The organism is Leptolyngbya sp. FACHB-60 (genome assembly GCF_014695775.1).
GTDB lineage: Bacteria > Cyanobacteriota > Cyanobacteriia > Phormidesmidales > Phormidesmidaceae > Nodosilinea.
The window spans coordinates 56,531-166,091 of record NZ_JACJOX010000063.1; the positions used below are offsets into that span (position 1 = coordinate 56,531).

General features: G+C 58.4%; 124 protein-coding genes and 3 tRNA genes (2 of these 127 cut by a window edge). 50 read left to right on the top strand and 77 right to left on the bottom strand.

The window, feature by feature from the left end; all coding sequences use genetic code 11:
• Together H6F57_RS23325 and H6F57_RS23330 are read right to left on the bottom strand one after the other, a co-directional pair.
• Positions 1-1,145, bottom strand: partial view of a trypsin-like peptidase domain-containing protein gene (locus H6F57_RS23325; protein ID WP_199289978.1) — the 5' portion only. It extends 286 nt beyond the left edge of the window; only the first 1,145 of its 1,431 coding nucleotides appear in the window; its start codon is at positions 1,143-1,145; its stop codon lies off the left edge, out of view.
• Between the two features lie 88 nt (positions 1,146-1,233).
• Positions 1,234-4,782 carry a PAS domain S-box protein gene (locus H6F57_RS23330; protein ID WP_190631055.1) on the bottom strand — a complete coding sequence of 1,183 codons (3,549 nt, stop codon included), beginning with the start codon at positions 4,780-4,782 and terminating at the stop codon, positions 1,234-1,236.
• Positions 4,783-4,895: 113 nt separating this feature from the next.
• Between H6F57_RS23330 and H6F57_RS23335 the strand changes: the two genes are divergently transcribed.
• Positions 4,896-5,234: a hypothetical protein gene (locus tag H6F57_RS23335; protein ID WP_190631057.1), complete on the top strand. Its 339-nt coding sequence runs from the start codon at positions 4,896-4,898 to the stop codon at positions 5,232-5,234.
• 112 nt (positions 5,235-5,346) lie between these two features.
• On the opposite strand, the gene H6F57_RS23340 is transcribed toward H6F57_RS23335, so the two are convergent.
• Positions 5,347-6,936 carry an NAD(P)H-quinone oxidoreductase subunit 4 gene (locus tag H6F57_RS23340; RefSeq protein ID WP_190631059.1) on the bottom strand — a complete coding sequence of 530 codons (1,590 nt, stop codon included), beginning with the start codon at positions 6,934-6,936 and terminating at the stop codon, positions 5,347-5,349.
• Positions 6,937-7,084: 148 nt separating this feature from the next.
• On the bottom strand, positions 7,085-9,166 hold the full coding sequence (locus tag H6F57_RS23345; protein WP_190631061.1) for an NAD(P)H-quinone oxidoreductase subunit 5: 2,082 nt from the start codon (positions 9,164-9,166) through the stop codon (positions 7,085-7,087).
• Positions 9,167-9,554: 388 nt separating this feature from the next.
• Between H6F57_RS23345 and H6F57_RS23350 the strand changes: the two genes are divergently transcribed.
• The gene (locus tag H6F57_RS23350; RefSeq protein ID WP_190631063.1) at positions 9,555-9,878 is read left to right on the top strand and encodes a hypothetical protein; all 324 of its coding nucleotides are present in this window, start codon (positions 9,555-9,557) and stop codon (positions 9,876-9,878) included.
• 135 nt (positions 9,879-10,013) lie between these two features.
• Here the strand turns inward: H6F57_RS23350 and H6F57_RS23355 are convergent, their stop codons facing one another.
• The gene (locus tag H6F57_RS23355; protein ID WP_190631065.1) at positions 10,014-10,592 is read right to left on the bottom strand and encodes a TIGR04376 family protein; all 579 of its coding nucleotides are present in this window, start codon (positions 10,590-10,592) and stop codon (positions 10,014-10,016) included.
• A 475-nt stretch (positions 10,593-11,067) separates the two neighbouring features.
• Between H6F57_RS23355 and H6F57_RS23360 the strand changes: the two genes are divergently transcribed.
• Entirely contained in the window at positions 11,068-11,370 is a 303-nt protein-coding gene (locus H6F57_RS23360; protein WP_190631067.1) for a hypothetical protein, read from the top strand.
• A gap of 56 nt (positions 11,371-11,426) precedes the next feature.
• Here H6F57_RS23360 and H6F57_RS27220 read toward each other — a convergent pair whose 3' ends face one another.
• The 3 genes from H6F57_RS27220 to H6F57_RS23375 form a co-directional block, all read right to left on the bottom strand.
• On the bottom strand, positions 11,427-12,455 hold the full coding sequence (locus H6F57_RS27220; protein WP_199294885.1) for a hypothetical protein: 1,029 nt from the start codon (positions 12,453-12,455) through the stop codon (positions 11,427-11,429).
• A gap of 382 nt (positions 12,456-12,837) precedes the next feature.
• A complete protein-coding gene (locus tag H6F57_RS23370) occupies positions 12,838-13,446 on the bottom strand; it encodes a cupin (protein ID WP_190631069.1) in 609 nt (202 codons plus the stop codon).
• 2 nt (positions 13,447-13,448) lie between these two features.
• Positions 13,449-14,258 carry a nuclear transport factor 2 family protein gene (locus tag H6F57_RS23375; protein WP_190631072.1) on the bottom strand — a complete coding sequence of 270 codons (810 nt, stop codon included), beginning with the start codon at positions 14,256-14,258 and terminating at the stop codon, positions 13,449-13,451.
• Between the two features lie 210 nt (positions 14,259-14,468).
• Here H6F57_RS23375 and murG point away from each other — a divergent pair, with 210 nt between their 5' ends.
• Positions 14,469-15,566, top strand: coding sequence for an undecaprenyldiphospho-muramoylpentapeptide beta-N-acetylglucosaminyltransferase (murG, locus tag H6F57_RS23380; protein ID WP_199289979.1), 1,098 nt, complete (start codon positions 14,469-14,471; stop codon positions 15,564-15,566).
• A gap of 238 nt (positions 15,567-15,804) precedes the next feature.
• On the opposite strand, the gene H6F57_RS23385 is transcribed toward murG, so the two are convergent.
• Positions 15,805-16,227, bottom strand: a complete 423-nt coding sequence (locus H6F57_RS23385; RefSeq protein ID WP_190631074.1) for a DUF4112 domain-containing protein — start codon at positions 16,225-16,227, stop codon at positions 15,805-15,807.
• Positions 16,228-16,439: 212 nt separating this feature from the next.
• Entirely contained in the window at positions 16,440-16,685 is a 246-nt protein-coding gene (locus H6F57_RS23390; RefSeq protein ID WP_190631077.1) for a hypothetical protein, read from the bottom strand.
• Positions 16,686-16,940: 255 nt separating this feature from the next.
• On the opposite strand from H6F57_RS23390, the gene H6F57_RS23395 reads away from it, so the two are divergent.
• On the top strand, positions 16,941-17,534 hold the full coding sequence (locus tag H6F57_RS23395; protein ID WP_190631079.1) for a DUF1997 domain-containing protein: 594 nt from the start codon (positions 16,941-16,943) through the stop codon (positions 17,532-17,534).
• On the opposite strand, the gene H6F57_RS23400 is transcribed toward H6F57_RS23395, so the two are convergent.
• Both H6F57_RS23400 and moaC read right to left on the bottom strand, forming a co-directional pair.
• Positions 17,491-18,321 carry an SAM-dependent chlorinase/fluorinase gene (locus H6F57_RS23400; RefSeq protein WP_190631082.1) on the bottom strand — a complete coding sequence of 277 codons (831 nt, stop codon included), beginning with the start codon at positions 18,319-18,321 and terminating at the stop codon, positions 17,491-17,493. The two genes, H6F57_RS23395 and H6F57_RS23400, sit on opposite strands and share 44 nt — an antisense overlap.
• A 145-nt stretch (positions 18,322-18,466) precedes the next feature.
• Positions 18,467-18,967 (bottom strand): cyclic pyranopterin monophosphate synthase MoaC, encoded by a 501-nt coding sequence (gene moaC, locus H6F57_RS23405; RefSeq protein ID WP_190631084.1) that lies wholly within the window; start codon positions 18,965-18,967, stop codon positions 18,467-18,469.
• A gap of 48 nt (positions 18,968-19,015) precedes the next feature.
• Between moaC and H6F57_RS23410 the strand changes: the two genes are divergently transcribed.
• Positions 19,016-19,088: transfer RNA gene (locus H6F57_RS23410), tRNA-Arg, on the top strand.
• A gap of 30 nt (positions 19,089-19,118) precedes the next feature.
• On the opposite strand, the gene H6F57_RS23415 is transcribed toward H6F57_RS23410, so the two are convergent.
• A complete protein-coding gene (locus H6F57_RS23415) occupies positions 19,119-20,582 on the bottom strand; it encodes an MFS transporter (protein WP_190631354.1) in 1,464 nt (487 codons plus the stop codon).
• On the opposite strand from H6F57_RS23415, the gene H6F57_RS23420 reads away from it, so the two are divergent.
• Positions 20,522-21,145, top strand: coding sequence for a DUF1643 domain-containing protein (locus H6F57_RS23420; RefSeq protein ID WP_190631086.1), 624 nt, complete (start codon positions 20,522-20,524; stop codon positions 21,143-21,145). The genes H6F57_RS23415 and H6F57_RS23420 overlap by 61 nt on opposite strands.
• Here the strand turns inward: H6F57_RS23420 and H6F57_RS23425 are convergent.
• The 15 genes from H6F57_RS23425 to H6F57_RS23495 form a co-directional block, all read right to left on the bottom strand.
• The gene (locus H6F57_RS23425) at positions 21,027-21,698 is read right to left on the bottom strand and encodes a rhomboid family intramembrane serine protease (RefSeq protein WP_190631096.1); all 672 of its coding nucleotides are present in this window, start codon (positions 21,696-21,698) and stop codon (positions 21,027-21,029) included. The two genes, H6F57_RS23420 and H6F57_RS23425, sit on opposite strands and share 119 nt — an antisense overlap.
• Positions 21,699-21,949: 251 nt before the next feature.
• A tRNA-Arg gene (locus tag H6F57_RS23430) sits at positions 21,950-22,078 on the bottom strand.
• Between the two features lie 23 nt (positions 22,079-22,101).
• On the bottom strand, positions 22,102-22,254 hold the full coding sequence (locus tag H6F57_RS23435; protein WP_190631098.1) for a hypothetical protein: 153 nt from the start codon (positions 22,252-22,254) through the stop codon (positions 22,102-22,104).
• 1 nt (position 22,255) lies between these two features.
• Positions 22,256-22,615, bottom strand: a complete 360-nt coding sequence (locus tag H6F57_RS23440) for a hypothetical protein (RefSeq protein WP_190631100.1) — start codon at positions 22,613-22,615, stop codon at positions 22,256-22,258.
• Positions 22,612-22,902, bottom strand: a complete 291-nt coding sequence (locus H6F57_RS23445) for a hypothetical protein (protein WP_190631102.1) — start codon at positions 22,900-22,902, stop codon at positions 22,612-22,614. Before H6F57_RS23445 ends, H6F57_RS23440 begins: the two co-directional genes overlap by 4 nt.
• Before the next feature lie 45 nt (positions 22,903-22,947).
• Positions 22,948-23,607 (bottom strand): hypothetical protein, encoded by a 660-nt coding sequence (locus H6F57_RS23450; protein ID WP_190631104.1) that lies wholly within the window; start codon positions 23,605-23,607, stop codon positions 22,948-22,950.
• 437 nt (positions 23,608-24,044) lie between these two features.
• Positions 24,045-24,626 (bottom strand): hypothetical protein, encoded by a 582-nt coding sequence (locus H6F57_RS23455; RefSeq protein WP_190631106.1) that lies wholly within the window; start codon positions 24,624-24,626, stop codon positions 24,045-24,047.
• Positions 24,627-24,629: 3 nt separating this feature from the next.
• Positions 24,630-25,016, bottom strand: coding sequence for a hypothetical protein (locus tag H6F57_RS23460; protein ID WP_190631109.1), 387 nt, complete (start codon positions 25,014-25,016; stop codon positions 24,630-24,632).
• Positions 25,017-25,065: 49 nt separating this feature from the next.
• On the bottom strand, positions 25,066-27,834 hold the full coding sequence (locus tag H6F57_RS28465) for a LamG-like jellyroll fold domain-containing protein (RefSeq protein ID WP_190631112.1): 2,769 nt from the start codon (positions 27,832-27,834) through the stop codon (positions 25,066-25,068).
• 40 nt (positions 27,835-27,874) lie between these two features.
• Positions 27,875-28,402 (bottom strand): hypothetical protein, encoded by a 528-nt coding sequence (locus H6F57_RS23470; protein WP_190631114.1) that lies wholly within the window; start codon positions 28,400-28,402, stop codon positions 27,875-27,877.
• A 71-nt stretch (positions 28,403-28,473) separates the two neighbouring features.
• Positions 28,474-33,135 (bottom strand): phage tail tape measure protein, encoded by a 4,662-nt coding sequence (locus H6F57_RS23475; RefSeq protein ID WP_190631116.1) that lies wholly within the window; start codon positions 33,133-33,135, stop codon positions 28,474-28,476.
• 32 nt (positions 33,136-33,167) lie between these two features.
• Positions 33,168-33,824, bottom strand: coding sequence for a hypothetical protein (locus H6F57_RS23480; RefSeq protein WP_190631118.1), 657 nt, complete (start codon positions 33,822-33,824; stop codon positions 33,168-33,170).
• Positions 33,824-34,549, bottom strand: coding sequence for a D-Ala-D-Ala carboxypeptidase family metallohydrolase (locus H6F57_RS23485; RefSeq protein WP_190631120.1), 726 nt, complete (start codon positions 34,547-34,549; stop codon positions 33,824-33,826). The genes H6F57_RS23480 and H6F57_RS23485 overlap by 1 nt, the downstream gene beginning before the upstream one ends.
• Before the next feature lie 166 nt (positions 34,550-34,715).
• A complete protein-coding gene (locus H6F57_RS23490) occupies positions 34,716-35,480 on the bottom strand; it encodes a hypothetical protein (protein WP_190631122.1) in 765 nt (254 codons plus the stop codon).
• Between the two features lie 66 nt (positions 35,481-35,546).
• Positions 35,547-35,960 carry a hypothetical protein gene (locus tag H6F57_RS23495; protein WP_190631124.1) on the bottom strand — a complete coding sequence of 138 codons (414 nt, stop codon included), beginning with the start codon at positions 35,958-35,960 and terminating at the stop codon, positions 35,547-35,549.
• A gap of 308 nt (positions 35,961-36,268) precedes the next feature.
• Between H6F57_RS23495 and H6F57_RS23500 the strand changes: the two genes are divergently transcribed.
• Positions 36,269-36,817 carry a site-specific integrase gene (locus tag H6F57_RS23500; protein ID WP_190631125.1) on the top strand — a complete coding sequence of 183 codons (549 nt, stop codon included), beginning with the start codon at positions 36,269-36,271 and terminating at the stop codon, positions 36,815-36,817.
• 2 nt (positions 36,818-36,819) lie between these two features.
• Here the strand turns inward: H6F57_RS23500 and H6F57_RS23505 are convergent, their stop codons facing one another.
• The 12 genes from H6F57_RS23505 to H6F57_RS23560 all read right to left on the bottom strand — a co-directional run bounded on the left by H6F57_RS23505 (position 36,820) and on the right by H6F57_RS23560 (position 46,366).
• Positions 36,820-37,299, bottom strand: a complete 480-nt coding sequence (locus tag H6F57_RS23505) for a hypothetical protein (protein WP_190631127.1) — start codon at positions 37,297-37,299, stop codon at positions 36,820-36,822.
• A gap of 30 nt (positions 37,300-37,329) precedes the next feature.
• Positions 37,330-37,743 carry a hypothetical protein gene (locus H6F57_RS23510; protein WP_190631129.1) on the bottom strand — a complete coding sequence of 138 codons (414 nt, stop codon included), beginning with the start codon at positions 37,741-37,743 and terminating at the stop codon, positions 37,330-37,332.
• On the bottom strand, positions 37,736-37,969 hold the full coding sequence (locus H6F57_RS23515) for a hypothetical protein (protein ID WP_190631131.1): 234 nt from the start codon (positions 37,967-37,969) through the stop codon (positions 37,736-37,738). Before H6F57_RS23515 ends, H6F57_RS23510 begins: the two co-directional genes overlap by 8 nt.
• On the bottom strand, positions 37,966-38,562 hold the full coding sequence (locus H6F57_RS23520; RefSeq protein WP_190631133.1) for a hypothetical protein: 597 nt from the start codon (positions 38,560-38,562) through the stop codon (positions 37,966-37,968). Before H6F57_RS23520 ends, H6F57_RS23515 begins: the two co-directional genes overlap by 4 nt.
• A gap of 17 nt (positions 38,563-38,579) precedes the next feature.
• Positions 38,580-40,730 carry an SGNH/GDSL hydrolase family protein gene (locus H6F57_RS23525; RefSeq protein WP_190631135.1) on the bottom strand — a complete coding sequence of 717 codons (2,151 nt, stop codon included), beginning with the start codon at positions 40,728-40,730 and terminating at the stop codon, positions 38,580-38,582.
• A 334-nt stretch (positions 40,731-41,064) separates the two neighbouring features.
• The gene (locus H6F57_RS23530) at positions 41,065-42,942 is read right to left on the bottom strand and encodes a minor capsid protein (RefSeq protein WP_190631137.1); all 1,878 of its coding nucleotides are present in this window, start codon (positions 42,940-42,942) and stop codon (positions 41,065-41,067) included.
• On the bottom strand, positions 42,932-43,153 hold the full coding sequence (locus H6F57_RS23535; protein ID WP_190631139.1) for a hypothetical protein: 222 nt from the start codon (positions 43,151-43,153) through the stop codon (positions 42,932-42,934). The genes H6F57_RS23530 and H6F57_RS23535 overlap by 11 nt, the downstream gene beginning before the upstream one ends.
• Before the next feature lie 57 nt (positions 43,154-43,210).
• Positions 43,211-43,603 (bottom strand): hypothetical protein, encoded by a 393-nt coding sequence (locus tag H6F57_RS23540; protein WP_190631141.1) that lies wholly within the window; start codon positions 43,601-43,603, stop codon positions 43,211-43,213.
• Positions 43,603-43,962, bottom strand: a complete 360-nt coding sequence (locus H6F57_RS23545) for a hypothetical protein (protein ID WP_190631143.1) — start codon at positions 43,960-43,962, stop codon at positions 43,603-43,605. Before H6F57_RS23545 ends, H6F57_RS23540 begins: the two co-directional genes overlap by 1 nt.
• Before the next feature lie 54 nt (positions 43,963-44,016).
• Positions 44,017-45,027, bottom strand: a complete 1,011-nt coding sequence (locus H6F57_RS27740) for a major capsid protein (RefSeq protein ID WP_190631145.1) — start codon at positions 45,025-45,027, stop codon at positions 44,017-44,019.
• 158 nt (positions 45,028-45,185) lie between these two features.
• Entirely contained in the window at positions 45,186-45,584 is a 399-nt protein-coding gene (locus tag H6F57_RS23555) for a hypothetical protein (RefSeq protein ID WP_199289980.1), read from the bottom strand.
• 47 nt (positions 45,585-45,631) lie between these two features.
• Entirely contained in the window at positions 45,632-46,366 is a 735-nt protein-coding gene (locus H6F57_RS23560; protein WP_190631147.1) for a hypothetical protein, read from the bottom strand.
• Between the two features lie 331 nt (positions 46,367-46,697).
• On the opposite strand from H6F57_RS23560, the gene H6F57_RS23565 reads away from it, so the two are divergent.
• Positions 46,698-47,828 (top strand): hypothetical protein, encoded by a 1,131-nt coding sequence (locus H6F57_RS23565; RefSeq protein ID WP_190631149.1) that lies wholly within the window; start codon positions 46,698-46,700, stop codon positions 47,826-47,828.
• Here the strand turns inward: H6F57_RS23565 and H6F57_RS23570 are convergent.
• The 6 genes from H6F57_RS23570 to H6F57_RS23595 all read right to left on the bottom strand — a co-directional run bounded on the left by H6F57_RS23570 (position 47,825) and on the right by H6F57_RS23595 (position 53,610).
• Complete coding sequence (locus tag H6F57_RS23570; protein WP_190631151.1) at positions 47,825-49,477, bottom strand: DUF4055 domain-containing protein; 1,653 nt, start codon at positions 49,475-49,477, stop codon at positions 47,825-47,827. The two genes, H6F57_RS23565 and H6F57_RS23570, sit on opposite strands and share 4 nt — an antisense overlap.
• Before the next feature lie 124 nt (positions 49,478-49,601).
• Complete coding sequence (locus H6F57_RS23575; protein ID WP_190631153.1) at positions 49,602-49,970, bottom strand: hypothetical protein; 369 nt, start codon at positions 49,968-49,970, stop codon at positions 49,602-49,604.
• Between the two features lie 81 nt (positions 49,971-50,051).
• The gene (locus H6F57_RS23580) at positions 50,052-51,608 is read right to left on the bottom strand and encodes a hypothetical protein (RefSeq protein WP_190631155.1); all 1,557 of its coding nucleotides are present in this window, start codon (positions 51,606-51,608) and stop codon (positions 50,052-50,054) included.
• The gene (locus H6F57_RS23585; RefSeq protein WP_190631157.1) at positions 51,590-52,240 is read right to left on the bottom strand and encodes a hypothetical protein; all 651 of its coding nucleotides are present in this window, start codon (positions 52,238-52,240) and stop codon (positions 51,590-51,592) included. Before H6F57_RS23585 ends, H6F57_RS23580 begins: the two co-directional genes overlap by 19 nt.
• A 61-nt stretch (positions 52,241-52,301) precedes the next feature.
• Positions 52,302-52,646, bottom strand: a complete 345-nt coding sequence (locus tag H6F57_RS23590; RefSeq protein ID WP_190631159.1) for an HU family DNA-binding protein — start codon at positions 52,644-52,646, stop codon at positions 52,302-52,304.
• 139 nt (positions 52,647-52,785) lie between these two features.
• Positions 52,786-53,610 (bottom strand): tyrosine-type recombinase/integrase, encoded by an 825-nt coding sequence (locus H6F57_RS23595; protein WP_190631161.1) that lies wholly within the window; start codon positions 53,608-53,610, stop codon positions 52,786-52,788.
• A gap of 224 nt (positions 53,611-53,834) precedes the next feature.
• Here H6F57_RS23595 and H6F57_RS23600 point away from each other — a divergent pair, with 224 nt between their 5' ends.
• The 3 genes from H6F57_RS23600 to H6F57_RS23610 all read left to right on the top strand — a co-directional run bounded on the left by H6F57_RS23600 (position 53,835) and on the right by H6F57_RS23610 (position 55,462).
• Positions 53,835-54,608 (top strand): sigma-70 family RNA polymerase sigma factor, encoded by a 774-nt coding sequence (locus H6F57_RS23600; protein ID WP_190631163.1) that lies wholly within the window; start codon positions 53,835-53,837, stop codon positions 54,606-54,608.
• The gene (locus tag H6F57_RS23605) at positions 54,601-54,897 is read left to right on the top strand and encodes a hypothetical protein (protein WP_190631165.1); all 297 of its coding nucleotides are present in this window, start codon (positions 54,601-54,603) and stop codon (positions 54,895-54,897) included. Before H6F57_RS23600 ends, H6F57_RS23605 begins: the two co-directional genes overlap by 8 nt.
• 253 nt (positions 54,898-55,150) lie before the next feature.
• Positions 55,151-55,462: a hypothetical protein gene (locus H6F57_RS23610; protein WP_190631167.1), complete on the top strand. Its 312-nt coding sequence runs from the start codon at positions 55,151-55,153 to the stop codon at positions 55,460-55,462.
• A gap of 81 nt (positions 55,463-55,543) precedes the next feature.
• On the opposite strand, the gene H6F57_RS23615 is transcribed toward H6F57_RS23610, so the two are convergent.
• The 8 genes from H6F57_RS23615 to H6F57_RS23650 form a co-directional block, all read right to left on the bottom strand.
• Positions 55,544-55,801 carry a hypothetical protein gene (locus H6F57_RS23615; RefSeq protein ID WP_190631169.1) on the bottom strand — a complete coding sequence of 86 codons (258 nt, stop codon included), beginning with the start codon at positions 55,799-55,801 and terminating at the stop codon, positions 55,544-55,546.
• Positions 55,802-56,076: 275 nt separating this feature from the next.
• Complete coding sequence (locus tag H6F57_RS23620; protein WP_190631171.1) at positions 56,077-56,385, bottom strand: hypothetical protein; 309 nt, start codon at positions 56,383-56,385, stop codon at positions 56,077-56,079.
• Positions 56,382-56,579, bottom strand: a complete 198-nt coding sequence (locus H6F57_RS23625) for a hypothetical protein (protein ID WP_190631174.1) — start codon at positions 56,577-56,579, stop codon at positions 56,382-56,384. Before H6F57_RS23625 ends, H6F57_RS23620 begins: the two co-directional genes overlap by 4 nt.
• Positions 56,576-56,770 carry a hypothetical protein gene (locus H6F57_RS23630; protein ID WP_190631176.1) on the bottom strand — a complete coding sequence of 65 codons (195 nt, stop codon included), beginning with the start codon at positions 56,768-56,770 and terminating at the stop codon, positions 56,576-56,578. Before H6F57_RS23630 ends, H6F57_RS23625 begins: the two co-directional genes overlap by 4 nt.
• 2 nt (positions 56,771-56,772) lie before the next feature.
• Positions 56,773-56,934, bottom strand: a complete 162-nt coding sequence (locus H6F57_RS23635; RefSeq protein ID WP_190631178.1) for a hypothetical protein — start codon at positions 56,932-56,934, stop codon at positions 56,773-56,775.
• 54 nt (positions 56,935-56,988) lie between these two features.
• Positions 56,989-57,465: a hypothetical protein gene (locus H6F57_RS23640; protein ID WP_190631180.1), complete on the bottom strand. Its 477-nt coding sequence runs from the start codon at positions 57,463-57,465 to the stop codon at positions 56,989-56,991.
• A gap of 57 nt (positions 57,466-57,522) precedes the next feature.
• Positions 57,523-57,855 carry a hypothetical protein gene (locus H6F57_RS23645; protein ID WP_190631182.1) on the bottom strand — a complete coding sequence of 111 codons (333 nt, stop codon included), beginning with the start codon at positions 57,853-57,855 and terminating at the stop codon, positions 57,523-57,525.
• A gap of 116 nt (positions 57,856-57,971) precedes the next feature.
• On the bottom strand, positions 57,972-58,307 hold the full coding sequence (locus H6F57_RS23650) for a hypothetical protein (protein WP_190631184.1): 336 nt from the start codon (positions 58,305-58,307) through the stop codon (positions 57,972-57,974).
• Positions 58,308-58,605: 298 nt separating this feature from the next.
• On the opposite strand from H6F57_RS23650, the gene H6F57_RS23655 reads away from it, so the two are divergent.
• Together H6F57_RS23655 and H6F57_RS23660 are read left to right on the top strand one after the other, a co-directional pair.
• Entirely contained in the window at positions 58,606-58,854 is a 249-nt protein-coding gene (locus H6F57_RS23655) for a helix-turn-helix transcriptional regulator (protein ID WP_199289981.1), read from the top strand.
• 346 nt (positions 58,855-59,200) lie between these two features.
• Positions 59,201-59,425, top strand: coding sequence for a hypothetical protein (locus H6F57_RS23660; RefSeq protein WP_190631186.1), 225 nt, complete (start codon positions 59,201-59,203; stop codon positions 59,423-59,425).
• A 341-nt stretch (positions 59,426-59,766) separates the two neighbouring features.
• On the opposite strand, the gene H6F57_RS23670 is transcribed toward H6F57_RS23660, so the two are convergent.
• From H6F57_RS23670 to H6F57_RS23705, 8 genes are all read right to left on the bottom strand, one after another.
• Complete coding sequence (locus tag H6F57_RS23670) at positions 59,767-61,206, bottom strand: ATP-binding protein (RefSeq protein ID WP_190631191.1); 1,440 nt, start codon at positions 61,204-61,206, stop codon at positions 59,767-59,769.
• The gene (locus tag H6F57_RS23675; RefSeq protein WP_190631193.1) at positions 61,206-61,751 is read right to left on the bottom strand and encodes a hypothetical protein; all 546 of its coding nucleotides are present in this window, start codon (positions 61,749-61,751) and stop codon (positions 61,206-61,208) included. Before H6F57_RS23675 ends, H6F57_RS23670 begins: the two co-directional genes overlap by 1 nt.
• Complete coding sequence (locus H6F57_RS23680) at positions 61,748-62,134, bottom strand: hypothetical protein (RefSeq protein WP_190631195.1); 387 nt, start codon at positions 62,132-62,134, stop codon at positions 61,748-61,750. The genes H6F57_RS23675 and H6F57_RS23680 overlap by 4 nt, the downstream gene beginning before the upstream one ends.
• Positions 62,131-62,760: a hypothetical protein gene (locus H6F57_RS23685; protein WP_190631198.1), complete on the bottom strand. Its 630-nt coding sequence runs from the start codon at positions 62,758-62,760 to the stop codon at positions 62,131-62,133. The genes H6F57_RS23680 and H6F57_RS23685 overlap by 4 nt, the downstream gene beginning before the upstream one ends.
• A gap of 120 nt (positions 62,761-62,880) precedes the next feature.
• The gene (locus tag H6F57_RS23690) at positions 62,881-63,276 is read right to left on the bottom strand and encodes a hypothetical protein (protein ID WP_190631200.1); all 396 of its coding nucleotides are present in this window, start codon (positions 63,274-63,276) and stop codon (positions 62,881-62,883) included.
• Between the two features lie 36 nt (positions 63,277-63,312).
• Entirely contained in the window at positions 63,313-63,477 is a 165-nt protein-coding gene (locus H6F57_RS23695; protein WP_190631202.1) for a hypothetical protein, read from the bottom strand.
• Positions 63,478-63,524: 47 nt separating this feature from the next.
• Positions 63,525-64,016, bottom strand: a complete 492-nt coding sequence (locus H6F57_RS23700) for a hypothetical protein (RefSeq protein WP_190631204.1) — start codon at positions 64,014-64,016, stop codon at positions 63,525-63,527.
• Positions 64,017-64,018: 2 nt separating this feature from the next.
• Positions 64,019-64,276 (bottom strand): hypothetical protein, encoded by a 258-nt coding sequence (locus tag H6F57_RS23705; RefSeq protein ID WP_190631206.1) that lies wholly within the window; start codon positions 64,274-64,276, stop codon positions 64,019-64,021.
• Between the two features lie 154 nt (positions 64,277-64,430).
• On the opposite strand from H6F57_RS23705, the gene H6F57_RS23710 reads away from it, so the two are divergent.
• On the top strand, positions 64,431-64,772 hold the full coding sequence (locus H6F57_RS23710; RefSeq protein WP_190631207.1) for a hypothetical protein: 342 nt from the start codon (positions 64,431-64,433) through the stop codon (positions 64,770-64,772).
• A gap of 101 nt (positions 64,773-64,873) precedes the next feature.
• Complete coding sequence (locus H6F57_RS23715) at positions 64,874-65,608, top strand: hypothetical protein (RefSeq protein ID WP_190631208.1); 735 nt, start codon at positions 64,874-64,876, stop codon at positions 65,606-65,608.
• 54 nt (positions 65,609-65,662) lie between these two features.
• On the opposite strand, the gene H6F57_RS23720 is transcribed toward H6F57_RS23715, so the two are convergent.
• Positions 65,663-66,088: a phage virion morphogenesis protein gene (locus H6F57_RS23720; RefSeq protein ID WP_190631209.1), complete on the bottom strand. Its 426-nt coding sequence runs from the start codon at positions 66,086-66,088 to the stop codon at positions 65,663-65,665.
• 98 nt (positions 66,089-66,186) lie between these two features.
• On the opposite strand from H6F57_RS23720, the gene H6F57_RS23725 reads away from it, so the two are divergent.
• Positions 66,187-66,402 (top strand): hypothetical protein, encoded by a 216-nt coding sequence (locus H6F57_RS23725; RefSeq protein WP_190631210.1) that lies wholly within the window; start codon positions 66,187-66,189, stop codon positions 66,400-66,402.
• Positions 66,403-66,452: 50 nt separating this feature from the next.
• Positions 66,453-66,908: a hypothetical protein gene (locus H6F57_RS23730; protein WP_190631211.1), complete on the top strand. Its 456-nt coding sequence runs from the start codon at positions 66,453-66,455 to the stop codon at positions 66,906-66,908.
• 281 nt (positions 66,909-67,189) lie between these two features.
• Here H6F57_RS23730 and H6F57_RS23735 read toward each other — a convergent pair whose 3' ends face one another.
• Positions 67,190-67,684 carry a helix-turn-helix domain-containing protein gene (locus tag H6F57_RS23735; RefSeq protein ID WP_190795047.1) on the bottom strand — a complete coding sequence of 165 codons (495 nt, stop codon included), beginning with the start codon at positions 67,682-67,684 and terminating at the stop codon, positions 67,190-67,192.
• 133 nt (positions 67,685-67,817) lie between these two features.
• Here H6F57_RS23735 and H6F57_RS23740 point away from each other — a divergent pair, with 133 nt between their 5' ends.
• From H6F57_RS23740 to H6F57_RS23800, 13 genes are all read left to right on the top strand, one after another.
• Positions 67,818-68,042, top strand: a complete 225-nt coding sequence (locus H6F57_RS23740) for a hypothetical protein (RefSeq protein WP_190631213.1) — start codon at positions 67,818-67,820, stop codon at positions 68,040-68,042.
• 171 nt (positions 68,043-68,213) lie between these two features.
• Complete coding sequence (locus H6F57_RS23745; protein ID WP_190631214.1) at positions 68,214-68,558, top strand: hypothetical protein; 345 nt, start codon at positions 68,214-68,216, stop codon at positions 68,556-68,558.
• The gene (locus H6F57_RS23750) at positions 68,559-68,762 is read left to right on the top strand and encodes a hypothetical protein (RefSeq protein ID WP_190631216.1); all 204 of its coding nucleotides are present in this window, start codon (positions 68,559-68,561) and stop codon (positions 68,760-68,762) included.
• Positions 68,763-68,810: 48 nt separating this feature from the next.
• The gene (locus H6F57_RS23755) at positions 68,811-71,882 is read left to right on the top strand and encodes a DUF3854 domain-containing protein (protein ID WP_190631219.1); all 3,072 of its coding nucleotides are present in this window, start codon (positions 68,811-68,813) and stop codon (positions 71,880-71,882) included.
• Positions 71,879-72,325, top strand: a complete 447-nt coding sequence (locus H6F57_RS23760; RefSeq protein ID WP_190631220.1) for a GIY-YIG nuclease family protein — start codon at positions 71,879-71,881, stop codon at positions 72,323-72,325. Before H6F57_RS23755 ends, H6F57_RS23760 begins: the two co-directional genes overlap by 4 nt.
• Positions 72,322-72,705, top strand: a complete 384-nt coding sequence (locus H6F57_RS23765; protein WP_190631221.1) for a hypothetical protein — start codon at positions 72,322-72,324, stop codon at positions 72,703-72,705. Before H6F57_RS23760 ends, H6F57_RS23765 begins: the two co-directional genes overlap by 4 nt.
• Positions 72,695-72,988, top strand: coding sequence for a hypothetical protein (locus H6F57_RS23770; protein ID WP_190631223.1), 294 nt, complete (start codon positions 72,695-72,697; stop codon positions 72,986-72,988). The genes H6F57_RS23765 and H6F57_RS23770 overlap by 11 nt, the downstream gene beginning before the upstream one ends.
• Positions 72,897-74,276, top strand: coding sequence for a hypothetical protein (locus H6F57_RS23775; protein WP_190631225.1), 1,380 nt, complete (start codon positions 72,897-72,899; stop codon positions 74,274-74,276). The genes H6F57_RS23770 and H6F57_RS23775 overlap by 92 nt, the downstream gene beginning before the upstream one ends.
• A complete protein-coding gene (locus H6F57_RS23780; protein ID WP_190631227.1) occupies positions 74,277-74,747 on the top strand; it encodes a hypothetical protein in 471 nt (156 codons plus the stop codon).
• 28 nt (positions 74,748-74,775) lie between these two features.
• Positions 74,776-75,096, top strand: coding sequence for a hypothetical protein (locus H6F57_RS23785; protein ID WP_190631229.1), 321 nt, complete (start codon positions 74,776-74,778; stop codon positions 75,094-75,096).
• A gap of 39 nt (positions 75,097-75,135) precedes the next feature.
• Positions 75,136-75,363, top strand: coding sequence for a hypothetical protein (locus H6F57_RS23790; protein ID WP_190631232.1), 228 nt, complete (start codon positions 75,136-75,138; stop codon positions 75,361-75,363).
• Positions 75,364-75,720, top strand: a complete 357-nt coding sequence (locus tag H6F57_RS23795; protein WP_190631234.1) for a hypothetical protein — start codon at positions 75,364-75,366, stop codon at positions 75,718-75,720. It begins immediately after the preceding gene.
• Positions 75,721-76,374 carry a J domain-containing protein gene (locus H6F57_RS23800; protein ID WP_190631235.1) on the top strand — a complete coding sequence of 218 codons (654 nt, stop codon included), beginning with the start codon at positions 75,721-75,723 and terminating at the stop codon, positions 76,372-76,374. It begins immediately after the preceding gene.
• Between the two features lie 8 nt (positions 76,375-76,382).
• Here the strand turns inward: H6F57_RS23800 and H6F57_RS23805 are convergent, their stop codons facing one another.
• Positions 76,383-77,474, bottom strand: coding sequence for a hypothetical protein (locus H6F57_RS23805; RefSeq protein WP_190631237.1), 1,092 nt, complete (start codon positions 77,472-77,474; stop codon positions 76,383-76,385).
• A gap of 142 nt (positions 77,475-77,616) precedes the next feature.
• Positions 77,617-77,689 (bottom strand) — tRNA-Arg (locus H6F57_RS23810).
• Between the two features lie 265 nt (positions 77,690-77,954).
• Between H6F57_RS23810 and H6F57_RS23815 the strand changes: the two genes are divergently transcribed.
• The 6 genes from H6F57_RS23815 to H6F57_RS23840 all read left to right on the top strand — a co-directional run bounded on the left by H6F57_RS23815 (position 77,955) and on the right by H6F57_RS23840 (position 82,878).
• A complete protein-coding gene (locus tag H6F57_RS23815) occupies positions 77,955-78,623 on the top strand; it encodes an Npun_F0813 family protein (RefSeq protein WP_190631240.1) in 669 nt (222 codons plus the stop codon).
• A gap of 252 nt (positions 78,624-78,875) precedes the next feature.
• Positions 78,876-79,856 carry a hypothetical protein gene (locus H6F57_RS23820; protein WP_190631242.1) on the top strand — a complete coding sequence of 327 codons (981 nt, stop codon included), beginning with the start codon at positions 78,876-78,878 and terminating at the stop codon, positions 79,854-79,856.
• A 43-nt stretch (positions 79,857-79,899) separates the two neighbouring features.
• Entirely contained in the window at positions 79,900-81,273 is a 1,374-nt protein-coding gene (locus H6F57_RS23825; protein ID WP_190631244.1) for a hypothetical protein, read from the top strand.
• Between the two features lie 83 nt (positions 81,274-81,356).
• Complete coding sequence (locus H6F57_RS23830; protein WP_190631245.1) at positions 81,357-81,917, top strand: DUF4126 domain-containing protein; 561 nt, start codon at positions 81,357-81,359, stop codon at positions 81,915-81,917.
• 63 nt (positions 81,918-81,980) lie between these two features.
• Entirely contained in the window at positions 81,981-82,496 is a 516-nt protein-coding gene (locus H6F57_RS23835) for a hypothetical protein (protein ID WP_190631248.1), read from the top strand.
• Positions 82,489-82,878: a phage holin family protein gene (locus H6F57_RS23840; protein ID WP_190631250.1), complete on the top strand. Its 390-nt coding sequence runs from the start codon at positions 82,489-82,491 to the stop codon at positions 82,876-82,878. The genes H6F57_RS23835 and H6F57_RS23840 overlap by 8 nt, the downstream gene beginning before the upstream one ends.
• Positions 82,879-82,951: 73 nt before the next feature.
• Here the strand turns inward: H6F57_RS23840 and H6F57_RS23845 are convergent, their stop codons facing one another.
• From H6F57_RS23845 to H6F57_RS23860, 4 genes are all read right to left on the bottom strand, one after another.
• Positions 82,952-83,407, bottom strand: a complete 456-nt coding sequence (locus H6F57_RS23845) for a hypothetical protein (protein ID WP_199289982.1) — start codon at positions 83,405-83,407, stop codon at positions 82,952-82,954.
• Between the two features lie 62 nt (positions 83,408-83,469).
• A complete protein-coding gene (locus H6F57_RS23850) occupies positions 83,470-84,132 on the bottom strand; it encodes a hypothetical protein (RefSeq protein ID WP_190631254.1) in 663 nt (220 codons plus the stop codon).
• A gap of 258 nt (positions 84,133-84,390) precedes the next feature.
• Complete coding sequence (locus tag H6F57_RS23855) at positions 84,391-85,146, bottom strand: ABC transporter permease (protein WP_190631358.1); 756 nt, start codon at positions 85,144-85,146, stop codon at positions 84,391-84,393.
• 191 nt (positions 85,147-85,337) lie between these two features.
• Positions 85,338-85,550: a hypothetical protein gene (locus tag H6F57_RS23860; protein WP_073609129.1), complete on the bottom strand. Its 213-nt coding sequence runs from the start codon at positions 85,548-85,550 to the stop codon at positions 85,338-85,340.
• 287 nt (positions 85,551-85,837) lie between these two features.
• Between H6F57_RS23860 and ppsA the strand changes: the two genes are divergently transcribed.
• The 5 genes from ppsA to H6F57_RS23885 all read left to right on the top strand — a co-directional run bounded on the left by ppsA (position 85,838) and on the right by H6F57_RS23885 (position 93,126).
• A complete protein-coding gene (ppsA, locus tag H6F57_RS23865) occupies positions 85,838-88,330 on the top strand; it encodes a phosphoenolpyruvate synthase (RefSeq protein WP_190631256.1) in 2,493 nt (830 codons plus the stop codon).
• Positions 88,331-88,761: 431 nt separating this feature from the next.
• Positions 88,762-89,196 (top strand): hypothetical protein, encoded by a 435-nt coding sequence (locus tag H6F57_RS23870; protein WP_190631258.1) that lies wholly within the window; start codon positions 88,762-88,764, stop codon positions 89,194-89,196.
• Between the two features lie 10 nt (positions 89,197-89,206).
• On the top strand, positions 89,207-90,577 hold the full coding sequence (locus H6F57_RS23875) for a hypothetical protein (protein ID WP_190631260.1): 1,371 nt from the start codon (positions 89,207-89,209) through the stop codon (positions 90,575-90,577).
• Between the two features lie 365 nt (positions 90,578-90,942).
• Positions 90,943-91,830: an isoaspartyl peptidase/L-asparaginase family protein gene (locus tag H6F57_RS23880; RefSeq protein ID WP_190631262.1), complete on the top strand. Its 888-nt coding sequence runs from the start codon at positions 90,943-90,945 to the stop codon at positions 91,828-91,830.
• A 24-nt stretch (positions 91,831-91,854) separates the two neighbouring features.
• Positions 91,855-93,126, top strand: coding sequence for an ATP-grasp domain-containing protein (locus H6F57_RS23885; protein ID WP_190631264.1), 1,272 nt, complete (start codon positions 91,855-91,857; stop codon positions 93,124-93,126).
• A gap of 288 nt (positions 93,127-93,414) precedes the next feature.
• Here the strand turns inward: H6F57_RS23885 and H6F57_RS23890 are convergent, their stop codons facing one another.
• The gene (locus H6F57_RS23890) at positions 93,415-94,077 is read right to left on the bottom strand and encodes an NAD(P)H-binding protein (protein ID WP_190631267.1); all 663 of its coding nucleotides are present in this window, start codon (positions 94,075-94,077) and stop codon (positions 93,415-93,417) included.
• Between the two features lie 227 nt (positions 94,078-94,304).
• Here H6F57_RS23890 and H6F57_RS23895 point away from each other — a divergent pair, with 227 nt between their 5' ends.
• Positions 94,305-95,042, top strand: a complete 738-nt coding sequence (locus H6F57_RS23895; RefSeq protein ID WP_199292409.1) for a DUF1997 domain-containing protein — start codon at positions 94,305-94,307, stop codon at positions 95,040-95,042.
• Between the two features lie 147 nt (positions 95,043-95,189).
• On the opposite strand, the gene H6F57_RS23900 is transcribed toward H6F57_RS23895, so the two are convergent.
• Complete coding sequence (locus H6F57_RS23900; protein ID WP_190631269.1) at positions 95,190-95,669, bottom strand: DUF4079 domain-containing protein; 480 nt, start codon at positions 95,667-95,669, stop codon at positions 95,190-95,192.
• 232 nt (positions 95,670-95,901) lie between these two features.
• Here H6F57_RS23900 and H6F57_RS23905 point away from each other — a divergent pair, with 232 nt between their 5' ends.
• The gene (locus H6F57_RS23905; RefSeq protein WP_190631273.1) at positions 95,902-97,668 is read left to right on the top strand and encodes a M48 family metallopeptidase; all 1,767 of its coding nucleotides are present in this window, start codon (positions 95,902-95,904) and stop codon (positions 97,666-97,668) included.
• A 113-nt stretch (positions 97,669-97,781) separates the two neighbouring features.
• On the opposite strand, the gene H6F57_RS23910 is transcribed toward H6F57_RS23905, so the two are convergent.
• Positions 97,782-98,579 carry an E3 ubiquitin ligase family protein gene (locus H6F57_RS23910; protein WP_190631274.1) on the bottom strand — a complete coding sequence of 266 codons (798 nt, stop codon included), beginning with the start codon at positions 98,577-98,579 and terminating at the stop codon, positions 97,782-97,784.
• Positions 98,580-98,902: 323 nt separating this feature from the next.
• Between H6F57_RS23910 and acsF the strand changes: the two genes are divergently transcribed.
• A complete protein-coding gene (gene acsF / locus H6F57_RS23915) occupies positions 98,903-99,979 on the top strand; it encodes a magnesium-protoporphyrin IX monomethyl ester (oxidative) cyclase (RefSeq protein ID WP_190631277.1) in 1,077 nt (358 codons plus the stop codon).
• A gap of 349 nt (positions 99,980-100,328) precedes the next feature.
• Positions 100,329-101,021, top strand: coding sequence for a hypothetical protein (locus H6F57_RS23920; RefSeq protein ID WP_199289985.1), 693 nt, complete (start codon positions 100,329-100,331; stop codon positions 101,019-101,021).
• A gap of 143 nt (positions 101,022-101,164) precedes the next feature.
• Here H6F57_RS23920 and dnaK read toward each other — a convergent pair whose 3' ends face one another.
• From dnaK to H6F57_RS23940, 4 genes are all read right to left on the bottom strand, one after another.
• Complete coding sequence (gene dnaK / locus H6F57_RS23925; RefSeq protein ID WP_190631279.1) at positions 101,165-103,075, bottom strand: molecular chaperone DnaK; 1,911 nt, start codon at positions 103,073-103,075, stop codon at positions 101,165-101,167.
• A 185-nt stretch (positions 103,076-103,260) separates the two neighbouring features.
• Positions 103,261-103,611, bottom strand: a complete 351-nt coding sequence (locus H6F57_RS23930; RefSeq protein ID WP_190631281.1) for a HepT-like ribonuclease domain-containing protein — start codon at positions 103,609-103,611, stop codon at positions 103,261-103,263.
• Positions 103,601-103,891 (bottom strand): nucleotidyltransferase family protein, encoded by a 291-nt coding sequence (locus tag H6F57_RS23935; protein WP_190631283.1) that lies wholly within the window; start codon positions 103,889-103,891, stop codon positions 103,601-103,603. The genes H6F57_RS23930 and H6F57_RS23935 overlap by 11 nt, the downstream gene beginning before the upstream one ends.
• 81 nt (positions 103,892-103,972) lie before the next feature.
• A complete protein-coding gene (locus H6F57_RS23940) occupies positions 103,973-104,464 on the bottom strand; it encodes a hypothetical protein (protein ID WP_190631284.1) in 492 nt (163 codons plus the stop codon).
• Positions 104,465-104,629: 165 nt separating this feature from the next.
• Between H6F57_RS23940 and H6F57_RS23945 the strand changes: the two genes are divergently transcribed.
• From H6F57_RS23945 to H6F57_RS23960, 4 genes are all read left to right on the top strand, one after another.
• Positions 104,630-106,858 carry a tetratricopeptide repeat protein gene (locus H6F57_RS23945; protein WP_190631285.1) on the top strand — a complete coding sequence of 743 codons (2,229 nt, stop codon included), beginning with the start codon at positions 104,630-104,632 and terminating at the stop codon, positions 106,856-106,858.
• A 194-nt stretch (positions 106,859-107,052) separates the two neighbouring features.
• A complete protein-coding gene (hemJ, locus tag H6F57_RS23950; RefSeq protein ID WP_190631287.1) occupies positions 107,053-107,649 on the top strand; it encodes a protoporphyrinogen oxidase HemJ in 597 nt (198 codons plus the stop codon).
• A 50-nt stretch (positions 107,650-107,699) separates the two neighbouring features.
• Positions 107,700-108,329 carry a hypothetical protein gene (locus H6F57_RS23955; RefSeq protein WP_190631289.1) on the top strand — a complete coding sequence of 210 codons (630 nt, stop codon included), beginning with the start codon at positions 107,700-107,702 and terminating at the stop codon, positions 108,327-108,329.
• Between the two features lie 150 nt (positions 108,330-108,479).
• Positions 108,480-109,561, top strand: partial view of a leucine-rich repeat-containing protein kinase family protein gene (locus H6F57_RS23960; RefSeq protein ID WP_190631364.1) — the 5' portion only. Its footprint extends 232 nt past the window's final position; only the first 1,082 of its 1,314 coding nucleotides appear in the window; it begins with the start codon at positions 108,480-108,482; the stop codon falls past the right edge of the window.

A 109,561-nucleotide genomic window follows, 5' to 3' on the forward strand; every position in this document is an offset into this window, starting at 1 on the left:
TTACCCTGCTGTCGCAGTGCCGCACTGCTCGGGGCAGTCTGGGCTGGGTTACCCTGACCGCCGCCCGTCTGGCTGAGTTGAAGCTGGTAGCGCCCCGACTCGCCCTGACCGTAGCTGTTGGCCAAAATAATGTAAGACCCGGTGTAGGGCAGCTGTACCGAGATGCGGGCGCTGCGATCGCCACCGCTGTCGTCATCTTGAATGGAGAAGTCGTCGCGATCGGAGGCCAGCAAAATCAGGTAGGGGTCAACCTCCTGGCTGTTCATGGCGATGGTGACGGTTTGCCCCGCCTGCCCCTCAAACTGGTAGGGGTTGTAGAAACTGCCGTCGGGCAGCACGTTGCTGGTGTCGTTGAGCTGGCCTTGCACCGTGGCACCCAGAGCAATCGGCGCGGGTTCGCGGCTAGTGCGATCGGCGGGGGCTGAGGCCGTGGCTGTGCCCGATCGCACTGAGGCCAAAAATGTTTGCACCGCGTCGGTGGGGATGGCAAAGCCAATACCCACGCTGCCGCCCCCACCGCCCGTGGTAAAGATCGAGGTGTTGACGCCGATCACCTGCCCGGCGCTGTTGAGCAACGGCCCGCCCGAGTTGCCGGGGTTAATGGCGGCATCGGTTTGAATGACGTTGCGATCGCGGTCAATGCGGCTGACAATGCCCACGGTGAGGGTGCCCTGCAACCCAAAGGGGCTGCCGATGGCAAAGGCGCTCTGCCCCACCCGCACTGAATTAGGGGGCGCTAGGGTCACCGTTGGCAGTCCTGTGGGGTTGCCTCGCAGGCGCACCGCCGCCAGGTCGAGCCGGTCTTGGCCATAGCCCACCACATCGCCCTGAAAGCTGCGGCCATCGGCCAGGCGCACCGTCACCACGCGCTCAGTGCCGACCACGTGGGCGTTGGTAAGAATTAGCCCGCTGGCGTCAACAATGCTACCGCTGCCGCCGCCGTCGCGGGTGGTAATGGCCACCACCGCTGGGCTGACCTGGTCGTAGACCCGAATCGTGGTGGTTTCATCAACAGGGGACTGAGCCAGCGCTGGGGTAGCCCCTAGCGGGGTAAAGCGGACGGGGGCGATCGCCGTGATCCCCGCCAGTAGAGCCCCCAGGACTAACGAACCCGATGCCAATCGCTTCACTGCTGCCTGTGCCATATAGTCCCTAAATACTCGTAAAAACGCACTACCGAGTCGGCATGAGGTAGTACCCGATACCTACTATCTACTTAGCCTTCCCGTACTTTCAGGATATATCTCTGGGTAGAGGCGCACGGAGCTCCTCAGCCACTTTTGTGGCAGGCACTGTTGCGACCACCACCTGATTACGTCCCCTGGCCTTGGCCTGATAGAGAGCGTCGTCGGCAGCCTTTAAGACGTCTCTAGCGCGCAGGCCATGGTCAGGAAAGCTGGCCACCCCCAGTGAAGCCGACAGCGCATCGAGGGTAAGACCGCTATAGCTGACCTGGAGCAGGCTCAGAGCCTGACGAATCTCTTCAGCGCGTGCCAGCGTGGCCTCTGGCGGTGACTCTGGCAAAATCAGAAGCATCTCTTCGCCACCGTAGCGACAGGCCACGTCTGAGCCGCGCACGCTTTGGCGGAGAAGTTGCCCGACGGTTTCTAGCACGCGATCGCCCGCATCGTGGCCGTAGGTATCGTTAACCCGCTTGAAATGGTCAATGTCGAGCATAATGATGCCAATTGTGTGGCACTGGCGCTGGGCTCGCTGAACCTCTCGAATCAGCGTTTCTTCCAGATACCGGCGATTAAATAGTCCGGTGAGTGGGTCACGAATGCTTTGCTGCTGAAGGGTTTCGCGTAGGTACAGGTTGGCTAGCGCCAACGCGACCTGTTCAGCCACGGTGCGAGCCAATTGCTGCACTAACTCAGATGGGTCGGAGGTGCTGAGGTAAAACAGCCCCAGGGTTTGACTCTGGGCTAGCAGCGGAATGCAAAGGTTAGTCAAGATCTGGGTGCTTTCGGCATAGCCGCACCCTAGTCTCAGGCAGTCGAGACTTACCTGATGCAAACGCTCACGGCACAAAGCCGAACAGTCTAGGGGAATGAACTTTGGAGCCGGTGCCCGCTGTGCCCCCCAGGTGGCAACCTGCTCAACGCGATAATCGCCATCGGTCAACATCAAAATACCGCCGCTGCTGCCCGGAAACAGGGGCGCTACCAGGGCACCTAACGACCGGTAAGCATCGTTTACGGTTAGACAGGCCTGCAAAAAGTCGCTCATTTCACCCAGCAACTGCATTTGCCGGGTGCGCTGGTTGAGTTCGCCAACGTGGATGGCCAGCTGCTGATTCACCCGCTGGAGGTCATGCTCTGCCCGCTTGAGAGGTGTAATGTCGCTAAAGGTCACGGCAAAGCCATCGCCTAGCTTGACAGCCATGTTTTCAAACCAGGTGTCGAGGCCGTCATGGTTGTAGTGAAACTGACGCTGCGCGGGGTTGCCCGACTCGGTCACCCGCACGTAGAGGTCAAACAACCCGTCGGTTTTGTGACCTGGCAGTTCATCCAGCAGCCGCTTACCGATTAGGTATTCGGCGGTGCGGCCTACTATCTTACAAGCGGCGGGGTTGCTCAGCAGCCACTCAAAATCCACAATCACGCCCGACTCATCGCGCACCGCTTTAAAGACCATGATGCCGTCTAGAGAGCTATTGAGCACGCTGGCTAGCTGCATTTCTGAGGTTTGCAGAGCGGCCTGAATGGTCACCATGGCGGTCACATCCAGATGACTGCCCACCATGCGTATGACCTGCCCAGCGGCATTTTTTTGGTGAATGGCGCGGGAGAGAATGTGGACTGTAGAGCCATTTTTGTGGTGAAACCGCTGGGTAACCGAAAATTCTTCGACCCGGCCGCTGTTGTAATCGTCAATCAAGTGCAGGGCAATGGCTCGATCGTTAGCAAAACTAACGGCTTCCCAAGCGGCCAAGCTGTTGTCTAGCTCGTGGTCGGCGTAGCCCAGCATCGCCTTCCACTGGGGCGAGAAGTAGATGACTCCAGTCTCCAAATTCCAGTCCCAGTAGCCTTCGGCAGAGGCTTGGAGCACCAAATCGAGCTGGTCTTTAGTGCGTTGTAGCTCCAGTTCAGCCTGCATGCGATCGGTGACGTCTCGGGCCGCACCATAGACCAGGTGGCCTACAGGCACCGATCGCCACTCGATCCAGCGGTAAGAACCGTCGCGGCAGCGATAGCGATTGACGAAGTTACGAATCTCCTGCTGCTGGGTTAGCGACGAGAATGCTGCCAGAGTGGCACCTATATCCTCGGGGTGAACGTAATCGATGTATCGGGTGCCTTGCATCTCTTGCACTGAGTAGCCTAGGGTCTTTTCCCACTGGCCGTTAAGGCGGTGGAAGTAACCGCTGGTATTGCCAATGCAGAGCAGGTCTAGGGAAACTGAGAAGAAGCGATCGAGCTCTTCGGCGGTGGTCTGAAGCTGAAGCTCGATCTGCTTGCGATCGCTGACATCGCGCACAATCACCAGGCATTGGTCCGGCCCGCAGGGGGCTAAACGCACTTCTTCGTAGCAGAGCTGACCATGCTTTTCAAACTGGTGTTCCCACGTCTGAAGCTCACCAGTGCTTAGAGCGCGCTCCATACGCTGAAGCTGGTAACGGAGTAAATCGGGGGGCAAGACCTCTGACAGATGGTTCTGCACTGCCAAAAAAGTACCTGCCGCCGCATCGGCAGGGGGCAAAAAGCTAAGGCAGGTGCCATCGCGCCCCACGCGTAACAGAAGGTCGGGAATCGCTTCAATAATGGCCCGGTTAGTAGCCTCACTCTGGCGCAGAATGATCGTGAGCTGCTGCTGGTGGATTTCGGCCTGCTTGCGTTCGGCGTCACGCCGCGCCTTTTCGCTGATGTCTTTGTGGGTGCCGATCACCCGCAGGGGCTTGCCATCAGCGTCCCGCTCCATCACCTTGCCGCGATCTAGGATCCACTTATAGCTGCCATCCTTGCAGCGGATCCGGTATTCCTTTTGATAGACGGGAGTCTCGCCGTTAAAATGCTTTTCCAAGTCTGCATAGCATCCGGCCCTGTCGTCGGGATGCACCCGACTGTCCCACTCGTCCAAGCTGGTGCCAATCTCGTCATCGGCATAGCCCAGCATGGCCTTCCATTGGTGGGAGAAAAATACCTCATTGGACTGGACATTCCGATCCCACAGCCCATTACCAGAGCCTTCGATGGCAAACTGCCAGCGGGCTTCGCTATCTCGCAGGGCTGATTCGGTCTGTTTTAGCTCGGTGATGTCGACGCCAATGCCCCCCACCAAAGCACTTGTGGCCCCGATCGCCTGCATAGGAAATTTGCGCACCAGGCAGGTGAGCATGGTGCCATCAGTCGAGGGGGCCTGTTCTACCGTTTCTAAAACTGTCTGGTGATCCAACACCCACTGGTTATTTTGGCGGTAGGTTTGGGCCAAAGGGGCAGGGAATATAGCCTCGACAGACTGGCCTATGGCTTCCTGCTCAGTCAGATTTACCATCGCTAGCCAGGCCGGGTTGCCGTAAATCATCGTGCCCTGGGCATCGGTAATCCAGGCTAGAATCGGCGCATAGGTCACAAAATCTTGAAATGGAGCCTGAAATAGAGCAGGGTTTTGGGACAACGAGCGATCGGAGACCGGCTGCGAGTTGCCACTGTCTTTATTGTGGGGCAGCACCTGGTGTTGATTGTGGCCGGCCTGCTGAAGAGACGCCACCTGGCGTTGCAGGTCAGCATTCTCAGCCTTTAGTTGCTGCACCAACCGCCTCAAATCATCCACTTCAGCCATTGCCCATCTAGACCTCCACAGCCCATTGCCTATATGTTTGTATTCCCTACTTCAGACTCTGAACTCGCCTTAGCAGAGCGATCTTAAAACAAATATCTAGTGAGATTTTGATTATGAATACGCCACTGGCTAGCTTTTTGAGCGCAATGCGCAAATTGTTGAGCAACCGTTTAGGCATCAAGATCTGTCTTGGCCTCGCCTTAGTAACCGCTATGGCCGTTGTGGGCTTGAGCACTCGACTGGCTCCTGTGCTCGCCACCGTTGCCGCAGCACCCCGCTTGGTGCCAGCGATCTTGAACGGTAGCCCAGTGAGCGTGCTGTATGTGACCCGCAGCAGCGATACGGTGCTAGCGCGCTGCTATCCTGGCTTTGAGCCATCCCTGACCCTGCGGGCTATGGGTAGTAACACCGAGCAGACGGAAGGGGTGCTGACCTGCGTCAGCCGTGAGTAGGGTTTAGTCGAAGCATGAAGAGAGTGAAGAACGAAAACTGAACTACAAAACACCCCCGGAAGCTTAGCCTCTGGGGGTGTCCATGTCAGGTGGCTCAGGTAAAAAGTTGGTCTTACTGACTTAAAGAAGGAGCCTTGAGCACCGGCAGAGCGGCGATCGGGGCTAGCCCTTCGGCACTGGCTTCGGTGGCCACAAACACCTGACTCAGTCGAGCCGTGAGCTTTTGGGTAGTGGCGTCATAGATTTGGGTCAGCATTTTGGGGTAGAAGCCAAAGCCAATGATCGGCACCAGCAGGCAGGCGATAATAAACACTTCGCGAGGCTCGGCATCGGCCAGCACCTCGTGCTCGATCAGCTCTTTGTTCTCAGGGCCGTAGAAAATCTCCCGCAGCATCGACAGCAGGTAGATCGGGGTGAGAATGACACCGATCGCCATAAAGATGACCGTGATCAGCCTAAAGGTAAAGCTGTAGGCATCGCTGGTGGCAAAGCCCACAAACACCATCAGTTCGGCCACAAAGCCGCTCATACCCGGCAGCGCCAGTGAGGCCAGCGAGCACGTGGTGAACATGGCGAAGATCTTGGGCATCTTTTTACCTACGCCGCCCATTTCATCCAGGATGAGGGTGTGGGTGCGATCGTAGGTTGCCCCCACTAAGAAGAACAGGCTAGCCCCAATCAGCCCGTGGGAGATCATTTGCAGCACCGCACCGCTCAGCCCTAGGTTGGTAAACGAGGCAATGCCAATCAGCACAAAGCCCATGTGCGAGATCGACGAGTAGGCGATCTTGCGCTTCAAGTTGCGCTGGGCAAAGGAGGTCAGCGCCGCGTAGACGATGTTGATACAGCCCAAAATTACCAGAATCGGTGCGAAATAGGTGTGGGCGTCGGGCAGCATACCCAGATTCATGCGAATCAGCGCGTAACCGCCCATCTTCAGCAGAATGCCCGCCAGCAGCATGTGTACCGGGGCCGTGGCTTCGCCGTGGGCATCGGGCAGCCAGGTGTGCAGCGGAATGATCGGCAGCTTGACCGCATAGGCAATCAAAAATGCCCCATAGAGCAAGAGCTGCATCCGTAAGGGATAGACTTTCTCGGCTAGGGCGGTCATGTCGAAGGTGATGGTATCGCCGTAGAAGGCCATGGCCAGCGCCGCCACCAAAATGAACAGCGACCCACCAGCGGTGTAGAGAATAAACTTGGTCGCGGCGTAAAGCCGCTTTTTGCCGCCCCAGATCGACAGCAGCAGGTATACCGGAATCAGCTCTAGCTCCCAGAAGAGAAAGAACAGCAGCATATCTTGCACGGCAAACACGCCGATCTGACCGCTATACATGGCCAGCAGCAGAAAGTAAAAGAACTTAGGCTTGAGTGTCACCGGCCAAGCCGCTAGGGCCGCCAGAGTGGTGATGAACCCGGTCAGCAGCACCAGAGGCATCGACAGACCGTCTACCCCTACAGACCACTTCAGGTCGAGCTGGGGCACCCAGGTGTAGCTTTCTACTAGCTGTAGACCGGGCTGACTAAAGTCGTAGTTGAGGTAGAAGGCGGCCACAATCAACACAAAGTCAATCAGGCCCACCGACAGGGCATACCAGCGCACCGTCTTACCGTTGTCGTCGGGCAAAAACGGTATCGCTATACAGGCCACCAGTGGCAGCAGGGTAACGGTGGTCAACCAGGGAAAAGTCGCGAGGTCCATATCGTCGTTTCTCGTCGCGTTCTGCTAAAGGGGCGGAATATTAAAGGAATTAGGGAGGTGGGGAGTGGGGAAAGTTTTGAGTTCTTAGTTTTGAGTTTTGAATTAAAAACTGAAAATTCAAAACTCAACACTTCCCCTGCGCCCGCGCTTAAGTTACGCCCGACAGCAGCACTAGCCCTAGCACCGCGCCAAACACGATCAGTGCGTAGAACTGAGCTCGCCCATTCTCTAGGTACTTCAACCCTTCGCCCGTTACCAGGGTAACGAGGCCAGCCAGGTTGACGAGGCCATCCACAATGCGGATATCGACTTCGAGCACCTGCTTGGCGAGCTTGCGGCTGCCTTGAACGAAGACAACCTCATAGATGTCGTCGATGTACCACTTGTTGAGGGAGAGGTTGTAGAGGAAGGGGATTTTAGCGGCGATCGCCCTCGGATCAACAGCCTTGGTGCGATACATCAGCACGGAGATGATGATGCCGACAGTGGCGATCGCAACGGAACTTCCGGCCATCAGCGCAAACTCATTCCAGTCGAAGGCCTCTGCCGTCTCCACCGCCTCCATCACTTCTCCGGGGGGATGGATGAACGCCTCGAAGTAGTTGGCAAAGGGAGTACCGACCAGACCCACCAAGACTGAGGGCACAGCCAGCGCCACCAGCGGAAAGACCATCGACAGCGGCGACTCGTGGGGTTCGTGGGCATGGTGCCCATGCTCGTCGTGCTCGTCGTGAGCCGCATCTAGGGTCAGCTCTTGGGGGTTCATTGCGCCCGGCCCGAGAGACATGCCCATCTTCTGGAACTGCGCCCGCTTGAGGTCGCGGCGAATGCCTTCGTCGTTACCCCGAAAGCTGCCTTCAAAGGTGGAGAAGTACATACGGAACATGTAGAAGGCGGTGATGCCCGCCGTCAGCCAGCCCACCGCCCAAAGGGCAGGGTTGACCGCAAAGGTCGCCCCGAGGATTTCATCCTTAGACCAGAAGCCCGCGAAGGGGGGAATGCCGGAGATGGCCAGCGTGCCAATTAGGAAGGTAATGGCCGTGACGGGCATGTACTTGCGCAGACCACCCATCAGGCGCATATCCTGCGCTAGCACTGGGTCGTGGCCCACCACCGCTTCCATACCGTGGATGACGGAGCCGGAGCCCAGAAACAGCATGGCCTTGAAGTAGGCGTGGGTCATCAGGTGAAACAGACCGGCGCTGTAGGCTCCCACTCCCATGGCCATGACCATATAGCCCAGCTGCGACATGGTCGAAAAGGCCAGCCCTTTCTTGATGTCGTTTTGGGTAATGGCGATCGTGGCCCCCATGAAAGCGGTAAACGCCCCGGTGTAGGCAATCACCGTCATCACCGTGGGGATATGCTCGAACACGGGATACATGCGGGCTACCAGGAACACCCCGGCCGCCACCATGGTCGCCGCGTGAATCAGCGCTGAGATGGGGGTGGGGCCTTCCATGGCGTCGGGCAGCCACACATGGAGGGGGAACTGGGCCGACTTGGCCACTGGGCCGAGGAAGACCAGAATGGCAAAAATGGCGGCGACGCTGGCGGGCAGACTGCCCACATTCACCATATCGGTGAGGCGTTCGCCCATGATTTCAAAGTCGAAGCTGCCGGTGGCCCAAAACAGGCCCAAAATGCCCAGCAGCAGGCCAAAGTCGCCGACTCGGTTGGTGACGAAGGCCTTTTGACAGGCATCGGCAGCGGGCTTGCGATCGTACCAAAAGCCAATCAGCAGGTACGAGCACATGCCCACCAGCTCCCAAAAGACATATACCTGGAGCAAGTTGGGGCTAATCACCAGACCCAGCATCGAGGAGCTAAACAGGCTCAGGTAGGCGTAGAACCGCACGTAGCCCGCGTCGTGGGCCATGTAGCCATCGGTGTAGATCATCACCAGGAAGGCGACGGTGGTGACGACCACCAGCATCAGCGCCACCAGGTGATCGATGGTGTAGCCCATCTCGATGCGGAAGTCGCCCGCTGAGGCCCACTCAAACATCGACTGGTAGGGAGCGTGGCCTTGCCACTGACTCCAAAAAATTGCAAAGGAAAGCACCATCGCCGCCCCAATCAGGGAAACGATGAAGATTGCCACCGGCCGCCGCAGCTTGCTGGTGGCCTCGCCGTAGGAAATTAGCCCGGTGCCAACTACGGCAGCCCCGATGAGCGGCAGCACCGGTATCAGCCAGGCGTATTGATAAAGCGTGTCTACAGAATCCATCTTGACTGCCTACTCCAAGAGCTTGCGTGAGTTGGCAAAAAACCGCTTACATTCTGACATACCCTTCCCCAAGGAAAAGTCGGTTTCGCAGCAAAGTTGGGGAATCTGGAACGCGATCGCCACCAGATTAGCCGTCTTTAGAGTCGGTTTGAGCCATACTCAAAAGCTGCTAAACCCTTACTCCAGAACCATTTTGTCGATCCGAGCTGCCTTGGGATAGGTTTCTTAAGAAAGATATCTAATTCTGTGAGCAATTGCTGGCCGAGAGCGAAATCTCAGCCTTAAGCCATAATCAGAGCAACCGCTGTTCTCTATCAATAGTCGAATGGCTGGCCAGCTGACGATTCACTTGGCTCGGTCGCTGAAGAAATAGATTTTTTGGGATGCCATGAAGCTCTGGCTAGTCTGCTTTTTCATCTTATTTTTTGGAGCCGAAGCAGTTCAGTGGTTTAACCAACTGCCCTGGGTGAGCAGCGTTGAGCTATCGCTGCCGCTGACGGTAGTTGGAGGCATCGGGCTAGCGATCGCATCCAACTACCGCAACTGGCCCACCTTCGGCACGCCCCCTGCCCAGCCCGAAGCTCCCCCCTTGCCGAACCCGACGCTGCCCCTGCCCAGCCCAAAGATTGCAACTCCTGTGCAGGCGGAGAAGGTCAGCTGTAAGGCGGATACGATTTCCTTTGAGATCAAGAAACCCCAGATGAAGGGGTAAGGAAGACGGAGCGGAAGTGTTAAGGGCTTAATTTTGAATTTTGAGTTCTCAACTCCACAGCGCATTCAAAACTCAAAATTCAATACTTAAAACTTTTCTTCCCTACCTCCCCCATCTCCCCACTCCCCATCTCACTTACCTGCCCATATTCCGCTTCAGCTCCTCCAGCTCCTGTTCGGTCTCCCAGCGCTGAAACGATTCCTCTACTGGATCCATTGTATTGCGGCCAAAGTTTTCAAAGGGGATCTTGGCCCAGCCTGTGTCCCAGCTGGTGGTGGTGCGCTGAGCGGTTCGTTGAGCTTGGTTTTCGGCGATTTTGGCTTTGAGTTCGCGGCGGCGATCGTGAATCTCTTTTTGCAGGTTGCGGGTTTGCTCAATCTGCTCTTTAACGCCTTTCATTTGCCCCCAGTATTGGTTGCCCTGACGCAGCAGGGCCGCCTCACGTTCCTGGGCGGCTTTAACCAGGTCAAGGCGGTTAGCGGCTTGGGCGTTTTGAATGCGGCTATGCCAGCGCTGAATGTCTTGAGCTGTGGCGAGAATGCTGTCTTCGAGCTGCTTTTCGCGGCGCTTGAGATCGCCCAGCAGGTGAATGGCATCTTGCTCTTGGCCCCGCAGCTGGTCTTCTAGACCCCATAGCTCTAAGTGGGGATTGGCCTTGAGAAATTCGTCGAGTCGGATTTCAAGAAATTTGCTCAGGTCTTCAAAGAGGCCCATAAGATACTCCTGCCGCAACGCTTGCTCTTCAGAATAACGGGTTGTAGCAACTGTCGGGTAAGCACTACCCGCCTACAGGCTTGGCATGAGGCTCCTGGCTAAGGGCGGCGTGCCTTTGGGGGTTAAGCAGTGCAGAGGGCACTGTACCCCGCTTTGGGCGAGCCGGTGAATAGTGCGATCGCTCGCTGCGGAACGAAGCGCGCCCCAGACGAGCGAGACTGTTTATCTCGGCTTTACAGATTTCTTGAAGCTTGGCGTACAAACTTGGCAACTGAGCAAAAGATGGGGGCTTTCGCCGGGCAATCTAGCTGTAGGTGAGACACACGTACAACCCCTGTCGTTGTCTCAGGTTTAAGGTTTTCTCTGCTATTAACGCGATCGCACAGCCAGATCATCGCCCCAGATCTGCGATCGCAAGCGGCTAGAGCATGCCTACGGGCTTACGCATCTACCTATCAGTGAGCATCTACTCGCTATGAACAAAATTGATTTTTCACATCGGCTGCCCATCAAAACTATCGATGCCGACATCGACTCCTTCTACGGTTTCAGCACTGCGGGCGGCCCTATGCTTAGCCGCACCGTTACAACTCCTGAAAGCATTGACGCAAACAGTGCAGCCATGGGGGCCAAGCAACAGCGCGAAACCGAGATCGCTGCTCTGGTCAAAGCTGCCGCTGATACTGCTCGCCATACCAAGGTTGACTTGTGTGATGCCGTCATGGCTATGCAGGAGTCGTTGCAGGGGAAGATTAACCCCAACCGCGACCAGACCTAGGTTGTAGGTACCCAAAAAAGTGAGCTGCGCTAGGTTTATCTACGCCTAGACCGGTACTAGAAGCGCTGACCAATGAAGATCGATCGCACTTCACCGTTACGGCGAATCACCACTCCTTCGTTAGAGACCGACACCAGGCTCCAGCCGCTGCTGCCAATGCGCTCACCAATATAGACCCGCTGGGAGACGCCGCTGATTTCAAACAGAGCGGCCGAGCGATCGCCCAGCTCTAAAATGCCCACCAGGCCGTGAATCGGGTTCGCTGCCACCGGAGCCTGGGAAGGCGCAGCGGAGGCTGCCGGAGCTACCGGAGCTGGCGCGCCTACCCGGGGCTGAGGCACCAGTACTGTCGTACCAGGTGCGCCTGGCGTGGGCTGCTGAGCCGTCTGGTAGGGAATGTAAACCCGCTCGATGACGTTGACCGGCCCAGAGCCCAGGCTGCCTACGGTGCCACCGGCCCCTAAGGGCGGCAGCATGGGCGGTGCAGGTACTGCAACTCCGCCAGGAGCCTGACCGGCAACGGTAGAGGTACCCACTTCGCCCCGCTCGACCTTGCCCGAGATCACTTCTAGCGATCGCTGCAAATAGGCCAAAAATTCTTCGTCAGACTGCTGTGCTGCCGTTTCGGTAGACAACCGGCCTAGGGAAAAGCGATTGCCCGGCTGGCTAAACCACAGCAGCCCCCCAACCCCCATCAGCGATAGCGCCGTGATGGTCAGCAGCATGCGGTCAAACAGCTTGCCAAACCGGGTTTTGGTCGGGGCTGGCGGAGGGGCAGCGATCGCCTCTTCGGCGTTGAAGAAGCCAAGATCGGTGCTCAGGGGGGCCAGGGGCGCGTCTGCCGCTGGAGGATCCACAGGTTCGGCGGTAGTTTCAACAAACGGGGCGATCGCTGTAGACGCTGGCTCTGGTGCCGCCTCTACCGCTGCCAAGGCGTCTTCATCGCCGTCTAAAATTTTGTCAACATCGTCAAACAGCTCGGTGATCAGGCTGTCGGCGTAGGTAGTCACCAGGGTATCTGGATCGACTGGGGTCGGCTCCTCGGGCGGCAATGTGGCGGTGCTGCGAGATTCTTCCTGGCTCATAGGTCGATTTATCCTGGCGGTGGCAAAGGGAGAAACGGGCTGCCTGATGGGTTATATGGGAAGCTCAAACAGGCGTAGCTCAAGGGCTAAAAGACGCGTTAGCTGACACTCCCCCAGCGGTCTGATGAAGTTTACCCTAACTTGCCAAATCTTTCATCCACTCGGTGAGAATCTGTGAAATGTCTTGAGGAGAAGCGTCGGGTGGTAGGAGATGAGGGAGATGGGGAGGTGAGGTAATAGGGGTACAGGGTGGGCACTGCCCACCATCACGCTGTGGTTATAAAAGGGGTTTGTCGGCTACTTACCCAATGCAGGGATTTTGGGGCTAGTGCCGGGGCGGAGTGGAATAGCAGGCATTGCTTACCACTGTGCTCTAGCTACTCTAAAACGGCTTCGCTGTGTGATTTTCTACATCAAACTCGTGGCGATCGCTAAAATTTGTTGCCCCGTAGAGGTTAAACGACACCGTGGGCTCATCACCAAGGGGTTCTACACTGTGAATAGCGTTGGCGGTGAGGGCCACGATATCGCCGGGGTTGAGAATTACCTCGTCAACTAGCTCCAGCTGGTCGGGATAGTTGGGTTCGGGGGCACGTCGCCAGAGGCGGTTGCGCTCTTGACCGCCCACCAGCGCCACAATGCCCCAGGCTCCATGGTTGTGAATGCTTGAGGTGTGTCCCGGCAGCCAAGCCACCATCTGCACCGTAATCGGGAACTGGTGCTCGCGGTAGAGAAAATTCACGCTCCAGCCGGTGTTGGGGTCGGGGGTGTTGAACTCCATTTGCAGCCAGTAAGAGCTGACCAATAACTTGCGCACCAGCGGGGTAATGGCCTCTAACCGACTGATGTCGTCGTGGAAGATGTCGAGAATATCTTCTAGCTCGGTGAGAAACCGATAGAGGCGATAGTAACGCCCTGGCTCTATAGTTTCGGGGTTGCCGAAGGAGCTATAGCTGCCGTCGTCGGTGACCAGCCAGTTGTGGTTGGCCATCGCTACTCAACCCGGAGGCGGCGCGTTTCAACGACCATGCCGTCTTCGCGAATGACCACCGTTGATGCCCAACGACTGTCGGGCTCGGCGGCGGCGGTGCCGACTTTGTAAAGCCCGCCAGAGCTAAGAATGTCAAAGACAACTGGGCGCGGCGCAAAAAAGTCTTCGGCAGTCACGCCTTCTTCAACGGCAACGCCCATCAGCGATCGCCCTTCTAGCGGCTCAACCACAATCGTGTCAAAGCTGTAGGATTGGCCTGGGGTGAGGGTAGTGGGCAGCTGCACTTGCAGGGTAGGCGGGTTGTCGCCCGACACCAGGCGGCTAGTCTCACTCAGGGTTTCTTGGTAGGCAATCTGCCCGTTTTCTAGGCGCTGGCGCGAGGTGGTATCGGCGGTCAGGGTGAGGGTGCGATCGGGGCGCGTTTGGGTGCCGGTGGCGGTGGTGCGGGTTTCGAGGGTATAGCTACCGGGGCCAGCGGCCTGCCAGCTCAGCAACTCAATGTCGTAGGTGAGATCGGGATACTGCTGCCAGAGGGTTTCGAGGGTTTGGCGCAGCTGGGCATAGTCAAAGCCGGTGTCGCTGTCAAAGCCCTCGCTGTAGAAGGCCATCACGGCATCGAGGTTGCGATCGCTCGCTGCTGTCTCAAGCTCGGTCAACAGTTGCTGCACCTCAGCGGGGGTCGTCTGGGCCAAGACTGGTGCGTTCCTTGGGGTGTTCGCCTGGGTGACAGGTGCGTACGCCCCCGTGCCCACCACAACGGCCGCCATTGACACGATTCCTAGACTCCACCGCCGCACTGCCGAGTTAGCCACGCTGAACCGCCTCATTAACCAAAAATACTCCGTCTACCTTATATCAGTTTCTTTACAACCGGCTACGGTAGCCCAACCGTCCTCCTGCGTACCAGCCTGTCTTACCTAAAATTGGATCCACTTTTGATCAAAGAATAGAAAACCTAGGGCATAGATTCTGGGCAAGAGTTGGTATAGTCTAAAGGCGTTTTTAGCGTCGAGGGTGTTCCCTTGTCATCTACATCTACCCAAGTGGCATCTCCCCGGCTGCTGGTGGCCGCCAGCGGCACGGGTGGGCATCTGTTTCCGGCGATCGCCACCGCCGAAGCCCTGCGCCAAGAGGGCTACACCATCGAGTGGCTAGGGGTGCCCGATCGCCTCGAAACTACCCTGGTGCCCGACCACTTTCCGCTGCATACGGTGCGCATGGCGGGCTTTCAGGGCCGACCCGGTCTGGGGACGGTGAAAACGCTGGGGCGGTTTGGCCAGGCGACGGTGCAGGTGCGGCAACTGCTCAAACAGGGAAATTTTGACGGAGTTTTTACCACTGGGGGCTATATTGCCGCCCCGGCGATTATTGCGGCGCGATCGCTCGGTCTGCCTGCCGTCCTGCACGAATCTAACGCCTTGCCGGGCAAAGTTACTCGCTGGCTGAGCCCTCGCTGCACTGTCGTGGCACTGGGGTTTGATGCGGCCCGCCAATACCTACCCAAAGCCAGAACCGTGGTGGTAGGTACCCCTGTCCGCGACGAATTTCTGACCCCAGAGCCACCCGTTCTCACCGATCCTGCCATTCCCGATGGGGCGCCGCTGATTGTGGTCGTGGGCGGCAGCCAGGGGGCTGTCGCTGTCAACCAGATGGTGCGAGCTGCCGCCCCGGCCTGGATTGAAGCGGGTGCGTGGATTGTGCACCAAACTGGCAGCAATGACCCCGACGCCAACAGCTACAGCCACCCCCACTATATTCATCGCCCCTTCTTTAGCGCGATGGCCGCTCTCATGCATCGGGCGACTCTGGCCATCGGTCGCTCCGGGGCAGGCACCCTCACGGAGCTAGCGATCTCTCGCACTCCCTCAATTTTGATTCCCTACCCGTTTGCGGCGGAAGATCACCAGACGGTCAATGCTAAAGCCTTTGTCGATGCCCATGCCGCTCTGATGTTAAACCAAAGCCAGGTCGTCGCCCCCGAGTTTCAAGCCCTAGTGCTTGATTTACTGGCAGAGCCCCAAAAGCTAGACACGATGGCAGCAGCAGCAGGGAGCTTGGCCATTGCCGATAGCGCCACAAAACTAGCTGATTTGATTCAGAAAGTTGTGCTGAACCGTTAGTTGTCTCCGCAGCGGAGTTATTTTTAGCTTCTCTACAACCACTACCCAGCTGGGACAACCATCAACTCAGACTTGGGGGTAATGGTATTTGCAAGTGCGATCGCGTCTTTACGACCGTACAGCAAGAAGGTATAGCTACCGCGTTGGGCCTATAACAGCTTGTCAACCAGATCTGTAGAGTAATCAGTACCTGAGAATGAAGAGCGATCGGGTGGAACCCTGCGATCGCTCCCCCAAATTACGTGTAGACCTCACCATCCCGAACGCTGTTCAAGTTGAGGCTGTCTGCATCTTCCAGCGCAATTGCCTCACCCTGCAGGTGAGCTTCCAACAACTTTAGGTTCCGCACGTTCGACTTATAGTAAGCGTCAAACAAATCCCCCACCAGCGGAACGGTTCCCACTACGGCCTCTAGGCCGATATTAAGAACCATCTGCGCCACGATGGCCCTGGGCAGATGAAATCGGGCCGCCAAAACAATGACATAGGCCGATACTGCGGTAGCAATCAAATCACCTAGCCCTGGTATCAGCCCAAGCACCGGGTCCCAGCCGACTTTTACCCCCAAAACGGGGATTCTGAAAGCCGTATCCATCAGTCGACTGATGCGACGGATGCGGTTTAAGTTTCTAAGTTGGGAGGCGGTATCAACGATATTCATAAATTAATGTTGCCAGCTAGGGCTGGCAGTTGTCTTACCTCGAAAGAAAGAAAAAAGCCCAATGGATGCTTGAATCGCATCTAACCATGGGATCGTACCTCGGCTTGATTTGCCTTTTGGTCGAACCCTCAGGCAACAGATCGTTGCTCTTTATTCGATGGGCCAATTCCATCCCTACGCATCGACAGGTTGGATTTAGACGATGCACTGAGCTACTTGGCTAGCTGAGTGGCCTCGGAATGAGCAGTGGCCCGAGCCTCTAGCGGCTGGAGGCTAAAGCCAACGACCTGATGCCCACGGCAGTAGAAACCCAGCTTGGGGCGTACCTCAAAGGCGGGAGTAGTGCCTTTCTGCGCTTCGGCTTCGGTGTAGAGCCAGTAGCCCTGAGGCCCGGCAACGAGCTGCACTGGAGTCTCTTTAGTGCGCGAAATCAGCACGTGAGTAGGGGTAAATGTCATTGCAGTCTCCTTGGGTGCAATTGACCCTGAGTGAGTAGTAACTCTATGTAACGACTTCTCAGATAAACTCGCGAGTCGGAGAGCCGAATCTCATCGAGGAGGATCTCCTCATCCGCCTCTAGGCAAAGCCCCTCAATGTGCCCAACAGTGCCTGGCGAACACCACGAATCCTGAAAGACGTACTAAATTGTTAAACAGAGGTTACAAAACTTCATCTGCCCCTGGTCGTACCCCGTTTTCAGGTAGCTTTCATTTATGAAAGAATTCCACGCCAGCCAAACCCTGCGCCTGCGGGTGCCCAACGAGGCGATTCCCATTGAGCACTACTTGCGGCAGCCCCAACGCCTGGTACAGGCGATTACCGACCCGCGCCGCATTGAGATGCTGGGCGATGGCCTGTATCGGCTCAGCCTGCGGCCCCTACAGTTTTTTGGCATCAGCATCGAACCCACCGCCGACCTGCGGGTGTGGAGCCTGGCTGACGGCACCCTGCGGCTAGAGTCGGTGGCCTGTCGGGTCAAAGGTCCTGAATATCTTAGTTTTGTGAATGATTCCTTTGGCATGGCTTTGCAGGGCACCCTCACACCCCAGCGTCAGGCCACCTATACCGAGCTTCAGGGCCAGGCCGACTTACAAATCCATTTGGAACTGCCGCCACCGGTTCGCTTTCTGCCCACCTCGGTGCTCGATCGCACCGGCAAAACCTTTTTGAGCGGCATCCTAGGTACTATCAAGCACCGCATCGAGCGGCAGCTGGTGGAAGACTATCGCGCCTGGGTAGCCACCACCCACCGTTCGCCCCAGGTCAGCCCTCAGGGGTCGCTCCAGGGTCGCACGGTGCAGGGCTAGGTAGAGTTAGCTCAACGCGATCGCCCATCGCCAGCCCAAACTGCTGCCGGGCACTGCCCTGGTTCACCGCCAGTTCCACAAAGCCGTGGCTGCCTACCAGCGCCAATCCTTGCTCAGGGAGAACGTCCCCGTAGGTCTGGCCGCCTGGAAGCGTCCGATCCCCTAGCGTCACAGTCCAGTCACCAGAAGGCACGGCGCTGGCGGGGATAGTGGTGGCGGCATTGCCGAAGCGATCGATGTACTGAACTGCGCCTGTCCATCCTGTGGCTGTGGCGATCGGAGCCTGTAAGGGGAGATTGATGAGGGATTGGGGATCGATCCTGGTGCCCAAGCTAGCCATCGACACGCCGTTGTCCAGGTGAGCCGCCACCGGGGCGAAAATGTCACGTCCGTGGAAGGTGGTGCTGGGGTTGAGCGATCGCCAGTAGGCCCTATTCGTCAGCTCCACTGCATTTAGAATGCCTTGATTCTCCTGGCTGTCATGCTCCCAAGCGCCGCTGAGTACCCCATTGTCTGGTCCAACGAAAGTACCTCGGGAGGTCTGCACCGCCACCGCCCGTCGTTGGGTGCCTACCCCTGGATCGACCACCACCAGGTAAATAGTGCCCGGTGGCATGTAGGGATGGGCGCTGAGGAGGGTAAACCGCGCCGCGTAGAGGTCTTGTGGCGGCAGGTTGTGGGTTAAATCGATGAGCTGGGCTGTACGGGCTAGCGTGGCGATAACGCCTTTCATTACGCCTACATAGCTATCTTGAAGGCCAAAGTCGGTGAGTAGGGCAATGGGCATGGGATCGCGGAATTAAGAGGGCTGGTGGCTGAGCGGAGGCGTTTGTCTTTCAGATAGGCTGACTGCACACTTGTTTCACAAACGCAAACGCGAATTGTCCTTAGAAAGGAAAGCCATTAGGCCTGGACTCTTTCCAAAGCAACAATTATGCCTCTGCTTGGTAGTCGCCCGATTTGCCGCCGGTTTTCTTCAACAGGCGAATGCTGCGGATCTCAATGGATTTTTCCAGCCCCTTGGCCATGTCGTAGAGGGTGAGGGCGGCGACGCTGGCGGCAGTGAGGGCCTCCATTTCGACCCCGGTTTCGGCCTTGATTTTGACCGTCGCCTGAATGCGGTAGCCAGGCAGCGCTGCATCGGGAGTAATTTGCACCTCTACCTTTTGAATGGGCAAGGGGTGGCAGAGGGGAATCAGGTGAGCGGTCTGCTTGGCCGCCATAATGCCAGCAATGCGGGCAGTGGCCAGTACGTCGCCCTTGGGAGCGTTGCCTGCCTTAATGGTAGCCAGCGTCTCGGGCTGCATGACAACAGCGGCGATCGCCACCGCTTCCCGCACTGTCTGAACCTTAGTAGCCACATCGACCATATGGGCCTGGCCCTGGGCATCAAGATGGGTGAGCGCGGCGGGTGCTAAAGGATTTTCTGTCATGGGTTTAAACTGGGCAAAGGAATATGCTAGTATCAAAAGCCTGCACAGGGGCGTGTGGCTCAGTGGATAGAGCACGTGGCTACGGACCACGGGGTCGGGGGTTCGAATCCCTCCACGCCCGTTCTTAAAATCCCACTAAACGAAAGCTCGTTTAGTGGGATTTTGTCGTTTGAGGTAGGTCGACGGCGTAGACATCTCGGCCATGCCCCAGGGCAAACCTGAGAGAATGGGCCAGGTCTTTGCTATTGGCGGTGGCAAAAACCACCAGCCCCACCATCGTCATCACCCCAGACAAACCAAAAATTCCTCTATAGCCGAGTTGGTCGGCGATGGTGCCAAAGATGGGGCCAGCTAGGGCAATACCCACGTCAAAACCGACCATGGCCAGGCCAAAGGTGCGACCGCGATCGCTAGCCGTTGAGCGATCGCCCATCAGCGCTGCAATCATCGGAATCAGGGTGCCGCCCGCAAACCCCTGAATAAACCCCGCCAGCAAGAACATTGGCGCACTGCGGGCTAGCCAAAACATAGCCATACCCAAACTGTAAATCAGCAGGCTAGCGGTGATGAATCGCCCCCTTCCGTAGCGATCGGAGGCCCGACCAGCAATGAGCCGCGACATAAAGCTCCCTAGGGCTGAAGCGGTGTAGATTAGCCCTACATTCAAAGCCAGACCCGCTTCCCTCACGTAGAGGGGCACAAAGGTGCTCAGGGTACCAAAGGCCAGCCCCACCAGCAGCAAAATGATCGCCGGGGTGCGCACTCGCCCGCTCCACAGCTGGCCCCAAAACTCTTTTGAGCCAGCATTCTCTATAGCGCTGGGCGGTTGGTAAGACTCGTGCAGCTGCGCTACCAGCACTAAACCGACCATGCCCAGCAGCCCCATCACCAAAAACGCAGTGGTGAACCCCGTCGCCTCGTAGAGAAAGCCGCCAATAGCAGGCCCCAGAGCCAGCCCAATCGGGTTGACCAGGGTCATATAGCCAATTAACTCGCCCCGGTTGGCTGGGGGGGCCAGATCCAGCACCAGGGCGCTATAGGCCACCACAAAGGCGGCAATGCTCAACCCGTGGAAAGCGCGAATGCCAATCATCGCCAGAATCGAGCTGTCCAATGTGAGGGTGTACCCACCCAGCGGCAGCGGCACGATCGCACGCGGCAAGAACTGCACCAGCAGATAGCCAAAGGGGGCGATCGCGATCGCACTCAACCCCACCATCAGCACGATCTTGCGGCCTCGCTCATCGGCCAGCCGCGACAAGTAGGGGCGAGCGGTCAGCAATCCCACCGCAAAAGATGCCATCACAATGCCAATCTGCTGACCGCTGCCTCCCAAGGTCTCAATAAACAGCGGCAGCGTCGGCAGCAGCCCTGCCAACCCGGCCCAAAAACACAGCCCCGCCGCAAACAGCACCCTCAGGTTGTTGCGCACCGCTGGGCTAAACGTTGAGAAAATAGTCAAACCGTCGGTCTCCGAGTAGAGTGCTGGGTGCTCAGCAGCGCTCTTCGCCGCCCTGGTCAGAACCACCGCGCCCCACCCTTCAATGTAAACAAATGTTGCAGCTATTGGCCATAGAACGTTCTGCCACCTTTGACCCCACAGGCTGCTACCGATATAGCCTTGGGCGGCGGTGGAGCGCGGCCCCGACCTTAGCCATCATCATGCTCAACCCCAGTCAGGCCGACAGTAGCGTAGACGACCCTACCATTCGTCGCTGCATTGGTTTAGCCCAGAGTTGGGGGTTTGGGGCGATCGCCGTCGTCAACCTTTTCGCCTACCGCAGCCCCCACCCCAAGACTCTGCGCCAAATTGAGGATCCTATTGGCCCTGCAAACGATGCCGCTCTGAGCACAGCCGCGCAGCAGGCCGAGCAAATTCTGCTGGCCTGGGGAAACTGGGGAAGTTGGTTGGGGCGCGATCGCTCTGTTCTCACGCTACTGACTCCCCACCAGGCTAAGTGCCACTGCCTCGGCCAAAACCTCACCGGCCAACCACGGCACCCCCTCTACGTACCCCGCAGTGTGTCTCTGAAACCTTGGCTCATCACAGGCCACTCCCCTACCCCTTCCTTCCCGGCTCCTGATAAACCCCGTAGGCCGCCACAATCCCCAGCACAAAGCCAAATAGATGCCCCCACCACGCCACCATCGGTTGAGTTGGGAACATGCCAAAAATAAAGTAGCTGTAATTGATCAGCACAAACATCGAAATCAGCAGCGGCACTACCCGACGCTCCAGCCAGCCAATGCAGAGCAGGTAGCCAAATAGGGTGTACACCACACCACTCAACCCATGTACGCTGCTGGGGCCAAGTAGCCAGGCCACCGCGCCACCCCCGAGCCAGCCCACTAGCAGCGTAATCCAGTAGTCGCGGCGGCTTTTGGCCAAGATTAGCCAGCTAAAAATCAGAAATCCGATCGTGTTGCCAATCAGGTGGGCGAACCCCGAGTGAGAAATAGCCGACAAAAAGATGCCCGGTATGCCCTCAATGCTGCGAGGGTGCAGAGGCAGGTTCCATCGACCGCCAAACACCACCTGATCAGTAATCTCCTGTGCCCAGGGGATCGCCACCAGGTAAACAGGCAGCAGCGCGTTGCCCTTCAGCCGTTGCAGCCAAGGCTGACGCGCCGGGGCTGGTTTATCGGTGGAATGTCGGGCAGCTGGAGGCGCAGCGGTGTTGAGTTCTGCTTCTAGCTTTTTAAGTTTGGCCTGTAGGTCTGCGTCGTCCAAAGGGGTTTGCCTAGCTGGATTTGGGACTATAGCCAGAGTAGCTTTTTCGTTTCCTCATTGCCCAGTGCCAGGAGCCCAAAGGGGTTTGCCTAGCTGGATTTGGGACTATAGCCAGAGTAGCTTTTTCGCTTCCTCATTGCCCAGTGCCAGGGGCCCAAGACCGACAGGGGTAACGGATTGGGCACAGCGATGGGGGTTTAAGTTGCTAATAGTGGCTATGCACCAAAGGCTGAACCTTTATGGGCAAACAACGGGCCATGCTGGGATCGAACCAGCGACCGACCGCTTAGAAGGCGGTTGATGTCATTAGCAAAAGTCTTTTTCGGCGAGGGTTATGGGCTTGCTGCTGTCGGGTGTTCCCCATTCTCCTTTGGTAGCCCTAATATTTTGGCGGCCTTCCCCACTACTGCGCGAGGCACCAAAAATCCAGAATCGCCCAAAAAGTGGCCACCAAAATTTTGCGCGTTTTGCCGCCGCTGCCAAAATTTTGCATTTTGCCCGCTTGAATTTTGCTCATTTCGATTTCGCCCAAAATTTTGCTGGATTTTCGCCGCACCCTAATACTCCAACGCCCCAAGCCGCCGCTCTCGCACCACTGCGCTCTCGGCCTCAAGCCTCGCCACCTGCCAGAGTCGCCCCTGCAAATCCGCCGCGATCTGGGCCTCAATCACCGCATCCTTCGCCGCCTGGTGCTGCGACTGGAGTTCCAGATATGGCTCATCGGTCTGTTCAAGCGCCTGCATTTCGCCCTTGCGCTGGGCCTCATTGGTCAAAGACTTATCGAACGCGATCACATGGGCAAACTCAGCCTTTCGCGCTGCCATCTGCTCACCCAATGCTCGCGCTGCCTGCTGTGCCCGTAGCACCGCTGTCTCAGCCGTCGCGATCGCCTGGGGATATTCGCTCAAATTCTTCATAGCGCCTGCCTCGCCTTCTCAGGCAGCACCACCCAGTTGCCGGTGAAGCTGATCGGCACCGAGATTTGCCGCAGGCCCATCTTGCGGGTGGCGTTGCGCTGCTCTTTCAGAGTCTTGCTCACAATGCCGGTGTGGATGACGGCGCACGATTCCAGGGTGGCCAGCACATCGCGCTGAGCGGCGGCAATGTCCTCAGGCTCATTGGTGGCCAGAGCAAAGAGCAGCTGCTCAATGTCGCCCTTCAGCCCGTGCATGTCGGCAATAAATTCTTCTGGGTCTTGGGGCATGGTCGCCTCTCTGGTGTGAGAGGAGGTTTCCCATGCGGTGGGTGGCTAAGGCAGGTAGGTTATCCCTTCAACCGTGCCCCGCCCAGGACTGGGGACTTGAACCGTGGCGACCGTTTCTTCGCCTAGCTCGCAAACTGATTCGCCGCTGGTGGCAGTGCGGGCGGAAAGGTTGGCGGTAACGGTGTTGGCGCTGGTTTGCAGACGCGCTTGAAGTGTTTGCCCGTCAATGAGCTGAGCCAGATCGATCCGATAGATCTTGTCTTCCGCTAGTGCGTCAATGCGTGATCCCAAGTATTCATCGACGCAAACTTTGTCGGTTGGGGGCTGGGCGGTAACCAATAAGAAATCCTCGGACTCAACCCGCCAATTACTAGGCCGAGTAATTACTGCATCGCCGCCATTGCTAAAGCTGGCACCGACACCAAGCTGATTCAGTAAAGCTAAATCCGTAAACTCAAACTCCTCAATCTCGCCTTCAGTTCCGCAGTCAAAAAACAATTCTTCTGCGTGTTTAACAATTGCAAAAACCCCGTCAGGGGCTGGGGATATCCATGCTTCGTAAGGCACCTCAAATTGAGTGCTGCCTTGGTACTGAACGATTGTTATGGTGACTGAATATGTAGCGCTAGGTGCCTCACCAAAACCCGCGATTTCTTTAAATGCAAACGTGCAACCTACATTCAAAAAGCTATCGCCATTGGCCATAAACCCAGTATCGCTACCCGACGCACTCGCCACTACTCCACCTCCTAGGGGGAAATAGCCGACAATCGTAGTGGATCCAGGCGATGACCCGCTACGCCACTGCACAGAGCTTTGCAGTGGGCCACTGGTAGGCCCGGTCCACGATAAAGAGTAGCTGACCGAGTATAAGAAAAGCCCACCCGAGGGAAGCGCTGCTGTAACCGAAGCCACAGGGTTTATTGAGGTAAGTCCTGCTATCGTGCCGGTAAAGGTAGCAGTAGCCCCGACCCCGCCAATTGAGGTTGTGGGCGCAAATGTTTTGACGACTGGGATCTCTCGAATCTTGGTGTTAGCAGATGCCGTCTTGACCCAAAACTCGCGCATGCTCCCAGCCACGACCGAGTAAAGCACCGCCACGCCGCCACGCCGCCCCTGAAAAGACACAAACCGCCTGGGCATTACAGTCGCCTCAGCTCAATCGAAATTGTCACCGATTCCAGCCCGTCAGGCACCGTGTCGAGCACTAGCACCAACTGGTCGCCCACTTCTGCTACCTCACCCGGTGCAGGCGTCAGGGTTGCCACTACCCCAGCCTCGCTGCTGACCACCTGCACCACCTGCGATCGGTAGAACTCCTCAGCCGATAACAGATACTCACGCCCCGGCTCTGGCTGCTCGATCGCCACCCCAAAAGCCTCTTGCCCGTTGAACCCAGACCCCTGCTGTTGTGCGGCCCCTACAAACGGCTGACCCGTGGCAATGCCCTGGTTGTACTGCACCGGAGACCCTACCGGAGTTGCCCCCGTCGCCTGCGTTGCCCGAGGCCTCAGCGGCTCACCCCCAGGTCGTTGCACCAAGCCGCCGGGGGCCGCTAGAGCAGGCGCATTGGGCCGCTGCTGTGCTGCCTCAATCTGCCGAGCCGCCCGCCGTGATACCTGGTTAGATACTCGCTCAATGAGCTGCTGGCGCGCACCGCGAACCGCCGCAGGAGTGACCTGCGCAGCGGTGGGCTGAAAAGTTGTGCGGGTGCTGGTGGCCACGGCTTACTCTCCTGCAATGGTGCAAACTTCGGCCATTGTGAAAGAGTTGAGTGAAACTGTTGCACCGCTCACGGCGGCAGTTGATGACAGCAGCGCATGCGGGCTACCTGATGCCGCCACAGCCGTCGCCCCGGTATGCTCCCAATATGTCGTGCTGGCGTCAGCATTAGTCACGCGGTAGCTGCCAGCGGTGCCGTTTGCCGCCCAAGTTCCAGCGATCGGCGTACTGCCTACCGTAGCAACTGAGGGGCATGTGGCAGTAGCGGCACTAAATGCAATGGTAAAGACGGCTAGCTCAGTGCCGTAGTTAGCGGTAAAGATTCTGAGGCGTACTGCCCCGTTGATTTTGGCATCCAGTCCACGTTTCGCGTTAGCAGCGGTTAGAGGCATTGTTCAGATCCTTAGGTGGTAAAAAGTTTGCGGCGATCGAGGCGAGCGGCTACCCAGTGGGGAATGGCGAGGTGGGGACAACCGACACGTCGCGGGCAACGCCTGCGGTGATCCTGAAATCATCTAGATAGCCCTGATAGTTGCCCGTGTTATCTGAAATCGATCCCCCGATTCGTATCAACGTTGGGTCGATTATTGCGCTATCTGTCCAGGATGTTAGCTGAGCTCCATCGGTCCACAAGCTCATCGTTGAGCCGCTGCGCCGAAGGGCGCAATAGTACCAAGTATTGATAGCAAACGCCGCTGAGCCGGTTCTGAGGTTTGTGCCGTCAAAGTAGATTGGATTGCCATTTGTTGCTAGCAATACTCCAGGGGTTGTGGATGAGAAGGAATCGGCAAACACGAAAATGGTTCGGTTGGCATTCCCCGCTGTCGCTGCAAACGTATCCGCCCGCATCCACCATTCCACGGTGAAGTCGCCTGCCATTGTGAGCTCTGCGGCATCTGCTGCCCCAAGCACATCGCCTGTGCCATCGAAATAGCCGGAAGCCCCGCCAAACCGACTTTGTGCAGTGCTGATCCTGGTATTGCCCGTGGCCGATATAGTGCGAGCGTAGATACTGGCATCAACAAAGATGGTGCTGTTATTTGCCCCATTCATAGGCAGGAGTAGCACCACGCCGTCAAGGTTTGGATCTGCTATTGCCAGCACCGCCGCCATCTGCATGGGCCGCCCCGTAATAGCTACGTCAACCGTGGCAGGGGTCGTCAATACCGCCGCCATTTGCATGGGTGAACCAGTGATCGCCACATCAGCCGTGGCAGGGGATGTTACCACCGCCGCCATCTGCATGGGCCGTCCCGTAATGGCCACGTCGATCGCAGGGATGCCCCCTGCCACCACCGCCGCCATCTGCATCGGCAAGCCAACGATCGCCACGTCCACGTCAGTCCCAACCTCATCAGTAGGCGGCACAAACGGCGCAGGCTCCTCCGGTGCAACCTGCCCCGGCTCTAGCCCAGAGACAAACTCAGGCAGCAGCACACCCACTGGCTCGGCCACAGCCACCCGCGCCACGCAGATGCCCAGGGCCACCATCAGCGCCTCACCCGTGCCGTAATTCCAGGCGATCGCATCAAGCTTGAATGTCCAGAGATTCGCCCCGTCATCCACCTGAATCGTGCTCAGCGGCGGCACCCACAGCAGCGCATCCGACAGCGGCAGCTCAATCAGGTACGACTCGCGCCGCCCCTCCAGCAGCTGCACCTCGCGGGCCGCAATGTCGAAGCACTGCTGGTTGCTAAAGGCTGGGTCTACGGTGAGCGATCGCACCCGCACTCGCCCAGTCGCGCCCCCAGGATGCTGCCAGGTGCATTCGGCGCTGTAGTGCTGCTCTTTGAGGCTGGTGGGGTCTTCCCAGCGATCGGTGGATGGCGGCCTGCTATTGGGCTTGATCTGAGGCCGCTGGGTGATGAGGGCCGTGGGCTTGATGTTGCCCTGCCGACCGCTCCCGTTCTTGGCCGCCACCCGCTCGCTGGTGCGCTCCACCCAGTAGTCGGGCCTATCCTCGGTCCATCGGGTATCGAGGATGCGGCTAGTTTCCTGCACAAAGCGCCCTGTGCTGCCCGTGTCGCCTGCGAGGGTGATGCGGGGAACGGTTGTCGTCTCGGTGCGGCGGGTCAGGGTTTCCGCCGCCGCGTCGTGCTCCAGGACGGTGATGGTGCGCTGGGTGATGGTGGTGCCCACCGCTGACACGGTGGAATCAACCAGGGTGCGCACGTTGGCAATCTCCCCCGCCTCAACCCGGTAGAGAATCTGGGTGATGGCGTCGTAGCGCTTCTCTTCGTAGGTCGTTGTCGTTGCGGGCTGAGTGCTGTCTGAGCCGATCCAGGTCACCGCCTGGGGTTGCCTGAGGCGGGTCTCGCTGCGCGTCCAATAGTAGTTTTTGCCCTCGGTAGGTTCGCCCCAGCTGAAGATCTCGGTCGTGGTGATGCCCACTGTCCCGATCGCATCGTCGCTAAAATTGCTGGCCGGTTCGGTGACCGTAAAGCTGCTGCTGTAGCGGTTCGGCGTGGTCGATGGCTGAAACCCTACGCCCGACACCACGACCCGCTCAACCGGCGGCACCGGGTCAGGCGACGGCTCAAACAGAGATTCGTTCAGACCTACGGTGACGATCGCCACAGGGGTTCCCGCCACAGCATCCCACTGCACCAGGCGAATGACTCCATCCGGCTCCTGGCACAGCATCCGGCAATGGTTGGCAAAGGCCAGCGCCCCCGCCTGGGCGACGTAGCTGCCGTTGCCCTCCTTCTGGAGCGCATAGGGCAACTCGTAATCCCATGCCCCCAGGGCGATCGCGCTCTCGGGAATGCCGCTGGCCACTAGCAGCCGCGTCGCTACCGTGGCGCTGTTCTCGCCGATGCCAGTCTCTACTGCACTGCGATCGCCCTCCGGCTGCGGGTCATCAGCCCAGGCGATCGCACAGCCCAGCTGTAGGGTGATTGCCCCACCCGTGGGGCCGCTCGGAATCTCTAGCAGGCGCAGGTATCCCCAGGTGAACCAGCCCCCCGCATCGGTGGCGACATCCACGCGCACGGTCTGCCCCTCACGCCAGCGGGCAGGGTTGGCTCTAGGGTCAAGGCTCTCGGGGTTGCCGAGCACGTCCAGCAGGGTGATTGAGGCGAAGGTCTTGACCAACCCGCTCTCGCCCATGCTCTGCTGCTCGGGCAAAAAATTGACAGCAGCAAATGACCAGTCCTGGTCATCGCCGCCGATAAATACTCTGAGTTGTCGGGCTGTGAGATTGGCCGCCACTCTGCCTCGCCCCGCTGTGTGGGGGGAGGGTTCCTAGCGACTAAATCTCCAGCACGCTGAACGTCACCAGCCGCGCCTCTTCGCCCGTGCTCCAGCGGCCCACCTGCTGCCGCCAGTCCTGGGGCAGCTGTAGTTTTGCTGCAAAAATGCCGTAGCCGTTGCGATAGGTCGGTGCCCACTCAGGCGTGAGCACTTGCAGCAACACCCGGCTGTGTGGGTTTGGCTCTGGGTCTAGTAGTTCTGTTTCATCAATCAGCCGCAAAGCCCCGTCAGTCTTGGCCTTGAAAGCCGCATCCTGCCACTTGGCCAGCGCCCCAATCTGTAGCGCCTCGTCGAGGGTAACCAGCGCGGCCACGGCCCAGGCGTAGGTGGGTGCGTAGGCAGGGCCAGAGATCTGCGCGGTGCCCCGGTTGCTGCGGCCCGATAGCTCGGCATAGCCCAGCTCAGAGCGCAGCGCCAGCGGCGTGCCAGCGGGGGAGCGGTTCAGGGTGACGCTGGGCAGGGTTGTGGTGGTGAAGCTTGAGAATGTGTTGCCGGGGATGCCGAGCCTGAGTTCGCCGAGGGCCATGCGATTGCCTTGGGGATGCGTCGCCGGGAGGGTTCCTAGGGGCTGGGTTTCGCTTTGTGCGCACAATGTCCCTACAGCCCGCCGCCCCTCACCATCCCCCTGATCCTTTCCAGCTCAATCGAGACTGAATCTTGAATCGGGTTGTCGGTGTTGAGGTTGTAGGTATTGCCCCCCGCCTGTACCGATCGCCCCGCCTGCACCACGGCAATCAGGCGATCGAGCTTCGACTCCACCGCCCCAGTTGAGGGTTGCGCAACCTGCACCCCAGCCCCGCCTCTGACTGGAGTTCCAGCCATCAGCGCCGCTGTCTGCTTGGCCGTGTAGACATGCCCACCGCGCCGTGGGGTAATCAGCTCCGGCCCCTCCTCACCCACCAGGTAGGTGCCCCCGCCACGCACTGGGCCACCATCGCGCCGCGCCCCGTCAATGCCCGCAGGCTTCGCCGCCTCCAGAATCGCCGCAATCCTCGCCGCACTGGACTCATCCAGCGATCGCTGTTGGGCATTAAATGCCGCCTTCACCTCGCGTTGCTGGGCCTCAAACGCATCGGCGATCGCCCGCTCCGACTCCTCAAATGCCTTATCCTCCAACCGACGCTGCTCAGCCCGCGCCTCATCAGCCTCGGCCCTGGCATCAGCCCGCGCCTCATCAGCTAGCCGCTGCTCCTCAGACCTGGCCTCAGCCTCAGCCGCCTGCGTCTCCTGAAACGCCTGAGCTGCTAGCTGCTGACCTTCTTGAAATGCCTTGGCCTTCTCCTGTAGCTGGGCCTCAAAATCGGCCCTCGCCTGCTCCAGTGGGCTGAGGCTGAGGTCTTCCTGAGCTAGCACTGACCCCCGCTGAGCCAGCACCTCTTTCTCGATTTGGCGGCGCAGCTCTAGGTTTTTGCGCTCCTCCTCAAACTGCTTCTGTAGCTCCCTCCGCTCGGCAGGGTCAGCCTCCTCCAGCTGCACCCGGCGATCGACCTCACTGCCCAAAGCGTCAAACTCGCGGTTGCCCTTATCGCGCTCTGCATCCAACTGCTTCTGGAATGCCTCAGCTGCCGCCTGTTGCGACTTTTGGAACGCTTCAGCCTCGGTCTGCTGCTGCTTCTGGAATGCGCGATCGCTGTTGCGGCGCTCATCTTGGAAGGCGCGATCGTCGGCTTGTAGCTCCTCCTGAAGGGCTTTGTCCTCAGCCCGGCGCTGGGCATCGCGGGCCTCGCTGCGACCGTCGCGGGCGTCGTCAAACTCCTCCTGCGCGGCCTCCTCCGCGTCGGCCTGGCGCTCATCCGCAATGCGCTTCTCTTCGTCACGCTGCTTTTTGAGCGCGTCGGTCTCGGCTTTGGCCTTGGCCTCAGCGGCTTTCTGGGCTTTCTCAGCCGCCTTTTTGGCAGCTTCAGCAGCTTTTTTCTCGGCCTCCTCCTTCGCCTTTAGGGTCTCCTGGGCCAAGGTCACCCGGTCGTTGGCTAGGGTCAGCTCCACTGCCTTGATTTGCTCAGCGGTTTTAACGGCATCCTCAGACCCCTCCTCCTGCCCCTTTTGCAGAGCCTTGAGCTGGTTGAGGAATGTTTTGTTGGCGGCAATGCGATCGTTCAGGGCCTTCTTTTCCCCCGCCGCGACCTCCTCCTGCCCGCCCCCACTTTCGAGGATGGCGGCTTTTGCCAAAGCGGCATCGATCTGGAGTTGCTGGAGGGAGGCGGTGTTCGCTGTCGATAGGTCTTCCAGGCTAGCCGCCTGCTGCTCACTAGCGGCGGTCACCAGGTCGGCGATGTCCTGATTTACCTGGGCGATCCCCTTTCGGGCATCGGCGGCGGCGCTCTCGGCATCCAGGATTTCCTGATTGGCTTTTTTCACATCTTCAGGGTCGAGAATCCCGGCGTCGAGCGCATTCTGGAGCTGTGCCGCAAACCGTCGCGACTCGGCCAGTCGGTCTTCGTACCCCTTCTTTTCAGCCAGCAAAATGTCGCGCTGGCTGCCCCCGCTTTCCAGTAGCTTGGCGTTGGCGTTCTGGGTGTCAGTCTCGATTTTCTGGAGCGCCTGCTGGTTGTCTTCGACCAGGTCGCTGAAGCTATCCACCAGCCCAAAGCGCCGCTGGAACTCCAGCTTTTCCCGCTCCAGAGCCTTAATATTCAGCTCGATCGCCTGAGTGAACTGCCCGTAGGCATCGGTGCCAATCTTGCCAGGGTCGAGCGCCTGCTGCTGGGCATTGAGCGCCGCGATCGCCACGTCGAGGTTTTTGACCTTTGTGGCCGCCTGCGACTGGCTACCGTTGAAGGCTTTGGTTGACTCAATGGCGCGATCGCTAGCGCTAATCAGCGCATCTAGAGCTACCTTCTGGTCGTTGAGCCTCTTCTCCGCGTTGGTCGTGTCGGGCGCTAGCTGCAACCCGGCCAACGCAATGCCTGTCCCAGGGATGATCGACAATGCCTGCCTCAGCCCTGGGACACTGTCAAGAATCCCGTTAATGCGCTCCTGAATTGGGATCAGCTGAGCGGTGATGCCGTCGAGGAAGTCGGTCGGCGGCGGTTCTTTCGGGAACAGGTCGGTAAGTGCATCTTTGGTGGTGTTCGTCGCGTCCAGGGTGCGCTTCAGCTCCAGCTGCGTCTGCACCAGCTGCTGCTCAATCTGCTGCGCCCCCTTGCGCAGTTCTGCCCCGCCATCGCCGAAGCGCCCTACAGCAACCGACACCGCCGCGATCGCCCCCGCCAACAGCGCAAACTTAGCCGCCACCGCTGCTGTGGATGCCGCCGCCGTTTGGAAGCTAGCAGCCGAGGCCTGTGCCGTCGCCGCACTGGTAGCCAAGCTCTGAGAGAGCAGCAGGCTAGAGCGGGCCGTGTTGCCCTGCGCCGCACCCAGCAGGGTGACGCTGGCTGTAGCAGCTCCAGAACCCGCCACCAACGACACCAGCCCCGCCGCAATCTGGCTGAATGTGCCTGCGATCGCCACCGCCCGAACCGCCACCATGCGAATCAGCAGCGCCTGAAATGCTGCCTCCAGCAGCGCGGTGTTGTTGGTTAGCGGCTGAACCGCCTGCACCGCCGCATTGAGCACATTCACCAGCGCGGTGAATGTCGGGACCAACGTACTCAGCAGGCTGCCCCCAATGCCGCCCGCCGTCGCCCCAATGCCCGCCAACGCCCCGGCAATGCGGGATAGTGCCCCGACAAACTCGCCGACCTTCTTAGCCCCCTCTACAAAGCTGTTGGCCAGGTTCTGCACCAGCTGCGGGTTGGCAGCCAGCGCGTTGGTCACGTTGTCGAGCTGTGCGGCGATGCCCTCGCTGATGATTTTGGCAACGTCATTGAGCGCCGTGGCCAGCTGCGTCGCAATCTGCGGGTTCGCCTGGAGCACCTGGGTAAAGCGCGTCCCCGCATCCTCGATCGCGGTGAATGCGTCGCCCGCCTCAATAATCTGGTTGATGATGTCGGTGAGCAGCCGGATCGCGCCCTCCAGCCCCGGCGCAAACGCCTCGCCAAACTGGTTTCGCAGCGTGTCGATAGAGCCGCCAATCAGGTCGAGTGAGCCCTTAATGCCCTGCAAAAGCTGGGTGCCCGTCTTAACCGCCGCGCCCTCGCCCTGCTGGGAGAGGATCTTGACCTCCTCAGTCACCTCCTGAATGCGCTCAACCGAGGCGTTGGCGATTGTCTGGAATGCCCGCCCGCCCTCGATGCCAAACAATGCTTTGAGTACCAGGTCTTGGTCGCCTGCGCTCAAGTTGCCCAGGCCTGCCTGAATCTCAGGGATAACCTCTAGCAGGTCGCGCACTTGCCCGTCAGAGCCGCGCACACTGGCGGATAGCAGGTTGAAGGCTTCGGTAGCTTTTTTGTTGCCCTTCACCAAGTCGCCAACTTCAGAGTCGGCCCCAGCGCTGGCCGTTTTGAGGCGATCGAGCGCTGCCGCTAGGTTGGTGCCCGCCTGGCTGCCCTGAATACCGGCGTCGCCCAAAATGCCGAGCAGCACAGAGGTGGTGCCCAGGCTCTGGTTTGCAGCTGCGGCGGTGGGGGCTAGGAATTTCAGCGACTCACCCAGGCCTGCAACGCTGGTATTGGTGGCGTTTGCTGTGGCCACCAGAATATTGGAAACCTCCAGGCTCTGGTCAGCAGCCAGGCCAAACGCTCGCAGCGTTTTGCCGACGATGTCGCCTACCAGTTCGAGGCTCTCCCCGGTCGCCTCCGATGCTCGGGCAATGCCCTCCAACGCCTCGGCTGTCTCCTCAGCGCTGAAACCCGCTCGGGTCAGCGATACCGCCGTGTTGGCAATCTCAATCGGGGTCTTTGATGTGGCAATCCCCAGTCGCTCAATCTCAGTCACCAGGGCCGCAAAGGCTGGCGTCCCTAAGCTTTGGCTGATGGCCCCCGCCTGGCGGATCGCGCCCTCGAATTGCACAAAGCTGCCGATGCTACCTGCAACCGTGTTTTTGACGCTGGCGATCGACTTGTTGAATGCTTGAAAGCCCACCTGCGTGAGCTGTTGCCCAAACCCCTGGAGCACGCCCTGGAAGACGGCATTAAGCGACTTGGCTTCTCTCGCTAGGCCTTGAGTTTCAGTCTTCGCCTGTCCCAGCGCTGCCGTCAGCTCGCGCACCTGCTCGTCGGGCAAGTTGAACGCCGTGCCCAACTGTCGAGCCAGGGCGTTGGTTTCCTTCGAGTCCTTGCCCAACTGCGCGATCGCCTTCTGCACCCCGAGCACATCGCGCACGGTCTGTCCCGCGCCACCGCTGGCAATTTTGACGATTAATTCTGTTTCAGTGGCCACCGCAAACCCCCGCTATTACGGGGTGAGGGTTCCTAGCCCTTAGCCTTCGCCCGTGGCAGATCCGCTGGCCGCTGCTGCTTACCCCAGCCCCCCGATGCTGCCGCTGCGGCCTTCTCCCGCTGCTCCCCAGCCCACGCCTTGAAGCGGGTATCGTCTTTCTCTTCGGCTGACATCGAATGCCACGCCCGATCCTCCAGCATCCCGAGCACCACCCGCGCCGGTTCGCTAGTCGCTAGCCTGAACGCCTCCTCAGCGCTGGTATCGGGTTGTGCCGCGATCGCCGCCAGCAGGCTAATGAAATCGTTATGCGATTGCTCGGTGCTGGGCTTGCGAGGGTAGCGTGGTTCCGCTGCCGCATTCAGCACCAGCAGCGGCGATGATACCGGGCCATCGTCGCCCTGATGGCCAAACAGCAGCCAGCCCAGATCTGACGGCCGCACCCAGTCAGGGTCGATGCCGTTCAGCTCCAGGGCGCGACCTACGAGCCACGCAAACCGCTGGTGCTCCCGGTACAGCGCCTCAATGGGCCGCTCGTCGCCCTCTTCTAGCCCCTCCAGCAGTTCTTGCAGCTCGGCCATGCGATCGCCAAACTCAAAGATGCCCTTGCAGCTACAGCCGGGGATGATGCGAAACCCGCCGCGCACTGGGATCTCAAGGTCGCCTGTGGTCAAAAATTTGTAGGTGGTCATCACGCCCCCGGGTACTGCCAGCGGGCGCGATAGCCGCGCAGGTCAATGTGGGTAAAGCCCCTGCCGTAGGCCAGGCCGCCCCGGCTGCCCCACCACGGGTTAAGCGCGGCATAGACATCCTTGGGCCTCATCCCCGGCACTGCAAAGTCAACCGCGTCGCCGACGGTATGGCGAGACCCCGAAGCCCCACCGATCGCGGCATTCACAGCCGGAGGCCGGTAGCCAGAGGTGATGATAAAAGACCGATCCCCCAGAAGGGTGCGCGCCTGCTCCAGCGCCTTGGCAATGCCGACCATGTGCTTGCTCACGCTGGCATTGGCGGGCATCCTTGAGCCGCCCTTGGTCAGCTCAGCCCAGGTGAAATTCTGGCAACCATCGACAGGCGACAGTAGCCCCCGTGGCCCCAACCCTGCGATCGCCACAACCGTGCCCTTGGTGACTTTCTTAATGACGGCATCCTTGGGGTTATTGCCCGGCAGGTTGCCCTCAACAGCCGCGTGGCCTGAGTACAGGTGCCAGGTATTTCGCCCGCTGGGGTGCAGTGCGGCGAGGTCGTTTTTGGCTGGGTCAAACGTGACAACAATGTGGCTATCGGTAGCATCGGCGTAAGCCAGGATGGGATAATCTCCCGCTGCCAGGCTGGCCTTTTCGTCGGCCCCCAGCAGTGCCGATTGGACGGGCGATCGCTTGAGAATAGTTGGTGCGCTGACTGTGAGCGTTGGCATAGGTGGCCCTCTGTGCGCGTGCAGCCTGAGGGTTCCTAGGGCAAAGAAAAGGGCCAGCCGCCGAAGCGATTGGCCCTATTTGGAGAAGAACGTCATGAACACAAGCAGATGATTCCTACGCGGCGAGAACTAGGGCGCGATCGCCAAAGCCCTCACCGCACTAGGCCTACACTCCGGGGAAGATCTCCCGGTAGGGGTGGCTCCAGCCGGAGGGAATCGCGGCCAAGAACTCCATCGAGAACGTAGGCACTTCGCCGGTCAAAGGCAGCTCGGTCACGTTGATCAAATCCAAAGCGGGGAACTCGATTAAGCTCTCCTCAGAACCGAAGCCAAACACCTTACCGCGAAACGTCAAACGACCCAGCGCAGTAGCATTACCTGCCCCGCCGAATCCCTTGATGTTGGTGTAGGTGGTCGGCTTGGTGTAGGTGATCGTGTGCCCTTCTGCAGAAGAGTGGAACACCAACCCAGCCGGGGCCGCAGTTTTGTACTGGTATTCACCGCTGTTGGCAGGGGCCGTGGCGTTGGTGGCGGTGCGAGTCAGAGGGCCAACGATATCGTCGTACACGATGAACAACTCAGAGTTGCCCACAGTCACGGCTGCATCGGCGATCGTCACCGCGCTGTCCAGGATTACATCGGTCCGCACAGGGAACGCGACCGTGCTGAAGATCTTGGGCAGGTGGCCCATAATCAGCGGGCGGTTGGGGTAGCTGACAAACTGGGTGGTCAGGGTGAAGTTGTGGGTCGTCGCGCCCTGGGCAGCGGCTACAGTTTGTTGCCGACCGCCGACCTGGCCCTGAGCTTCCAGGGTTTCAGTCTCAGCGTTGTAGGTAAATTCAAAAAACGAGTTGGGGTACAGCTTCTGGCTTTTGCCAGTGCCGTCGCCCAGGGCCGTAGTGGCCAGGTAAGCGTCGCCGATGCCGCGCATGGGGGAAGTCCTCTTCGGAGTGCGAGAGGAGGGTTCCTAGAGGCGGTTCGACTGGAGTTCCAGTCGCTAGAGCTTATCGATCACCTGCACCTTGAATTTCACTTCGCCACCCCAGTAGTCGCCGGTGCGATCCTGAAACTGGAAGCCGATAATCTCTAGCCGCCCCAGCCCTGGCACTACCTTGCCCTGCATTGCGGCCTCTAACTGATTGGGCAGCGTATACATTCCTGTCTGCCCACGCAGCAGTTTCGCCCGCAAGTCACAGACGATCTCGTAGCTCCGCGCCTGCACCTTCAGATCCATGCTGGGGCGATCGCTGGGCTTGATGGCTGCCAACGCCACAGTGATGACGGCGGGGTAGTCATCCGGCAGCCCAAACGCATTCGCCTCATCCGGCATCGCTCGACAGAGAATGCCGTTTTGCCGTAGCGGTTCGAGCAGAGCCATCAGCGACTCCTCGCAGGCAGTGAAATTGAGCATGGGTCTCCCCGATGTGTGGGGGGAGGGTTCCTATCGAGGCATTGACGAGGATCTATGCGGCCATTGAGCAAAGCCCCTAGGGGTTAGCTTTTATGGTTTTGCTTCAAATCATAGACTCGCCCATGGCCACCGTCGCACCCGTCTCATGGTGAGACGATCTGACGAAAGAATGCGGGTTTTGGGGCTGTCTCACCTGAGACGAAAAGAGGCGCAAGGTAGCAGCGCCCGGAAGCCCTTATAAAGCGTCGATTTCTACTAGACGTAATCCCAATTCTGTAGAGTAGGATGGGAAAACAGCGGAGGGAGCCATGAGTACAAATGGTCAGGCCAAAGTCTTGACATCTAGCGAGATTGCTCAACTATTTTCGGCGATGGATTCTCCACGCGATCGCGCCCTGTTCGGCATCATGCTCTACTGCGGTCTGCGGGTGAGCGAGGCGATCGCGCTGCGACCCGGTGACCTCAAAGGTGATGTGCTGGTGCTACCCGCTAAGGCGACGAAGGGCAAGCTGGCCACCCGGCAGATCGACATTCACCCCAGGCTGGCTGAGCTGCTGGCCGACTATGGCAACGGAGGGGCTGAGTACCTGTTCCCCGGTCGCCATGGCCGAGGGCGGTTGGCGCGATCGTCGGCTGACTGGCTGCTCGACCAGGCGCTGGCCTATGCCGGGCTCGATGGACTGGGGATTAGCACCCACAGTTTCAGGCGCACGGCTCTGACCAACCTGAGCAATGTTGGGGTGCCCCTGCGGGTGATTCAGGAGATTAGCGGCCACCGTAGCCTAGCTAGCTTGCAGCGCTATTTAGAGGTCAGCCCTGAGCAGAAGAAGGCGGCGATCGCGGCGTTAGAGTTTTGAAGCTAAATCCCATCGGCCCAGACCGTGCGCAACACCAGGCGACCCGCCAGGCGATCGCCCAAAATAGCTTCCACCCCAAACGCGCCGGGGATATTGGCTTCCCAAAAGAACTCGCCGCGCAGCGCCACCTTGTCAGCGTTGTCGGCCTCGAAGCTGGCCAGCTCCGCCGCATCCTCAAAAACCTCGGGCAGCACAAAGCCATCGCCCATGCCCACCCGCCAAAACGTGCAGCGCCCCGCCTGCTCACTCTGGACCCCCTGGGGCATCAGCGATGGGCTGATGAGATAGCCCGCCACTTTTTGACCAGACAGTTGCCCGTCGCGGCTTTCGGGGCTTTGGTAGGCGTTGTCTTTCTTGGGCTTTAGAAAAGCTGTGAGCACCACGCTCTCGGTATCCACGCTGGGGCTGCCCAGAGCGTTGGTGCTGGTCGTGCCTGTGGGCACCTCAAAGAGGATTGTGCAGTTGGCAGGGAGTAGGGCCATGGCAGCGGTAAAGTGCTGCCGGGAGGGTTCCTAGGGGTTGCCCTCTGCCTGGATGGTAAAGCCGCCATCGTAGCCGCCGCCCTTGAACGATCGCAGGGAAGCCGCCCCAACTGGCGTAATTTTCCAGTGATAGCGACAGTTTGCCGATCGCGCTGAGCCTAGCAGGGAAGCCACCCGTGCCTCGCTAATAACCAGGCTGCCTGACTGCACCGTGGCGGTGTTGCCCGCGTCAGGGCGAGTCAGGCCGCTGCCTAGAGCCAGCACCACATTGGGTGTAGTCGACTCGGGGATACCTTTGGCGGTGAGCCGGTAGATCCGCAGGGCGATCGCCGCATCGGCATAGGTGATTGCAGGGTCTTCCCCGGTGGGCTTAGTAAACGTCCAGGTCAGTCCCGCCACGTCTGAGCCTGAGTAGATTGTCTTTTTGTTGAGGTCGTCAGTCACAGTCGCAGCTCTCAAGATCGAGTGTTGGCATGAGAGTGCCCACACTCAAATCTGGGAGCCGGGAAGCCAACACCAACGCAGGGTATTCGCCCGCCAGCTCCAGCCCTGGCACCAACGCGCTGATATGCACACAGGGCACACAGCGGGCAAAGCGCCGGGGCGTTGCGCCGGGGTTGAGGCCGAGCGGGTGAAGATCACCCTGTAACCCTAGTGGGTAGAGGCTCATGGCCGTCGCACCCGCTTGACGGCCGTGGCTGGGCTGGTGGCCAAATTGCCGTCTTCGTCGCGCAGGTCAAAGACTGCGACCACATTGCCCGCTGCGTCTTTCTGGGTAGCGGTGCTGTTGGCGTAGTCGATCGCATGGTCGCCGATCGCAACGGCCTGACCTGCAACCTTGGCGGCTTGCAGGTCAGCGCGATCGCCTGGCAAGAACCCGCCATCAACCTCAACCGTGACCGGCGTTGGTAGAACCGTTACTGCCACATCTTCTGGTTTTGCCACCGGGTAGGCCGCGATCGCCGCGCTTGCCGCCTCTTGGGTTTGTGCTGCCGTCAGCGGCTTCTCAAACTCAGCGCCACTCCAGTCAAACGCCGGAATGCCCGCCACAAATACACCGCCCCTCAGCAACACCGCCCCGTAGGTGCCTTCCGCCCCGGCCATCGTGGCTCGGTAAAGCCCTGGCAGCGTGGCGCTTTCGGTCACTGCGATCGGCGGGGCGGCAGGCTCAAGGTCGCCACTGGCCCCGATGAGCCGCACCAATAGCTCTGCTGCTAGCCCTGAGAGGCTACTGCCCAGTGTAAAAACCAGTTGATTATCCATTGTTTAATTCCTTCTTGTTACCTACCTAGGGCTGCATTGACGACAGGCAGTATGGTGTTTGCCAGCAGGGTGTGCCCCAGCGCCGTGGGGTGAGTGCCATCGAGGTAATAGGTAAGGCTGGTAGTGTCTTGCATCTCAGGAATAGCAGCCACATTGGCCAAGCGCGGAAAATTAATAGTGTCTGCTGCCAGCGCTGCATTGTATGCCTGCTGCTGTGTCAGGAAGTTAGCAGGGGTGTCTAATCCGCTACGGGGGAGAGTGTTCACGAACACGATGGGCAGCGCTGGGTAAGCAGCCCTAACGTTTTGGACTAAAGTTATTGCCCTGTTGTAGGTCTCTTGGCCAGTAGCACCAAAGTACATATCATTAGTGCCGCCCCACAAAATCAGGCAGTCAAATGGCTTTTCGGCCAGGTGAGTCAGTATGTTTGAGTTCATCTGAATCAATGTTTGGCCACCGACTGCATAGGTGGTGTAATTGTCGGCCCGTACAGCAGCAACCTTGAAGGGGTAGCGATCTTCTGCCGGTACGCCTTGCCCGGAGTTGACTGAGATTGAATCTCCATCGATTCCAATCTCAGCAGTAATAACACCGCCTCTGCTTACAAAGAGAAAATTTAGTAAAGCTTCAAAACTCAGCCACTCATTTTGAGTCAGCGCGCCATTGCTAACAAATAGGCTAAGCAGCGGCCCTGTAAACGCAGAGTTCACGTTTACTTGGGTGGCGGTTCCGGTGTTGTTGTTATTCCTCGCAAACCCCAGCATAATCACGTTTGGCGGGGTGCCGGGGGCTGCCGTCGTGCTTCCAACTACTGTTCGCTTGTTGTATACCTGCATCAAATTCGCGGCAGACCGAACGCAGTATTTAGCGCCCAAATTTGTCATTGACGGCAGATCTCTGCGGTTGGCTAGGCTAAAAGCAGCGAATGAAGAGTTGCCGACGGTGTTGCTATAGCCCGAGAAAATAGCGTCAGTTCCATTCCTAAACCCACCGAACTCAATCCCGGAACTTGCTGCAATAGCCGCACTGTTGAACCACCCGAAGCCGGCTTGATTCGGATCGGTGATTCCCGTGGAAGGATTGAAGTTCAGGTTCAAGAATCTAGAGTTGCCGCCCTGCACGCCGGTAGCTAAAACATTGGCAGCCAAAAAGCCAACATTAGCCATGCCAGCAAAACCCCGGAAAGGCACTGCGATCGGCCCCACATCCCCCGCTGAAGCCGGAGCCAGCCAGAGCCCCGCTATTTTGCTCTTGTAGGTATCCCAAGAGATGCCAGGCATCCACTGAGTTGAAAACGCAGTATTTAAGATTCCTGCCTGCGCAGAGGATAAAGGCGTTGAGGCAGAAGGGTTGTAGGCGCTTTGGTAAGCAATTACGTCTGGGTGAAGTTCATTGTCGACAGTCACCGAGTAAACGCACAGGGCATCAGTGTCCGCAGTGCCAAAGAACTTGATTTCTAGTAATGCCGATCTGCCAGCTGCGATATTAGTCGGCCTAGCTGCTCTCAAGAACTGCCAGCCAGATGGAAGCGTCAGGCCTCTGGTCGCGCCACCTGCCAGCAGTTGCACCCATACAGATCTACCCGCAGCCCTATTGCTGGTAGTTAGCGTCAGGTTCCCGGTCAAAGATATCGATTGGTAGCTGCCTGTCAGCGCCGCCATATCAAGGTTTACCGTGGCTGCGGCCCGTGTGGCGACGGTTGATTGCAGCCCAGCCTTGGCGTCCAGTGCCGTCGCTAGAGCCGCAGGCTGCACCGCCGTCTCAGCCAGTAGCCCCTGGGCAGCGGTAGCGGCCCCCAGCGCAGCCGGACTTAGATTGGGCCGCCCCGCTAGGTCGCCATAAGCCCCCGTCAGCCCTACCGTCGCGATCGCACTCAAATTCGCCTTAGCATTCAGCGCTATCTGCTGCGGCCCCGAAACGGGCTTGGCTGAGTCGAACGTGTTGTCGACGTTCGCCAGCCCCACGTCAGCTTTGGCCAGGGTGACGTTGCCCGCCTTACCCGCCACCGTCTGAACCGGCGCAGCAGCAGCGGCCACCGCGTCAAAGTCGGCGATGGTTTCGGCTAGCTGGATACCTTCGTGGTTGGCGCGATCGCGGTTGGCAGTGTCGCGGCCATCTAGCTCGGCGCGAACACCAGCAACGGCTGCATCGGTTGAAAATTGAGGCATGACGGCAGCGGTATAGTGCTGCCGTGAGGGTTCCTACTGGGCTAGGTCGATCGGCCTCAGGCTGAGTGCCCCGCTGAGTGCCCCATTGGCATCTACTGATTTCCCAGGTATGGTCGTGCGGCGGAGAGAATGCGCCATCCTAACGATGGGTTGAGAATAGTGCCTAGTGATTGAGGCGGCACATCTTGAGGCAGCTCTCCCATGCTTGCGACAGGCTTGTCTGACAGTACAATTCGATGCTGATATGGGTCATCAGAATCGGACTCAACCAAGTAGGCCCCCATCTGTAGCTGTGGATGATGGGCGATGAAAATAGGATCTTTTAGTTTGGTTCTCATTTGATTATGGTGATCTCTACATTGTTTTCTTGAGCCCACTGCTGGATTTCAGGGGTGGGCCTAGTGCCCTTTGTGAATGTCAATCCTGCAATATCCGAGGCCTGAACCTGCCCGTGGACCTGAGCTTCAGTGTAAGCGCCTACAGTAGCTCGGTTCAGCTCAGCGACGTTCTTCGCTCTAGCCATGCCCTGCAATGCTGCCCCGGTGTCAGGGTCATCGACCACCCTCTCCTCGCCAATCGCAGCGCCTCGGATAGCACCCGCCGCACTGTAGTCTTTAGCAGGCACAGGCAACCCCCCAGCGAACGAGTCTTGCCCCGCTACAGTGGCCCGGTCTTTAGCCTCGGCCTTTAGCCGCACAGCCACGGCTCCGTACCCTGCCGCACCAGTATGTGCCGCATTGTCTATGTCTGCCGTATCTGCCATGTAGCCATAGATAGGCCGCTGTGCATAGCCATTGTCAGCGATCGCAGCCCCAAACATAAACGACTCTTGAGAGTCCCGTCGGTTTTGATAGTCAAGGATATAGTAGGCTTCGTCGGTGATATCGTCGTCGCTATCTCTTAGGGCTCTGGCAAACGGGTCTTTGCCTTTGGGCAGCGTTACGCCTTCCGGTGCCAGACGTCCAGCCGCCAGTTCACCAGAGGCCTTGAACCTCCCATCAGATATGATCTGCCCTAAAACTTGCGCGTCGGGCACCCGGATATAGATGTCTGATTTGTCCAGGATCTTCTGGGCATTAGACTGGGCTTTGCTGACGGTGTCTTGCCCAAACTTATCGACTAGGGCTTGGTTAACCTTTGCTGCCGTGTCTGCCCTGCTGATGATTGCAGGGTTTGTCGGGCTAGGAGACGGGGTACTAGGCAGTGGCTTCGCTACAACCTTCGCCGCTGGCTTCGGTGCCACAGGCGGCGCATCCCCCGGCTTCCACACAGCCTGGGGCGCTTCAGTCAGGCCCGCCCGCTTCTCCCAGTAGGTGGGGCCGTTGTTGGGCTTGGTGCCCAACTTGGCCATCTCCTCCAGGCGGGTGGTCTTATCGGCTGCGATCGCCGCGTCATCCGTCCATCCCCGCTCTGCCCACTTAGGCAGCCAAGAACAGGTTATGCACCTGCATCTCGGGTGGCTTGGGGCAGTTACCTCGCCTAGCTTATAGACGTTGCCGTGCCGGGCCAAACAGTAACTACACAGCCTTTCGGAGGGTGTAGCCAGCCACTGGATATGGGTTATGCCATTTTCGGCATACCGCTGCTGAGTGGCGGTATCAAAGCTCGACATGATCTCGGTGCGAGCGATCGTCTCGGCCTTCGACTTCAGCTGAGCCAGCCCAAACTGCCCCTGCATCTGCTCATTGCCGCGCAGCATCCTGGCCACCTTCTCAGCGCCCCACCCTTGCAGCAGGCCCTGTTCGACCACGCCAGAGACAGCGGTCTTGAAGTTGTCGTTGTAGCGGTAGAGCCGCTGCACCCCGTCACGTGCCTGGGCGATCGCAGCCTCAATGGGCACGGTCGTAAATTCTTGGAGCGGGTAGCCAGGGTCGCGGGCACGCACCAGCTCATCGGCCATCTTGGCCCCGCTCTCGTGGCTGATTTGCAGCGCCTCAGTCATCAGCGCCTCGTACTCGCCCTGCATCTCGGGCCGCACGATCGCCAGGGTCTCGCCCAGCTGCTCCATCAGCAATAGCCGCCGCTGCACCGCATAGAGGGAGCCGTCGCTTTGCCATCTGGGGTAGAGGCTGCGTAGCTCGCGCTCCAGGTTGCGGTAGCTGGCGTCGAGGCTGTCGGCGATGCGGTCTGTCACCGCCGCGTCGAGTTCGGTGGTGGCCGAGTCGTAGCGGGCCACGATGCGCTCGATATCGCTGAAAGACCTAGTCGCCATTGGGGTCTTTGATGGTGATGCCGAACGAAACTTTTGCCCCTGGGTTGGCGCTGGCGATGTTGAAGGCGATCGCTAAAAACTGGTCGACCGGGATACCGTCGACGCTGCTGCCCAGAAAAACGTCGACGCCAGGGATCTGGTAGTTGCGGGCGCTAGATGACTGGGGCGCGATCGCCTCATCCGTCTGCTTTTTGGCTTTCTTTTTGCCCACGAAAAACCCCCAGGATTGCTACGTCCTGAGGGTTCCTAGGGGTTAAGTTCGGGTGGCCTAGCGATTGATCCTCACCGAGTTGCCCCCTAAGCTACCCCCGTTTTCCCGCTCAATCTCGCGCCGTTCGCAAGGGATAAACAGGGCATTCAGCAGGCGCTTGGCATAGCGCCGCATGTTGGCCTCATGGCCTGCGTAACGGCTCCCCAGCGCCCACTCCAGCACGTCGGCCTTAATCAGCCCCGCCTGGTCAGCCCCGGCGAAGATCGCCGCCTCAGCCTTCTGGTAGTTCTCAATCCAGCCCTCGATTTTGGCCACCTGTGCCTCGCCAGCAATCACCGGCACGCGCTCAAGTTTGCGCTGCACCAGCTCCACCCAGCGAGGGGCATCGGCGGGCAGGCCCAAGATCTCCAGCACGTCGGCGCGGGTTTGCTCAATGTCGGCGAAGGGCATTAGTCGTTACCCCAGGCTGCGATCGCGGCGGGGTCGGTGGTGTAAGGCGGCTTCAGGATTTTGGGGTTTAAATCCCACACCTGTTGCAGCGACTCATAGCCACCATCGGGGCGGTTTTCGAGGATTGCTTTGGCCGCGCCCTTGCCGATGGTGGGCACGATTTCGACCTCACGCACGGTGCCGAGGCTGTTAAAGACCACCAGTGCTTTGGGCACCGCTGGGGTAGGGGCGATCGCGTTGACTGGAGTTCCAGTCGGGGGCTGGGGGGTGTTGCCTGGGGGCAACGGTGTTGCCGGGGTGGTTGCGATCGCCTGGGCAGCCAGTAGCCGCCGCTGGCGCTGAAATCCTGTGATTCCCATGGGGGTGCTCGGTAGAGGGATGGGTGGGGCGGAAGGCCGTCCCGGTGTGGCTATCTAGCCGTTGGTGCGAAGGGCGGCGATGGGAACGTTTTTGCGCTCCATCACGCGAACCCACGATGCGGCGGTTTCTAGTTCGGCGTCGGAGGGGGTTTGACCTGCAACAACACCTTGCCAGCGAACACCTTTGCAGTGCATCAGGAAGTGGCGGCGGTTGGTCAAGAACCCTTGGCCAGCCAGGATGTCGCGGTCATACTCGACGGCGATTTGCTGGTTGAATTCGCCCATGGGCATGGGGTCTTCACCAAAGGCGATCGCGCCGTTGCCGAACAGGTAGGTCGTGTAGATAAATCCGCTGGTGCCGCCAGCCACTTTGGGCATGGTGTCGTCAACGATGACGGTCTTACCGCGATAGGTGCGGATAGGGGTTGCGCCCTGCTCAGCGGGGGCCAGAAACTCAATCAGGTTTTGCTTTTCGAGTTCCCAGTAGATGTCGCTGTGCATGGCGATACCGGCGAAGGCATCCAGGCGATCGCCCAACAGGGAGAAGGCATCAATCACAGCACCAGAGCTGATTAGGTTGCTAGCGGCGGCAGCGTTGCCGTCGGCGATAGAGATGTTCTTGACGTGCTCGTTAACCATGGTGGTGCTGGCGAAGATGCCCTTGAGCATCAGCAGCAGCGTGGTCTGCATGTCGCGAACCCAGTAGTCGGCAACCAGGTCAGCGATCGCGCCGCCGGGGTCAGCCCCAGACAGAGCACGGGCTAGGTCTTGGCTAGACCAGGCATCGCCGCGCCGCTGAACCACAGCCTCGTCTTGGCTAGCGGTAATCTTTTTGGTTGCAAGGGGAACGGTCTCGCTCAGGCCCTGGGAACGACCAGACAGATCCTGGAAGAACGGCATCTGGACGGTTCTAGAGCCCCGAGTGATGAGGTCGTTGTAGCGGGTGTCGGTCTCGACTAGGCCGCTTTGGATTAGCTCAGATTTTTGGGCGGTGCGCTCCTGCATGTAGGGCACCCAAATTTCGGGCTCGATGATATCGGCAATTGAGGTAACTTGGCTGGCCACGGTAAGGCTCCTGCTAGTGCGTGTGGTGTTTGCGTTTCGCCTCGGCACTGCCTCTGGCGTGGCCCCCACAGGGGGCGCGTTGTGGGGGGAGCATTCCCACGCGCAAAAAAGCCCCAGCGCAGTGGCCAGGGCGTGAGGTTGTAAGCATGTATGCAGGGTTAAAAGGCCAGCCAGTGCCGCATCCTTTTCAGCACGTCGTCGCTGGTATGGCCGTCAAATGGTGGGGCAGATTCCAGCTCATCGGCGCGGCACAAGTCCCATAGGCGATCGGGTAGGTGGTAGGTAATCGAGTTGCCAAACGTGGCTATGCCGCAGATGAACCAGCCCTCGTAGCTGCTGCCGTCATCGTGCTTGCGCGACTTCCATGCGGAGGTGATGCCGTAGGGCCTGCTGCTGTCGAACGACTTGAGCAGCGCGAGAAACAGCATGTGCCGGTGCTCGTAAAGCTCATCAAATGTGTGGTAGCCGTCTGAGGTTTTGCCGGGGATGCAGGGGACAAAAGACTCTGTCCCTGTCGCCTCGCTTATAACTTTGACCCCTGGGACTGTGTCGAGCATGGTGGCGGCTCCGAGATTGAGAGAGTATCGCCACCATGATGCCCTATCTACTTACCTGCCTCTGCCTTCAGGCGATCGTAGAGGGGCTTGTTGGTCTTAAAGAGCTTCATCTGCTCGGTGAGGTTGCCTGCGCCCTTGAACGGGTTGGGACCGCTAAAGCCACCGCCGCCGGTGTTGCCCGCGCCAGTGCTGCCTGAGCCGCTGCCACCCTTGGGCTTGAACAGGTAGGCCTCAGATGGACGCTGGGCTAGGTCTTGGACGAACTGCGCCGGGGTTTGGCGGTTGAAGTCGCCCAGGTCGATGAACAGGCTGCCCTGCTCGTCAAGGGTGAAGCGATCGCCGTGGAGCCGCAGGAAGTGGTCGGGGTTGATGACACCATACTCAGGCTTGCTCAGCTCTGCGATCGCGTTGGCCCGCAGCTGCGCGGCTTTGTTGGCAGCGGCCTCAGCTTCGCGCTCTGCCTTGACGGCCTCGATTTTGGTGGTGTAGTCAGCCTCAAGCTCTTTGCGAACCTGGGCGAATTTGGCCTCCAGGTCACCGGCTGAGGTGGTAGCCGTGGTGCCTGTAACTTTGGCGGCTTCGAGGTCGGTCTCTAGCTGGCGGGCACGGTCTTTGGCGGTCTTGGCTTCGTTCAGCAGCTCGTCGCGGTTGGCGAGAATGCGGCGCTTCTCAGCGTCAAATGCTTCGGTGGCGGTGGTCAGGCGGTTCACTTCGGCCTGGGCATCGCCGGATAGGTATGCGATCGCGTCGTCAAGGCTGGTGAAATCTGCGCGTAATTGCATGGTCTGGTTCCCACGGGGAGGGCCACTGGCCCGGTACGCAGGGAGGGTTCCTAGGGCTTTTAGCCGGTGCGGCGGGTAGCATTAAGGCATTGCGCCTGGTTCATACGGAGGGTTTCTAATGCTCAGCAAAAGTTTCAGGCTGCTGCGGCTAAAGCTTTCAGAGGCTCTATGGCGGTGGAGCTTCAAGGTCAAGCCGAAAGAGCGATATAAATTAGTCCGCTTTAGTCATCAGGTGGTCAGTGGTATCGACAGTGACGGGAACGTCGAGACCATCGAAGCTGAGGGATTTCGGCGGGTAGGATAGGGGCACCACCACCAAGTTTTGAAGCAGATGCTCTCACCCGAAAATTTAGAGCGGTTTATGTCAAGCCTGGGCAGGTTTTTTGGGCCAGATGATGGGGCCGCGCTACGCCTGGCAGATCGCACCCCCCTACTGCCAGAGCAGGCGCGATCGCTCATCCGAGAGCATGGGCAGGAGTTTGCCGAGCGAGTGGGGGAGTTGGTGTCGCTGGCTTGGAGCGTAGAGCGGGCGGTGGAGGTGGTGAGCGGGCGCGATGAGCAGGGCTACCGGCTAGTTAGCCAGTACATGGACTTGCCCCGCCCCCTAGAGGGGCATGAGTTAACAGACGAATACGCCAATCATGTCGCTGCCACCTACGCCAGTCAGTGCGAAGAAATACGCGTACGCGGTGAGCTGGTGTCGCGGGGTTTCGATTTCGATAGAGCGGTGGAGGCACTGTCGAGCAGTGGGCGTTCCACCTTGCCAAAGCCTATCGGCTACTACAATCGCCTGCCCCAATACCCAAGCTGCCCCTACCCGCCCCGCCACGGCACCCCCAGCAGCTTTGTGGAGGTGTGCGGCGATGAGAACGTGGGGCGGGTGCAGACTGCCTGCGATCGCTGCGCTTTCTACAGCCCACCGCCCAGCTGCATGAGCAACAGCGCCAGCGACCCAGCGCTAACCTGCGCCCTGCACCCTCTGGGGCGACCTGAGGGGCGTTGCGGCGATTGGGAGGATAGACGCACCGAAGCGGCGGCGATGGCTCGGGGCAGGGCAGAACTGAGGGCGAGGGAGGCGTATGGAGAGGCGATAGTGCGGCGGCGACAGCCTGAGGCTGAAGCTGAGATTGAGTTGATGAGACGACGGACTGAAAGGGCGGTGCAGGCCATCACGCAAGCTCACCAGCGATCGCTACTGCCAGGCGATGCGGTCACCCACGAAACCACCGAGGAGACCTGGCAGTGGGTGCAGCATTCCGATGGCGGCCAGCATCGGGTCTTGCTCAGCCGCACCACCACCCGCCACTATGCTGATGGGCGGCGTGAGATTGTGACTCAGGAGTCAGAGCGGTCGCCCAGGATCGAGGCCCGCACCTTCATAAACGGCATTGAGCAAGTGGTGTGGTTTGAGGGAGGCCCCGGCGATCGCGTGCTGCCTGAGCGACCTTGGCTGTACCCCTAATCCTCTTCGTCGCCCTCATCTTCAGCCACCGCCACAGGCTTGGGCAGCGCACCCTCCAGAATGCCGTTGGGCACCGCTGGCCGCTCTGTCTGCTGCGTAAACTCGCCGTCGAGGCGCTCCATCTCTGCGGCTGGCGTCCAGTCGTCGGGCAAGCCGATTTCGCCGTGCTGGAGTAGCCCCAAGAAGGTCTCGGTGCTCAGCTTGCCAGCGTTCACCACGCCGGTCAGGGCGCTGAGGAATTGAGCATCCATCGCGGTGAGGTCAAAGTCGCGGTTGACGGTGGTTGTGGGGGCCTTGGCGGGGTCGATGCCCATGTAGGCGCAGTGCAGTTTCAGCGCACCGTCAAGCGCCTGCTGTAGGTTCTGGGCGAGGATAGATAGCTGTGAGTCGCCCTGGCTGCGATCGAGGCGCTTGGCCTCTGCGCTCTCACCGACGTTCTTCTGACTGGTCATCGTCGACAGGCCCAGCTGCATCATCTCGCTGGCGATCGACTGGAGGCGCTCAAAGTTAGGCTTGAATGCGTCGGGGCTGAGGGTCACCCACTCGGCGCGGGCCTCTGGGTTGGGCAAGCAGACCGCCTCATTCACGCTGCCCACGCTGCCCAAGTCTTCAGGGCTACAGCCAAAGAAAAACAGCCGGGGCACCGCCGCAACGTGGAGCGAGTTATCCATGTCCGCGCTGATTTGGTAGTGGCGAATATTTAGATGCAAAACCTCAATCATGGGGGGCGAGGTCTTGTGGCCCCGGCGATCGCTGTGGATGAACACGAACGGCAGCTCTGTCAGCCCGTCCATGTCGATCGGCCCAGCCTCAACCATCAGCCACTCGCCCTCTTTCTCAGGGTCTTCCTGCCAGATCTGGTAACTCACGCTGCGGCTTTCGCTGCCGTCTTCACGGGTCGCCATGCCCACGCCATAGACCAGCACCTGCTCTACGTCTTTCTCGCCCCATTCGCCATCGGCCACGGTCACCGACTGGAGCAGCCGCACCTGGGTGCGCTTCTTCAAGCCGTTGGTGGTGGTGTGGCGCTCGGCCAAAATGCGGGGGCCAGGGTAGAGGCTCCAGTAGGGGCGAATGCCTTGGGCCTGTTGGTCTGCCAGCGTGGCGAGGCCTTCCGTGTTGGGGTAAATAATTTCGATGCCTGCGTGGCCGCAGTGGATGGCCTCACACAGCGCGTCATAGGCGAACTGCTGGAGGTCGCTGCCCTCTTGGTCGCAGTCGTCTAGGTGGCCGGTCACCGCTGCGTCAGTGTCATCCTCGCCGGGTTTGTAGCCTGCGATCGCCCTAAATTCTGGCTCACTCAGACCGCCGGTATTGGCGACGCGCACGGGCTTTCTGAGGATTTGGCTGGCGAAGGCACGCACCAGGCGAGTGTAAATAGGTGTGAGGGTGGCACGGCCCAGGCGTCGGTTGTAGGCGTCGGGGTCTTCGCCGGGTTCCATCGGCAGGTAGGCCTCGCCCAGCTCGCGCATGGTGCGGGTGCCTGCTCTCACGGCCTCTACGTCGGCCCAGTCGGCACTCAGGCGCTGGTGGTCAAGGCTGGGGGTGCGAACGGTGGTTTTGTCGCTGCCCTTGGGGTCGCCATGCTTGGCCGTGGTGCTGGGGCCAGGGGTGGCAAAGAGGTGGTCGCGTTCGTAGTTGATGGGCATGGAACCGCCTGCGCTGGTGCGCTGGGAGGGTTCCTAGGGGCGGGAATAGGTGCTTGAGATGGCAACTATTCCAACGAGTTTGCGCCGCTTGAGGCGGTTGTAGTACGGCGGATTACGCCGCAATCTAAGGGGCGATCTCAGCGGTTAGCCCAAATTTACGCCAGGGTCGTCGTATACGGGTCGAGCCAAAATCTTTGATGACAGAGAGATAGTGCCAGCGTATTTTGACTCCATCTACCCTGCGACTTTCAAGATCTATCTCAGCTCCTTGTTTTTTCGCCTCAGCATTTATCCATTGAATCATTGCCTCCTCAACCTCGGCCTTACAGTTCAGCCAGGCCTGATGAAAACCTTTGGGCGTGCCGTCATAGGGCAAATGCCACAGCGAATTTGTCTCGGCCTCTACTGAAATCTGGGTGTTGGGTCGCTTGGTTGATGGCCCTATGGCCCCAAAGTTACCTACCACCAAAAGCTGGTGAATCACGTTGGCCATGTTTCGCGGTTTCCTACATCTGCCGGGGCGCTACTCCCGTCCGTGCGCATGGGATCGACGGGGGCTGGGCTGGGTTTTGCTTCAATATAGCTTCAGGCCGCTGCGCTGGGCCTTCCACACGGGCGGCTGACGGAAGCCGAGCACCACAGCGTCGCCTACGTTAGGGCTGCGCTTCAGGCGTTTGCGGGTCTTGGCTTTGTCCTCAATCCGCTTTTTGCCCACGCTGGTGGTCTCCCAGTAGGTGCCCGCGAGGTCTTCCATCAGCATGTCTTCGTAGGTGCCCAGGGGCGCGATCGCAACCTCGTTTTTCCTGAAGGCCTCGCGCAGCTGCCAAAAATCCTCGGCCTTGGCGTTGAGAAATTCTGCCGGGTCGGTAGCCGCTTCGCCCCAGTGAACACCGTGGGAGCGATGGCCCTGCTCTTTGAGGATGGCCTGAGCGCCAGAGCCACAGCCGCCTCGGTCGACGTGGATGCTGCCGGGTTGCTCCTTCAGGGCTGCGATCGCCAGGCCAGCGGCGCGGGTCACGTCCTCCTGGTCGCCCTTGGTGGGGATGGTGACGGCATGGTACAGCACCGGTCCACGCCATCGTGCGATCGCATGGTCGTCGCCACCGTCGCCCACGTCGAGGCCGTAGCGGTGAGCCTGGGCAGCGGCCTGCTTATCCCAGTATTCGGGGTCGGCATCGTACCGGGCGCGGGCGGCCATGAACCAGGTACGGGGCACGATGCTCTGGGTGCTGTCCTCGGGGAAGAACCCCTCCACCCGGCTTTGCCAGTAGGCGCTGCCCTCGCCATATTTGGCACGGGCCTCCTCAATCCAGGTGATCGACACCGCGCCGGGGATGGGGTCTTGGGGGCACCAGTCGGGCCACTCAGCGGGCGATCGCACGTCGCCGTCTTCGTTCAGCAGAGCGGCGGCCACCTCAGGTTTGAGGCGGTGCATTCCGTCGGGGCACTGCTCATAGGCCCACGCCACGTTGGGGTGGTGCCACACCGGGATGCGGATGTGCTTCTGCTTGCAGGCCTTCTCAAACGCGCCCCCGGGTTGGATGGGGTTGCCCACCCGCAAGAATCGGTTATCGGCTCCAGTGGCGCAGCTGCTAGCGCCCTCGTCAATGTCTTGGCTGATGCCGCAGGCCTCATCCTCAATCACCAGCAGGCGGGGATGGTGTACCCCCTGGAAGGCGTTGGAGTTGGTGTCGCTGGCGGTGAAGCCGTAGGCGCGGGCCTCTTCGCTGAGGCGTAGAAAGGTTTGGCCGCGATCGCCTGGCAGACCTAGCTTGCCGTGGGTCTTTCGCACCTCACCCCACAGCAGCTCTACCACCTGCCGCTTGGTGGGGGCTGTGGTGATGCAGAGGCCACCGACCGCCAGCACCCACCACAGCACCAGGCAGGCGGAGAGGAATGTTTTGCCGCAGCCGTGAGATGCCTGCACGTTGGTCTCGCGCTCGTCGCGCACCGAGCGGCAAATGTCGCGCTGCTCGTCGGTGAGGGTGACGCCCAGCACGCGCTCAATGAAGCCAGTCGGGTCGGCGGCGTATTCGGGGTAGGGGGTGGTCTCGCCCTCGGCTAAGCCCAGCAACCCCTCCAGCTCACGCGCAAACTCAACCTGCTCTTTGCCTAAGCCTGGTTTAGCCATCCGGCCTCCCGGAGCTTGGCCAGCAGCTCACGGGGGGTTACGCCACGCTGGAGCAGCAGGCCGATCAATGCCGTGTCTTCGACGGGGGCCAGCTTCTGCCGTTGGTCGATGAGTTTGCACAGGCCAGTGATGGCCGCGCCAAAATTCTGGGGGATGGTGGGCGACATCAGCTCGACGCGGGCCTGGACGATCGCCTCATCGATAACAACCAACGTGCCTTCGATCGTGCTGCAATCGGTGAAGCTCAGGCTGGGGCGATCGCGTACCGGTGCGGCCTCTCCACGGGGGCGATCGAAGCTGACCACCTTGGGCCGCTGCGGTGGCTCGGGCTGGGGCAGGCTGCTGAGTAGCGCCTCCCAGTCGTTGCCTGCCTGGCGATCGGCAGTCATCCACCGCTGGATGGTGCGGCGGCTGGCAATGCCACGGCGCTCGATCTCTGCGATCGCTACACCCTGAATGAATAGCGCTTTGGCCTGCTCTTTTTTGCCGTCGCTGGGCATGGTCTGCCTGCTGAAATGTCGCAGGGAGATTTCCCACGGGGCGCGGCTTTGCGGGGGTATGGCGCAGGCAGTGACGCAGGCGGGGGAAGGGGTACGATCGCAGGGGCAGAGAGGGAGGGGAGTCGGGGGCACAGGCAACAAAAAACCCGCCGGAGTAGGGGCGGGTCAAGCATGGTGTTGTGTGTGAGCTAGCTTATTTCTTTTTGCTCTTGGCCTTGGCCTTGGCTGGGGCGGGTTCTGCCTCGGCGGGCTTCACCCGCTCCTTGAACAGCTTACCTGCGCTGAATGCTGGCACCATCGTTGCCGGAATCACCATGGTGTCGCCGGTTTTGGGGTTGCGGCCTTCGCGCTCTTTGCGATCGCGACGCTCGAAGACGCCGAACCCAACTAAGGTGACTTTCTCGCCCTCGGCCACCGCGCCCATGATGGCCTCGACTGTGGCGGTGATGATGGCGTCGGCGTCCTTTTTGGTGATGGTGCGCTCTAGGGCTGTGCTGGCGATTTCGGTGGCCTTATCGACTAGCTCTTGCTTGTTCATGGGGGTACGGCACAGTGGGCGACTCAGCCGTTATAGCACGGCAGAATGAGGGTTGCAGCCGTTGGCAATAAAAAACCACCCAAGGGGTAGGGTGGCGCGAACTCTCGTTAGGAGATATGTCTCTTGTTCTGAGGATGCCCTACAGGCTGAGGTAATCGCTAGCGCTCTGGTTGGGGTTGCTGTGGACGTAGCTATTTGTCGTTGCAATCGACGCATGGCCCAGCAGGTCGCGCACCGCCGCCAGTGGCATTCCGGCCTCAATCAGGTGTGTGGCTAGGCTATGGCGAGCCCAATGGCAGGAGGAATGGGGGCAGTCCGCCGCGATCGCAGCCGCTTTAAACAGGTCATGCAGCTGGCGACGGTTGAGGCCAAACACGCTGGACCCGTCTGGAACTCCAGACCGCAGCGCGGCGACCTCCTCCCACACCGCCGCTGACACCGTGACCGATCGCCACTTTTGGCCCTTGCCCAGCAGCCGCACCACAACCCCGCCATTGGCCTGGGGTAAACAGTCTTGCCATAGCAGGCCGCACAGCTCACTCGCGCGGGCACCGCTGGCATAGAGCAGCCGCAGGGCCGCGTGGGCTTTGCCCTCAGGGGCGGCGGCGATGATGGCGGCGACCTGGGCTCGGCTGAGGATGCGCTCGTGGATTGAGCTGGTGTCTTTGGGCGACCTGAGGGCCGTGGCTGGGTTGCGGTCGATATGGCCTTGCTCTTGAGCGAACCGCAGCAGCGACCTGAGGGCGGCAATCTTGCGGCGGACGCTGGAGTGCTTTAAATGTCGCACCTCTACCAGGTGTGCCTGATAGCGCTGAAGGTCGCTTAGGGTAAGGCTTTCGAGTGGGCGATCGCCCAGGAAACGCAGCGCTGCCTCAGCGTCCCTCAGGTATTCCTCTTGGGTGCGCTTAGCCCGCCCGTAGAGCCACTGTTCAAGGATCTCGATGGTTGAATTTGTCGCAGGCATGTCCCATCCCCTAACTCTCGTTTGGGGGGATTATTCCTACGGTGCATCAAGGCTTTTGGGCATATCAACCACGCGCTGGCATCAGTCAAATGACGCATTGTAAATGAAGACTCTATGAAGGCAGTCGGAATACCGCGTAAGTACTGAGATATAAGGGGTTGAGCGTGGTCATGCTTAGAATCAAGCCGCCAGTTCAGCGCGGCACTCACTGCGACCGCCACCCCGTGAACAAACCCCCCGTAGAGACCGCCTGGGCCACGCTACGCAACGCCCAAGCTGGGGCCAAGCAACCACCCCTCGCCTTAGCCTTATTCCGCAGCTACAAAGCCAACCCCAACCAACGCCTGCGCGATCGCCTGGTAGTCGCCAACATGGGCCTGGTTGAGAAGGTGGCGAGGCGATTTACCCATCAGTGCCAGGTCGAGTTTGAGGATCTGCGCCAAGAGGGCGCAATCGGCTTGACGAGAGCCGTAGAGGAATTTGATCCCGAAAAAGGGTATGCGTTCAGCAGCTTCGCCATCCCCAAGATCAGATCGGAAATCATGCACTATATGCGCGACAAGGGCTGGGGCCAGGTGCGGCCTCCCCGTCGCACGGTGGAAGACTATGCCAAGGTGAAGGGCACCCAGCGCCGATTGACTGCGATGGGTCGGCCTATGCCTGCTGATGAGGTGGCTGAGGGACTAGGTTTCACGGGCGCGCAGTGGAAGTTTATTGAGACGGCCCGCGAGCAACCTGCACCCATCAGCCTGGATGATTCGCCGATTGAGCTGGAGGCTGAGGCCGCGCCGGAGGAGGCGGGGCAGGCGTGGATTTTTGAGCGCCTGGCCGAGCTACCGCAGCAGCAATACGAGTGTGTGGTGGAGTCGGTGTTCGGTCAATTGGCTGATGAGGCGATCGCTCGGCGAAAGAAGTTAGAGCCAGCCGCAGTACGGGCATTAATCACCGCAGGGCTGGAGTCACTGAAAACCCAAGTGGAGGGCCGAAAGCATGGCTGATATTGAGGCGGGCAAAGAGTATCGGGTGATTGCGCCCAGCAACCTGCATAAGGGGCGGGTGATTGTGGCCTCTGATGTGCGATCGGGTATGGCGATGGCCTACATCAACGGGAGTCCCTATCCGTTTCTGCCGGGTGAGCTGGAGGCTGTAGTACCAGCACCTCCCAAGCCCAAGCGCCCAACCCCGGCCAGGCGGGCAGCACTCTACAAAGCGCTGCTGGTGAAGGTTCAGCGGTGCTCTCTGCCGACGGAGCTTCAGGAGGAGCTGGCAGCGGTCTTACAGTTATGATTTGCAGCGTCGCCACAGGGCAGGAATGAAGGCGGCTGAGCACGCGCTCGGGTTGGTCGGTGAGGCTGAGGAGTACTCTGGCTTCGTCCATGCGGCCTTGGGTTAGGAGGAGGTCTATTGCCGTTGCGATCGCGTCAACTTCCAGGGTGCTGCGATCGCGTTTTTCGGTGTAGGTGTAGGGCATGGCGGCGGGGTGAGGGGCACCTCAGATCGTAACGCTGGGAACCCTCCAGGGGCACTTAGGGCCTGCATAATGCAACACACCACCCAGTCTGTAATTCTTCAATCTGCCGGCACCATGCCCATCCCTGATGTGGGTTCAGTGGAGCAATTTGGGTTAATCGGGGTGATGGGGTTTTTGGTGCTCAAAGAGGTGCTGGCCTGGTGGCGCGGCAAGGAAAGCGCTGAGGATCAGCTACTGGCCTCGCTGGTGAGTGACCTGCGATCGGCAAATCAATCGCTAATCGACAAACTTTTTACGATGCAGGCCCAGCAGCACAAGGATCAGTCCGAGCTGCGGGCGGAGCTGCGTGGCCTGTGCGAGCGAATTGACAAGCTTCTGTGAGGTGCCGCTATGGCAATTCTTTGGTTGGGGCTATTGGTGGGGCTCTACGTCGCTCCGGTGCTGTGGATGCTGGACTCGGAGTTACGGTTCGAGCGACGCAAGTAGGGTGCGGTAGGCACGGGCAACGATGCGGCGATCTTGGGGCCGCATGGTCTGGAGGATGGTGCGGGTGGCGTCTTCAAGTTTTGAGGCGGGGATTAGGCGATCGCCTGCTTCGAGAGCATGGCCAGCTTCCTTGAGCTGCGGCTCGAAGGCCTCGGGGAGGCGGATCATTTTGGTGGGGGTTTGCCAGTCGGCGGGGCGGGCCATGGCTGCGATCGCTGGGAAGGGTGGTTTCATTTTGCAGCAAAAAGCCCCCTGGCATTACGCCAGGGGGCTTTTGTTTGGGTGGGGTGGGCAACAAAATTAGCCTGCTGTGCATTCCTCGCTAAGGCTAGACCACTCGGATCGCGGTTTGCCGCAATCCACGCAGAAGCCAGGTAAAGCTGGGCCTAAATCGATTTTGTGCACTTTTTTGTGGTGCAAAAGCCTTTCTATATTTTGGGATTCTGCCCGTAGTACCCCAGACCTTACCTGTGAGTCATCGCCACAGTTCAACCTCATCTCAATCTCCTCTAGTGCGGTAGGGTCCACATGTTCTCTTTCGGGCTCAGCCCCAGGATCCCCACCTCCTGAATCCTGGCCCACCGATACCCCTCGCGGTAGTCGGGGTCTTTGAGCAGCAGGGGGTCGAAGTTGTCGCGACCGCCCAGGCCATCGCGCCCGCCTAGGGCTTGGGCAGTGCCCCGGCAGCACGGGCGCGGCGGGGTGATGGGTCGGCCATGGGCAGCGGCTAGGGCCAGCGCGTGGATGCGGGCGGTGGCTGCGTCGGGGGCGTGGTAGTAGGCGGTGTGGCCTGTGGTGAGGGTGACGGCGTAGATCATTGGTTAGCCTCCTGAAGGACGGCGGCGGCGATCACCTCAGTCCGGTATTGCGGGCAGCAAAAGGTTTCTGAGACTCCCTCCATCCACTTTAGGCAACCGCCGTGAGCGCCGTCAGTATCGGCAATAGAGGCCATAACGCTAGGGCTTTGGTCGAAGTGGGCGCAAGTTTTACAAGTGTTGAGTGCGTTGCTCATGGCTGCTCCTTTTCGGTTAGTCGCTGGTTGAGCCAGTAGTGCAGGTGCCCCCGACGTAGCAGCAGAGCGGTGGGCTCGTGGCGCTCGATGTAGGCGTCTTCCAAAACCTTCGGAGGCATGGGCTGCCCGGTGAGGAAGATCATTAGGTTGTCGTGGGCGTCGTCTGGGTGGTGCTCGGCAAAGGGCTGCATGGCTAATTTCCCAGGGTTTGCAGGGCATCAACGAACTGAACGCAGCTTAGATCGCTGTCTTGGAATGCAGCCCAGAGCGAATCAAAGGCGTCCTTCTGCTCTTGGGTCAGGCTCCAGTTGAGCTGAATAATCTTGGCCTGCACGGTCTTGGCTTGGGTGGTCATGGCGGTGTGGTGAGTAAGGTTTTCAGGGGCCAGAGGTGGCCCCGTGGGTTGGGTCTAGCTGCGGGTGAGCATGAACTTGTCCTTGGTGGCGATGAAGACGCTGGAGGCAGCGGCCTGTATCGCGTCGTCGGGGGCTCCGTCCATGGCCGCAGCGGCGCGGCGGTAGGCTGCGGCATACAGCCCAGCCATCTTGTCCATGTACTCTGCGATCGCTTGGGCTTGGCTGACTTGGCCAACATCAGCAGTAGGCGGCACTGCCTGAGATTGGGGCAGGGCTGATGGTGCAGTGCCACTCAGTCGCTCAATATCCCACCCTGGCTTACCTTTTTTGCTGGTGGGGATGAGGTTCACCTGGTCGCCGCGCTGGAAGCGATCGGCCTGCTCTGGGGGCATCTTGCGCCACAGCTTGCCGCCCTCAAGACCAGTGCCCTCAAACAGCACGGAGCGGTAGTCGCCATACTCGTTAGATTGCAGCTTGCTGATTGCCCCAACAGTGGCGGGGATCTTTTGCGCTGCGTCTACAATCGCCATCGGTCAAATCTCCAAAACTACAGGTGGGCGAGGCCAGGTGGCTGGCCCCAGGGGCGGTTAGGCGGCGATCGGCGGGGAGGAGAGGGGCCAGAAGTCGAGCACATCCAATGCAGGAAACTGGGCAGCAGCGGCCTCGGCAATGCGATCGTTCAGGCCGTTGCCGAAGAAGCCGCCGGTCTCGAATTGGGCGTTGAAGCCATCAAACACAAACTCACCGTTGACGCGACCACCGACCTGGACGCGATACCAGGAGCGACCGCTGCCGCGTTCATCAACGCGCTCGCCAACCAGGTCGCCGGGGAAGCAGGTGCGGTTGTTGCGATCGGGGCAGGTGGCGGCAACCTCTACCGGAGAGGTCGTTGCAGCGGGGGGAAGGGCATGTACAATCATGGTCAAATTACCTCTAGAGGGTGGTTGGCGATCCTCGTTCCGGTGTCCCTGAGAAAGAACCGGAGCGGGGGTTTGTCGTATCTGCCCTCACTACGCTGTGGGCTGCGGCGCGACCCCTACGACAGGGCCTCAATCATCTGGGGCTTGGTGAGGTGCTTGCCTTCCCGAACCCCGCGCCAGGCAATGCCCCGGCGGCTGCACTCCTTCCGCAGCTGCACGCTGGTCATCTTGGCGTAGGCGGGTGCCTCAACCTTGATGACTGCCACCGCGATCGGGGCAGCTACAGCAGCGGCCATCGCGGGGACCGGGCGGGCGGTCAGCACCTCAGCCTCGGTCAGCAGCTCCTCCAGCGTGGGAAGGTCATCCTCCACCGGCTGAGGCAGCGGCGCGGGCTCTGCGGTGAAGAGGCAGAGGGCAGCGAACAGAACAGCGAACAAGAAGAAACCGAACATGGCGAAAACTCCGAAAACTACAAGCCCCGTGAAGTGAGGGGGCAATGCCGGGGCGGGGAGTCGAACCCTGCCTGCTCCAACCGGCGAATGTTAGTGGTCTTTGTCGTCCGCTCGGTGAAGGCACCTACCAGGGGGTTGAGGGGTTTTCACCCTGCCCTTGCGGTTTTCTCCCCGCCGGGTATGTACCTACTGTAAGGCACTGGCCTACAGCTGTCAAGTGTCGTACGAGAATTGACAAATACTGCCGGGGCGCTTACTGTTGAGGTGTAGTTTGTCGTGAGACAGTAGAGGTGTTGCTATGACGACCGCCGTGAAAGTTAGGATCACCCAGGATATTGACGCCCCAGGGCTTGGGGCCAAAATCAAAGCAGCCCGTGAGGCCGACCCTCGCCCGGTGGGGGAGTTGGCCAAGCTAGCGGGCATCAGTCGAGGTTACTGGTACGACCTTGAGGCTGAGAACGTTCGCGCTTCGGTGCCAGTGGCCACGGTGAAAGCGATCGAGGTTGTGCTGGGGGTTGATTTCGGCGTGGGTGCTGGCGATGAATAGGCGTCAGCCCAGATGCCGGAAGCGCGCAAAGGATCGAAGCGTTCTTGTTTCGGTCAATGGCAAGCCTCTCACCCACGCGAGGCCGCCAGCACCTCGCCAAGAAATGATGGTTTCTGGCACCGTCCGCATAATTCGACGGGTTCGGGTAGGCGTGGGGGGATGGGCTGAGTACGCCGCAATTGGAAAGTACCAGGTTGAGCGACCTAACCTTGAGGCACTGGGGTATCGATTCTCTGATGGCGTTTTTGTTTGTGCGATTGGAGTGCCTGTGTACGCAAGAGGGGTAGGCATTGAGCCGGTCAAGCTTATTAAGAGGCTTGATTTCAGCCATCGCTCAGACTCCGACATGCGCAATAAGCCAGCCTGGGCTGCGTTGCCGTGGCTAGAGCCCGCGATCGCGGCCATCTATGCCCAGCGCGACGAGATAACCGCCAGCACCGGCATCCCCCACGAGGTTGACCACATCCATCCAGTGAACCACCCCCGGCTGTGTGGGCTGACGGTGCCATGGAACCTCCAGGTGATACCCGCTGTGGAGAACAAGCGCAAGTCAAACAGGCTGCTGTCTTGACCCCACCGCGATCGCCCCTGCATACAGAAAGACCGCTGACTGGAGCTCCAGTCAGCGGTCTTGGTTTGGGTGGTGCATGGTGCCACTATTGGCCTTTCAGCAAGCGCTGGTGAGTCCAGCTGCGGCAATTTTCCTGAAACCACAAGGAGTTTGGGCTGTTGTTGTCAGCCTTGTCCTCCCAGATGTCGCCATAGGCACTCATCTTTTGGCAGCCGTTGGATGGCCCGCTACCGATGGAGTCAATGCCATGGAATATTGCGGCGTCGCAACCCGCAGCGGCTAAGGCTAGTAAGGCAAGGAAGATTGGTTTCATGATAGGTCGATGTGTTGTTATGGCTGAATCACCCCAGTACGGCGGGGAATCGCTGGAGCAGGGCATCTTGCAGGTCAGGATCTAGGGTTTTTGCCTCAGCAATGAACTCATCGCGCCAGCTCACCCAGGCGGGGCCACCACCAGCGATCGCTTTGCCGGTGACGGCTGCTGCTGCCTGGCGCAGGCCCATGGTGGAGGGCTGCTCTAGGAGCTGGCGGGCGATCGCATCCCAGTCCACCGCGTCGGGGTTGTCGGGGGTGGGGGTCTTGAGCAGCGACTCATAGCCGGTGAGCATGGGAATGTCGGCTAGGGCGCGATCGCTCTTGGGCGTCGCCCGATATTGGATCTGCCCGTTCTCTAGCCAGAAGTGCCAGAAGCCTGACTGGGTTTCCCGCAGCCGCTGCTCATCGGCGTCGGTGACGAATTGCCCGTAGAGCTGCTTGGCCCAGGCCACCACAAAATCAAATTTGTTGCTGCTGGCCTCCCCGGCGCAGAGCACCAGTTTTAGGCCCTGCATGGTTTTGGCAGAGCCAAACAGGTCGGTGCCGTTGGGCGACTGGGTGACCAGGCCTAGCCAGTGGCCATCGCTGCGGCCTGTGCGAATGTACATTTTGAGCAGCCCCTCAAACCGGGCGGCGACGGCCCCATAGGCGGCTTTATCCTCCTTCTCGGTTAGCGTTTGTTTGGCGTCTTGTGCCTGGTCGAGGATGGTTAGCGCCTCGTCAATGATGAGCCGGTGGGGAGACTTGGCCTGCACCAGCCCGGTGAGCATGGAGCACAGGTCGTCTAACTGGCTCAGGAATGCCTGGTCGGCAAACTTGCGTAGCCGGTAGGCCCGCCAGCCCTCAGGGGCTTTGTCTTCGCTTTTGAGAGTGATGTAGATGACGGGGGCGGTGCTGGGCACGCAGTCGATCAAGGTGGTGGTCTTGCTCGACCCACTCAGGCCAATCAGCACCAGGTGCTCGCCGTCGCGCCAGAGCAGGCGATCGACGGGGCGATCGGGGGCAGTGGTCGTAGGCTCAGCCGATTCGCTCCCAGGTTCCGTCTGGGCGCTCTTCCCAGATTCCGGCATCGTCGTTTCGGTCGTCTGTGCCTGCGTCTCCACTGCCCCCAGCGGCTTTTTTGCCATGCCCGCCTGGATTTGCTCGATAAAGGGCTTCAGCAGTTTCTCCATGCGCTCGTCATCGATGTAGCGGCTGATGGCCTCGTTGTCGCCTCGCTCGATGCTGGCTCCTTCTTTGCCAGCGACATAGGTGCCGCCAGCGGCGATCGCCCCGGCCATTGTCCACGCCAACCAGGGGCCAACACCAGGCAGCCACGCGCTGAGCACCAGTGCCCCGCCGATCGCCAAGGTACCGCCAACCATTTTGGGCAGCAGGTCGTACCGCTCCCAGCAGGCATCTAATGCCTCCTGTTGCAAGGAGCCCTTGGCCCCCAGATAAATTGCTTGGGCTTCTTCGCGGGTCATCATGCGGCCCTCCGTGCGCGTTTACGAATCCAAAACCAGATGGCTAGGCCAAAGACGGTGATGAGGGTCATCACCAGGTTGCCTTTGTCGATGAACTGCACCAGCATGATGCCGTCGGGGGTGCCCTCTTTGATGGGCGGCCAGAAGTTCCAGCAGGCGACGATGTCCACGATGTAGGCGGGGATGCTGAGCCACATGCGAGCGGCCCGCTTTTCGTTGGTTGCGGCGGGTGCCAGAAACTGGGGGAAGACCTCCAGGTATTGCACTGCCGCAAAGCAGCACAGCCCTGCCAGCCTAGCGACGGGAGGGGTGCCGTCAGCCCCCATCAGGGCGGCCATGAAGGAGGCATAGGGGCGGATGTTGCGGCTAAAGACGATGCCGATGGGAATCAGCAGGGCGTAGATGACGACCCGCAGGGCACCGTTGTCGATTTTGTGCGGGTCATTGGCCAGAGTTTTGGCGGCATTGGTGGCGGCGCTAGCGGCTTGGGTGGCATACTTGCGGGCCTGCTGGGCTCGGGCGTTATGGTTGGTTGTTGCGGTCATAGTCCACCTGTCTTCGTGAAAATGAGCGTTTGATCGTTAGTGATGGCGATGTCTTGAACCACGCCGCCGATGACGACTCCGGTGATGCCAAAACGATCGCAGACGGCTTGGCGGTCGGGTAGGCCTGGGATGGCTAGCCCCGCCTGGAGCTGCCCTCTGGAGACGATGCAGCCCTGTTGGTAGCGCTGGGCGGCTTTGCTTTGGGCAGTGGTGACCAGCTGCTCCTCTTGCCAGGCATCGAGCTTGTTGCGCTCAATGACCAGCTGCACCTGCTGCCGGGTTCGGGTTTCGGTGTCGAGGCCAGCGGCGATGCAGGCAACTCCTGCGATCGCCAGCACTCCAGCGGCGGTGATTTGAACGATGTTTTGAGCGATGAATTTCATTTCTTGTCGTCCTCCATGCTCTGGAACAGCACCTCTTCAAATTTGCTCAGCGGGCTGGTGCCGCCTTCGACCTTGGGCGCTTTGGTGCTCTTGCGAAACAGGGCGACGCCCAGGCCCGCCGCGCCCAGCAGAAGGATGCCGCCCAGGCCAAGGAGCACGACGTTGGAGCGCACTGACTGAACATCGCCCGTGCCGGCGGCGGCGATCTCGGGCTGCACCTGCTGCTGCTGGGGCAGCATTGAGGTGTAGACCACAGGCACCACGTCGCCGCCCCAGACGCAGAGGCCATCGTCGGAGAGGTAGCGGCGGGCCTCAAAACCGTCCATGTTGGGGTAGGTGGCCAGCAGTTTGGTGTTGCCGTCGGGCATGGTCAGCGTCCATGCGGTGTTGCCGTCGGGCTGGCCGATGGGAACTACTTGTTCGCAGCTGGGGCGGAAGGCAATGTCAGGGAAGCCAGCGGGTGATTTGTTTTGGCCTTCTCTGACTGTCCAGGTTTGGCCGTTGGTGTCGGCGTAGGTGTAGCTGCCCATGCGCTGCTGTTGGGCGATTCCCAAGGGAGGTTTCACCAACGCTGGGGTGGCGATCGCAAGGGCTGCGGCAAGGCCGGTGAGTAGGGTGTGTTTCATGGGGGTTAACAGGGGGGTTAATTACCGGGTATTAACGGGTTAAACCCCCGATTTAACGGGGGTAAGGGCGATCGGTGTGAGGCGAAAAATTAACGGGTTATTACCGTCTGATTACCGGGGTTAACTACCCCGATGCTGGTAGCTCTGCAAGTGCTCTTGAGCCTGGGTCAGCAGGGCGATCGCCTGCGCCAGATCCCAGTCCTCCTCAGCGCCGGGGATGAGGCTGGCCTCTTTGAGGCTGTGGGTGATGCAGGTCAGGGCTGCGGTGGCTGGGTCGGGCTTGGTGGCGGTGGCCCAGAGCTGGGGCTTGGGTAGGTCTGAGGTCAGGGCTTGGAAATGCTCCTTCACCAGCGATCGGCATAGGCCGGTCAGAGTGGGGTGCTTCCACTCGTGGCCCTGGCAGTCGCAGTGGTAGTAGCCCAGTTCGTGCTGCTTAATCTCAAGGCCGATCGCCTCGAAGATTTTGTTTGCGCCGGCTAGGGTGAGGGCGCGGTTGGTGGCTTTGGTTGTAGTCATGGCGGTGACTCGGTGGGGTTTGCGGTGGCGGTGGGCTTAGGGGTAATCGGTGATCTGCGCTCTCACCTTTTCTACGTACTCATCAGTCGTTGGCAAGCCATAACGGATTAGCGCCTGGGTGGCCCAGTAGGGGGCTTTGTAGGCTTGTCGAGACAACCAAGCAGCGGCGCTGTGGAGAGCTTCTGAGCTGGACTGGGACATAGCAGATCTACGGCGGTAGGTGGACTGCGATCGCGTGGGCGGTGGGCTTAGGCGGCGGTGTCGTCGTAGGGGTTGCTGTACTCACCAAAGCTGCCAGTGGCAGAGGGCAAGTAGCGGTTGTGGGTTGCCCCTTGCAGCTTCCAGGCAGGCGGCTTTAACAGTGAGAGGGCCGGGGCCACATCGAAGGTGACCTCCTCGTGCTTTGGGAGGCTGTTCAGCTTCTGCTGGGTCATCTCCCCAACAGTCCCCCAGAAAAACTCCCCAGAAATACCGGACACCGCAAAATCAGAAGCTTCGTTGGCCGCTGCATAGACCGCCTGTGAATAGGCGTCTTGTAGGCCAGCGACTTGCTGAATGTCTTGGTTTAGGCGGGTTCTAAGGGCATGGGCCACAGCTGTACTCTGGGCCATGGCTTTGCTCTCGCTATGGCTGGGGCCAGAGGGGGCGGGCTGCTCTGCGGTGGATTGGGGCTTGGGTTCGACGGTGAAGCCTTGGCCTGACTTGGCGCGTTCGTAGGCTTGGCGTTGCTTATCGTTCATGCTCATTTCCGAAATTCCTCAAATAGGGTCACTACAGCTCGGTCAACATTTCGATCCCGCTTCAGGTACTCAGCCAGAAAGCCGCAGTTTGCAAGGTCTTCACGGGTGTAGTAATAACGCCCTTGAATTTTTTGAAGCTCTGCCCCGACATACTTTCTCCAACGCTGGAGAGTTTGCTTGGGGAGGCGGCGACCTGCGAGCTGCTCAAGATGACATTTGGCCTTTTCGGCGGGAATTAGCGCGGTGGTTAGGGTACTCATGGGCACCTATCGGGTACTCATGAGTACTCTTATAACGCTCTAACATTATCCTGTCAATACTCCAGCATTATTGTGTCAAGGGCGATCGTACGTATTCTTTCCGGGAAAGTCGGCTAGCCTTACGATTGAGTCATTAACCAGCTAGTAACCTGCCATGACCCCAGAAGACATACAGGCGATCGCCGCCGAGGTGGTTGCTCAGCTCAAAGCCAGCGACCCCGACAGCATTGACTGGGGCACGGTGAAGATGACCGACCCGGCGAATCCCAGGCCACAGTGCGGCAAGCTCGACACGCCGACCTGGTTCAAGTTGCAGGCGATCGCGGTCAAGTCCTACGAGGGGTCGCTGGCGGCGGTAATCAAGACCGCTGTGATGTGCTACGTCCGGCAAAAGTGGCCAGTGCATTGCGAAGACTTTCGGGCGATCGCGGCCCAGCACAACCTGACGCTGGAGCAATGCTTAGAGCAGCTGGTCAGCGGTGAGTTGAAGATCTAATGCGGGTTTCGCTTCAAAACCCCATAAAGACTCGGTGAAACCCTAGCCACCACTGGCCTCAGGTGGGCATCCTAGTGGCACCGTTTTAGGAAACCGCCGCCATGATTCGCCACCACATAGCCTTAGCCGCTGCTGCTCTGCTGATTGCAGGCTGTGGCTCACCCACGCCCATTGCAGAGCAACCCGCCGAGGCAGCAGTAGTTGCCGCAGCCCCGGCAGAGACGGACTACCTAGCCCAGGGAAAGCAGCAGGGTTATGAGGCTGCGGTGGCCGCGCAAAATGCCGATGTGGGTGCATGGGCCAGCGTTGCAGAAAGATGGGGGTGGGCTATCAACTCCTTAGGCCTAGTGCCCGCCGACCATCCCGACTACGCCACGGCTCAGGCCAAAATTGAGGAGTACACCGCTAATCAGAGCGTGGCAACAGAGCGCCATGCCGCCTACGAGGCCAAGTCAAGACAGACGCAGCTGGAGGTAAACCAAGCGCGGGCCGCAGAGGCTAGCCCTGCACCGCTGAATAGCTACGGGAACGACCCAGCCGCCAAAGCTCTCGCCTCCTACGAGGTCGAGATCCGCAAGGCCGACCCCGATGGAATGATAGTGACCAAGCTAGAAGGCTTGGGTACGGAGAACGCTGCTGGGGTGACCGTCACCGAAGCTTGGCAACTGCTGCCCGCCGTATCCCGAGAGAACAACGCCCAAGACCTGCACAAAATCTGGGTGCTGGAGGTCTTAAAGGCTGGGGGTAGTCACTCTACCGCCCAGATCCTAATCTTCAGTCGCCACGGCGATACCATCGCCCGAGTCTCTGCCGGTGGGGTCAAGCTCAACGAATAGCCACCGCCACCCAAAACAAAGCCGCCGACTGGAACTCCAGTCGGCGGCTTTTCGCTAGTTGCCTTCGAGGTGGTCACGGAAGATTTGGCCAATTTTGTCGGGGTCGTCAGCCTCAAACCCCATGAAGGGGCGGGCGGGGAGGGCTTTTTTGCTGCCCGTCTGGTGGAAAATTCCATACTCCTCTGAGGGCTTCACGCGCACCTCGTTGCCGCTGACGTTGAACGCAATACTGGCGGACAGGAGCGCATCGCGGGTCAGGATGGAGCTCGCCTTACCCAAGCGCTTCTTCTCGGCCACTGTCGCAGGCTTCAGCGGTGCCCAGGGCTTTCCGCCTGGGTCTTTCTGAGACTGGAACCGTTTTTTGGCCTTATTCTCTAGCAGCGCCCCGGTTTTGGCCAGTGGCGCGTTGAGGTTTTGCAGGCGGGCGACTAAGTTATCTGCGGCCCGCACTGCGCTGCTGCTAACGTCAATCTCGAACATGCTCCGCCCCAGTGTGTGTGGGGAGGGTTCCTAGAGATGGGGCTAGGTGCTGAGGGAGTTTTGATTCAAAATAGGGGTACCACCACGAAGCCACCGCCATGACCTTCGACGAAATTCAGGCCACCCTTGAGAAAATGCTGTCTGTGCAGCGCGATTTGCAAGAGAGCCAAATCAGGCTCTTGGCATCCCAGAAAGAGCAGAGCCGAATGATTGACCGCCTCATCGGCTACAGCCTCACCAACGAAACCGACCACCTAGACCTTCAAGAGCGCATGAACCAGCTCGAAGAACGAATGCGCCGGATGGAACGCTAGAGCCGCCGTGAACTGATGACGTTTTGAAGCAGAAAGGGAGAACTAAAGCCATGACCCAGGTTTGTGTTTGCGATCGCTGTGGCACTCCAACGGCTGGGGGGACATTCACCCTGAGCGGCTGGTGGCAACTGGTTACGGAGTCCAAGAAGCGGCGCACAGCTCAACCCGTTGATAATCAGCTGTCCGCCGATATTTGCCATCAATGCTCCAGTGATATGGGCATAGAGTTCGTTTTGGAGCCAACTCGCCAAGAGCAGTTTGAGCGATGGATGAGAGAGCACCCAGGGCGTTCAGGGTTTGAGGGCCTGCGTAGAACATCGCCCACTGGAGCCTACGTCGGTGATGTGACGTGCGATCGCTGCCAAACCGATTGCTCTGAGCGGTATGCACGGCTGTTCAGCACTTGGGTGACAGAGAACCAGGAAAACCTCTATGCAGACCTTTGCCCTAGCTGTTTTAAGGCGGTGAAGATGCCAAGCATGAGCCTAGATAGTCATGCTGTATAACCGCCTAGAGGAACGACTTGTAGAGCAGCTTCAGGCCATCAGCGATGATGACCTGCTTTCACTGCGACCAAAAGCCGCTTTAAGGTTGGCCTGGCTTGCCCTTTTGTCAGGTTGCGCGTGCCTGTTTAGCCAGGGTGAGTGATGGAATACATTAAATCCAATCGAAAGTAGCCTCTACCGCCGCCGCTGGGGCTGCACCTGTCGCCGCAGCCAGCGGAAGGCGCGAGCCACCGGCGCAAAGCACCCCTTGAAGAAGTCAACCCAATCCTGTACGCGGCGGGTCATGCGTGGGCCTCGACTTGGTACTCAGAGGATGGGTCAGCAGCGACAGGACGACTCATGGGATAGGGCAACGTTCTTATGTCCCCAGGGTTGCTAGGTGCCCGTTCTGAACGGTAAGCATCAAAGCCATCCAGCCTATCAGCAGCAGCCCGCAGTATCCGAGCCACCTCGGAGGGGGGGAGCGTTTGTATCAGTTCTAGAACGGGGGCAACTGGGTCTATTTCGTCAGAGGGGCTGTTTCCTTCAACGATCACTCGGTTGAACTGTTCCATGGTCATTCCCAATGCCTTAGAGAGCTTGTCTCTATTGTCACCATCGGGAAAAGACTCGCCCTGCAACCACCGGCTAACGGTTCCAGAGCTGACGCCAATAGATCGCCCAAAAGCCCTGCCACCCTGCTTTTCAACCAGCGGGCGCAAGACTGCTGCTAATCGGTCGCTGGCCTCAAATTTCATAAACGAACGGGCGTAGTAGTCATCAGGGATACATCTCACTAGCGTTACACCTGCGGTCTCTCAACGTCTGTTGACACAATGCTTCTTGGATTAATTGACTGATTGCTCTTTGGTCCTATTGACAAAAACGCTGCAAGATCGGATCAATGGAATCACTGAGTTGATCTAACCCATGAAAGAGCGGCACATCATCACCATTGGCATCGACCCGATTGTCTACGAAGCGCTGAAAGAGCACTCCGATACAACGGGCATCCAAATCAAGCGCCTAGCTTCCACTGCGATCGCCAAGTGGCTCCGAGAGGAGCACGGCATCGACATCCAATATCCACGACCGCGCTCCACAGCCCTACGCCGGGCTACCGACAAAGTCCCTACGCCCACCACGGCTGCGTGAGGGGGCGTGCAGCCATGAGAGCGAACCAAAATTTCTCAAAAACAAACCCCCTCCAACCGGAGAGGGAGTGTTCAAGCCTGTGCCACCACCGCCAAGTGAGTATCGGCCAGAGCTTCATTAACCCGAAAACCATCGAAACCCAGACCAGCTACCAAAGGGAAAGGGGGTCAAATGGCTGACCCCAAAAATATAGCAAACCCTAGCTCTGAGACAAGCAACATCGGCTACATGGCCGATCGCAGCGTCCCCAACTGGGGCAAGTCGCACCCGCTGCCTGAGCTGGAGGCTGTCATTGCAGAGCTAAGCCAGCTGCGGGCTGAGGCTAACCACGGCGATCGCCAGTGGGAGCAAGCGCGAACAGCGGCCTACAGAAAGGCTGGTCGCCTGCTGAAGGTCAAGCCTGCGCGCACAGGCAGTGGCAGCAGCCGATGGAACCCCACCATTGACGACCTCGACCACTACCGCGACGACTGGCGGGGCGAGGTCGTCCCCGTTCGCCGCGTGGAGGTGGCTTAGATGCAGCCGAAGCGCCGCCACGAAATTCTGGCCGTCGTGGGCCACCAAAACCTTTTGCCCCAGCGCACCAGCGCCCGCGAGGTGCAGGAGCTAAGCGGGTTGATTGAGTCCATCGGGTGGCCCCGCTACCAGCTCACACCAACTGGATGGAACGCGATCCAGTTGGTGGGGCAGCAAGCCTTGGCACGCAAAAAGGCCAGTTGATTTTGTTCACGGCCCTGGGCAACTGGGGCCACTTGTTGAGTTGACTATATGACCGCTATCGCACATCCAAACTGGCTAACCGAGTTCACCGACCTGGGCATCAGTCCAGACCTAGCCACCGCCAACGTGAGATGGATCGAAGGCGAAGACGGCACCCTTGAATTTCTCGAAAGCACGATCGCAGCCCGCGCCCCCAGGGTGCAAGGCCAAAGCTTCATCACCGCCGAAAATGCCCGACTGATTAAGGCCTACAGCCACATCAACACCGGGGGCTGGGTCGCCTATGGCGTCACCCTCGACGGGCAAGAGGGGGCAGTGCCCTACCTCAAGCCATTGCAACCCCGACGCGACGAACAGCGCGATCGCCTCGTCAAATACGAAACCCCGCCGGGCCTGCAAGCCACTCCGCTACTGCCCGACCTATCCCCCGCCTGGAGCCGCATCGTGCGCATGTGGGGGCTGATTGTTGCCCCCGGCGAGTCACTTTGGGAGGCCGTGCTGCGCTCCAAAAATTGCCCGATCGCCATCGTTGAGGGCTTCAAAAAAGCTCTGGCCCTGGTGCAGGCGGGCATCCCTGCGATCGCGCTGCGGGGCGTCACTCAGTGGCACCCCGCAGGCAGCCCCGAGCTGTGGCCCGACCTATGGGCACTGGCTCAAGGGCGATCGGTCTACATCGGCTACGACGAAGACGACAGGGCCGCTACCGCCAGCGCCGTGTCAAAGCAGGAGACCCAGCTCTCCAACGCCCTCGCTAGGGCTGGGGCTGAGCCTTGGCACCTCACCTGGGATGGTCGCCGGGGTAAGGGCATTGACGACTATCTGGCCAGCTGCGAGGGCATGGGCAGCGCCATCTTTGACCTGATGGCCGACGCCTTCACCCCCAAGCAGGCCCAACGCGCCGCCGCCATTAAGCAGGCCCGCGCCATCCTCGAAACCAAACCCCCCAGCGCCGCACGGCAGACCGAGGGCGAATACCTCCCCACCCTACCCAAGCTACGGCCCGGCGCATTGCACTGGGTAGCAGCGGGCATGGGCAGCGGCAAAACCGTCCGCATTGGCCGCGACTGGGTGAAGGCCTGGGTCGCAGCGGGCGGGGTAGTCGCCGTGCTCGACCCGCTCAACTCGCTGGGTCAGCAAGCCGCCGCCGAGTGGGAGCTGCCCCACCTCCACGACTACGGCATGGATGCCACCAGCCAGCAGGCGCTCTCGATGGACATTCGCCACCGGGGCGGGGTGGTCGCCTGCCTCAACAGTGCCCACCGCATTCTCGCCCTGCTGCCCAAAGACGCCCCGCTGCTGCTAGTCATCGACGAGGCGGCCCAAACCCTCACCGATGCAGCTGAGGGCGGCACCCTCAAGGGCGAGTGGGCCAACCGCTGGGAAGACACCGTTACCCTGATGCGCCGCGCCATCAGCCAGAAGGGGGCGATCGTGCTGGCTGAGGATGGCCTCGACCAAGACACCATCGACCTGGCGCGCACCCTATCAGGGGCAGAGCTGGTCATTGGCGTTCAGCACCGCCGCATCCAAGCGCCGTGGGACTGCACCCTGTTCCAGGGCACCCCGCTATCGGCCTTTCGTGGTGACCTACTGAAAGCGCTCAAGGGCAACAAAAACAAGAATCAGCCTGGCCAGCGGATCATGTTTGTCACCACCAGCCAGGCCGAGGCCCGCAGGCTAGCGACCGTCTGCGAAACCCTGGGCATTGACGTGGAGCGGGTCGATAGCACCACCAACGAAGGGGGCCGCTATCGAGAGCTATTCGAGACGCCCGAACCCTGGCTCTACAAGCGTCTGCCGCAGCTGCTCATCCTCACCACCAGCGGCAAAACTGGCCTCAGCATTGAGGGCGGCATTACCCGCGAGGGCGCGTACTTCGATGCCGTTTGGGGCTACTTCCCCACCCTCGACACCGACACCCACAAGCAACTGCTGGGCCGCTACCGTCCGCCAGTTCCCCGCGTCATGTGGGCACCGGCCTACATCTCCCCAGAGCCAGGCGAGTCGGCCAAGCGCTGGGCCGTGGTGAATGAGCTGGGCAAGGTGCAGGCCCAGTGGGCGGCAAAGGCAGGGTTTGAGGTCGCCCCCGCCGATCCTGATGACGAAGCGCTCAAAGGCTACCTGGCTGCCCGCCGCGCCCGCCGCTGGGCTCAGAAGGTCAACCCCGCCCAAGCCTTAGCCAGCGCCCTCACCGCTGCTGGCCACCTGGTTGACCTGGTGAAAGATGGCGTCTCCGGCAACCCCGCTATCACCGAAGAGTGGAAAGAGGTCAAAGACATCTTGGCCCGCCAGGATGCGGACTACCACGCTGCCCTAGAGCTGGATTCAACCCAAACCCCAGAGTGGGCCGCCAAGGTCAACCGCAGCGGCGAGGCCACCTATGAGCAGCGCTGCAAGGCCGTCAAGGTGATGACCGCCCTCAAGTTTCCCGGCATGGACTGGAACAGTAGCGACCTCTGGTATGCCGCCATCTTCTGCCCTCGCCACGAACCCACCAAAGACAGCGCCAGTCGCTCACCCTTAGCCCCCGGTGCATCGCTTTGGGCTGAGGCCGACCATGTGCCCCAGCTTTGGGAGTCAGACAGCGACGATGCCCGCGTCATCCTCGAACAGCGCCTCAAGGCCGCTCACCTGCTGCCCGCCAAGGCACTCAAGGCGCAGCTAGCCGCCATCCTCAAGCCCCTCGCCGAGCAGCTGCTCAAGCGCGGTGTAGTCGCCCCCGATTGCCCCGTAGTTGCCCAGCTGGCCCAGGTTGCCCGCCACTACGCCGCCGACCTCAGGCGCTACTGGCGACTCAACTGCACCGGAGAGCAGAGCGATGTGGCGATCGCCAATAAGGTGCTGCGCAAGCTCGGCCTTCAGCTAGAGCGAGCAGGAAAAGTCTTTTGGGATGGCAAGCGCCAGTGGGTCTATGGCGTTCTGGCAGATCCGATCTGGCAAGCCCTCACCGCTGCGCGCACCGCCGCTCTAGCGGCTGGGACAAATTTGCTAATACCTAGTGTTAAACAAGTTTGTCCCAGTCTTAGCCCACCCGGATCGGCCCACCCGGATCGCCAAAATTTGCCTGACCGCTCCCCTCCCAGTGGTGAGGCGACGCCAGAGCAGGGGGTAGCGGCATGAAGCGGAAAGAAATAAGGCAGGCGATCGCCGAATTGATTGCAATGCAGATGCAAATCGCAGCCCCACTCATCACCGGCAGTGATGGCAAGGTCTGCTATATCGTCCTCAACCCCAAGGCCGCCTCAGTCAAAATCGGAAGCTCATCAGATCCACTAAAGAGGCTAAAGCAGCTCCAGACGGGCAGTCCAGAGAATCTGCACCTGCTTGGATTTTGGGCATTTGCGACAGGCGGGGCAACTCTGGAGGCCGAGCTGCACAGCGTTTTGAGCCGCCACAGGATAGGTAGCAGCGAATGGTTTGAAATATCGGACGGGTTTTGGCGGCAGCTCTATGGCTACACAAAGTTCCCAGGCCTGAACATCCGCTGGGTTGGTGAGACCGATCCGGATTTTATGGCCGCTCTGCACATCAAGAAATGCAAGGCAAAGGAGGCTACCCCATGACCACCCCCACCCTTCCCACCTGGCTCACCCCCGGCATTCTCGCCACTGACGGCACCACCATCTTTGCCGTCGCCCGTGTGCAACAGGCCAAGCCTCCCGCCAACGGCCTCTACCTAGCCGCTGCCGACAACAGCCGCTATCCCCTGACCCAGTGCAAGCAAGCCACCCTAGCCGACCTCACCGACGCCGCCGTGTTCATCGACGCCAGCGGCCAGGCCTGCACCATCAGCTACCAAGACGGCCTGGTGACCCTCGACGACGGCACCACCCGCCGCTACGTGCAGCTCCCTGCTGAGGCTGCGATCGTGGCCGAGGCCGCCCGCAACTTTGCCGCCGCCTTCGATGGCGAAATTGTGGAGGACTGGCCCGATGTGGCCTGACGACCAGCTCCGCCGCATCCGCATCGCCCTCGATCGCCACGATGCCCACCTCTGCCGCTGGGGCAAAGCCGATGAGTGGATCGCCCTCGGCCTGGAGGGCAGCCCCAGCCTGCACTACCACGGCGATCGCTGGGAAGCCAGCAACGAAAGTCTTCAAACCCTCGTAACCCAAGCAATCGGAGATTTGACCCATGACCACTGCAACGGAGACCAAGCAGCGCACCTACCACCCCGGCGACTGGATCGAAGTCACCAAGCCCGACCCCGACAATGCCGAGCTTAAAGGCCGATATTTTGAGGTAGTCAAGGCCACGACTACACGCCTGACCGTCTACAAAAACCCCGCCCGCTACGACTGGGAGCGCATCGAAGACGAACCCACCCGCCCCATCTACAACCTAGGCCTCGCCGAGGTCAGCCCCTACCGCGTCAACCAGGCCCCCAGCCCCGCCTTTTGCTGGGCCTTTGGCGAGATGGTCATGGATGACCTCAACACCGAAAACACCAACCTGCCCAGCCTCCGCCGCTATGGCATTTTTGCGGGCTACCGCGACTTCCCCAGCATGGGCCGCGACTACCCGCCCCAGCCCTGGATCAAGTGGGAAGACGGCACCGAGGGCTTCACCAGCGAACACACCCTCAGCACCTCGCCCCGCCCCGTCTACCTGAGAGAGGCACCGCCCGAGCCAGAGCAGCCCACCGCGATCGCAACGGCCCCCACCGTCACTACCGAAATCGTCACCGCCGAACCCATCGCCCGCCTCGCCGAACTAGAGGCCGCCATCACCGAGGGCCTGGGCCTCATCGAGCAGGGCAAAGCCAAAATCTGGTCAGCCGTCGCCGCCGTCCGCAGCGAGGAGCTGTGGCGCGTCGCTGGCCACCCCAGCTTTGAGGCCTACTGCGCCGATCGCTGGAACTGGAAAAAAGCCAACGGCCACGAAAATGCCCTCGCCGGAGAAGTGCTGGAGGAGCTGCTGCTGTCTGGAGTTCCAGTCGACGCCGTGCCCACCAGCACCAGCGCCATGAGCCAGTTGGCCAAAGCACCCGCAGGCGATCGCGCCGAAGTGCTGCAAAAAGCTGCTGACCTCAACGGCGGCAAAGTCACCGAGGCTGCTGTCAGGGAAGCGCTTAAGCCAGAGCCCACTCCCGAAGACGAACTGAGGTCAGCGGGAATCCCCGTCTACCGCCCCGACACCAGCCCCGAGGCGATCGCAGAGGGGCTAGAGCGTGGCTACATCGTCCCCACAACCGCCCCCAACACCGAGCGCCACCAATCCGGCATGGAAGACCCTGCGCCCGCTGTAGAGCCTTCAGAAGGCCTTATAAAGGTCGGCACCCGTGGCACCCTCAAAGACTGTCCTCACTCCTTCGTGGTTGCCGAAATCGTTGGCAATCGCCTGCAACTTTGGAACGCCACCGAGCGGCGAGCGGTTCATGAGAGCGAGTTCACGCCCTACCTCAACCGGCAGCAGCCCTGTGAGCTGAATGCGATCGCCCGCAGTTGGCTGCGCGACATAGTTGCGGCCATGGGGCCTGAGCAGGTGCAGGCGCTGCTAGAGGAGGTGGCTTAGATGCCTATCACCAGCATGAAAATCAGCTACGCCGCGCCGCCTCCAAGCAAGCCACCCCTGATGGCCATCACCCTGCACCGCCCCTGGCCCTACGCCGTCATCAACCTGGGCAAGCCCATTGAGAATCGCCCCTGGCCTTGCCCGCTCAAGCCAGGCAGCTTTCTCGCCATCCACGCGGGCAAAAAGTACGACCGACAGGGTGCCAGATGGATTCGGGAAACCCTAGATCTAGAGTTTCCGCTCGACGGCCCAGAGCACCCTACAGGCATCGTGGCGATCGCCCGATTTGTCGGTAACGTGACCGCTTCTGATTCGCCCTGGTTTGTCGGCCCAATTGGCTGGCAGTTTGCTGATGTAGTTGAGATTCTGCCCGTCCAGTGCAATGGGCAGCAGCGCCTCTGGCGAGTCTCTGGCGACCTGCTGCTAGCGGTGCGTGAGGCCTACCGCACCGCAACGCAAGTAGCCGCCTGAATTGTTCTGAAGCAAAACCCTAAAAACCATGCTCAAGCGCCTCTACTTCAACGCCCGCGAGGAAATCAAATGGCACACCCGCGCCATCACCCACCTGATTGAAACCCAGACCCAAGACTGGGTAGCCCCTGACTATCAGCAGCTTCCCTACTGGTTGGGTGCGGCTCTAGATTTTGACCGCCTTGATTGCTGGCTTCAGCACACCTGGGACTGGGGTTGCAGCAACGCCCGTGAATCCCATGGGAATCGCCCATGGGCAGGCAGCTACATGGTGGCCAATCACTACCCAAAAGTCTTGGAGAGCCAAAAGCGCGGGGAATTGAACCCCTGCTTTTACATCCCGTTCTGAAGCAAAACCCCTGAACCCTAGACCCTAAACCCTATACCTATGGCCAACCCCTCAGCCCTCGCCGCCCAGCTTGCCGCCTTCGGTGTCTCCCACCCCCCAGCCAACGCCACTGTCTGGGCCACCGCTCTACGCCACCTCGACCCCGAGGGATTGAGGGCCGTCGCCAGAGCGATGCCGCCTGCTTCGATGGGCCAGAGCATCAGCCAGCAACTCACCGCCCTTGCCGACGAACGCGAGACCCAGCCCTTCACCCTAGGAGGGAAGTAGATGCAAACGACCGAGGAGATGCTCCGCCAAGCCCTATCGCTGCTGCAAGCCACCCAGCAGCGCCTCACCGACATTGAGGCCCGCTTTGGCAGCCTAGAGGCCACCCTGCGGGCCACCGACTGGGTAGACGGCCCCACCTTAGCCCAGCTGCTCCACAAGCGACCCCGCTGGCCACAGCACTGGCGCAAGCGGGGCGTCTTCACCACCGAGAATGGCTGTGTCCGCCAGGTTGGTGCAGGCAGCAAGCCCCGCTACGAATACCACCTAGAGCGCTGTGAGCAGCAGTGGACCTGGTGGTCGCAGCTGCCGCCTGAGGGGCAGGCCGCATTCCTGGGCGGCGATGGGGAGGTGGCGTAGATGAGCGACCTCCGCTATCCCCTGCATTGGCCCCAGGGCCGCCCACGGCGATCACCGTCTGAGCGCTCTAGCGCCCGCTATGGCAAAAAAGGCGATGGGTGGGGGCTTAAACCTCTCACCATCGCTGAGGCTTGCGCTCGATTGCGTAGCGAGGTTGAAGCGTGGACGAAGGTAGGGCAAACCTACCGCATTCCACCAAAGTCCGTAGTCGTCAGCAGCAATCTAATTTTGACCCAGTCCGGTGGCCCCAGGTCTGGACAAAAAGAGCCCTCTGATCCCGGCATTGTGGTCTACCTGGAATTAGACGGGCAGCCATTGGCTCTCGACTGCGATCGCTGGGATCGAGCCGCCGACAACATTGCCGCGATCGCCTTCTGGCTTAATGCTCAGCGAGGTGCTGAGCGCTGCGGTGTGGGCAGTATTGCTGCGACGTTTCAAGGCTATGCAGCGCTGCCCGCTGCGACCACTGAGGGTGCATGGTATTCCGTTCTGGGTTTGGCCCAAATGCCGGGCAGTTCTGATGAGCTGAAGGCTATCTGGCGATCGCTAGTCAAAAAACACCACCCAGATGCAGGCGGCGATCGCGCTGCTTGGGACAAGCTTCAGGCGGCGTATCAGCAAGGTTTGCAAGCACTGGGGAAGGTTGCGCTGTGATTGCTGCCCTAATCCTTCTTCCCCAGCGCCATCGCCCGATAGACTGCCTCCCCCTGGTCCGCCCTAATCCACTGAAGGTAGGTCGCGTTGTGCACCGCCTCAGAATGCCCCGCCCACCTTGCCGCCAGCGAGGTGGGTATTTTGTACTCCACCGACACCCGCACACACCAGGCGTGGCGCAGGTCATAGCGTTGGCAGGTCACCCCCCGGCGCTGCAACCCCGATCGCACCCGCTCGGTCAAATCCTTGGCCCTGTACTCCTTCCGCCACGTCACCTGGGGCAGCTGCCCCACCACCGGCCACCGATCGGCCCAGTAAGGGTGAAACGCCTTGGTCTCCCTCACCCGTCCCGACTTGGCATCGACCACCCGCGCCGTGTACTGGTCTACCAGCTCAAACCCAAACGCCTCGCTGGGCCGCAACCCAAACACCACCAGCCGCGCAAAGATGATCTGCCACGGCGGGTCAACCCCCATCGCCGCATACCAATCCTCAATTTGCTGGTCAGTCGGCAGATCCCGCCGCTGCACCTGACTTGACCCATAGCGACCCTGGTAGGGGCGTAGGTCTACCTCAATCCCTGCCACCTCAGCTAACCGCGCCAGCGCCTGACAGGCCCGCCGCCGCCCCCTGGTGTTCTCCTTGGTTTGCAACACCGCCGCCAGAATCTCTGCCTGAGTGAGCCGCGCATCCTGGGGCATCTTCGAGAACACCGCGCCCTGCCAATGCTTCGCCCAAGTCTGTGGTGAACACTGCCCCGTGCTGAGGTGCTGCACCTTAAGCCGCTCCACCCACGCCGCTACAGTGTCAGCCTCGGCCTTATGATTGGGGTCAAACTCCTCCCACGAAAACCGCCGCTCCACCACCGCCGCCCAAAGCCCATGGGCCTGCGCCTCAGCCCGCCGCACCACCGGAGCGCTTGCCGGCCCCTGCGCCAGCTCATACCGATGCCCCGCCTCGTGTCCCAGCTTTGGCGGCAACCGACTGCAACGCAGATACAGCGATTTGCGATGAATCCGCAGCCTCACCGGCACCCCAGCGCCCGCCAACCGCTCATTCGCAGCTGCTATATCGCGCAAAAGTTCTTTGCTAAAAGGCATGTCTGTTTCCCGGCTTGTTCCCCATTGCACTGTCGTTTACTTCGATTTAGTGGGGATGATACGGGGATTTGGAGGGCGATCGCAAGCCCCAAGCAGACTTCCTTGCAGGCTGCATCTGTTGCGCTGCAAGGGCTTTGGGTGACGGGCCATGCTGGGATCGAACCAGCGACCGACCGCTTAGAAGGCGGTTGCTCTATCCGCTGAGCTAATGGCCCTAACGTTAATCACTTTACATTTTAGGGTGTGTGGGTTGCTCTCAGGGCAGACTAGGGCGAATAGAATATTGAAAAAACAGCGGCGAATGCTGCCAGGGCGGTGAGTGCCGCTAAAATAAGTCACTTACTTCATAGAACTCACCGTTTGCGAGGGGTTGCCCAACTTTATCCCATCACGATGACGCAGTAATAAGGGTGCGGTTTACCGTTGCAGCCGCCGCCTACTGCAGGTACTCACCTCAGTTAGGAGTCAGCAGGCCATAACATGTTTATTCTCAAGCGGCAGGATGTTGACATCAAAACGATGCACCATCCTCAAAAAGATCAGCAAATTCCAATTTTGTCGTACCAGGGTCAAACCTTTCGGCTGCTGAGTGTGTTTACTGCCGCCCAGGAAGACGACGCTAGGGCGCTGTGGCGCGACCTGACCGACAACCGGGGTAAGGCCTGTGTGCTGCTTGAAGAGCCCGATCGCTTCAGCATTTGGGGCAAAATTCGCCTTGACCAGTTTGATGATGCTGGTCCCGATACGGGTACCCCACCATCGGAGGCCGCCTACATCAAAGCCTGCCTGCTGATGCTACAGGTGCTTTATATGGATGTAGAAGATCTGTTGGGGGCCAAGCAGGCGCGCCAGTTTGAGGGAGACATTAGCAAGGTGTTTGCGGCCTGGAAGTTTCCCCAAGCGGTGACCCCCGACGCGGTCAAGAACTTGCTAACCGTAGACCCGCTGGCAATGCCTCATCTGCCGCCCTGGCAAGATCACCATCTGCAACGTCTGCTAGAAGAAACCCACCAGATGGGCAAAGATTATTTTGGCAATGCCAACTTTGCCGATCGCGCCCTAGAGGCAGTCGAAGACTTAACCGCTAACGAACAGGCCATGTTTCGGCGGTGGTTGCAGCAGTCTCCAGGGGGCAAGAACTGGATTTAGAGCGGGTAGGGCTGGCTGGATTGGTAACGAGCGACCTCGCACGAGTTTAAGAATTATTGCTCTGCACGACTAATTAAAGCGATTCTGCCAGGCTGACAGCTCAAGGCAGTGGGGAGTCGGTACAATTCAGGCGTTGCGCCAGACCCTGTGCTGGAGTCAGCCGATCGCTGCGATGGTGAAGACCGGCCCTTAGGTCCAGCCGCAGTGTTTTAGTCGGCATGGGTGCCGTTGAGTTCCGTTAGGAGTGAACCCTTGAGCAAGTCATCAACCCCGTCATCTGCTAGTGCCTCGTCTACCCCGCTGTTGGTGGGGGCATGCATCGCTTGGGGCGTGGCTACCCTGCTGTTTTTTCTGCTGTTTACTGCTCCTAACGAAAATGGTGCCCAACCCGGTTGGTTTTTGCTGGGCATTAACCTGCTAGAAACCGGCGCGTTTTTCCTCGCCTCGCTGCTATGCTTTCGCAACTGGCGCAGTACTCAAATCGTCAGCGGGCGCAACGTCTGGTTTTGGATTGGCCTGGGGCTGTTGTCCTACGTCTTTGGCAACATTCTCTTTTTCTTCTGGGGCAACATTTGGGGGCTAGACCCGGCGGTGTCGCTGGGCGACTTTTTCTACATTCTTAGCTACATCTTTCTGGCCGCTGGCATGTTTAAGGCGGTGCTGCCCCGGCGCTTAAACCTGGAGTTCTCCCAGTGGCTGATCGTGGTGGGCATTGGGCTAGGCGGCATTTTGCTGACGATTTTTGTCAACCTGACGGCGGCGGAAGCGGCAGTAGTGCCCCCCGCTCCCACTCCAGCATTCTATCTGGCCCAGGAAGCACCTCCGGCGCGGCCGGAGGTGCTTCCTCCAGCAGTGCCCGTGCCCGTCCCCGAAGCCTCATCCGCCCCTGGCTGGGTGCTCCAGCTCAACGGCCTACTCGAACCGCTGGAGGGTGTGGTGAGCCTGTTGTATCAGATTGGCGACATCGTGCTGCTGATTATTGCCGGTACCCTGCTGGTGGCTTTCTGGGGCGGGCGCTACTCCCAGTCGTGGAAGCTGATTGCGATCGCTGCCTTCTGTCTTTACATTGCCGATATGTTTTTTGCCTACGCCGGCACCACGGACACCTACGTAGAAGGCAGTCTGTGGGAAGTCTTCTGGACGTTTTCAGCGGTGTTTTTTGGCCTGGGAGCAGTAGTTGAGAATGCCGTTTCTACAAATTCCCGCCGGAGCCCACGGCGGCGGCGGGGGTAACGCGCTCTAGAATGTTAGATGGCATTGTTACGGAACCCATGGCATGGCACCCAAAAAGCTGACCGAGGCTGACAAGACTTCTATCTTGAGCCTGTATCGCCAGCCCCAAGAGACCACATCTACTCTGGCAGAACGCTACGGAGTGAGTAACAGCACCATTAGCCGCTTGCTGAAGGCCAGTCTGCCTGGAGATGAGTACAGCGTCTTAATTCAGCAAAAGCGGGGCACCACTGATCGGGAAATCATTGCGGACAACCCTGTGGCCGCAGCGGAGCCCGCTGCTCTTGCTGAGGTTGAAGCAGAACCTGTTGCCGTAGACCCCAAGCCTTCCCCTAAGCCTAAAACCAAGCCTCGCAGCAAGCAAGTTGCTGACGAGGTGCCGGCTGAGGCTGCGCCGACAGAGCCCGCAGAAGAGCCGGCCGCCCCGCTCATGGTTGAGCCGATCGCCGAAGAGGTGCCTGCTAGTGCGGCTAAACCTCTGCGCAAGCGGCGATCGCGGGCCGCAGAAGAGCCGGTGACCGCGATCGCTGACGAATCTCCGGCGATCGTAGAGGTGATTGCCGAAGCGGCAGACCAAGAACCTACCCCGCTCATGGTTGAGCCGATCGCCGAAGAGGTGCCTACTAGTGCGGCTAAGCCCCTGCGCAAGCGGCGATCGCGGGCCGCAGAAGAGCCGGTGACTGCGATCGCTGACGAATCTCCGGCGATCGTAGAGGTGATTGCCGAAGCGGCAGACCAAGAACCTACCCAGCTTTCGCTACCAGATTCGGCTCCAGAAAACCCAGCCTCAGAAAACCTGGCCCCAGAAAAACCGGCTCGCCCGGTGCTGAAATCGGCTCAAACGGTCTCTGCTGAAGCCAAACCCGCCATCACCGAGCCTCTCGACGCCGCCGAAGTCCTTGACGCCGCCGAAGTTCTTGACGCCGCCGAGTCCCTTGACGACGACTGGGATGACGATACCGTTGGTCTTGACGACGATTATGACGACGACGATGACGGCGATGATGATGACGACAACGTCTACCCCTGGGACAGCGGCAATGGCGCTGCCGCCAACCTCGAAACCCTAGAAATTTTTCCCCTCACGGCGGCGGCTCTGCCGCCCCTGTGCTACGTCGTTGTAGAGCGCACCTCGTCGGAGTTGGTGGTGCTGCCCCTGCGCACCTTCGCTGAGCTGGGCCAAATTCCTGAAGAAGAGGGAGATTCCCGCACGCTGCCGGTGTTTGAAAACCACAATGTGGCTCGTCGCTTTTCGCGCCGCAACCAGCGGGTGGTCAAAGTGCCCGATGGCAGCCTGCTGCAAACCACCAGTTCCTATCTACAGGCCAAAGGCATTACCCGGCTGTTTATTGATGGGCAGGTGTTTTCTCTTGGCCAAGACTCCGCAGAGCCCGTGCTCCCGGTCGGAGACGATTGACCTAGCCCCAGTCTAGGCGTTAGGCCCGGCGTATTTCTTGCAATCTCATACACTAGGTCTACTGGCGTTTACCCTGGGGAGACATGGATGTACTGCTGCACATCGCCATTGGCATTGGCCTCAGCGCCGCCGCTGGGTTTAGAATTTTGGTGCCGTTTTTGGTGGCTGGTGTGGCTTCTCAGCAGGGTTATCTGGCCCTGTCTCCCGGTGTGGCCTGGATGAGTACAACCCCGGCTATTTTGGCTTTGGCCGCTGCCACGGCCCTAGAGGTGCTGATCTATTTTGTGCCCGTAGTCGACAATTTGATGGATGCGGTAGAGCTACCAGCGGCGGCGATCGCAGGCACCGTACTTACTGCTGCTGTCACAGGTGGTGACATGAACCCCTTCTTGCAGTGGAGCTTGGCTCTGATTGCCGGTGGCGGTATCGCCAGCAGCACCCAGGCGTTTACAGGCCTGGCCCGGCTGGCTTCTACAGCGGCGGGTGGCCCGGTGGGCAACATCGCGGTTTCGACGACTGAGCTAGCCAGCTCGACCATCCTTTCGGTACTGGCGATCGCGGTGCCAATTCTAGTAATGATCGTAGTAGGTGTGCTGCTGTACCTAGTGTTTCGACGGCGAGGCCGCAAACGACGGGTTTCCTGAACCCTTTGCCCACTAGCCCAGCTACCCTGCCCACCCTTATCCCTATGGAAATCGTCTTGAGCTATGGCTAAAAAAAACACCATCACTCACGCTAAAAAAGCCTTTAAGCATCAATTTGACGCGATGGTGCCGTTGATTCTATCGGAGTGGCCCCAGCTGATCGAAGACAATTTGCTGGCGACCAAAGGCGACCTAGAGCTGGCCGTAGACTATATCAGCGGCGAAATGGATCATACCAAAACCCGCATTCGCCGCCATCTAAACGAGCTAGCTGACCTGGTCGAAGTCGATCCACCGGTCTTGAGCAACGCCTCTCGTAAGTCTGCGATCAATGGGATGTCGTCTGCCCTAAAATCTACTGTCTTAGAGGCTACTGAGCCCCTGGGAGTAACTAAATCCAGCATTGACAATCTGCTCGATGACCTCGAATCGCGCACCGAAAACCTAATCCAAGAGCTGAAGGCCGAAATGCTTCCCGAGCTTGAGAAACGCGCTCGCGGCAACTTGGGGCAAAGCCTGCTGATCGCCCTGGGCCTTGGCTTTGTGTTGGGTCTGATCTTGGGGGGCAAGCGTGGCTAGCTCTGACTCCACCTTTGACCAAATCGAAGGCTACTTTCGGCGGCTGCTGCGTTTGATGACGGTGCTCGTCGATACCCACCTCAATGTGGCGGTGCAAGAGGCTAACTACGAAAGTCGACGGCTGATCAGCGGGTTTATTCTGCTAGGCATCGGCATCGGTCTAGTCACTACAGCGGTTGTGCTCGGCATCGTCGCCAGTGTGGCGTTTGCCCAGTCCCTAGGGCTGAGCTGGCTTCAGGCGATCGGGGCCGTGGCCGGGGCCAATCTGCTGCTGGGACTGATGTTTCTCACCCTGGGGCGGCTGCGGCTGAGTGGGCCACTGATGATTCAGACCCAGGCTCGGCTCTCGCGATCGATCGCGCTGTTGAAAGCCAAAGATTAATTAGAGAAGTAAGTGGCCTGCAACAAATAACTTTACGCACCAACTGTCCTAAGACATCACTCAGGCAAGGTGCTTAGCTCTGCTGCTTGATTATCTCCTGGAGCAGTCCCAACACCTGCTCCATACTTCCTTGAAGGGACCTAATCTCCAGCTCAATGCGATCGAGCCGCTCCAAGACTTGGCTGTGGGTAGTGTTTGAAATCCCCGTTTCGCTGCTAGGAATTTCGCTTGTCTCGTTCAGTTTTGTTGCCAGAGCATCCCAGCTATTCGCCTTAATACCAAAATGAGCTTTAGCGGTTTTGAGAGTCTTAAATTCCTGCTTTAAATCCGAAACTTTATAAGTAGTTAGGGCCTCGCTCTGATCCCTTCGACTCAAATCCTCCTCGACCATCTCCACCACCTCAACAATCAGCTGATCGTGGTTCTGGGCTATCTGAGCCGCCGCACCCAGTATCCGAGAGGTAGCTTTAATCTGAGTACCTGTTTCCTGCCGTAACTCCTCAGCGATACCACGCAGGCGATCGCCCAAAGTTGCAGGTTGGGACGCCGAAATTATCGAAGCTGAATCGTTGCTCATGGGTTAGCCGTTCCTTACTCCGCCATAATTTCCCTAACAGCAGCCCATACCCGCTGAAACTTTTGCAGCATCCCTACCGGATTGTTGGCCGCCTCATCATCGACGGAATCTACCAGCCTCTGAATTCGATCCATCCGAGTTGCTACATCTTCCAAGCTCTTAATAGCCTGATCCTTCTTAGTCAGCGACTCACGGAGAACGATCGCCATTTCGCCAATTTCTTGCTTTAGCCGCTCATTTTCCCGCTTGCGCCGGGTCTCCCAGCCCTTAATTCCTGCCTTGGAGCGCCGCTCAACTTTCAGCTCTTGCTCAATCTGCTTATACAGCGTCAGATAGTTCTGGGACTCCTGCGAAGCTTGATTGTACTGGATCTCAAGCTCGCTGCTCCTGGCTTTCTCCTCGGTATAAAGCGCTAGATACGAGCTCGCCTTCTCTTGGGTTTCCCGATAGAGAACAATCGTCGATTGCAGCTTTTCCTTTTGCTCTCGGTAAAGCGTCTGGCTTTCCTCTAGCTGTCGCGCTTTCTCGACAACCTGATCCTTCGCCTCATCCCGTTGCGATCGAACATTGATCAGAAGCTGCCTAAGCTCGTTGGGCGGTATCGGCTCAGCCCGCCTCGCTTGCGGGTGCTGGATTGCATTATCGTCGGCTGAATTACGTCTGTCGGCTCGTCGCATTCCCGGCATTTGCAGACACCCCTAAAGATACGAAGATGCATCACCTTCTTCATGTTGAGAATGCCCGTGTCCGGAGGCTGAAGACCAAAACACTGGAAGAAGTTTTCATGAACGCCCCTAACCTTTGCGCTTAGCAGCCTACGACCTGTCAAAGTCAGAACTTAGAGGTTGTTTGCATGATAGGCCCATAGTTGGATCGAGCCGCGCTCTGCACCGGCCACCGCCGATGTGGGCAAATCGCTTCAGTGCAAAGCCGCTCTAGTCTTGCTGGGTTGAAAACTGCCGCGCCCCGATCGCAGCCAGCACCCCCGCCACTACTAACAGAATGGGGATCGCATACCAGGGAAATTCGCTTAGGGGTTTGTAAGCGGCTGCCCGCAAGCCAATCGTTGTGTAGGTCAGCGGCAGCAGGTAGACAATTGCTTTTAGCGCCATGGGCAGAGTACTGGGGTCAAAAAACGTGCCGCCTAAAAACGACATTGGCACAATCAAAAAGTTGTTGAACAACCCCACGCTTTCGAGGGATTTTACGTTGAGTCCGACAATAACCCCCAGACCAGCAAACACGGCACAGTTGAGCACCACCAGCAGCAAAAATAGCGGGTTCACAAAGCTCCAAAACCGCCCGGTGAAGATAATTGCTACCAAGATTACCGAGCCCGCCGTCATCATTCCGCGCACGATGCCCGCCAGCATTTTGCCCAGGTGCAGGGATAAGGGGTGCACTGGGTAGAGCAGCATTTCCTCGAAGGTCTTGGTGAACAGGCGATCGCCGCAGATCGAAAACGTGGTGCCACCAAAGCTAATCACCATCGATGACAGCGCCACCATGCCCGGCAAAATAAACTCTAAATAGTTGTCCCCCGCTGAGGGCGTAGTCACCTGGTCGATCGCATTGCCCAAGCCCAAACCAAAGGCCAAAATATAGATCAGCGGTGACACAAGCCCCGATGCCGCCACCTGGGGAATGCGCACCCGCAAATCGAGCCAGTCACCCCAAAATACGGTGAGCATATCGACCCAGAGGGTCCGTAGGGGTAGAGCCTCAATCTGACGCAGGCGCGGACGAGAGAGAATATTGGTCACGACATCATTTTTAACGCTTCTTAATAGTCTAAGGCGTAGGGGGATGCTCGCCCGATCGCCCTGCTATTGGTCGGCAGGAGCTTCATAGTAAACGGCGGCGATGTTCAAACTGACCCTCCTTAGGGATTAAAAAGTTCATCTTCATTGCCAACCCACCACTCTCCTAAGCCCATCAGCTCCTTGTGCAGCGCCTGAAGTTCTTCCATATAGAGTTCGGGGGGAGTGGTGTCTTTGCGCTCTTCTAGCTTTTTCAGACGCAGCAGCACTAGCAGCCAGGGTTTAGACATGCCATCTCTGGCTTCGATAAATTGGGCAAGCTCGCGACTATCCATAGTCAACCTGCGGCTGGGGGTTAGAAATTACTGTAGCAGTGGTGCCCGTGGTCTACTCGACCGGGGCTGCGGCCTGGGGTTGTATACATCTATTGCGTTCGAGACACGAAAAGTTAGACAAGGTTGTGGGCTGATCCTCAGATTTTTAGCATGGAGATGTGCGGCGCGTTGGCGAAGCCTGATCTGGGCAAAATCGCCGGTCTCCAGCTACTTAGGAATCTCAGCAGTCTTTACGAGTGGAGCGTTTCGTCGCACAGCCTTTGCGAGTACTTCTTTGAGGTGGCGACATGGTAGCTACGTCTGTAGTTCAACGTTCTTTGGTACAGCGTGATCAACAATTGGTGCTCTGGCTCGACCAGGTGCGGCTAGAGGATGTTCACCTCGTGGGCGGCAAAAATGCCTCCCTCGGAGAAATGATTCAGCAGCTCACACCCAAGGGCGTGAGAGTGCCATCGGGATTTGCCACCACGTCCTATGCCTACCGCTACTTCATTGAGAAAACCGGGCTTGATGCCCAGCTGCGCGAGGTGCTAGGCGGTTTTGACGTGAATGACGTGACCGAGCTGCGGCGACGGGGCAGAAAGGCGCGATCGCTCATTCTCAACGCCACCTTCCCCGACGACCTAAAAACTGCCATTCTCACGGCTTACCACCAGATGTGCGAGCAGGCCGGGCAAAGCCTCTGCTTTGGTGATGAGTCCTGCCTGCAAGACCACACCTATACCGAGGTTGATGTGGCCGTACGCTCTAGTGCCACCGCTGAAGATTTGCCCGACGCCAGCTTTGCAGGCCAGCAAGAGACCTACCTCAACGTCTACGGCGACCAGGCCGTGCTAATCGCCTGCAAGAAGTGCTATGCCTCGCTGTTTACCGATCGCGCCATCTCCTACCGCACCACCAAAGACTTCGACCACTTCGATGTGGCGCTGTCGGTGTGCATTCAGCGCATGGTGCGCTCAGATCTCGCCACCTCGGGGGTGATGTTCTCCATTGACACCGAGACCGGCTTTCAAAACGCGGTGCTGCTGACTGCCGCATACGGCTTGGGCGAAAATGTGGTGCAGGGCACTGTTAACCCTGATGAATACGTGGTGTTTAAGCCCACTCTGAAGTCGGGCCACAAACCCATTCTTAGCAAGCGCCTGGGCACCAAGGCCCTGCGCATGGTCTATAACACCACCGGCACCGAACTCACCAAAAATGAGCCGGTGCCCCTGGCCGATCAAGAGCGTTTTGCTATTGACGAAGACGACATTCTGCAGCTCGCCCAGTGGGCCTGCACCATCGAAGAGCATTACACCCAGCTGCGCGGCGTCAACAGCCCTATGGATATTGAGTGGGCCAAGGATGGCCACACGGGGGAGCTGTTTATCGTGCAGGCTCGGCCTGAAACAGTGCAATCGCAGAAAGCACAAAATGAGCTGCGATCGTACATTCTTGACGTGCCTGAGGGGGTGGAACCGGTGGCCCGAGGTCGGGCCGTGGGCGATCTGATTGGCCAGGGCGAGGCCTGCGTGATTTTAGAGGTGTCCCAAATTGCTGAGTTCCGTCCTGGGGAAGTGCTGGTCACGGCCCGTACCGACCCCGACTGGGAGCCGATTATGAAGCAGGCCAGTGCGATCGTCACTGACCAGGGCGGGCGCACCTGCCACGCCGCCATCATTGCGCGGGAGCTGGGTATTCCGGCGATCGTCGGCTGCGACAATGCCACCCAGGTGCTCAAGATGGGTGACTTCGTCACTGTCTCCTGCGCCGAGGGCGAAGAAGGGGTAATCTACCGAGGCGAGCTGCCCTTTAGGGTCGAAACCACTAAGCTCGATAGCCTACCCGAAACCCGCACTAAGATCATGATGAACGTGGGCAACCCCGAGAAGGCCTTTACCCTGGCCGCCCTGCCCAACGACGGGGTTGGCCTAGCCCGGCTGGAATTTATCATCGCCAACCACATTAAGGTGCACCCGCTGGCCCTGCTCAACTTTGACAGCCTCGCCAACGGGTCTGAAAAGCGTGAAATTCAGCAGCTGACGGCCCATTACGACCACAAACCCGACTATTTCGTCGACAAGCTGGCCCAGGGCGTAGGCACCCTGGCTGCCGCCTTTTATCCCAAGCCTGTTGTCGTCCGTCTATCCGACTTTAAGAGCAACGAGTATGCCCACCTGCTGGGTGGCAGCACCTTCGAACCTGACGAAGAAAACCCGATGCTGGGCTGGCGCGGTGCTTCCCGTTACTACGACGATCGCTACCGCGACGGTTTTGCCCTTGAGTGCCAGGCCCTCAAGCGGGTGCGCGACGACATGGGCCTCACCAATGTGATTTTGATGGTGCCCTTCTGCCGCACCCCTGACGAAGGCCGCCGAGTGCTTGAAGAAATGGCTCAACATGGCCTAGTGCGCGGCGAAAACGGTCTGCAAGTCTACGTTATGTGCGAGCTGCCCAACAACGTGGTGCTGGCCGACGAGTTTAGCCAGGTGTTCGACGGTTTCTCCATCGGCTCGAACGACCTGACTCAGCTAACCCTGGGGATCGATCGCGACTCGGCCTTAGTGGCCCACCTGTTCGACGAGCGCAGCACCGGGGTCAAGCGCATGGTGAAGATGGCGATTCAAACCGCTAAGGAGCACGGTCGCAAAATTGGCATCTGCGGCCAGGGGCCGAGCGACTACCCCGAGTTTGCCCGCTTCTTGGTGGAGCAGGGCATTGACTCCATTAGCCTCAACCCCGACACGGTGATTAAAACCCGCCTAGAGATCGCCGACATGGAGCAGCAGATAGGCTAGCACCACACAACCGAGAAAACGCTGCAAGAGCAAGCCCCAGCTTCACAAAGAAGCTGGAGCTTCTTTATTTGCTTCAGAGTAAGGGGATTCTCGCTTTTTTAGCCCTCTACTGCTGTAATGCGACGAGTCATCATGCTGATGTACCTGCCTACCGGACTAAGTTGGAATGTCTCAGGGGGCAGGGGAAGCACCAACTTCTCCTACTCCCGCCCCAGATACATTCCCCGCAGAATTACTTTGCAAGACGCACGCCCAGAGTGCAACCCTGTTCGTTGCTATGCGGATCTCACAGTAGAGATAGCTGATATACCTTGATATTAACGATGGACATGTCGGGAATTGGGAAGTTATGGTGTGAAGAACCAAGCAGAACCAAACTATGTTTGGTTCTAAAGTTGTTTAGATATTGAGTCTCAGGAGACACAAGATTTGTGAACAATCACCCTGGTAGCATCAACCAAGTCAACTCCGGCTTTATGGCGGGAGGAATGCAAGCGGCAGTTGGGAACAACAATACGCAAATAGCTCCGAGTAATGGTTCCCCAGCTGCTGACATAGTCACAAAGAATGAAGCGATTGAACTTATTGCTCAAATCAAACAAATAATTCAAAACTTAGACGTATCCGAGCCAGTAAAAGAAAATAGTATCAAATATTTGGATATAGCAAAGATAGAGACAGAAGAAGAAGAGCCAAACAAAGAATTAGTTGCCAAAAGTCTTGAGCGAGTTGCGAAAAATATAGATTCGCTTGAAAAAACATTAGATTCTAGTCAGCACATCATGAAAACTGTTAGCCCAATGCTGCTTAAGATTGCTGGTTGGCTAGGTGCAGCAGCAGGATCCCTCTGGACACTTCTAGGTTGACCAATCAACCATGGATGATAACTCCAGCTCTACAGGCAATAATTCTGAAAAACCGCAGCCCGGTATAAACCAAGCAGCTAGCGGCTTTTTTAGAGGCGGGCAACAAGCAGCTGCTGGAAACGGCAATTATCAATACCAAGACAACAGAGAGCAAAATGTAACGATAAATATAGGAATAGATTCATATAGCCGTCTTAAAGATAAGGATTTAAAGCCTCTAAGCTTTTGGGGGAAAATATCAAATTATTTCACTGTATTTTGTTTTCTTCTGTTTACATTCATTTTTTGGGCTATTTTTGGTTTATTTACCACTTTCCCATTTCCTCTTGAGCAAGTTCAAGTTCTAATTTCTAGCTGTTTCAGTGGAAATCTTTTCTCCAAAATAAATGAATTGCAGAAGAAATGGCAGCGGAAGGCATCAACTGCTGACTCAGCAGAGGAACTAAATAATCTTGATTTTCAAGCCCGTTTGTACTTAAAAGTTTTACAAAGTCTTGGCTCAAAAACCCCCGAAAGCTGCGAAAGATTAGCTCAAACTATTGAGACTTTAAAGCTCAAGAAACAAAAAATTGAAGCTGATCTTCAGTCTTTGCAAGGATCGAGATACAGTAATGTTTTCCGAGTTCAAGACCAATTTGAAACAATTTTAGCAACAAAAGGGGAGAGGGATTTAGCTCATATCGATAAGTTTCTAAGCCAGATGGCTTTCTTTATGAAGAATCAAGAGCCATCAAATGATATTTTGCATACCTTAAAACAGAAGGTATCTGAAGAGATTGAATGCAGTATTGAAAACATTAGCCCTGCCAACCTGGGGGTTCTTTACAAAATAAGATTTTTGTTTCAAGAATTATCTGACAAAGATATTTCTCGCTTAGATGCTCCTGAACTTGATGAGTTCACCAAAAAAACTATTAAGGACTTGAGGGTTAGAACGAGAGAGCTCGAAGAGAGCTTGAAAGCACTCGAATCCAAAAATAAATCGGATCAACAAGAGCTTCAAAATTATTTGAATAGATTAACCAATCTGCAAAACGAACTCGACATAAAAGAGCAAGGCTATCAACTTCAAAGAAATGCTTTTCTGGAAGAAATCAATGAGTTGACGCGAGATATTAGGCAAAGGGGAATGGAGATTGAGCGACTCAGAAATGAACTCGAAAAATATTCTGAGATAAAGGCGTTGAACGGAGAATACATTGGTAACTTGAGCGAGCCAAGTAGAAAGTACCATTTCAGTCGAAGATGCAAATACTGGAAGAGTCTAGCAGGCAACTATGTCCTAAAAATTGATCTTTCTCAAGAAATAGTTAGCAGCAGTACTCCTGAAATCTTTCGTAGAAATGGAATGAATGAATGCAACGACTGTTTAAAGTATTAAGAAAATAGGAATAGGTATTATAGAATGCGTTGTCGGCTTCTAAAAAGTCTTAACCATTCCCAGTTGCTAAATTCTATCTTTAAGTATTGGAAACGGTGACAACCGCTTTTGTCGGAGTGTTATCAGCACTAATCTGTGATACAGAAATATAATAAGCGAAAAACTGCTTAATCAAACTTCATTTTTTGGACTCTTACAATTAATCCTAAGATAGAGCCTGTTAGAAGAAGCGGCCGTTACGCTGTGAAGCAAGAGTTTGAGCGATCGCTTGTTCTGCCAAATTGCAGGCCAAAACCGATTGTTTTGTCATTGCTTTATCACTGCGATCGTCGTCATTCTCTCCTCTAGATTATGAGTAGGGAAAAATGAATCAGTTTAAGCCAGTTATCGTTGTTCACGGTGGAGCTAAAACCATTTCAGAAGACAAGCTGGCGGCAAATCACGCTGGATGTCGAGCAGCCGCAGAGGCGGGGTGGAATATACTTCATAGTGGCGGTAGTGCAGCCGCAGCCGTTGAGGCTGCTATTCAGGTATTAGAGTCTGACCAAACATTCAATGCAGGCTTCGGTTCAGCGATGAACAGTGAAGGCGAAGTTGAAGACGATGCGGCCATGATGGATGGAGCAACGTTGTCTTGGGGAGCCGTTGCAGCCGTGCAGAGAGTTCGTCATCCTATCTCCGTTGCTCGCAGAATTATGGAGGACAAGTCTCGATTTCTAGTGGCTGAAAGTGGTGAACGATTTGCCCTCGAGCATGGGCTAGAAATGTGTGGTAAAGACGACCTGGTCAGCGAAGAACAGTATCAGGAGTGGAAAGAAGAAGCTAACGTTTTAGATCGTCCAAATACTGTGGGTTGTGTGGCACTAGATACCAATGGCAATCTCGTTGCAGGGACTTCTACAGGGGGGCTGACGGATCAACCTCAAGGACGCGTGGGTGATTCTGCTTTGGTTGGCGCTGGTTTATATGCAGATAATCAACTGGGCGCTTGCTCAACTACGGGTGATGGCGAATCAATTGTTCCAGTTGTACTTGCGAAGACGGCGATCGATGCCTTAGCTGAAGAAACTCATCCAGACCAAGCAGCCCAACACGCGATCAACACCCTCAAAGCGCGTGTAAAAGGCGAGGCAGGCTGTATCTTGCTTGATCGTCAGGGGCGCATCGGTTGGGCCTACAACTCAGACAATATGGCGGTTGCCTACATGACTGAAGCTTTGCAACAGCCAGCCACTTTTACCCAAAAGGAATAATCATTTGCGATTGCTTAAACTGCCATGTTTTCTCAAACAGACTTTAAATTCTTTCAAGGCAATTCTCTTTCTGATCTCTTCGCTCAGGATATTGAAAATGAATCATGTGCCCTGATCTTAAATTATCCGGCAACTGCAAAATGGGCTGCTTATCCCAACGTTCAGAAATATTTCCTGCAAGATGGCAGCAGTGAAGCCACTAAAACATCATTTGACAAAATTTGTCAGAAAGAACCCTGGAAAAATCTGGCTGTACTGGGAGATACGCTTCCTGGGGTAGTCATCAGCCCACCGCGGAATCTATTAATGCAATATTGGCAGGAGCATTTTGGCTTTCGCGATCAACAACTAGAGATGATGGATTGCTCAACGTATTTAGATGATTTTAACCAGAGCAACCACCTCAGCCAAGCGATTACGCTTTTTCCATTTGATCGATTACTACCCGAAAAACATGCCGTCAACCCCGATACGCATTATCGTTTGTTAAGCAAAGCCACCCTCGCTAAGTTAGGAGTACTTTGCCCAATTTATCAAACCTATGATTTAAAGCGAGTTGATTTAAATCAAATTCAACTTCCATCAGAGTACCCCTACCTAATTAAGACATCACATGGTCTTTCGGGCGAGGGTACCTATATTATTCGCAGTAGCAGCGATCTTAACTACTGCTTGGAAGAACTTAGAAAGTATATGAGAATCAATTTATTAGAAACCATTATTGTTTCAGAATTTGTTAAGCATGAAGTTGGCAACTACTGTGTGCAGTTCTATGTGAACAAAGCTGGAAAGATTACTCTAATCGGTGTGACGCAGCAGCTAGTAAGTCCCGAAGGGAATTATTTAGGTGGATTAGTTGATTACACGGATGATTTGAGTAAATTCTTGCAAATGATTTTAGCGGTAGGACAGTATGCCTATCAGCAAGGATACTTCGGTATTATTGGTTTTGATGTTTTGGAGGATAGGGATGGAAAACTTTATGCGATCGACGCTAACTTTCGCATTAATGGTTCCACACCGCTTTGTCTTCAGCGTCATTTGTTGCTAAAGCACGATAAGGCAATCGCAAAATATTCGAGCGATTATCGGATGGAAGGAACGCTTGATTCAATTTTGCTCACATTGAAGTCAGAGCTAGAGCGCAAAGACTTTCTCATCTTGTCGGCGCTAGAGAAGGTGAAATATGGCAAAATTTATACCGAAATCTACGGCATTGTAACAGGGAAAAGCTTGCAAGATATGCAACAGATAGAACAGAGCTTGTACAGCAAAGGCTTGCATTTGACGAGCTAACGCACAGTGAGATAGGGCGTAATAGGATTGAGCGAGGACAAAAACGCCCATGTACCCAACCGTTCAAGCTCGGTTTGATCACAAATTGGCGCCTGAATGAATGATGCTCACCATCAGGTGTTTCGATTCCGTTAGCGGTTACAGAGTGAATATGGAGAAACACTCTTTGGTTGATGGTTGAGGATCTGTCTCCTACTGAAATACTCGAACGGATGGTTCATTTCGTCGATTCAGGATCAACCGCATAACCCGATTCTATAAACCCAACTTTTGCTAATTCCTCCAGGCCTACGCTACCGCAGCGAACATGGCTTCATAGGGTTGAGGATTGGCGTTGTCTTGGGCAACAATTTCCACAATCTTGTTGCGCGACTGGGGCAGATATAGCGCTTCTACACAGACCTCAGCCACCTTCTGCCGGGTCACACTGCCCTCAGATAGCGTATCTGCTGGGGCCATAACTAGGGTGCGGGTGTCGGTGTCGTCATCCTTGAGGCCGCCGGGTCGAACAATAGTGTAGGTAAGACCGCTAGCTTGCAGGTAGGCCTCAGCCTGGTGCTTCCAATACAGAATGAGAAAGAACAGATTGAGCGGGTGAAAAAAGCGTGAGGCGCAGAGCGACGACACCATCACAAAGTGCTCAATGCCGGTTTCTTTAGCCACATCGATCAGGTTTTTGTTGCCTTCGTAGTCAACCTGGTAAGGGCCGGTGGGGTCAAAGCCGGGGCGAGCGCCGGTGGCCGATAGCAGTACAGTGCAGCCTGCGATCGCCTTGCGAATGCTCTCCTTATCGGTGACGCTGCCTTCCATCAGCGTGACCTCAATGGGCAACTTTTCTCGGGCAGCGGCGGCATCGCGCACAAAGGCCACCACGGGCACGCCGCGACCCACGAGCTGGTTCACAATTTTTGAACCTGTGGCCCCAGTCGCCCCAGCAACAAATGCTTTCACGGCTAATTCCCCGATAGTTATAGAACTGCTTTGATCTTACGGAAGGCGATATGAAAAGAAACCAACCCTAGGGCGGGTTACATGAAACCGTGATAAGCATGACAGTTCTGAGGGGCACACTTGAGATACTAAAGCCTTAGGATGGTTAAGCCTGGGACGCAACCTTCGGCGCAATTATATTGTCTGATGTTGTTTAAGCAAGTGGTTGCACAGTGACTCTTGAATTCATGCCATCTGCCCAAAACCCTAACACCTCGTCCTTGCCAGAGGATGAGAAGGTTGGCGTTGAGGCGGCGATGGTCAACGAGCAAACTCCCCCGGTCACCGCTGACCATGCGGTCGGCCAAGCCCCCCATGCACAGGTACCCTTTGTAGACGGGGCCCTGCTGTTAGAAGGGCACTATGCCGGCAAAATGGACATGGCTGCCGACAGCGATACCGTCGGTCGCTACCTCAATAGCCACCGGGGGTGGTTTACCCGCTGCGCTCACCCGATGCAGGTAGAGCATATTTCAGACCACGGCTATGGGCTGGTGGTCGGGCGTTTCTCGGTGCTGGGCTATGAAGTGGAGCCCAAAGTGGGTTTATATCTGTCGCCCCTCGATCACCAGGTCTACCGCATTGATACGATTCCGGTGCCAGGGTACGTGCCTCCCGGCTACGATGTCGATTTTCATGCGGTGATGCGTTTGCAGGATGGCCCCATGGCCACCCCTCCCGCCACCAATTTGACTCAGGTTGACTGGGATCTGAGCCTGGCAGTCAAGATTCACATGCCGCGCCTGCTAAACTCGGTGCCGCGATCGCTGCTCAAGTCCTCGGGCGATCGCTTGCTCAACCAGGTGGTGCGCCAGGTCTCTAAGCGCCTCACCCGCAAGGTGCAGGAAGATTTTCACCACAGCTACAACCTGCCCTTGCCCGAGAGTTACCGGGGCCACCACTTTTGGTCAAACTGGGGCCGGTAATTGGGCGGTGTCTACGACGGTCAGGCTTAGGCTAGACCTGAGGATAGTTTGAACTGGCAACACAAAGCGATCGCGGCCTAGGGGTTTCCTTTGAGCTGCGATCGCTAAAAACTTATTGCTTAGGACTTGCCTAAGTCGCCCCACGGACTAGGAGCCAGCCGAGGCTTGAAGGTCAGTCAGCAGCCGTTGCACAATTTTCATGCCGGTAAAGGCTTGCCAGCTAAACAGCCCGACTAGCACCATGTTGAGGGTGATGTGGGTGAGCCGAGCCGTCTCACTGCCCTTCTGCATAAACGGCACTAGGGCGGCAGAGACAGCAATCAGGGTTGCCATACCCAGGCCTGCTAACAAGTGAGGCCCCACAAACAGCTTGCCAGCCTCTAAGTAGGTAGCCCCCATGCCACCCACGGTGCCAATCACCATCCAGGCCAGCAATACAGAGCCGACCTTGTGGTGCTTAAGGGCAAATTTACCTTTGATCAACTCTTTGCGGGTTTCGGCATCAGCCAGGCGGGTGCGGCGCGACTGAATCCCCAGGTAAAGGGCGTAAAGGGTCATCGCCAGCAGCAGCCACATGGTTACGGGGTGAACAAAGTTGAGCCAGGGTTGAATCGTGTCTAAGGTCATGGGGCTCCGTTGTTGCGTTTTCCGGCGTTACATTTATTTAACAAAATTATAGGAGCACAGATTCTGGCTTGGCAAAGCATTGGATCAGAATGAGTCCAGAATAAATAAGTTACCAGCAGGAACCTAAGTTCAGGGATAGCGCCGTGCAGGCCCAGGTCTGGGTTTTGCCCCATCCGTCACCCAGGGAGTATGGCCTCATTTGTTGTAGAGAAACCAGTTTTAGGGAGATGTCATGCGGCGATTGACCAAAGGCCAGGCTCCGCCAACGCAGCGGTTTTTGATAGCATTACTGGCCAGTTTTTTGGGGGCGGTGCTACTCAGCCAGGGGGTTCCAGGGTTTGCAACCGAGCCTGCCGGGGTGGTGGAGCCAGCAGCAACGGTGCTGGCCAATGCCGAGGATGCGCTGCCGGTAGACCCAGCCGCGCGGCCCGAAAATACGCTGCCTACTCCATTCCCAGAGCAGCCTGACGGCACCCTAAAGCTGCCGCCCAAGGAACCCGATATTCCCGAAATTCCTGGGGCTGGCTCTGAGGCCGTTCCAGCGGCGGCAGACATAGATGCCGATTCGACCTTAGGGCGGGCGCTGCTGCTGTCGGGCCTTTCGCCCGAGGTGGCCAAGCGCAGCGAAATTTTAATCGAGGCCGATCGCCTCTACCAAGCAGGCAATCGCGCCGATGCTGAACTCCTCTATCGGGCGGCCAAAGACCCAGAATGGCTGGCAGAAACAGGGCCAGAGCTGGCGATCGCCCCCCTCACCGACCCCGCTGAGCTACCTCCTGCTGGGCAGGTTTACTGGCGCGAGGCCCAGGCCGGGATCGAGTCCGAGTTCCCCAATCGGGTGCTGGTGCCCCTAGAGCTACTGGTGGAGAACTACCCCGAGTTTTTGCCGGGGCAGGCCCTCTACGCCCGCTACCTGGTGCAGCATGATCGGGCCGACGAGGCGGCTCGGGTGCTGGATGGGGCGATCGCCCGCTATCCCTATAACCCCGACCTGCTCAAGGCCCAGGCTGAGGTGCAGATGGCCCGCGAACAGTGGATTGAAGCCGCCATTACCGCTAACCAGTTCGCCATCCTCAACCCCGAGCACCCCGAAGCCGAAGCCATGGGTGCCCTGGCCCGGCAGAACCTCGATCGCTTTCGCGGCGAGACGAACCAGACCCTAACCCGCAACTTGATATCAAACATTGTCACTGGAGCAGCGGGGTATATTCTCACCGGGGGGTTGCTGGGGCCGTTTAGCGCGATTAATTCCGGCATTTTGCTCATGCAGGGCGAAAGCGGTTTGGGCAATCAGGTGGCTGAGCAGGTGAAGCGACAACTGCCCATTGTTGATGATCCTGAAATTCGCGCCTACGTGAACGACATGGGTCAGCGGCTAGCCGCCTTGGCCGGACGCGACGAGTTTGATTACACGTTTGAGGTGATCATGGATGATAGCCTCAACGCCTTTGCTCTGCCCGGCGGCAAAATTTTCCTAAATGCTGGAGCGATTACCAAAAGCCACTCTGAAGCCGAACTGGCTGGTTTGGTCGGCCATGAACTGGCCCACGCGGTGCTCTCCCACAGCTTTCAGATGGTGACCCAGGGCAACCTTACCGCCAGTCTGGCCTCGTTTATTCCCATTCCTGAGGTGGCCAACATCGCCGCTGGGCTGGTGGTGTCGAGCTACTCCCGCGACATGGAGCGCCAGTCAGATATCTTGGGCACTAAGCTGCTGGCCACTAGCCGCTACGCCGCTGACGGCCTGCACAATCTGATGATTACCCTCGAAGACGAGGTCGGCAACCAGGGCGTGGCCTGGTTTGCCTCGCACCCCAATCCGAGCGATCGCGTCAGCTACCTCAAGCAGCTGATCGACCAGGGCGGCTTCGACCGCTACGCCTACGAAGGGGTCGAAACTCACCTAAAGATGCGCTACAAAATGAACCAGCTAATCACTCAATACAAACTGGAGCAAGGCATTCCAGAAGATGAGCCAATTCAGGATAGGCGGCGCTAAGTCAGGCTTTTCCAAGGACTAGCGCATCCTACTGTGTTCTCGGTCTCAGCTAACGGCAAAGCCAATTAGCTGTTGAAACCAGCGCAGAACCGTGCAAACGTCTTAGCGAACGTTTACCCCACGATCGCCGCTAACAGCAGCACCACCCCCAGCGCAAAGCACCCCACCATTGACCAAAACGCAATTTTGGCGCTTTGATCAACGCTCTTGGTAATGGCTTCGTGGGATTTCAGCGTAATGATGTAGGGTTGGTCGTCCTGGGCGGGTTTTTCAATGGCGATGGTGCCGGTGCGATCGCTCGCCATGCCCACCACTAGCAGCGGCCGATCGAGCGGCAGAACGGTTTCCCGATAGCGATAGCCCAGAGTGCGGCGGGGGCCGCTGATACTGTCTTCCCCCAGCGCTAGCGAAAACGGGCCAAAGGAGAGCATGCCCCCCGCCGGGTTGCCCGGCCGAAATTCGTCCAGCACCTCCACTGGCTCGATCTTGGCCTCTTCAGGATCCACTCGCACCTGCCCCGACGGATCTACCAGGTCGAAGGGAATGCGCTGACTGTGCTCGCTGATGGTTTCTGAACCCCGCTGGGTGCTGGTCGTGACTTTGCCGTCACTGTCTTTCTGACGCACGGTTTCTTCGTACTCGCGCACCACGGTGCTGGTGTAGCAGACGCAGGGAACTGCCTTAAATTCTGAAGTAAGTGGTGTGGTTGTTTTGACGGTGCCCCGCAGCCACACGTAGTCACGCCAGTCGCCGCCGCCAATTTCCTTTGAGACGGCAGTAGCGCTGGCCTCTAGGTCTGCCGCCTGACAGGCACGGGCCAGTTTGAGCTGACGACAGCGGCGCTGCTGGCGGTTTTGCACCCACCCGAGCACGGCCCCAGCGATAATGAGAATAATGCCTGCGATCGCCATACTGCTCTCCCGCAATGCTGTCAGCTCTGACTATCAGCTTGCCCAGACGCAACACCCGAAACCCTGCCCCTTAACGAATTTGCACGAAAGGCTTTTCTGCTAGCGTTATCTATCGAAAGGTTTTGTTGCAAAACTTAAAGCCTTGCCGACTGTCTTAAAAGCCCTGATACACTGACATTTAGCGATTCATTGGACAGTTGTCCTTTTCTCTGTTCTCAGGATGTGAATTAGTCCAGAGCGTCAGAGTTGCAAAGACTGCTTCCCCTTAGCATCGCCCGCCGGGAGATAGACCGGCTCACGTTCACCGCGCCATCGAAGGACTCATGGTAGATTCCCTTAAAAAGCCTGAATTACAAGAGATTCGCCCAGGGGTAAAGTCTCCCGCTAAAGACACCATTCTCACCCCTCGGTTTTATACCACCGACTTTGACGAGATGGCCGCCATGGACCTCTCCATCAACGAAGACGAGATGCTTGCCATCCTCGACGAGTTGCGGGCTGACTACAACCGTCACCACTTCGTCCGCAGCGAGGTCTTTGACCAGTCTTGGGACTGTGTCACCGGCGAAACCCGGCAGGTGTTTGTAGAATTTCTGGAGCGCTCCTGCACCTCTGAGTTCTCTGGCTTTTTGCTCTACAAAGAATTGAGCCGTCGCCTCAAGGGCAAAAACCCTCTGCTGTCTGAGTGCTTTGAGCTGATATCGCGCGACGAAGCGCGTCACGCGGGCTTTCTCAACAAGGCCATGGCTGACTTCAACATGCAGCTAGACCTGGGCTTTTTAACCAAGAGCAAAGACTACACCTTCTTTAAGCCCAAGTTCATCCTCTACGCCACTTACCTGTCAGAGAAGATTGGCTACTGGCGCTACATCACCATCTTCCGCCACCTCGAGTCTCACCCTGAAAACGAGATCTACCCCATTTTCCGGTTCTTTGAGAACTGGTGCCAAGACGAAAACCGCCACGGCGACTTCTTCTCTGCCTTCATGAAGTCCCAGCCCAAAATTCTCAACGACTGGAAGGCCAGGCTGTGGTGCCGCTTCTTCCTGCTGTCGGTGTTTGCCACCATGTACCTCAACGATCTCCGGGCCAGAGGTTTTTACGAATCCCTCGGGTTGAATGTCCGTGAGTACGACATCGAAGTCATCGAGAAAACCAACAAGACCGCTGGTCGAGTGTTTCCAGTGACGCTGAATGTCGAGCACCCCAGCTTCTTTAAGCGATTGGATGTGGCTGCCGCTGCTAACTCCAAGTTGAGCAAGATTGCTGAGTCGAATCAGCCTAAGCCGCTGAAGAAGCTGCAACAACTGCCTCACATTGCCACTATCGGCTGGCAGCTGGTGCAGCTCTACTTCCTCAAACCCATAGACGCCATGGCGACACGCGGCCAGGTGCGCTAGAGGGCATTAGCCATTTATCGGAACGCTATCCTCGTTTCCCCCAGCGGTTTTGCTCTTTGAGTGAGGCCGCTTTTTTTGCCTGTCCACCGGGTGGCAGCGCTGCTGGACGAAGGCGGTAAGATGCATAGGATTCATTGTGTGAGCTAGGAGCCGCCGAGTGGTGTTGACAAAAACTCAACTGTTGCGTCTGGGGGGCTGTCTGGCAGTGTTTGGAGTTGGGCAGAGTGCAATGGCGCTTGAGGGGCAACCTAATGTTGCTGGGGAGGTTGTGCCTACAAGGCCTGTTCTTGCAGACCCCCCTAATCTGGCAGCGTCTGGCCTAGCCCTTTGCCCTCAGACCGTCGATTTTGTGAAATCTTGTACGGTTTCCTTGGAGGCGACCCTGCCAACAGTTAGCGCCGTTACCCCAGAAACACTCGCCCTCGAACCTGAGGCAGTGGCCCCTACCCTCGACCTTGACCCGGCTGTGATTGAAGCCAGCCCTACACTCCAGCGCTGGTTAGAAGATGTGCCCGATGTGGCCGACGAGATTCGTCACCGACCTAGCTTTCGCACCAGGCTGCGGGTGGGCTATGCCCAGTTTCCCTCTACAGGGCAAATTGGCGGTTTTGGGGCAGCGCTCGAAGACGTATTTGTGGCGCCGGGCACAGGCCTCGCCGCCAGCGTTGACTACAGCCGCAGCTGGAATGGCCAGCGCGAATCTTATGGCGGTGAGGCGCGGTACTACCTGCTGCCTTTGGGCGGCTATTTCAACCTTGCGCCCACGGTGGGCTATCGCTCTCTCAGCACCCCGTCTTACCAGACCGACGGGCTAGATGTGGGCCTGCGCCTGATGCTGGTGCCCTCGCGGGGTGGCGGTGCCGATTTGGCCCTGAGCCAGCGCTGGGTGGCACCGGGCAGTGAAAGTGAGGTGGGGATTACGAGCCTAGCGATCGGCTATGCCGTGACTCGTCAGCTGCGGCTGGGCACCGATTTTCAGCGGCAAAACTCTCGTTTTGGCCAAGACAGCCGCGTCGGAGTTTCTTTAGAACTGTTGCTCTAGCAATTGTTGCTACAGGGTGGGTATCAATAGAGGTCTGCAAAGCTCCTAAGGTGTGCCAGTTCAACACAAAAAAAGGTGGAGAGCGATCGCTCTCCACCTTTTAGCTAGCCGAAGCAAGGCTGTGGGCTAGGGCAGGTGCCCAGTTAGTTCGAGCCGGGTTCAGAAAACTCGGCATCGATTACATCGTCGCCACCGGAGCTATCGCCAGGGGTAGCGTCGGGGCCAGGGGCTGCACCACCGGCGGCGTCGCCAGCAGCCTGCTGATACAGGTTGGTGCTAATGCCATAGAGGGTCTGTTGCAGTTCGCCGGTGAGGGTTTTGATGGTGTCAAAGTCCTCGGCTTCAATGGCGGTTCTCAGCGCCTTGATCTGCTCCTCAGCTTTCTCTTTGTCGGCAGCGGGCACCTTGTCACCCATGTCGGTGAGCTGCTTCTCGGCCTGGTAGGTGAGCGAGTCAGCCTGGTTCTTGAGGTCGATGCGCTCACGACGCTCTTTGTCAGCGGCGGAGTTGGCCTCGGCATCCTTCACCATGCGCTCGACCTCGTTCTCGTCGAGGGTGGAAGCCCCCGAGATGGTGATGGTCTGCTCTTTGCCGGTGCCCTTGTCTTTGGCGGTGACATTGAGAATGCCGTTGGCGTCAATGTCAAAGATCACCTCGACTTGGGGCACACCACGGGGCGCGGGGGGAATGCCAGAGAGCTGGAAGTTACCCAAGCTCTTGTTATCGCTGGCCATTTCACGCTCGCCCTGGAGCACCTTAATTTCCACGTTGGTTTGGCCGTCTTGGGCGGTGGAGAACACCTCCGACTTCTTAGTGGGAATGGTGGTGTTGCGGGTGATCAGCTTGGTCATCACGCCGCCAAGGGTTTCCACACCCAGAGACAGGGGGGTAACATCGAGCAGCAGAATGTCTTTGACTTCACCGGCCAGCACGCCACCTTGAATAGCAGCCCCTACAGCTACGACCTCGTCAGGGTTGACGGTTTCGTTAGGCTCTTTGTCAAGGGTGCGCTTGACCACGTCTTTGATGGCGGGAATGCGGGTGGAACCACCTACCAGCACCACTTCGTCAATGGCGGTTTTGGCTATCTTGGCATCCTTTAGGGCCTGCTCGACGGGGATGCGGCAGCGATCGATCAGATCGGCGCACAGCTCCTCGAATTTACCTCGGGTGAGGGTCATTTCCAGGTGCTTAGGGCCGTCCTGGGTGGCGGTGATAAAGGGCAGGTTAATCTCTGCCTGGGTGACGCTCGACAGCTCGATTTTGGCTTTTTCAGCGGCTTCAGTCAGGCGTTGCAGGGCCTGCTTATCTTTGCGCAGTTCGATGCCTTCCATCTTTTGAAACTCGCCCGCCAAGTAGTCAACGATCTTCTTGTCGAAGTCGTCGCCACCCAGGTGGGTGTCGCCAGAGGTAGCCAGTACTTCAAATACGCCGTCGCCCACTTCAAGAATGGAGACGTCGAAGGTACCACCGCCAAGGTCAAAGACCAAGATGGTTTCGTTGCTCTTGCGATCGAGACCGTAGGCTAGCGACGCAGCGGTCGGCTCGTTGATGATACGCAACACTTCGAGACCAGCAATTTTACCGGCGTCTTTGGTGGCCTGGCGCTGGGAGTCGTTGAAGTAGGCCGGCACAGTAATTACGGCCTGGGTGACTTTTTCGCCCAGGTATTTGCCGGCATCGTCGGCTAGCTTGCGCAAAATTTGAGCCGAAATTTCTTCGGGCGAAAATTGCTGGCCTGCCTGGGGACAGTCAATTTTGACGTTGTTGCCAACATTCATCACTTTGTAGGCGACTTCGGTCGACTCGGTGGTGACTTCGTCGAAACGACGACCGATGAAGCGCTTGACCGAGTAAAAGGTGTTCTCGGTGTTCATCACCGCTTGGCGCTTGGCGATTTGGCCAACGAGGCGATCGCCGTTCTTTGCATAGGCGACGACCGAGGGCGTAGTGCGAAAGCCTTCAGCGTTAGCGATAACGGTGGGCTTGCCCCCTTCCATGACGGCAACCACTGAGTTTGTGGTGCCTAGGTCGATTCCAACTACTTTACCCATATTGTCTTTGCTCCGGCTTGACAGCTATATCATCTATAGTGCTTGCTCAAGCCATTTCTCTGAAGGAGGGGATACCGAACCGCGGAAGGCGGGGTATGGGGTAGAGGAGTAGATGAGGGGGATGGGGAAGATGGGGGAGATATCCTTTCCCTAGGGTGTATCTGGTGAGTGGCTCTTGTGGTTAGTTACGATCGCTGCTCGTACTCAAGGAGGGACTGCAACGGCTCGACTAGGGGCGGTAGGCTGCGATGAATCGTTCTCCAAATAGTGGGTATGTCTAGCTGAAAGTATTCGTGGGCAGCTACATTGCGCATGTCTTTCATCAAGCGCCAGGGGAGGTCAGAATAGCGCTGTTGAATCGCTTCAGGAATGTTAGCTGAGGCCTCACCAATGACGATGAAGTCGTAGAGCACTGCCTTGAGGATGGTTTCATCATCTTCAAATACTTCAAAACTGATGGCTGAGGTGCGTACTTGAATAGCGCTGATTGCGGTCAAGATGTCATGAATGCGAAGTAGCCAGTCTCTAGAAGACACGAACAGCATCCTTAATGACGGGTTCGCGGAGATGGGCTTTGAGCGCTGCACGGGTGCCCATGTCCACGGCACACCCTAAAAGGTCTTCGAGATAGTGCTGTACTCGAAATACATCAAACAGAGTAGGCTCAATGGCAAATTCAACCAAAAAATCGACATCACTATTGGCATGGGCTTCGTCACGGGCCACTGAGCCAAATAATTCCAAGGTTTTGACCCCAAGCAATTCAAGATCGTGCTGGTGAGCCTGGGCCAACGTTACAACATGCCTGCAATTCATGGGTAAGGCTATTCTGAAACGTATAGAGCTAATTCTCCTGTCTATAGGTTACGCGCGCTACTTATAATTTTGACTCTGCCTTTACTGACGAAAATGAATTCGGCTTTGTCCTAATTCATTTTCAACGTAGCGGTTGCCCTCAGGGGTGAGGTGCAGATCGGCGATCGCCCGCTTGTACACCACAATCAGCCCCTGCTCGACCAGTCTCTCTAGCAACCGCTGGCGATCGCCTACCGACACCCGCCGATGGATCTGGCCAGGGCCAATGCGTCCCCCTAGGCACGATCGCAGAATCAGCAGCTCGTCGGGGGTGACAGGCCACACTGATAGATCGAGCTTGAGCAGGGTTTTGCCGGTGAGGGTGAGGCCAAATTGGGCGATGTCATAGTCATAGGTCAGCCAGCCTCTGGTCTGAAGCTGCTGACAGGCTTTGACTCGCTGTCGCATAGAACTTTTTCGCTCGACGGGCAGTGTGGAGAGGGAATCGCAGGTGCTGCCCATGGCTTTGAGTTGGCCCAAAATAGCCAACTCAAGAGGGGTTGGGGCCAGAGAGGTGGTCTGGTTCGCGCTCATTGGGGCTGAAAATGATGCGGTCGTCCTGAAACGATTGGCGTGGGGTGAAGTGTAATGGAAGGGGGCGGGGCGATTGCACTTGGGCTAGTCTCTAGCCGTCGCGCACTAGTTCATAATGACTAGTTTTATCATGCCGCTTGCATCTTAACCACCGTGATCGCTGCTGTGTCTTTGAATTCTCAAACCTACCTGGGGCACAACCAAGAAGCCTATCAAGAACTGCGACTGGCGCTGCAACTTAACCTGCGACGGCAGCTGTTGATTGCGGTGTGCGATGATTTGGCCCTGCAAGAGCAGCTGGCCCAGCGCCTAGAGGCTAATTTTAGCCCGCTGCCCGAGACGGTGCCCCTGGCAGCAGAGGTGCGGGCGCGGCAGTTGACGCTGGTGACGCTACGGCTGAGCGGCGATCGCCCCGACCTGGTGCGCGAGGTGTTGCTGTGGCTTAAACAGCAGCGCCGGCTTCAGAGCAGCCTGCCGACCACGCCCGTGTTTCAAATTGTGGGCATCGCTCAGTTCACCCGCCAGTCGCCCACGGTGCAAAACCGGTTTTTGGCCTCGCTGATTCGGGTCGATGCGCTGCTGACCCAGCTTGACTGTCGGCTGGTGGTGTGGGTGCCGCGCCCCTGGTTGGGCAAGATTCGCCAGTCGGTGCCAGGGTTTTGGCGATCGCGCAGCGGCCTGTTTGAGTTTATGGGCGAACCTGGTGCGCCACCCTCGGCTCCGACTGAGCCTGCGGTGCCACCCGCGCCAAGTCGCCCCTCGGCTAATCCCCCCGATCTCTGGCGGGTGCTGCGGGATGATCTCTCGACCTTCGAGCAGCCTGCGCCTGCAAAGGATCGTACTCCCAAGGATGCGGCCGCACAGCCAGCGGTGCCGTCCGTAGAGCTGCCCACTTTACTTGACCCAGAGGCTAAGGCTGCTCGCAACCATGATCTGCCACAAAATCCTCAGGGCTACACCGTTGTAGATCAAGGGTCGTTTTCGAGTATTGTCATGCCGCCGGTGGGGGCCATGGCAGCGGAGACTCTGGCGGCCCTACAGCGGGCTGAACCTGTGCTGCCGACTGTTGAGCCGGTTCCCGCCCCCGTCTCGCCCAGCCCAATATCTCTGCGCCCGTCGGACGCTCTAGAGCTGCCTCCAGACTTGGCCAAGGATGTAGAGCTGGCGAATCTATGGCGCTACATTCAGGGATTGGTAGAGCAGCAGGCGGGGCCACTGACCCTAGCGCGGGCGTACCTGGCGCTAGGCCAGATAGGGCGCGATCGCCTCTCGGTTGATGCCCCCGCCGCCAGCGTGCTGGACTTTGCGACGGCGGTGTATGACCGGGCGATCGCCGGTCTGCCCCAGGGCAGCACCGACTGGTGCGACGCCCTCAACGACCTGGCCAGCCTCTACTGGCTTCAGGGTCAGCAGGAGAGCACCCCCGACCCTGCCCCCTGGCTGCGCCGCAGCGTCAGCACCTACGAAAAAGCCCTCCAGGGCGGCGCTAAAACGATCCCTGCCGACACCCTAGGGCGCATCTACGGCAACCTAGGCACCGTATACGGGCTGCTGGCGAACCTGGAGGATCCAGCCCCCTGTCTAGAGAAGGCGGTGGCGGCGTACCAGCAGGCGCTATTGCACAGCCCGGCGGCGCGATCGCCCATTGACTACGCCAACCTGCAAAACAGCCTGGGGGCGATTCACTGGCGATTGTCTCAGTATGACCAGCCCCAGCACCACCTGGCCCAGGCCGTTGCCGCTTACGGTGAAGCCCTGGCCCACCGCACCGCCCAGGATGAGCCGCTGGAATATGCCATGGTGCAAAACAACCTGGGCATTGCTTACTGGAGTTTGGCCCAGCACCAGCAGCCCGTATTTTTGCTTGAACGGGCGATCGCCGCCTACCAGGCTGCCCTCAAGTACCGCACTGTGGACGCTGCCCCGGCGGGTTGTGCGGCCACCGCCAACAATTTGGGCACTGCCTACTGGGATCTGGCTCAGCAGGCGGCTGTGGCAGGCGAACAGCGCATTGCCACTCTGCAACAGGCCGTTGCCGCCTACGAAACCGCCCTGGCCGCCGCCCAAATTGCCCTGCAAGAAACGCCGCCCCCTGCTTTGGGGTTTGACCTGTGGGCCACCTGTCACAGCGCCGGAGTGGTTCACGATCAGCTGGCTCAGGCGCTGCCAGAAACTCAGCCTGAAGCCCGTCAGCGCCATCTAGAAACTGCCCTCAGCCAATACCTGCTGGCCTACCAGGGCTGGCAGGACTATCCCCAACAGGTGGAGGTGCTAATCACAGCCCTGGTTTACAACGCCCACCTCAACTTTGAAATCTTCGGCATCCCCGCTCAGCAGGTGGTGCTCTCTAAGCTGCCGGGGGAGTTGCTGGCTCAGGTGTTGCGGCGGTTGTAGGAGTGGGGATGGGTAGGTGGGTGGATGGGTAGATGGGGACAAATTCTAAAATCCAAAGTCCCAAAGCCAGAATCGTTAAGAACCATCGCACCCGCCTTCTCAAGGGCAAACCCTTGCAGGACAATGAAAGGCGTACTTAACGGTTTGCAACATCCCGCCGGAGCAGAGCCTTTGGCCGGATGACAGGAAGAACTATGGCCTATTACTGGTTCAAAGCGTTTCATATTGTCGGCGTGGTGGTGTGGTTCGCCGGGTTGTTTTACCTGGTGCGCCTGTTTATCTACCACGTTGAGGCCGAGGCCGAGCCAGAGCCGGCTCGCAGCATTCTCAAGAACCAGTACACCGTGATGGAAGAGCGCCTCTATGGCATCATTACTACCCCCGGCATGGTGGTGACGGTGGTAATGGCCATTGGGCTGCTGGTGCAGATGCCCGAGTATCTCAAAGATGGCTGGATGCACGCCAAGCTAGGGCTGGTGGCGGTGCTGCTGGCCTATCACCACTACTGCGCTCGGCTGATGCGTCAGCTGCACCGAGGCGAATGCAAGTGGTCGGGGCAGCAGCTGCGGGCGCTCAACGAAGCCCCCACCCTGCTGCTGGTGGCGATCGTCATGCTGGTGATATTTAAGAACAACTTCCCCACAGGGGCGACCACCTGGCTGATGGTGGGGCTGGTGGTGTTTATGGCGGCGACCATTCAGCTCTACGCCCGCAAGCGACGGCTAGATAAGGAGAAAGCGGCTTTAGAGGCTCTAGATGATGTGCCTGAGCCCCAAGCCGTGCAAAGCTGAACCAGCCTTGGTGAGGGCATACTGGTGATCACAAAAACCATGGAGTAGCGATGGGCAGGCGGGATCGCTGTTTGAATCGCTGTTTGGTGCCGGGGGTGTTTGCTGCCGTGGGCGTTCCCTTGTTAATGATTGGGGTACCACTTTGGGCCGTGGTACCCCATGCGGATGCCAACCATGCCAAGGAGGTGGCGCGGCTGCCCGTGACCACGGCGGCGACCCTCAACGAGCGCGGTGCTCGGGTGCTGATAGAGGGCCAGGTGAGCGATCGCATGGCTTTCAGCGATCGTCCGCCCGTGGTTGCTTATAACGAATATCACCCAGGCAGCGAGGGGAGGGTGTACGCCCCTACCCTTTGGGTGCAAATTCCAGGGAAAGAAGTGGAAGTGACGGCGGGGTATCGAATACGATCTACGCTTTCTCAGGTAGGTATCTATCGCAGTAGCTTTGAAGTTAACGATCCCGTTTTGGTGTTGGGAACCTTGAGCGTAACTGGCGATCGCCCCGTGGTCAGCGCGGCAGAGATCGGGTTTGAGACTAAAGAAACTTATCTGGCGTCATTACACGAGCAATCGATGAACCGCCAGATGGGCCTGCTGTTTTCGGTTTTGGGCAGTTTGCTGACCCTGGGGGGCGGGTTAGATCTTTATCTGATCTGGCGCAGGATTCGCGGCGATTGGTAGAGCACCCCCTCAAGCTTGAGTCCGTCCCGGTTGATCTAATCGCCCAGCTCGGCGATAAACCACACCAAATTTTCATACGTGTAACTTTGGGGAAATGCCACATTAGGCGTAGACACTCGACCTGAGGCCACACTGATGCACAATCTGGAAATGCGGCGACCCCTGAGTGTCGGCCCCGAACCGTTGCATTTGCGCCCCGGCACCCGGCGGCTCAACCTGGCAGCAGGGCTAACGACTTTTCCAGAAGAGATTCTGGAGCTGGCAGACAGCCTCGAAGTGCTTGACCTGTCAAACAATGCCCTGACTACCCTGCCCGACAGCTTTGCCCAGCTGCACAACCTGCGGGCGGTGTTCTTTAACAACAATGCTTTTGAAGTGGTGCCCGAGGTGCTAGCCCACTGTCCCCAGCTGACGATAGTTGGGTTTAAGGCAAACCAAATCGCCACCGTGCCCGCTGAGGCGCTACCCCTCGCCACCCGCTGGCTCATCTTGACCGACAACCGCATCGAGGCGCTGCCCAAGTCGATTGGCCAGCTCACCAAGCTGCAGAAGCTGATGCTGGCCGGCAACCAGCTGCGGACTCTGCCCGAGAGTTTGGCCAATTGCCAGAATTTGGAGCTAGTCCGCGTTGCCGCTAACCAGCTTGAGGCCCTTCCCCCTCAGCTGCTCGCCCTGCCTCGGCTAAGCTGGCTGGCCTACGCTGGCAACCCTTTCTGCCGGGGCTGGGGCAGTGAGCCCCAGTCGCTACCTCAAATCGCTTGGGATGACCTGACGGTGGGCGATATCTTGGGGGAGGGGGCCTCTGGTGTAATTTCGCGCGGCACCTGGCAGCAGGGTCAAGATGAAATGCCCATTGCCCTCAAGCTGTTTAAAGGTGCGATCACCAGTGACGGTTTGCCCGAAGACGAAATGCGGGCCTGCATAGCGGCGGGGGTCCACCCGAACCTGATTGGCCCTCTGGGGCAAATTGTCGGTCACCCCGAGCAGAAATCTGGACTAGTGCTGCCGCTGGTGGATCACAGCTACCAAGTAATGGGCCGCCCCCCCAGCCTAGAGAGCTGCACTCGCGACACCTATTCCCCAGAGGTCACCTTTTCCCTAGAGGCAACTGTGGGCATTGCAATTGGGGTAGCCGCTGCTGCCGCCCACCTGCATCGGTGCGGCATTCTCCACGGCGATCTATATCCGCACAACACCCTAGTCACCGAGGCGGGGGACACCTGTTTGAGCGA

Coding starts and splice junctions, on each gene's coding strand:
- H6F57_RS23330 (WP_190631055.1), bottom strand. CDS start 4,782: ATGGCTGAAGTGGATGATTTGAGGCGGTTGGTGCAGCAACTAAAGGCT.
- H6F57_RS23755 (WP_190631219.1), top strand. CDS start 68,811: ATGACCGCTATCGCACATCCAAACTGGCTAACCGAGTTCACCGACCTG.
- H6F57_RS23675 (WP_190631193.1), bottom strand. CDS start 61,751: ATGACCGCAACAACCAACCATAACGCCCGAGCCCAGCAGGCCCGCAAG.
- H6F57_RS23335 (WP_190631057.1), top strand. CDS start 4,896: ATGAATACGCCACTGGCTAGCTTTTTGAGCGCAATGCGCAAATTGTTG.
- H6F57_RS23525 (WP_190631135.1), bottom strand. CDS start 40,730: ATGCCTCAATTTTCAACCGATGCAGCCGTTGCTGGTGTTCGCGCCGAG.
- H6F57_RS23680 (WP_190631195.1), bottom strand. CDS start 62,134: ATGAAATTCATCGCTCAAAACATCGTTCAAATCACCGCCGCTGGAGTG.
- H6F57_RS23485 (WP_190631120.1), bottom strand. CDS start 34,549: ATGCCAACGCTCACAGTCAGCGCACCAACTATTCTCAAGCGATCGCCC.
- H6F57_RS23470 (WP_190631114.1), bottom strand. CDS start 28,402: ATGGCCCTCGGCGAACTCAGGCTCGGCATCCCCGGCAACACATTCTCA.
- H6F57_RS23790 (WP_190631232.1), top strand. CDS start 75,136: ATGGCCAACCCCTCAGCCCTCGCCGCCCAGCTTGCCGCCTTCGGTGTC.
- H6F57_RS23570 (WP_190631151.1), bottom strand. CDS start 49,477: ATGCCCATCAACTACGAACGCGACCACCTCTTTGCCACCCCTGGCCCC.
- H6F57_RS23460 (WP_190631109.1), bottom strand. CDS start 25,016: ATGCCTCTAACCGCTGCTAACGCGAAACGTGGACTGGATGCCAAAATC.
- H6F57_RS23605 (WP_190631165.1), top strand. CDS start 54,601: ATGGCTGATATTGAGGCGGGCAAAGAGTATCGGGTGATTGCGCCCAGC.
- H6F57_RS23795 (WP_190631234.1), top strand. CDS start 75,364: ATGCAAACGACCGAGGAGATGCTCCGCCAAGCCCTATCGCTGCTGCAA.
- H6F57_RS23345 (WP_190631061.1), bottom strand. CDS start 9,166: ATGGATTCTGTAGACACGCTTTATCAATACGCCTGGCTGATACCGGTG.
- H6F57_RS23695 (WP_190631202.1), bottom strand. CDS start 63,477: ATGTCCCAGTCCAGCTCAGAAGCTCTCCACAGCGCCGCTGCTTGGTTG.
- H6F57_RS23720 (WP_190631209.1), bottom strand. CDS start 66,088: ATGTTCGAGATTGACGTTAGCAGCAGCGCAGTGCGGGCCGCAGATAAC.
- H6F57_RS23610 (WP_190631167.1), top strand. CDS start 55,151: ATGCAACACACCACCCAGTCTGTAATTCTTCAATCTGCCGGCACCATG.
- H6F57_RS23705 (WP_190631206.1), bottom strand. CDS start 64,276: ATGAGTACCCTAACCACCGCGCTAATTCCCGCCGAAAAGGCCAAATGT.
- H6F57_RS27220 (WP_199294885.1), bottom strand. CDS start 12,455: ATGAGCCAGGAAGAATCTCGCAGCACCGCCACATTGCCGCCCGAGGAG.
- H6F57_RS23625 (WP_190631174.1), bottom strand. CDS start 56,579: ATGAGCAACGCACTCAACACTTGTAAAACTTGCGCCCACTTCGACCAA.
- H6F57_RS23685 (WP_190631198.1), bottom strand. CDS start 62,760: ATGAAACACACCCTACTCACCGGCCTTGCCGCAGCCCTTGCGATCGCC.
- H6F57_RS23520 (WP_190631133.1), bottom strand. CDS start 38,562: ATGGATAATCAACTGGTTTTTACACTGGGCAGTAGCCTCTCAGGGCTA.
- H6F57_RS23495 (WP_190631124.1), bottom strand. CDS start 35,960: ATGCTCAATTTCACTGCCTGCGAGGAGTCGCTGATGGCTCTGCTCGAA.
- H6F57_RS23825 (WP_190631244.1), top strand. CDS start 79,900: ATGGCACCCAAAAAGCTGACCGAGGCTGACAAGACTTCTATCTTGAGC.
- H6F57_RS23440 (WP_190631100.1), bottom strand. CDS start 22,615: ATGAAGAATTTGAGCGAATATCCCCAGGCGATCGCGACGGCTGAGACA.
- H6F57_RS23905 (WP_190631273.1), top strand. CDS start 95,902: ATGCGGCGATTGACCAAAGGCCAGGCTCCGCCAACGCAGCGGTTTTTG.
- H6F57_RS23575 (WP_190631153.1), bottom strand. CDS start 49,970: ATGGCCAACGTGATTCACCAGCTTTTGGTGGTAGGTAACTTTGGGGCC.
- H6F57_RS23715 (WP_190631208.1), top strand. CDS start 64,874: ATGATTCGCCACCACATAGCCTTAGCCGCTGCTGCTCTGCTGATTGCA.
- H6F57_RS23900 (WP_190631269.1), bottom strand. CDS start 95,669: ATGACCTTAGACACGATTCAACCCTGGCTCAACTTTGTTCACCCCGTA.
- H6F57_RS23390 (WP_190631077.1), bottom strand. CDS start 16,685: ATGACATTTACCCCTACTCACGTGCTGATTTCGCGCACTAAAGAGACT.
- H6F57_RS23370 (WP_190631069.1), bottom strand. CDS start 13,446: ATGGCCAACCACAACTGGCTGGTCACCGACGACGGCAGCTATAGCTCC.
- H6F57_RS23955 (WP_190631289.1), top strand. CDS start 107,700: ATGGGCAGGCGGGATCGCTGTTTGAATCGCTGTTTGGTGCCGGGGGTG.
- H6F57_RS23780 (WP_190631227.1), top strand. CDS start 74,277: ATGCCTATCACCAGCATGAAAATCAGCTACGCCGCGCCGCCTCCAAGC.
- hemJ (WP_190631287.1), top strand. CDS start 107,053: ATGGCCTATTACTGGTTCAAAGCGTTTCATATTGTCGGCGTGGTGGTG.
- H6F57_RS23480 (WP_190631118.1), bottom strand. CDS start 33,824: ATGACCACCTACAAATTTTTGACCACAGGCGACCTTGAGATCCCAGTG.
- H6F57_RS23855 (WP_190631358.1), bottom strand. CDS start 85,146: ATGCTCACCGTATTTTGGGGTGACTGGCTCGATTTGCGGGTGCGCATT.
- ppsA (WP_190631256.1), top strand. CDS start 85,838: ATGGTAGCTACGTCTGTAGTTCAACGTTCTTTGGTACAGCGTGATCAA.
- H6F57_RS23515 (WP_190631131.1), bottom strand. CDS start 37,969: ATGAGCCTCTACCCACTAGGGTTACAGGGTGATCTTCACCCGCTCGGC.
- H6F57_RS23935 (WP_190631283.1), bottom strand. CDS start 103,891: ATGAATTGCAGGCATGTTGTAACGTTGGCCCAGGCTCACCAGCACGAT.
- H6F57_RS23895 (WP_199292409.1), top strand. CDS start 94,305: ATGCCATCTGCCCAAAACCCTAACACCTCGTCCTTGCCAGAGGATGAG.
- H6F57_RS23420 (WP_190631086.1), top strand. CDS start 20,522: ATGTTGCAGCTATTGGCCATAGAACGTTCTGCCACCTTTGACCCCACA.
- dnaK (WP_190631279.1), bottom strand. CDS start 103,075: ATGGGTAAAGTAGTTGGAATCGACCTAGGCACCACAAACTCAGTGGTT.
- H6F57_RS23690 (WP_190631200.1), bottom strand. CDS start 63,276: ATGACTACAACCAAAGCCACCAACCGCGCCCTCACCCTAGCCGGCGCA.
- acsF (WP_190631277.1), top strand. CDS start 98,903: ATGGTAGATTCCCTTAAAAAGCCTGAATTACAAGAGATTCGCCCAGGG.
- H6F57_RS23350 (WP_190631063.1), top strand. CDS start 9,555: ATGAAGCTCTGGCTAGTCTGCTTTTTCATCTTATTTTTTGGAGCCGAA.
- H6F57_RS23505 (WP_190631127.1), bottom strand. CDS start 37,299: ATGGCCCTACTCCCTGCCAACTGCACAATCCTCTTTGAGGTGCCCACA.
- H6F57_RS23500 (WP_190631125.1), top strand. CDS start 36,269: ATGAGTACAAATGGTCAGGCCAAAGTCTTGACATCTAGCGAGATTGCT.
- H6F57_RS23450 (WP_190631104.1), bottom strand. CDS start 23,607: ATGGCCAATGGCGATAGCTTTTTGAATGTAGGTTGCACGTTTGCATTT.
- H6F57_RS23545 (WP_190631143.1), bottom strand. CDS start 43,962: ATGGGAATCACAGGATTTCAGCGCCAGCGGCGGCTACTGGCTGCCCAG.
- H6F57_RS23530 (WP_190631137.1), bottom strand. CDS start 42,942: ATGGCGACTAGGTCTTTCAGCGATATCGAGCGCATCGTGGCCCGCTAC.
- moaC (WP_190631084.1), bottom strand. CDS start 18,967: ATGACAGAAAATCCTTTAGCACCCGCCGCGCTCACCCATCTTGATGCC.
- H6F57_RS23355 (WP_190631065.1), bottom strand. CDS start 10,592: ATGGGCCTCTTTGAAGACCTGAGCAAATTTCTTGAAATCCGACTCGAC.
- H6F57_RS23580 (WP_190631155.1), bottom strand. CDS start 51,608: ATGGCTAAACCAGGCTTAGGCAAAGAGCAGGTTGAGTTTGCGCGTGAG.
- H6F57_RS23885 (WP_190631264.1), top strand. CDS start 91,855: ATGTTTTCTCAAACAGACTTTAAATTCTTTCAAGGCAATTCTCTTTCT.
- H6F57_RS23830 (WP_190631245.1), top strand. CDS start 81,357: ATGGATGTACTGCTGCACATCGCCATTGGCATTGGCCTCAGCGCCGCC.
- H6F57_RS23800 (WP_190631235.1), top strand. CDS start 75,721: ATGAGCGACCTCCGCTATCCCCTGCATTGGCCCCAGGGCCGCCCACGG.
- H6F57_RS23630 (WP_190631176.1), bottom strand. CDS start 56,770: ATGCAGCCCTTTGCCGAGCACCACCCAGACGACGCCCACGACAACCTA.
- H6F57_RS23635 (WP_190631178.1), bottom strand. CDS start 56,934: ATGACCACCCAAGCCAAGACCGTGCAGGCCAAGATTATTCAGCTCAAC.
- H6F57_RS23725 (WP_190631210.1), top strand. CDS start 66,187: ATGACCTTCGACGAAATTCAGGCCACCCTTGAGAAAATGCTGTCTGTG.
- H6F57_RS23615 (WP_190631169.1), bottom strand. CDS start 55,801: ATGAAACCACCCTTCCCAGCGATCGCAGCCATGGCCCGCCCCGCCGAC.
- H6F57_RS23360 (WP_190631067.1), top strand. CDS start 11,068: ATGAACAAAATTGATTTTTCACATCGGCTGCCCATCAAAACTATCGAT.
- H6F57_RS23555 (WP_199289980.1), bottom strand. CDS start 45,584: ATGCTCGACACAGTCCCAGGGGTCAAAGTTATAAGCGAGGCGACAGGG.
- H6F57_RS23400 (WP_190631082.1), bottom strand. CDS start 18,321: ATGCCCATTGCCCTACTCACCGACTTTGGCCTTCAAGATAGCTATGTA.
- H6F57_RS23745 (WP_190631214.1), top strand. CDS start 68,214: ATGGCTGACCCCAAAAATATAGCAAACCCTAGCTCTGAGACAAGCAAC.
- H6F57_RS23710 (WP_190631207.1), top strand. CDS start 64,431: ATGACCCCAGAAGACATACAGGCGATCGCCGCCGAGGTGGTTGCTCAG.
- H6F57_RS23660 (WP_190631186.1), top strand. CDS start 59,201: ATGCGCAATAAGCCAGCCTGGGCTGCGTTGCCGTGGCTAGAGCCCGCG.
- H6F57_RS23750 (WP_190631216.1), top strand. CDS start 68,559: ATGCAGCCGAAGCGCCGCCACGAAATTCTGGCCGTCGTGGGCCACCAA.
- H6F57_RS23540 (WP_190631141.1), bottom strand. CDS start 43,603: ATGCCCTTCGCCGACATTGAGCAAACCCGCGCCGACGTGCTGGAGATC.
- H6F57_RS23340 (WP_190631059.1), bottom strand. CDS start 6,936: ATGGACCTCGCGACTTTTCCCTGGTTGACCACCGTTACCCTGCTGCCA.
- H6F57_RS23640 (WP_190631180.1), bottom strand. CDS start 57,465: ATGGCGATTGTAGACGCAGCGCAAAAGATCCCCGCCACTGTTGGGGCA.
- H6F57_RS23765 (WP_190631221.1), top strand. CDS start 72,322: ATGACCACCCCCACCCTTCCCACCTGGCTCACCCCCGGCATTCTCGCC.
- H6F57_RS23760 (WP_190631220.1), top strand. CDS start 71,879: ATGAAGCGGAAAGAAATAAGGCAGGCGATCGCCGAATTGATTGCAATG.
- H6F57_RS23875 (WP_190631260.1), top strand. CDS start 89,207: ATGGATGATAACTCCAGCTCTACAGGCAATAATTCTGAAAAACCGCAG.
- H6F57_RS23740 (WP_190631213.1), top strand. CDS start 67,818: ATGAAAGAGCGGCACATCATCACCATTGGCATCGACCCGATTGTCTAC.
- H6F57_RS23560 (WP_190631147.1), bottom strand. CDS start 46,366: ATGCAATTACGCGCAGATTTCACCAGCCTTGACGACGCGATCGCATAC.
- H6F57_RS23620 (WP_190631171.1), bottom strand. CDS start 56,385: ATGATCTACGCCGTCACCCTCACCACAGGCCACACCGCCTACTACCAC.
- H6F57_RS23850 (WP_190631254.1), bottom strand. CDS start 84,132: ATGCGACGAGCCGACAGACGTAATTCAGCCGACGATAATGCAATCCAG.
- H6F57_RS23700 (WP_190631204.1), bottom strand. CDS start 64,016: ATGAACGATAAGCAACGCCAAGCCTACGAACGCGCCAAGTCAGGCCAA.
- H6F57_RS23670 (WP_190631191.1), bottom strand. CDS start 61,206: ATGACCCGCGAAGAAGCCCAAGCAATTTATCTGGGGGCCAAGGGCTCC.
- H6F57_RS23940 (WP_190631284.1), bottom strand. CDS start 104,464: ATGAGCGCGAACCAGACCACCTCTCTGGCCCCAACCCCTCTTGAGTTG.
- H6F57_RS23595 (WP_190631161.1), bottom strand. CDS start 53,610: ATGCCTGCGACAAATTCAACCATCGAGATCCTTGAACAGTGGCTCTAC.
- H6F57_RS23645 (WP_190631182.1), bottom strand. CDS start 57,855: ATGATTGTACATGCCCTTCCCCCCGCTGCAACGACCTCTCCGGTAGAG.
- H6F57_RS23805 (WP_190631237.1), bottom strand. CDS start 77,474: ATGCCTTTTAGCAAAGAACTTTTGCGCGATATAGCAGCTGCGAATGAG.
- H6F57_RS23650 (WP_190631184.1), bottom strand. CDS start 58,307: ATGTTCGGTTTCTTCTTGTTCGCTGTTCTGTTCGCTGCCCTCTGCCTC.
- H6F57_RS23775 (WP_190631225.1), top strand. CDS start 72,897: ATGACCACTGCAACGGAGACCAAGCAGCGCACCTACCACCCCGGCGAC.
- H6F57_RS23770 (WP_190631223.1), top strand. CDS start 72,695: ATGTGGCCTGACGACCAGCTCCGCCGCATCCGCATCGCCCTCGATCGC.
- H6F57_RS23565 (WP_190631149.1), top strand. CDS start 46,698: ATGCTCTCACCCGAAAATTTAGAGCGGTTTATGTCAAGCCTGGGCAGG.
- H6F57_RS23910 (WP_190631274.1), bottom strand. CDS start 98,579: ATGGCGATCGCAGGCATTATTCTCATTATCGCTGGGGCCGTGCTCGGG.
- H6F57_RS23395 (WP_190631079.1), top strand. CDS start 16,941: ATGAAAGAATTCCACGCCAGCCAAACCCTGCGCCTGCGGGTGCCCAAC.
- H6F57_RS23785 (WP_190631229.1), top strand. CDS start 74,776: ATGCTCAAGCGCCTCTACTTCAACGCCCGCGAGGAAATCAAATGGCAC.
- H6F57_RS23835 (WP_190631248.1), top strand. CDS start 81,981: ATGGCTAAAAAAAACACCATCACTCACGCTAAAAAAGCCTTTAAGCAT.
- H6F57_RS23490 (WP_190631122.1), bottom strand. CDS start 35,480: ATGCGCGGCATCGGCGACGCTTACCTGGCCACTACGGCCCTGGGCGAC.
- H6F57_RS23445 (WP_190631102.1), bottom strand. CDS start 22,902: ATGCCCCAAGACCCAGAAGAATTTATTGCCGACATGCACGGGCTGAAG.
- H6F57_RS23730 (WP_190631211.1), top strand. CDS start 66,453: ATGACCCAGGTTTGTGTTTGCGATCGCTGTGGCACTCCAACGGCTGGG.
- H6F57_RS23815 (WP_190631240.1), top strand. CDS start 77,955: ATGTTTATTCTCAAGCGGCAGGATGTTGACATCAAAACGATGCACCAT.
- H6F57_RS23860 (WP_073609129.1), bottom strand. CDS start 85,550: ATGGATAGTCGCGAGCTTGCCCAATTTATCGAAGCCAGAGATGGCATG.
- H6F57_RS23590 (WP_190631159.1), bottom strand. CDS start 52,646: ATGAACAAGCAAGAGCTAGTCGATAAGGCCACCGAAATCGCCAGCACA.
- H6F57_RS23385 (WP_190631074.1), bottom strand. CDS start 16,227: ATGAATATCGTTGATACCGCCTCCCAACTTAGAAACTTAAACCGCATC.
- H6F57_RS23880 (WP_190631262.1), top strand. CDS start 90,943: ATGAATCAGTTTAAGCCAGTTATCGTTGTTCACGGTGGAGCTAAAACC.
- H6F57_RS23655 (WP_199289981.1), top strand. CDS start 58,606: ATGACGACCGCCGTGAAAGTTAGGATCACCCAGGATATTGACGCCCCA.